Genomic DNA, 108,689 nt, shown 5'->3' with positions numbered 1-108,689 from the left:
ATCGCCGATCCCTTCCGGCGCGCCACCGCCGGGGAGCGGGCTCTCCCGCGCACGCCGCGCTACGACACCTTCTCGTTCCGTTCCTTCCCGTCGGGCAGCTCGCTCGTCTACAGCCAGTTCGGCGGCTTCCAGGGCTGGCACAACAGCGCGATCACGGGACTCGGCTTCCGCTCCAGCGACTGCTGAGCGCTCGTTCCACGCCAGCGGGGAGGGGAACGCCGCACTCGCGTGACCGCTGCTCCTACGCTGCCGGGGTGTCCGGTCGGTTTCCGGCCGCACGCCTGGTCTCACGGAACGGATCCCGCATGTCGCAGCACCGCCCCGACCCGCACGGCCCCACCCGGCGCAGCGTCGCCGCGAGCGCCGTGTGGGGCGTCCCCGTCGTCAGCGCGGCGGTGGCCGCCCCGCTCGCCGCCGCCTCGCCCGCCCCGTGCTTCAGCACGACGGTGTTCCCGCCGGCGAGCGTCGCGAGCGACCCCACCGTGCTCACCGCGATCTCGCCGGGAGGAGCGGCGTCGACGGTGCGGATCACGTCCGTCCTCGCGCCGGGCACCACGACCGAGTCGCGGGGCCGGAGCTTCAATCTGACCGGGGAGGGCTCCGTGTGGATCGGGGAGGAGACCGGTCCGCCGCTGAGCGAGACGGTCGCGCGCGCCGGGGAGCCCGGCGCGTTCGGTCCCGGGACGCTCCTGCTGAACCAACGTCGAGCCGGGGTACTCACGCAGACCCCGTCGCCCGGGCCCGACTCGCAGACGCTGACCTTCCGCTTCTTCGGAGCGGATGGGCGGCCGTTCGACCCGCTCGACGTCCGGCTCACCTTCCAGAACATCACGTCGCTCTCGGACTCCTCCCTCCCCTGGGTGGCGGGCTGGTGGACCACCGTCGGCTTCAGCCTCGCGCCCACCTCGATCTCCGCCCAGGGCTCCGACCCGGGAGTCGGCACGGGCACGGTCGCCGACCCGTTCCGGCGCAGCACCTCCTTCGAGCCCGTCCTCGTCAACGACCCCCGCTTCGACACCTTCGCGTTCGACGTCCTCCCCTCGGGGAGCACGCTGACGCTGAGCCAGCACGACGGTCAGCAGGGCTGGCACTCGACAGCGCTGACCGCGCTGCGCTTCCGCGCCCGGGACTGCTGAGCACCGCGGCGTCAGCGGAGGCGGACCACAGGATCGAGTGGTGCGGCCTCCATGCTGATCGAGTTGCCCGCGGAGCAGGCGTATCGAGATCCCGCGCCCGCTGGTGACTCCTCAGACGCCCCAGTTGACGAACGGCGCGCGCAGGCTCGAGACGGTGACCTCGTCCTCGGCGATCGCGCCCACCGTGTTGGTCAGCTCGTAGCCCTCGAGGGTGCCGACGGGCGTCGTGTCGAAGAGGAAGGATCCGAGGGCGCCGTCGGTGGTGCTGTCCGGGTGCTCGGCCGCGACCTCGGCGGTGGCGTCACCTACCGCGACTCCGCCCAGGGTGCTGATGGCGACATCGCCGACGGCGGCGGCCGTGGCCTCGAGGAGGAAGTCGGGCTCCGGGTACGTCGGCTCCGGCCCGCCCGCGTCGTAGACCTCGGTGTCCCGGAGGACGAAGCCCGGCCAGGTGTAGGCGCGGCTGCGGTAGCCCTCGTAGGGGATGTCGTCGGACTCGGTCGGCTCGCTGCCGAACGCCTCGGTGAGCGCCGCGACCGCGCCGGTGCCGTCGCGGTAGGCCCAGCTGCCCAGCTGTGCGCCGGTGGCGTCCACCAGGGAGAACGAGGTCGGCCCGATCAGCAGGCTCGCGGCGGCCGCGGGCGCCGCGGGCGTCGCGGGGGTCGCGGTGGGGGCCGGCGTCGCGGTGACGGTCGCGGTGGCGGTGGCGGTCACCGTCGCGGCCGGCTGCGCGACGGGCTCGTCGGAGGAGACGCAGCCGCTCAGAACCGTCCCGACGCCGAGGGCGAGGGCAGTGCCGGCGACGGCGGTGCGCAGGAGCGAGCGGGACGGGACGGACATGGCGGACCCCCGGAGAAGCGGACGACGGGGGTCGCGGATCGTCCCCCACCGCCCATCCTTCCGCGCGGGAGCCGACGACCGGGTAACGATCCGCTCTCCTGTGCTCGGGCTAGCAGGCGACAGTGTCCGAGAGCGGCTGCGCGTCCGCGTCGACACGCTCGAACTCGACGCGCTGGATGCGGTTCACCGCGACCACGCTGTACTGCTCGGGCCCGCGCGCGACCGGCAGGAACTGCCGCGTCTCCAGGTCGTGGGCGAGCTTGTGGCGATCACCGTGGAACGTGCAGGCGTGCGCCCTCTGCTCGGGATCGTCGACCAGGTAGAGCACCAGCTGGAGAACGGGCATCGCTTCCCTTCGGGATGACGTGGACGGAGCCTGCGCCCAGCGTGCCAGGACCGGTCACACCCCTGCGCCCGTTCTCAGCGATCTGCGGACCCCCCTTCTGCGGGAACCGTCGGGCTCACCCGTCCGATTGCGCTGGCCGCACCCTCGCCGTTCCGGGCGGAGGAGCCCCTTGCGCGGTGCCGCGAGATGCCACTTGTGCACGCGACACGCCGACGAAAGCGTGCACAAGTGGCATCTCGCGGGGGAGGAGGACGTCAGTCGAGGTCGAGGCTCCCGAAGTAGGCGGCGAGGAGGACGCCCATGGCGCCCGCGCCGACGATCGCGGCGCGCCTCGACCTGCGGCGCGGCAGGGCGGCCAGCCCGGCGACGAGATTCGCCGCGCTCCAGCCCGCGTTCACGAGCGGCGAGGACAGCCCGCGCCCCGGCGGCGTGGCGAACGGCGAGGGGAACCTCCGCCCCTGCAGCGCCGCGACGCCGTGCGGCACCGCGTTGACGAGCAGCACCCCGGCGAGGGCGCTCCTGGCGATCCGGCCTGCGCGATCGGTGCTGGTCACGACGACTCCTCCTTCAGACGGTCCCCGAAGCCTCCCGCGCTCCCCTCCGCGAGATGCCACTTGTGCACGCGACACGCCGAGGAAAGCGTGCACAAGTGGCATCTCGCGGCACGGCGTCAGGCCGGCGCGTGCACCAGCTCCGAGATGCGGCGCTTGCACGCGTTGAACTCGGGCGCCGTCACGTCGCGCTCGCCGGGCAGGTCGACCGTCACGATCTCGCTGATGTGCCCGGGCACGCCGTGCGAGGCGCCGCCGGTCATCACCACGACGCGGTCGGCGAGGTAGACCGCCTCCTCGATCGAGTGGGTCACGAACAGCACGGTGGTGCCCGTCTCGCGGTGGATCCGCTTGAGCTCGACCTGCAGATCGGAGCGGGTGAGCGCGTCGAGCGCGCCGAACGGCTCGTCCATCAGCAGCACCGACGGCTCGTTCGCGAGCACCCGCGCGATCGCGACCCGCTGCTGCATGCCGCCGGACAGCTCGCCCGGGAAGCGATCGGCGAAGCGGGTGAGCCCCACCGCCTCGATGAAGCGGTCGGTCACCTCGGCGGCCGCGGCCTTCGGCAGCTTCTTGCGCCGCGGACCGTACGCCACGTTCTCGCGCACGCTCAGCCAGGGGAACAGCCCGTAGTCCTGGAAGACGACGCCGCGGTCCGGGCCGGGCGCCGAGACGGCCCGGCCGCCGACCTCGACGACGCCCTCGGTCGCCTCCTCGAACCCGGCCAGGATGCGCAGCAGCGTCGACTTGCCGCATCCGCTCGCGCCGACCACCGCGACGAACTCGCCCGAGCGGACGTCGAGCGAGACGTCGGCCATGGCGAGCACGCCGCCGCCGGCGGTGTCGTAGCGCTTCGCCAGATCGAGCACGTGGACGTCCGCGGTGCGGGCCGGAGCGGTGCCCGGAGCGACGGGGCCGGAGGCGGGGGCGGAGAGCGTCATCTGGTCCTCACTTGACGAGCGGCCGGCGGCCGAAGAGCACGCGGAACAGGAGCAGGAGCAGCCGGTCGGAGGCGAACCCCGCGATCGCGATGCAGATCATCCCGACCACGATCAGGTCGGTGCGCACCACGTCGCGCGCGAGGAAGATCGTCGAGCCGAGGCCCGTGCTCACGCCCGTCGTCTCGCTGAGCACCAGCACGACCCAGGCGAGGCCGAGGCCGATACGCATGCCGTTCACGATCGCGGCGGCGGAGGCCGGCAGCACCACCCGGACGAGCACACCCGCCCGCGAGGTGCCCAGCATCCGCGCCGCCTCGATCAGCCGCGGCGGCACCTGGCGCGCGCCGCTGATCGTGCCGAGCACGATCGGGAAGAACGCCGACAGCGTGATCAGGAAGATCGACGCCTGGTCGCCGTAGCCGATCAGCAGCGCGACCAGCGGCACCCAGGCCGTCGCCGGCACCGGGCGGAACAGGTTGATGAACGGATCGAACAGCGAGTTCACGGTGTAGTACCGGCCCATCAGCACGCCGAGCGGCACCGCGAGCACCGTCGCGAGCGCGAACCCGCCGAAGACGCGGCCGGCGCTCGCCGCCAGGTCGGTCCAGAGCAGCCCGCTGAACGCGTCGTTCCGCAGCCCCGCAACGGCGTAGTCGATCAGCGAGACCAGCACGTCGCCCGGGTAGGGCAGGAACGCCATCCGGATGCCGAACGGCAGCTCCCACTCGCCCGCCCGCCCGAACTGCCAGAGCAGCAGGAACAGGATCGGGACGGGCAGGCCCAGCAGGAAGGTCGTCCAGCCGCTGCGCCCGGGGCGGCGCCGGCGCCGGACGGTCGACAGCCGCTCGGTGGCGGTCGCCGCCTCGGCAGGGCGGGTCGTGGTGGTCATCGGCCGACCGCTCAGGCCGCCGGCGCGAACGTCGTGTCGACGACGTCCTCGATCGCGGGCGCGGAGTCGATGAAGCCCAGCTCCTGCATCTGCGTCGCGAGCGCCCCGAGCTGGCCCTGGTACTCCTCGCTGAGGTCGGAGCGGAGCCAGAAGTTCTCCAGCGCCGACTCCAGCACCTCCTGGTCGCCGCCGAACTCGGCGATCATGTCCGGCAGCCACTCGTCGACGCTGTCGGCCATGTAGGCGGTCGTCGCGGCGTGGGTGTCCACGACCTTCTCCACGACCTCCGGCTGCTCCTCGATCATCGCGCCGGTGGTGACCAGGCCGATGTTCACCCGCCCGATCGGCGTCGCGTACGGGTCGGCGATCTCGGTGCCGCCGGCCGCCTCCGCGATCGAGACGCCGATCTCCACGCCGAAGAACGCGTCGATCGAGCCGCTGGTGAACGCGGACGCCATCTCCGGTACCGGGATCGTGATCAGCTCGAGGTCGTCGTCGGTGAGCCCGGCGTCGTCGAGGTAGTAGCGCAGCGCCACCTCCTGGGCGCTGCCCTGGATGTAGCCGACCTTCTTGCCGGCCAGGTCCTCGACCGAGGAGATGCCCTCGCCGCCGAGGAAGCCCGAGCCGCCGTCCGCCGCGGAGGCGACGATCTTCAGGTCGCGGTCCTGCGCGATCGAGGCGATGGTCGGGGTGACGCCGGAGATCGCGAAGTCGATCGTCCCGGCGACCAGCGCGTCGCTGAGCGCGGGCGTGGTGTCGAGGGTGATCACCTCGAACTCGACGCCCTCCTCCGCGAACTTCTCGTAGAGGAACGGCTGGTAGAAGTGCGGCTGGCCGCGGAGGGTGCCGACGGTGACGGTGACCGTGTCGCCGCCGCTGTCCGAGGCGGCGTCGCTCGCTCCGGAGCACGCGACGAGCGAGAGGGTGGCGGCGAGCGCCGCGCCGAGGGCGAGGACGCGGCGGGTGGACGGCCGGGACAGGGGCATGCGGGCTCCATCGGTGAGGGGTGTCCCCCCACTCAACCGCCCCCAGATGCTGTGCGATTTCTGAGAAGTTTCCGACGTGTTAAGTCCCTCGGTCCCCCTCCGCGAGATGCCACTTGAGTACGCGACACGCCGATAGAAGCGTGCACAAGTGGCATCTCGCGGGAGGCGCCCGCCCGCCTACGCCGCGAGGAAGCGGTCCGCCGTGCGGAGCGCGAGCGCGACCGTCAGCAGCGCCGGGTTGGCGATCACCGCGCTCGGGAAGACCGAGTTGTCGCAGACGAACAGGTTCGGCACGTCGAAGCTGCGCCCGTCGCCGTCGACGACCGCGTCGCCCGGGTCGGTGCCCATCCGGCAGGTGCCGAGCGTGTGCGCTGTGCGGGCGATCACCCGGGTGCTGCGCGCGCCCGCCGCCTCGACGATCGCGGTCATCGTCCGGATCGCGTGCGTGTCGATCGCCTCCTCGTTCGAGCCCGGCGAGAAGGTGATGCGCGCCTTCGGCACCCCGTGCTCGTCGAGCTCGTCGGTCAGCACGAGCCGGTTGTCGTCCGAGGGCAGGCACTCCGCGTTGATGCCGACGCCGGCCAGGAAGCGGTAGTCGTCGAGGGCCTGCATCAGCGACGACCCCCACAGCCCGGCGCCGCGGACGAACGAGGTCGCCTGCGTGAGCGGCATGGTGCCGAGGCTCTGGATCAGGTAGCCGCCGGCGAAGTCCGCGTCGGCCGGGCGCACGGTGTCCTCGGTGATGACGGAGGAGGGGTAGCCGCGGTAGCCGCGCATCTCCTCGTCGAAGGTGCCCCAGACCTGGGTGGCGCCGTGCGCGAGGAAGTTGCGGCCGACCAGTCCGCTGCTGTTCGCGACGCCGGTGTGCAGGAGCAGCCGCGGCGTCTCGACCCCGCCCGCGCAGAGGAACAGGGCGGAGCAGCGCTGCCGGTGCTCGACCCCGTCCGCGGTGTAGAGGACGGCGCTGACCTTCCCGGCCGCGTCGAGCTCGATCCCGTGCACGAAGGACTCCGCGCGGATCTCGGCGCCGTCGCGCACCGCGAGCGGCAGGTAGGAGGTGTCCATGCTCCCCTTGGCGCCGGTGCGGCAGCCCTGGTGGCACTGCCCGCAGTTGCGGCAGGAGGCGCGCTCGCCGTGCGCCTCCTGGTCGCGGCCCGTGCTGAGGACGGCGGCGGGGGCGTCGGTGGCGCGGATGCCGAGGGCCGCGCAGCCGCGCAGCATCATCTCGGCGGAGGCGTTGCGGTCCACCGGCGCCTGCAGGTAGCGGCGCGAGGGGTCCCACGGGTAGTCCGCCGGCCCGGAGACGCCGATCGTCGCCTCCGCCCGCTCCAGGTAGGGCACGAGCTCGGCGTGCGTCACGGGCCAGTCGCGGCCGAGGCCCGACTCGGTCCGCAGCAGCAGGTCGCGCGGGTCGGGGCGCGGGGTGAAGGCGCCCCAGTGCAGGGTCGAGCCGCCGACGCCGCGGCCGCTGTTGTTCGGGCCGAAGGCGGTGGGCGTGCTGCCGCCGCTGAGGCGCTCCTCCATCCAGTTGATCTCGGTCGCCTCGGTCTCGTCGGCGGTGAAGGTCAGCGGATCGAAGTGCGGTCCGGCCTCGAGCGCGACGACCCGGAGGCCTCGCGCGGCGAGGGTCGCGAGGATCGGCGCGCCACCGGCGCCGGTGCCGATCACGACGGCGTCGACGACCTCGTCGGGGGAGTAGCGGCGCATGCCGGTGATGTTCATCGGGGGGTCCTCGTGCTGGTCTGCGGGATGTCGGGTTCGCCGGTGCCGGGCTCCCGGGTGCCGGGCTCCCAGGTGTCGTGCGCGTCGGCGCCGAGGGCGGTGAAGCCCAGGAGCGGGAGGACGTCGCCGCCGGACGCGTAGCCGTCGAAGCCGATGCGCGCGAGGCTCGCGGGGTGCGCGAGCCACTGCCGGACCAGGTCGTTGCGGCAGTCCTCGAACCACGCCTTCGCCTGCTCCGCGCTGAACGCACTGAGCGGCTCGGTGCCGAGCGCCTCGAGCCGCGCGTCCTGCTCCTCGGCGGAGAGGCCGTCGAATCCCGCGAGCGCGTCGAGTCCGAGGCGGTAGGCCTCCGGGTCGCTCGGCAGGTCGGCGTTGCGCCAGCCGTCGCCGCGGCCGGCCGCGAGCTGGGCGTCGACGCGGGCGGCGAGGTCGATGCGGCCCGGGGCGGCGCTGTCGCCGCTGTCCTGCGGCACCACCCGGTCCGCGACGGCGCGCAGCGTCGTCAGCTGGGCGGGAGTGAGCGCCTTCGGCGCGTACGCCGGGTCGTCCGCGAGCAGGCGCTCGGCGAAGAGCGCGCGGATCCTGGAGGTGGTGCGGCTGGAGCGGATCGTCTCCGCGACGTCGACGGGCACGGCCGGTCCGGTGCCGGCCTCGTCGGTCCAGAAGGCGCGGATCGCCGCGGCGACCTCGACCGGCCGCTCGATCGGCAGCAGGTGTCCGGCGCCGGGCAGCTCGACCAGGCTCGCCCGCGGGTAGGTGTGCGCGTTGGTCGCGCGCTGGCCGTCGGCGCCGAGGTCGCCGTCCTCGCCGCCCGCGATCAGCAGGGCGGGCAGGACGGAGAGTAGATCGGCGACGTCCGTGCGGTCCTCGCGGCTGCCGGTCTCCAGCCAGTCGCGCCAGGCGGCGGGGGAGGAGCGGAGCAGATCGGCGAGCGCCTGCCGGTCCTCGGCGGCAGGGAGGTCACCGCCGATGTTCTGCTCGAGGAAGGTGCGCGCGTGCTCCGCGTCGAGGGGGCCGTCGGCGACCCAGCCGAGCATCTCGCTCCGCTTCTCCTCGGGCATCGGCTCGGGCGAGAGCGGCGAGCCGGCCAGCAGCACGACGCCCGCGAGCCCGAAGAGTCCGGAGCGGCCCGACAGCGTGCGCGCGGCGACCAGCGAGGCGACCTTGCCGCCCATGCTGTGCCCGACGAGCAGCCAGCGCGAGGCGCCGTGCTCGCGGATCGCGCGGATCACGGCGGTCGTCATCGCGTCGAGGGAGGTGTCGCCGGCGTCGCGCGCGTCGCCGTAGCCGGGCAGATCGATCGCCACGACGTCCGCCGCGTCGGCGAGCTCGCGGGCGAGCGGATCGAAGAGGCGGCCGCTGAGGCCGAGCCCGTGCAGGGCGAAGATCGTCGGCCGGCTCGCGGTCGTGGGCATGCAGGTCCTGTCGCATCGGGGAGGCGCCCGAGCGGCTGCGTCCGGCCTCCATGCGACCACAGCGCGGCAACCCGCGTTGCCACTTGCGGGCGACCCGCGTTCGTGCCACTGCTCGACGCGACCGGCTCTCTCGCGTATATACGGTCGTTGATATTATTCACTTCATGCGCACGAAGACCGGAGACCTGCTGATCGAAGCGCGATCGCGGGCCGGACTGCATCAGAGTGAGATGGCGGAGCGAGCCGGAGTCGCCCAGAGCATGATCAGCGCCTACGAGAGAGGCGCGCGAGAGCCGACCCTCCCGACGTTGCGCCGTCTCCTCTCGGCTGCAGGCTTCACCCTCGACCTCTCGCTCGAGCGGAGCGCCGCACCGGCCTCGGCGCTCTTGGGGCCTGTCGGGCGGCAGGTCCTGCGCCACCGTGCCGAGCTCCGCCGGGCGCTGCGTCGTCGCGGCGTCGCCGATGCGCGAATCTTCGGATCCACTGCCCGCGGAGACGACCGCCCGGACAGTGACCTCGATCTCCTCGTGACGATCCCAGCCGGTCTCGGCGTCCTCGGTCTGGCAGGCCTCGAGCGCGAGCTGGGCGACATCCTCGGCGCTCCCGTCGACCTCGTCCCCGAGCAGGGGCTCAAGGAGCACGTGCGCCGCGCCATCGAGCCGGACCTGACGCCGCTGTGAGCAGGCTCATGCTGATCGAGTAGCCCGCGCAGCGGGCGTATCGAGATCGACCAGCGTCAGAAGGCGAGTCTGCAGACCTGCTCTGCTGAGGGCGTGGGTCTCGATACGCCCCTCCGGGGCTACTCGACCAGCAGGGCTGCGTGCCTTCGCGTCCTCACGCTCGCGCTCACGCGCCCTTACCGAGCGGGAAGACCAGCAGCGTCGACGTGGCCGTCGCGACCAGGCGCCCCTGCGCATCGGTCACCCTCGCCTCGGCGAACGCCACGCGGCGGCCCGGCTTCACGACCGTGCCGACGGCGAGCAGCTCGCCGCTGTCCTGGTGCAGTCCGCGGAGGTAGCTGACGGTGAGGTCGAGCGAGGTGTAGCCGACGCCGATCGGCAGCGTCGACTGCACCGCGCAGCCCGCCGCCGAGTCGAGCACTGTGCAGACGAAGCCGCCGTGCACCCGCCCGATCGGGTTGTAGTGCGATTCGTCCGGCGAGCAGCGGAACTCCACCCGGCCCTCGTCGACCGCGCCGAGCTCCATGTTCATCAGCGTGATGATCGGCGGCGGCGGGATCGTCCCGTCCTTCATCGCCCGCAGGTAGTCCAGCCCGCTCATCCGCATCGCCGCGGCCGCCCCGGCCATCGGATCGTGCCAGGTCACCGTCTTGCTGCGCAGCTCGTCCATGCCCACTCCCTCGTGAAGACTCCGGCCGCGACCACCGGCCGCGCTCGCACCCTACGCGCGTCGGTCCTCGGCGCGTCGGCGCAGCGTCTCGAGGAGGGCGGCCGGGGTCTCCGGATCGCTCAGGCTGATCGCGAACTCGTCCCCGCGGGTGGTGGTCACCACGAGCCCGGGCCCGGCGTGGAGGAGGAGGGCCGAGCGGCCGGGCGACCACCGGTAGCCCCAGCCGCCCCACTCCGACGGCCGCAGCGCGGCGGTGCTCACCGACGCCATCGACGCCAGCGGGATGCGCCGCAGCGGGATCCCGAGCGCCTTCGACACCACGCGCAGCCCGCGGCGGTCGGCCGTGACGCGCAGCCGGGTGAAGCCGAGCATCACGACGGCGCTCGCCCCGAGCACGATCGCCATCGCGATCGCCGGTCCCGTGTCGCCCGTGGCGAGCAGCCCCGGGACGGCGGCCGCGGCGATGAGCAGCAGCACCGTTCCCGTGACGGCGAACACCCGGCCGGTGACGGTGTGCGACCAGGCGCCGGTCTCCTCGCTGCCGAGCGGCAGCCGGTCGACGGCGACCCGCGGCGCGTGCCGGGTGGGCGGCGCGATCAGCGCCGGCGCCACGGCGAACAGTCCGCCGCCGAGGAGTGCGAGAAGCCAGGCGCCGAGCACGGCCTCCTCCGCCGACCCCGCGGCGAGCGTCGTGCCGACCGAGGTCGCCCAGCCGCCGGCACCGAGACCGGCGACCAGGCCGAGTCCGCCGAGCAGGAGGCGCGGAGCGCGGCCGAATGCCGCGGCGACGAGTCCGGCGACGGCGGGGACGCCCGCCAGCAGCAGTGCCAGCCGGAGGAGGACCGCGACCGGCTGCGACTCGTCCGCGGCGCCGGTGCTCGACCAGTGCGAGGCGAGCACGGGCGGGAGCCGATCGCCGAGGACGGCCCGGGAGACGAGGATCGCCGCGGCGGGGAGCAGGAGCGACGCGGCGGCGACGAGCGTGCGCGGGCTGCGGTCGGTGGTGGTGCCGGTGGTGGTCACGGTGCGGTCCTCTCGAGAAGGCGGATGACGTCGGCGCGGCTGATGCCGCTGCGGCGGGCCTCGGCGGCGAGCTGCTCGATGAGGGCGGTGACGCGCACGAGGCCGGGGCCGGCCGACTCCGCGATCCAGGCACCGCGGCCCCGTCGCATCTGCAGGATCCCGTCGTCGCGGAGCGCGGCGTACGCGCGCAGCACGGTGTGCATGTTGATGCCGAGGGAGTCGGCCAGCTCGCGCGCCGGCGGCAGGCGGTCGCCCGCCGAGAGCTCGCCCGCCGCCACAGCGGCGCGGACCTGCGCCTCGAGCTGATCGGCCAGCGAGCGCGGCGAGGAGTGGTCGACACGCAGCAACATGTTCGCAATATTAGTAGAACAATGCGCGAGGAGTCGAGCGCGCTAGCGTGGAGGGTCCAGCACGGGAGAGGGGACCCCGATGACGACTCCGGTCACCGGTGCGCCGTCCGCGGCCCGGCGCGCGGCCACCCTGCGGCTCGCCGGCCTCTTCGTCGCGGCGGCCGGACTGCTGGACCTCGTGTTCCTCGTCGCCCCGACCGGCTCCGGCTCCCTGCTCGCGGCGCGCGCCGTCGTCCTCCTCGGGGCGGGGCTGCTCGCGGCCGCCGCCTCGGTCCTCGCGCGCGGCGCCGACTCGAAGGGCGGGCTGGTCGGCCCGACCGGAGCGACGGCGCTGATCGTCTTCGCGGTGCTGATCGTGCTGCGGCCGATCGTGAACTGGTCCTCGCCGAGCACGACCGGCTCGACCGCGACACCGGAGATGATCACCGCCGCGACGCTCGTGCTGGTCCTCGCCGTGCTTGCCTTCGCCGCGGGAGTGGTGGGGCTCGTCGCGCTCGCGCGCTCGCACACGGTCCCGCGGCGGGTGATCGTGACCGCCGCCGTCGCGGTGGCCGTCAACGCCGTCGGCGGGTACGCCGTGTCGGCCCCGCTCCTGGTCACGGCGACGCCGTCGCAGGAGCTGCTGCTCGGTCTCTCGCTCGCCGCCTCGATCGCCGGAGCGCTGTCGATCCTCGCGACGGGGATCGTCTGGCTGCTGGCGGCCCGCTTGATCGCCCGCGCGGGCTGACCGGCGCGCCGTCCCGCAACACGAAATCGCTCGGGACGACCTTTCTCAGGACGACAGCGCCAGCGACACCGCCAGCACCACCATCACGACCGCGACCGCGCCGTCGAGCACCCGCCAGGCCGTCCGGCTGCGGAACAGCGGGCGCAGCGCCCGCGCTCCGAAGCCCAGCGCCGTGAACCACAGCACGCTGCCCAGCGCCGCCCCCGCGCCGAACCACCAGCGCTCGTCGCCGTGCGTGTTCGCGACGGAGCCGAGCAGCACCACCGTGTCGAGGTACACGTGCGGGTTGAGCAGCGTCAGGGCGAGGCAGGTGCCGATCGCCGTCCGCAGCGAGGTGGAGGCGCCGGCCGGGTCGCCCTCGAGCGTCCCGGGGCGCAGCGCCCGCCGCGCGGCGAGCACGGCGTAGGCGAGGAGGAATGCGATCCCGCCCCAGCGGATGACGACCAGCAGCCACGGCGCCGACTCGAGCACCGCGCCGATCCCGGCGATGCCGAGGATGATCAGCGCGGCGTCCGCGAGCGCGCAGATCGCGACCACGGCGAGCACGTGCTCGCGGCGGAGGCCCTGCCGCAGGACGAACGCGTTCTGGGCGCCGATGGCGATGATGAGCGAGAGGCCGAAGCCGAGGCCGGACACGGCGGCGAGGAGGGGGGACACGACTCCGACGCTAGGGGCGACCGCGTCTGTAGACCAGCTCACGCTCCTTCAGTACCGTAAGCGCAACTGATGGGAGCTCGATGCTGACCGACGATCTCGACCTCGCCCGCCTCCGTGCCCTCGCCGCCGCGGTCCGCTTCGGCTCCTTCGACGCCGCCGCGCGCGAGCTGCACGTCACGCCCTCGGCGCTCAGCCAGCGGATCAAGGCGCTCGAGTCCGCCGCCGGGCGGGTGCTGCTGGTCCGCTCGCGTCCCGTCGTCGCCACCGAGGCGGGCGCGGGCCTGCTCCGCCTGGCCCGCCAGATCGAGCTGCTCACCGAGGACGCCGTGCGCGCGCTCGACGGCGGTGCGCGCGAGGGCCGCGGACCGGTGACGGTGCCCATGGCCGTCAACGCGGACTCTCTCGCGACCTGGGTCCTGCCCGCGCTCGCGACCGTCCCCGAGGTCGTCGTCGAGCTGCACCGCGAGGACCAGGAGCACACCACCGCGTTCCTGCGCGACGGCACCGTCCTCGCCGCGGTGACGGCCGAGGCGGAGGCGGTGCTCGGCTGCACCGTCGCCCCGCTCGGTGTGATGCGCTACCGGGCGATGGCCGCCCCCGCCTTCGCCGAGCGCTGGTTCCCGCAGGGGCCGGACGCGGCGGCGCTCGCCGTCGCCCCCGTCGTCGTCTTCGACGAGAAGGACCGCCTGCAGACCCGCTTCCTCGCCGCGGCCGGAGTCGAGGCACGCCCGCCGCAGCACCGCGTGCCCGGCTCGGCCGACTTCGAGCAGGCCGTGCGCCTGGGCCTCGGCTGGGGCATGCTCCCCGAGCTGCAGGCCCCTGTCGGCGCGCCGGGCCTCGTCCCCCTCGGCGGCGCCCCCGTCGACGTCCCCCTCTACTGGCAGCAGTGGTCCCTGCACACCCCGAGCCTCGACGCGGTCGCCGCCGCCATCACCACCGCCGCCCACGCGACCCTGCGCGTCTGATCCCCGCCGCGAGATGCCACTTGTGCACGCGACACGCCGAGGAAGGCGTGCACAAGTGGCATCTCGCGGAGGCCGTCAGACGGCGAAGACGTCGCGGAGGGTCACCGTCTGCAGGGAGCGGGCGCGGAGGAGGTCGACCAGCTGCGCGTAGACCGTCGTCACCGGGTCGAAGTTCGCGTGCCCGATCACGATGCGCTGCGGCCGGAACCACTCGTCCGCGAAGCCGAGCAGCTGCTCCGGCGTGATCCGCCCCGAGTCGGAGAGCGAGCCGTACCAGAGCGTCGTCGCCGTGTAGCCGACGGCCGCCGCGGCCGCCCGGCTGCGCGCGTCGGTGTAGCCGAACGGCGGGCGGTAGAAGGGAGCGGCCTCCACCCCGTAGGTCGCGCGGATGAAGTCGCCGTTGCGGCCGAGCTCCTCCTGGATCCCGTCGTCCGAGAGCGAGGTCAGATCGGCGTGCGACCAGGTGTGGTTCGCGAGCTGCACCTGCCCGCTCGCGACGAGCGGCGCGAGCGCCGGCGCGTTCACGGTCCACGAGTCGTACTTCCCGTTGAGGAAGAAGGTGAGCCGGGTCCCGGTGTCCTTCGCGAACTGCGCGTAGGCGGCGACCACGTCGGTGTCGGCGCCGTCGTCGACCGTCCACGCCATCAGGTTCCCGTCGCCGGGCAGCTCGGTGATCGTGCCCTCCGGCAGCGGGAAGCGCACGCGGACCGGCACGGGCGCGGCCGTCGCCGTCGGCACGGGGCGCGGCGGGGGAGTGGGGGTGGGAGTCGTGGTCGCGGCCACCGGCGTCGCGGTCGGCGTGAGCCGCGCGGTGCTCGTGCACCCGGCCAGGCCGACGGCGGCGGAGGCGATCCCCAGCAGCAGCGCACGGCGCCGCAGTGCATCCGGCCTCGAGCCGCCCATGATTCCCCCCGTGGCGACCCGGACCCCCCGGTGCACCGGAGCGACCGTAGCACCGGCGAGTCTTGCAGGGTGCGCGCGTGTCGCCTAAGCTACTCGGGTTGCGTGCATCTGCACGCTCTTGCGCGCTGCCCTCCGGGCGGGACCCCGGTCCTCCTCGACAGGCGGGCGGTGCGCCGACAAGTGACCTTGGGTGGGTCGGGCGAGGCCTCGTGCCGCGCGTGGCCCACGGTACCCACACATGGAGGAAACCATGGCAGCAGTCTGCCAGGTGACCGGAGCCGTTCCCGGCTTCGGACACGCCATCTCGCACTCGCACCGGCGCACCAAGCGCCGCTTCGACCCGAACGTGCAGAAGAAGACGTACTACGTCCCGTCCCTGCGCCGTAACGTCACGCTGACGCTGTCGGCCAAGGGCATCAAGGTCATCGACGCCCGTGGCATCGAGTCCGTCGTGAAGGATGTTCTCGCTCGTGGGGTGAAGATCTAATGGCCAAGCAGCAGGACGTCCGTCCGATCATCAAGCTCCGCTCGACGGCCGGAACCGGTTACACCTACGTGACCAAGAAGAACCGCCGCAACGACCCCGACCGTCTCGTGCTCAAGAAGTACGACCCCGTAGTGCGCAAGCACGTCGACTTCCGCGAGGAGCGCTAAGTATGGCCAAGAAGAGCAAGATCGCCCGCAATGAGCAGCGTAAGGTGGTCGTCGACCGCTACGCCGCCAAGCGCCTCGAGCTGAAGAAGGCCCTCGTCGACCCCGCCGGGACCGACGAGTCCCGCGAGGCCGCCCGCACGGGCCTCCAGAAGCTCCCCCGCAACGCCTCGCCCGTCCGCGTCCGCTCGCGCGACGCCGTCGACGGCCGCCCCCGCGGCAACCTCTCGAAGTTCGGCATCTCGCGTGTCCGCTTCCGTGACATGGCCCACCGCGGCGAGCTGCCCGGCATCACCAAGTCGAGCTGGTAATCGGCGCGCAGCGCCGCTCACCAGCGTGCTAGCTGCGCTCACGCCGAAGGCCCCCCGATCTCGCGATCGGGGGGCCTTCGGCGTTCCCGGGTCGGGGCGTCCCTGCCGCCCCTCCCGCAGTCGGCTACCTGAGGTGGTCGGTTCCCGTAGAGCGTCCTGCGTACGCTGCGCTCAATCGCTTGGCACGCGATTGCGCGATGCGCTCGCGGTTCCCGCTGGCGCTCCTCGTTCCGGACGGTGATCCGTCGCGAACGGCTCCTTCGTTCGCTCTCAGGCAGCCGTTCGTGACGGATGGCGACGGCTCGCACACGCCGGCGGGCCCCCTGCGTGCTGATCGAGTAGGCCGCGGAGCGGGCGTATCGAGATCCACCGTGACCGGGCATGGGGTCTGCAGACCCACCGTCTCGGCGACGGTGGGTCTCGATACGCCCCTGGCGGGGCTACTCGACCAGCATGGGGATGCCGCGCCGTGGCGGTGGTCCGCTGCATGGGGGCGTCGCGCTCGGACCGGCGGCCCTTGCATGCTGATCGAGCAGGCCGCGGAGCGGGCGTATCGAGATCCGGCCTCCGGGCGCCGCGTAAAATGGGCGCATGACAAGCAGCCTTCCGACCGTCGCCGAGATCGCGGCGCTCATCGACCACGCGATCCTCAAGCCCGAGCTGACCCGCACCGAGGTCGACGCGCAGCTCGACGAGGCCCGCGCGGCCGGCGTCTTCAGCGTCTGCGTGCGCCCCTCCGACATCGCGCACGCCGTCCGCCGGCTCGAGGGCTCGGGCGTCCTCGTCGGCACGGTCATCGGCTTCCCGCACGGCACGACCTCCACCGCGGCGAAGGTCGCGGAGTCGACGCAGGCCCTCGCCGACGGTGCGGTCGAGCTCGACATGGTCGTCAACATCGGGCGCCTGCGCAGCGGCCTGCTCGACGACGTCGAGGCCGACATCCGCGCGGTCGTCGAGGCCGCCGAGGGGCACGTCGTCAAGGTCATCCTCGAGACCAGCTACCTCGACGACGAGCAGATCGTCGCCGGCAGCGAGGCCGCCGAGCGTGCGGGCGCCGACTTCGTCAAGACCGCGACCGGCTTCGGCGGCGGCGGCGCGAACGAGCACGACCTGCGCCTGATGCGCGGCGCCGTCTCCGACGCCGTCCAGGTCAAGGCCTCGGGAGGCGTCCGCGACCTCGACACGCTCCTCGCCTTCCGCGAGCTCGGGGTCACCCGCTTCGGCACGAGCGGCTCGGCGACGATCCTCGGCGACCTCACCGCCCGTCAGTCCGGCGACGCCTCCGCCGCCCGCGTCGACACCGCCTCGTACTGAGCGCCGTGCGCGGGGGAGGGCCGTCCGGTCGGCGCGCGGCGGCGGAGGGCGGGTCCCTCGACGTCGTCGCCAAGGCGCTGAAGGAGCGGGTCTACGCCGCCTTCACCGGGCTCGCCGTCGTGATGATCTACGCCGTCGACGAGCAGGCCGACTCCGCGCACGCCCTGCGCAGCCTCGTCATCGCGATCGTCGGCATCTCCGCCGCCGGCTTCGTCGCCGACGTCATCGCGCACCAGGTCGCCCACGCGGCGACCCCCACCGCGGCCGAGGCGCGCGTCATGCTCCGGATCGCCGGCGGCGCCCTCGCGTCGGCCTCGCTCCCCGTCCTGGTGCTGATCGCCTCGGCGCTCGGCTGGATCGACGACGTGGTCGCGCTGCGGATCGGAGTCGGCGTCTACGTCGCGACCCTCGCCGGCATCGCCCTGATCGCGGTCGTCCGGGCCGGCCTCGGCCTCGCGCAGAGCATCATCGGCCTGCTCGGCCTCGTCGGACTGGGAGCCGCCGTCGTCGGCGTGCTCGCCCTGTCGCACTGAGGGGCCGGCGATCGTGACCGGCACCCGCACCCGCGTCGAGCTCGGCCGCCGGGAGGACCTCGGCGCCGACTGCGCCAACTGCTTCGGCCTCTGCTGCGTCGCCCTCGCCTTCACCCGCTCCGCCGACTTCCCCGTCGACAAGCCGGCGGGCGAGCCGTGCACGAACCTCGACACCGAGGACGCCTGCACGATCCACCGGCGACTGCGGCCGGAGGGCTTCGCCGGCTGCACCGTCTTCGACTGCTTCGGCGCCGGCCAGAAGGTCTCGATGCAGACGTTCGGCGGCGTCTCCTGGCGCAGCGACGCGGAGGTGCGCGCGCGGATGTTCGCGGTCTTCCCACTGATGCGTCGCCTGCACGAGCTGCTCTGGTACCTCGACGTCGCCCTCGGCCTGCGCGGGGTCGACACCGCCCTGCGGGACGCGGTGCACGTCCGCTTCGACGCGGTGCACGCCCTGACGCTCGCCGACGCCGACGCGATCCTCGCGGCCGACGTCGACGCGGAGTACGGCGCCGCCCGTCCGCTGCTGATCGCGGCGAGCGCGGCCGCGCGGAACGACGGGCCACGGCGGCGGCGGCACGGCCGACTGCGCCTGCAGCCCGGCGCCGACCTCGTGGCGGCCGCCCTCGCGGGCGCCGATCTGCGGGGCGCCGACCTGCGCGGCTCCCTGCTGATCGCCGCGGACCTCCGGGGCGCGGATCTCCGCCGCTGCGACGTCCTCGGCGCCGATCTGCGGGACGCGGAGGTGGCGGGGGCCGATCTCTCGACGGCGATCTACCTCACGCAGGCGCAGGTCAGCAGCACGCGCGGCGACGCGCGGACGGCGCTTCCGGCGGACTTCGAGCGCCCGTCGCACTGGGCGGCGAGCACCGGACGCTGAGGGTCAGCCCTCGACGGTGCCGGCGGCCGAGCCGTCGTCGTCGAGGCCGAGGCCGCCGAGGACCTCGCGGTGGAGCAGGTGCGACCCGTTCCAGTTCTCGATCACGCACTGCGGGAAGGCCTCGAGGTCGAGGGCGTCGAGCCAGCTGGCGGCGGCTTCGCGTGCCCAGGACTCGGTGGAGTAGACGCCGAGGATCTCGGTCTCGTCCGCGAACGGCCCGGTGGTCGAGAGCACGTAGTGACCGACGCTCATGGCTGCTCCTTCATCGTCGCGCAGTGGCGCGCGATGACAAGCCTGTCACAAACACGCTCTTGCGGAGAGCCGATGTCGGCGGCTAGGAGATGCTGTCGCGAAGTCGCGCGTTCAGGGCCGCGAGGGCGGCGGCGATCTCGACGTCGTCGGCGCCGGGCAGGACCGCGCCGCCCTGCGCGAGGCTGTGCCGGAGGGAGTCGAGCTCGGGGGTGCCGAGGCGGCCGGCGGAGGTGAGCACCTCGAGGGTGGTGAGGACTCCGATGAGCGCGACGGCGTCGTCGACGTCGAGGGGTCGGGCGCAGTTGTTCTCCATGCGCATCTCCAGGGGTTCGGTGCCGCGCGGGGGACGCGGTCGGGGGCGGGTGGGGCGGGGGAGGGGGCGCTGCCGGCTTCGGGGCCGGACGCACCGAGACGCCCCGCGGCCGGATCGACCGCGGGGCGTCAGGGGTGGTGCGGGGTGATCAGGCGACGCGCGGCTCGGCCTCGGGGGCGTCGTCCTCGGGGATGTGGACGTCCTGGACGGTGACGTTGATCTCGGCGACGTCCATGCCGACGATCTGGCGGATCGCGCGGCCGACGGCGGAGCGCACGCCCTCCGCCACGTCCTGCAGCGCGGCCGGGTACTCGGCGACGATCGTGACGTCGGCGGCGACCTGGCGCTCGCCGACCTCGACCTTGACGCCCTGGGCGCGGTCGTCGCTGCCGAGCGCGCCGCGGATGGCGCCGAGGGCGCGGGCGGCGCCGTTGCCGAGGGCGTGCACGCCGGGCACCTCGCGGGCCGCGATGCCGGCCACCTTCGCGATGACGCCGTCGTCGATGACCGTGCGTCCGGTCCCGTTCGTCATCGTGGTGTTCGCGGTGCTCTCGGCCATGATCTCCTCTTTCGTCTCGGTGCCCGGTCGGTCGATCGGGCGGTTCAGAGGTAGGACGGAGCGTGCACGGCGAACGTCACGGTGGAGTCCCGGCTGCCCAGGGGACTGCCAGGGTCGGGAGGGAGGCGGGCCTCATCGCGCCGTCTGCTGCGCCAGGAACGCGAGGGTCCGCTCCAGCGCCTCGCGCGCCTCCGGCAGCTCGAGGTGGAACTGGTACTCGTGGCCGAGCTCGCTCTCGTGCCCGTCGCCCCAGAGCAGCGCCGTGACCGGGACGCCGAGCGAGCGCAGCTGCGCCGCGAACGGGCGCGACTGCTGCGCGGTGAGCGGGTCGGCGTTGCCGCCGCTGAGGAACGTCGGCGGGAACCGCGGCGTCACGTGCTCGATCGTCGACATCCACCGGGCGGCGTCGGAGGTCCACCACGCGCGTCGGCCGGTGTACGCCCAGAGGGCGGCGCGCAGCCCGCGGCCGGCGAGACCGGTGGCGCGGGCGAGGGCGGCGAGGTCGAAGACCCCGCAGTGCAGGATCACCGCCCGCACGGCGTCGACGGGCAGGGTCGTCGTGAGCCCGGCCGCGCGGGCGTAGGAGGGGTTCGTGATCGCGGTGGCGAGCTGGCTCGCGAGCTGAGCCCCCGCGGAGTCGCCGGCCAGGACGAGGCGGTCCCGCGCGATCCCGAGGCGGCCGGCGCTGCGCCGCAGGTGCTCGAGTGCGGCGAGGAGCTGCCGCGGCGCGGTCGGGTGCACCGCCTCGGGTCCGCGGCTGTAGTCGAGCGAGACGACGGTGTAGCCGGCCTCGGCGAGCAGGCGCAGGTAGGGGTCCACGTCGCGCCGGTGGCCGGAGACCCAGCCGCCGCCGTGGATCCAGACCACGGTCGGGCGCGAGCCGGCGCCCGCGGAGCGGAGGACGTCGGCCGTCGTGGCCGGAGCGTCCGGACGCGCCGGGATCGGCTCGGCGACCCGCTGGATCCCCTCCGGAGCGAACGGCAGCATCGCCGCGGCCGTCCGCCGCGCCTCGCGCTCGAAGACCGCGCGGACCGCCAGGGCAGCGGGCCAGGACGCGGCCCGGATCGGCGTCGCACGCACGGTGCCCCCTCCTCGCGTCGATCGCCCGGCCCCCACCGGCGACGCATCACGAAGGGTACGCACCGCATGTTTCCGCCGTGCGACGGCGCAGGTGGCAGGCTGGACGGGTGACGGACGAGACGAGCGCGCAGGCCGCCCCGGAGACGGCGGCGAGCGCCCCGGCGACCCGCCCGAAGGACCTCCGCCCGAGGGCGATGCTCGTGCTGGCACTGATCGGCGCGATCGGCGGGGTGCTCTCGGGTGCGTTCGGCGTCGGCGGCGGCATCGTGATGGTGCCGATGCTGATCGCCTGGGCCGGGATGGACCAGCGCCGCGCCTCCGCGACCTCGCTGCTGGCGATCGCGCCGACCGCGGTGGCGGGCGCCTTCGGCTACGCCCTCGGCGGGCAGGTCGCCTGGCTTCCCGCCGCCGTGATCGCCGCGGCCGCGATGATCGGCGCGGTCCTCGGCTCCTGGCTGCTGGCGCGCCTGCCGCTCGGCGTGCTCCGCTGGCTGTTCGTCGCCCTGCTGGTGGCCGCGGCGGTGCGGATGGCGGTGTTCGGCTCGAACGAGACCGGCGACGTCGCCGAGGGCTGGGGCGTCTGGCCCGGCTTCGGCGGGCTGGGCCTGGCGATGGGAGTGGCCTCGGGGCTCTTCGGGATCGGCGGCGGCGCGATCGCCGTGCCCGTGCTCGTCGGCGCGTTCGGTCTCGCCGATCTGCTCGCCAAGGGCACCTCGCTCGCCGCGATGATCCCGACGGCGATCAGCGGCTCGATCGCGAACGCGCGCCGCGGACTGCTCGACGTCCGGGCCGGGCTCGTGGTCGGCCTCTGCGCGACGGGGTTCTCCTTCGCCGGCGTCGCGCTGTCGTTCCTGCTGCCGGCGCGGATCTCGGGCGTGCTGTTCGCCGCGCTGCTGCTCCTCGCGGCACTGCAGCTCGCGCTGAAGGGGCGGCGGAAGCGGTCCTGATCCGGGATCCGCACCGGCCGTCTCTTGACACCGTCCCGTTGTAAGTGTTCAATCAGTCACATGCCGATCACGACTCCCCGCTCCACCGCAGAAGCCCAGCGCGAGCGGATCACCGCGGCCGCCGTGCACGTCTTCGCGCGCACCGGCTACTCCGCGACCCCGATCACCGAGGTCGCGGCCGAGGCGGGAGTCTCGCCGGCCTACGTCTTCCGGCTCTTCCCGGGCAAGCTCGGCGTCTTCGTCGCCGCGGTCGACCGCTGCTACGAGCTGGTGGCGTCGACGCTCGCCGCGGCGGGGGAGGCCTCGGTCTCGTCGGACCCGGCCGACCGGCTCGAGGCGATGACCCTCGCCTACGTCGATCTGATCGCCGACCGCGACCTGATCATGCTGCAGTCGCAGGCGCAGAGCGCGAGCGGGGTGCCGGAGATCCGCGAGGCCGTCCGCCGCGGGATCTCGACGGTCGTCCGCACCGTGAGCGTCGTGTCCGGCGCCGACGGCCCGGCCGTGCAGCGCTTCATCGCCTACGGCCAGCTCTGCCACCTGATCGTGCAGACCGACCTCGGCGGCGTCGACTCCGAGTGGGCGCGCATCGTCTCCGCGGGCATCCGGCACCACGACTGAGCCGGCGCGCATGCCAGCCGACGCCCCGCTGGCCGACTCATGCTGGCCGTCTCACTGCTAGTCGACGCCTGCTGGTCGACCCATGCTGGTCGAGTAGCCCCGCAGGGGCGTATCGAGACCCACCGTCGTCAGAAGGGCGGGTCTGCAGAACCGTCCTCTGACGCCGGTGGACCTCGATACGCCCGCTCTGCGGGCTACTCGATCAGCATGAACTTCCTTTCTCGCATCTCAAGAAGTGACTGTCTAGTCACACACACCTACTGCTAGGAGCACACCATGACCACCGCCCTCCCGCGCACCACCACCCGCGTCGTCCTCCCGGGCCTCGTCGAGCCGTCCGGACTCCTCCTCGAGCAGGCCGCCGTCGAGCCGCCCGCGGCCGGCGAGCTGCTCGTCGCCGTCGAGGCCACCGGCATCTCCTTCGCCGAGCAGTCGATGCGCCGCGGCCGCTACTTCGCCCAGCCCGCCTTCCCCTTCACGCCCGGCTACGACCTCGTCGGCCGGGTGCTCGCCGTCGGTCCCGGCGGCGACGCCTCGCTCGAGGGCCGCCGCGTCGCCGCGCTCACCAAGACCGGCGGCTGGACCGGCCACGCCCGGGTCGCCGCGCGCGACTGCGTCCTCGTCCCCGAGGGCGTCGCGCCCGAGGACGCCGAGGCCGTGGTGGTGAACGGAGTGACGGCGTGGCAGATGCTGCACCGCTCGGCCCGGCTCTCCCGCGGCGACACGATCCTCCTGTTCGGGGCGAACGGCGGCGTCGGCGGCCTCGTGCACCGGCTCGCGTCGCTAGAGGGCATCCGGGTGATCGGCGCCGCCTCGCCGCGGCACCACGACGCCCTCCGCGCGGCGGGCGTCGAGCCGGTCGACTACGCCGACCCGGAGCTCGCCGCCCGCGTCCGCGAGCTCGCGCCCGGCGGCGTGCAGGCCGTCTTCGACAACATCGGCGGGGAGACCACCCGCCTGGCCTGGACGCTGCTCGCGCCCGGCGGCACCCTCGTCGCCTACGCGATCGTCAGCGCGAGCACCGGCAGCATCTGGCCGCCGTTCCTGAAGCAGCTCGCCCGGGTGCAGGCGTACCAGCTGGCGCCGAACGGGAAGCGCGCCGTCTTCTACGACCTCTGGTCCGGGCACTCGCTGCGACCCGCCCGGTTCCGCGCGCGGCTCGAGGAGGACCTGGGCCGCGTGCTCGCGCTGCTCGCGGACGGCTCGCTCACGGCCAACATCGCGGCGCGCTTCCCGCTCACGGAGATCGTGGCGGCGATGGAGCTCGCCGAGTCGCGCACGCTCGACGGCAAGGTGATCCTGCTGCCCTGATCGCCGCGGCCGGGGAGCGGGCCCTCGAGAGCATGGAAAAATGGGAGGTGATGTCCTCCCGAGCCGCATGAGCGCCGCCACCTACCTGACCGCCTCGATCCCGCTGCGCCTCGCGAGCGCGGGCATGGTCGTCGCCCTGCCCGTCCTCGCCGTCGAGCGCCTCGACGACGTCGCCCTCGGCGGGCTGCTGACCGGCGCCGCCCTGTTCCCGAGCGTGATCGCCGCTCCACTGGTCGGCACGGTACTCGACCGGGTGCGGGCACCGCGCCGGCTGCTGGTCGGCGCGGCGCTGGCCACCGCCGCCTCGTTCGCGCTCGCGTCCTTCCTCGGCGACGTGCCGACGGCGCTGATCGCGCTGCTGCTGGTGATCGCGGGCCTGGCGACCCCGGTCTACATGGGCGGCATGTCGAGCTTCGTGACCAGCGCGATCGCCGACCCGCGCCGCGCCTACGCCCAGGACTCGCTGTCCTACACCGTCGCCTCGATCGGCGGCCCCGCGATCGCCGGGCTGGTGATCGCCGTCGCGTCGGCCCGCTTCGCCATGCTCGCGATGGCCGCCCTCGCGCTCGTCGGTGTCCTCGGCTCGCTCGCCCTGCGGATGGAGGCGCGGCCCACCCCCACCGTCGGCGTCCGGCGCACCATCGCGGCCGGTGTCACCCACCTCGTGCGGCACCGGCCGATCGCGATCGTCACCCTCTCCGGGACGATCAGCCAGATCGGCGGCGGTGCGGCCGGCGTCGCCGCGATCGGCCTGTCGCTCGAGCGGGTGGGGAGCACCGACGCGGCGGCCGGGCTGCTCACCGCGTTCGCCGTCGGCGGGCTGCTCGGCGCGATCGCGGTCGCCGTGCGGCGCTGGACCCGCCGCCCGCCGGCCTGGGTGATGGGCGCGGGCTTCGCGGCGACCGGCGTCGCCCTGCTCGCCGCCGCGCCCGACCTCGGGATCGTCGTGGCCCTCGTCGCGTTCGCGGTCGCCGGAGTCTTCACCGCGCCCGCGAACGCCGCGATGCTGCTGCTGCGCGATCAGGAGAGCCCGGCCGCCGTCCGCTCCCAGGTCTTCACCATCGGCGCGGGCCTGCGCGCCGCCGCCGCCGCGGTCGGCGCCGCCCTCGCCGGAGCCGCCTCCGGCCTCGATGCCGGCTGGCTCGTCCTCGGCATCGCCGCCGTCTGGATCGCCTCGGGCCTCCTCCTCACCCTCTTCCCCCGCCCCCCGGCCACGCGCTGATCCCCGCCGCGAGATGCCACATATGAGCGCGACACGCCGTGAAAAGCGTGCACAAGTGGCATCTCGCGGGGAGGGTCAGGCGGCGGCGCCCGAGAGGGTGCCGGTGCTGGGGCCCGCGGGGTCGGTGATCAGGCAGTTGATGACGCGGTCGCCGCCGTCCCAGCTCTCCTGGGTCGGGTAGTAGTAGCTGAAGTCGTACTGCGACTCCTCGTAGCTGAGGCCGACGAAGCCCTCGAACGCGGCCTGGCACTCGGAGTCGGCCTGCTCGGTGGTCGCCGTCTCGCCGGGGTACTCGTCCGCCTCGGCCATCGTGATGTTCTGGAAGACCTCGTAGCTGTGCGCGTCGGAGCACGGCACGGTCGGCACGTCGGTGACCTCGGTCGCGGTCTCGCTCAGCTCGTCGTTCAGGCAGTCGCCGACGCGGAGCTGGAAGACGTCGGTCGTGCCGCCGTCGACGATCTCGCCCGAGGTGTCGTCGCGGGTCTCGCCGCCCATCATGCTGTTGATCCCCGAGCAGCCGGTGAGGCCGAGGGCGAGGGCCGCGGCGGCGGCGAGGACGAGGGCGGAACGGCGGCGGTTCATCGAGGGCTCCAGACAGCGGCGGTGGCGGGTCGGCTCCAGGGTAGGGGCGGCGAGGGCCGCTCGGGCACCCCCCCTGCGGTGCGGCCCGCTACTCCGATCGTCGCCGCCCGGCAAGGCCCCGCGAGGGGCAGGCGAAGTCCAGCCGGGTGGAGTCGAATGGGGGCATGGCTCAGAAGACCGTCGCAGACCAGCTCATCGCCCAGCTCATCGACGCCGGGGTCGCCCGGATCTACGGGATCGTCGGGGACTCGCTCAATCCGATCGTCGACGCGGTGCGCCGCAGCGGCGGCTCGGCGAAGGGCGGGATCGACTGGATCCACGTCCGCAACGAGGAGGCCGCCGCCTTCGCGGCCGGCGCGGAGGCGCAGATCACCGGGAAGCTGGCGGTCTGCGCCGGGAGCTGCGGCCCTGGCAACCTGCACCTGATCAACGGCCTGTACGACGCGCACCGCTCGGGTGCTCCCGTGCTCGCCATCGCGAGCCACATCCCGAGCGGCGAGATCGGCTCCGGCTACTTCCAGGAGACGCACCCCGACCGCCTCTTCGTCGAGTGCTCGCACTACCGCGAGCTGGTCTCGACGGCGGCGCAGGCCCCGCGGGTCGTCAACGCAGCGATGCGCAGTGCCGTCGCGCTCCGCGGCGTGGCCGTGGTGACCCTCCCGGGCGACGTCGCCGAGTTCGAGGCGGAGGGCGACTTCCCGTCCTTCGTGCTTCCGGAGCGGCCGGCCCTGGTGCCCGCCGCGGCCGACGTCCGCGCGCTCGCGCAGGCGATCGACGAGGCGAAGACGGTCGCGATCTTCGCCGGCGCGGGCGTGCGGGACGCGCACGACGAGGTCGTCGCGTTCGCCGAGCTGATCGGAGCGCCGATCGGGCACAGCCTGCGCGGCAAGGAGTGGATCCAGTACGACAACCCCTACGACGTCGGCATGACCGGGCTGCTCGGCTACGGCGCCGCCCACGCAGGCATGCACGACGCCGACCTGCTGATCCTGCTCGGGACCGACTTCCCCTACGAGCAGTTCCTGCCGGACGCGTCGAAGGTCGTCATCGCGCAGGTCGACAGCGACGCCTCCAAGCTCGGTCGCCGGGTGAGCGTCGCGCATCCCGTGCACGGCGACGTCGCCACGACCCTGGACGCGCTGACTCCGCTGGTGAAGCGGAAGGACCACCGCTTCCTCGACCGGATGCTGAAGAAGAACGAGAAGCTCGTCACCGGCGTGGTCGGCAAGTACACCGAGGTCGCCACGAAGCGGCCGATCCACCCCGAGCTGGTCGCCTCGACGCTCGACTCCCTGCTCGCCGACGATGCGATCGTCACCGCCGACACCGGCATGGGCAACGTCTGGCAGGCGCGCTACATCACGCCGAACGGGCGTCGGCGCCTGCTCGGCTCGTACTCGCACGGCTCGATGGCGAACGCGCTGCCGCACGCCGTGGGCGCCCAGATGGCGCAGCCCGGCCGCCAGGTCGTCTCGCTGAGCGGCGACGGCGGGCTCTCGATGCTGATGGGCGAGCTGGTGACGGTCGCGGCGTACAAGCTGCCGGTGACGATCGTCGTCTTCAACAACTCGACGCTCGGGCTGGTGAAGGTGGAGATGCTCGTCGACGGCTTCCCCGACTTCGCGGTCGACGTGCCGATGGTCGACTACGCGCAGGTCGCGACGGCGGTCGGCATCCGCGGGATCCGGGTCGAGGACCCGCGCGAGGTGGAGTCCGCGCTGCGCGAGGCGCTCGCCGACCCGGGACCCGTGCTCGTGGACGTCGTCACGGATCCGCTCGCGCTCTCGCTGCCGCCGACGGTCACCGGCGCGCAGGTGAAGGGCTTCGCGCTGGCGATGTCGAAGATGGTGATGAACGGCGGCGCGGGCGAGGCGATCGCGCTGGCCCGCTCCAACGTGAAGCACGCGCTGCCGTGATCGACGCTCCCGCGATCGATCGTGCCGCCCTGGCGACGGGGACCTGGTTCGTGCGCGGCTCGAGCCTGCCACTGTGGCGGGGGCGCGAGGGGGTGGCGATCACCTACGCGCCGCTGCCGAGCGGAGAGGTCGGCGACGTCGTCAGCTGGCGCGGCCGGCGCTCGACCCGCTACGTGGTCGGGATCGACGCCCCCGACCCCGCGGATCCCGACGGCTTCCGCTGGCGGGGCGTCGAGCCGCTGACGCTGCTGGCCCGCAGCCGCTGGTCCTTCGTCGCGGCCGACACCGAGGCGGGCTGGGCGCTGACCCGCTTCGCCCGCACGCCGTTCACCCCGGCGGGCGTCGACGTCTATGTCCGAGAGGCGCGGCCGGCGCCGGGCATGCTCGCCGCCGCCCTCGCGGCCTGCGCCGCGGATCCGCGCACCCATCCGCTCCGCCCCCGGATGTTCGAGGTCGCGCCCTGACGGCTCGAGCCCGGACGACGGTGGATCTCGATACGCCCGCTGCGCGGGCTACTCGATCAGCATGAACGGCCCTCACAGCGGCACCCGTGCTCAGGTACTGCTTCGTTCGGAGCATCCCCGCAAGCAGGGCGCAGGAGCATCCCGCGGAATCGCGTGCCAAGCGATTCCGCGCAGCGAACGCGAGACGCTCCGCGGGACCCGGTCGCGCCGGGGAGCCGACTGCGGGAGGGGCGGCAGGGACGCCCCTCCCGGTGAGCACCGTCAGAGGCTCTCGCCGACCGCGATCGACTGGGCCTCGACCGCGGCGCTCTCGGCGCCGTGCGCATCAGCGCGCACCAGCGTCCGCCGCCCGAGGAACACGATCAGCGAGGCGATCAGCACCGCGCCCGCCGCCGCGTACATCGGGAAGGCCGGCGAGATCGCCGCGGCCAGCGCCGAGGCGGCCGGCGGGGCGATCGCGCCGCCGAGGAAGCGCACGCCCGAGTAGGAGGACGAGGCGACGGAGCGCGGCAGGTCGGTCGCCTCCATCACGCACTCGGTCAGCACGGTGTTGACGACGCCCAGCAGCAGGCCGCCCACGATGATGCAGACGATCAGGCCGACCCGCGAGGAGATCAGCAGCCCGCCGGCGACGAGGTCGAGCGCCAGCAGCACCAGCACCGAGCGGAGCACGACGGTGCGCGGCAGCCGCGCGGTCAGCAGCGGAGCGACGAAGACCGAGGTGATCGCGACGCCGAGGCCCCAGCCGAAGAAGGTGAAGCCGAGGCCCATCTCGTCGAGCCCGAGCGGGTACGGCGTGTAGGCCAGCAGCACGAAGAAGCCGATGTTGTAGAACAGCGCCGCACCGGCGAGGGTGCGGATGGCGGGCACGGCGAGCGCCTTGAACGGCGCGGAGAGCGGCGTCGGGGTCGGCCGCGGGCCGTCCTCGCGCAGCAGGGTCGCGATGGCGATGAAGCCGACGGCCATCAGCACGGCCGTGCCGAAGAACGGTCCGCGCCAGGAGACCGAGCCGAGCAGGCCGCCGAGCAGCGGGCCGATCGCGATGCCGACGCCGAGCGCGGCCTCGTAGAGCACGATCGCCGCGGAGGAGCCTCCGCTGGCCGCGCCGACGATCGTCGAGAGCGCGGTCGAGATGAAGAGCGCGTTGCCGAAGCCCCAGCCGGCGCGGAAGCCGATGACGCCCTCGACGCTGCCGGCCGTGCCGGCGAGCGCGGCGAAGACGACGATCAGCACCAGGCCGATCATCAGCGTCTTCTTCGCGCCGATGCGGCTGGAGAGCCAGCTGGTGAAGAACATCACGACGCCGGTGATCACGAGGTAGCTGGTGAACAGCAGCGAGGTCTCGGTCGGCGTCGCCTCGAGGCTCTCGGCGATGGCCGGGAGGATCGGGTCGACGAGGCCGATGCCCATGAAGGCGATGACGGCGGCGAAGGCGACGGCCCAGACGGCGAGCGGCTGCCGGAGGATCGAGCCGCCCGCGGCGGGGGAGTGGGGAGTGGACACGGAGGGGCCTTTCGGGGGAGGGGTCGTGCGGGGAAGGGGAGTCAGGAGGCGGGGCTGCCGGCGACGCGCAGGACGCGCTCCTCGACGAGGGACGCGGCGCGCTCGAGGGCGCGGCGGTCGTCGTCGTCGAGGTCGTCGAACAGCGGGGCGAGGGCGGCGTCGAGGCGGAGGCGGTGCTCGGTGAGCGCCGCGGCTCCCGCCTCGGTGCCCTCGATCAGCCAGGCGCGGCCGTCGCTCTCGTCGTGCACGCGGCGGATCCAGCCGGCCTCGTCGAGGCGCGCGATGATGCCGGTCATCGTCGGCTGGGTGACCCGGACGCGCTCGGCGAGCTCGCCGAGGCGGATCGGGGAGGCGGTGCGCAGCTCGGCGAGCGTCGACCAGACGGCGCCGGACTGCGCGCCGAGCCCGGTGGCACCGCTGGAGCGGCCCGCGTACCGCGCGAGAGCGGTGGCGGCGGAGGCGAGGCGGACGGGAGCGGAGGGTTCGAGCACGTGCTTAAACATAGCACGCCTATGTATCGCGGGAAAGATCGATCCGTCAGGTCCTCCACTGCCCTTCTCCACCGTTGCTGTGCCAGAATTGTTCGCAATCCCTCGTCGAAAGCGGGGATCACCGACGGAAAGAGTTGTCATGCACAGCGTGGTGGAGTCCAGCGCGACCGCCCCCGAATCCGATCTCGACTGCGACGTGGTCGTGATCGGCGCCGGCGCCACCGGCCTGACCGCCGCCCTCCGGCTGCAGGAGCAGGGCCGCCGCGTCGTCGTCCTCGAGGCGCGCGAGCGCGTCGGCGGCCGCCTCGAGACCCGCGTGGTCGACGGCCAGATGCTCGAGATCGGCGGGCAGTGGGTCTCGCCCGACCAGACCGCCCTGCTCGAGACGCTCGACGAGCTCGGCCTCGACACCTACTCCCGCTACCGCGAGGGCGAGAGCGTCTACATCGGCGCCGACGGCGGCGCCCGGCGCTTCACCGGCGACATCTTCCCCGGCGGCGCGGACACCGAGGCCGAGATCGAGCGCCTGATCGGGATCCTCGACGGCCTCGTCGCCGAGACCGACCCGTCCGCTCCGTGGTCGCATCCGCGGGCGCACGACTACGACCGGATCAGCTTCAGCGCCTGGCTGGAGGCGCAGAGCGACGACGCCGAGGCCCGCGCGAACATCGCGCTCTTCATCGCCGACGCCATGCTCACCAAGCCCGCGCACTCCTTCTCGCTGCTGCAGGCCCTGCTGATGGCGGCGAGCGCGGGCAGCTTCGGCAACCTCGTCGACGCCGACTTCATCCTCGACAAGCGCGTCCTCGGCGGTCTGCAGCAGGTCCCGGAGCGGCTCGCCGAGCGCGTGGGCGCCGAGCGCGTCCTGCTCGGCCGGCCGGTCCGCTCCGTGGAGTACGGCGACGACGGCGTGATCGTCCGCGCCGACGGCGTCACCGTGCGGGCCCGCCGCGCGATCGTCGCCGTGCCGCCGAACCTCGTCAACCGGATCACGTTCGACCCGCCGCTGCCCCGGCTCCGCCAGCAGGCGCTCCAGCACCAGTCCCTCGGCTTGGTGATCAAGGTGCACGCGACCTACGCGACCCCGTTCTGGCGCGCCGACGGCCTCTCCGGCACCGCGTTCAGCCCGCACGCCCTCGTGCACGAGGCCTACGACAACTCCAACGCGGGGGAGGAGCGCGGAACCCTCGTCGGCTTCGTCTCGGACGAGAAGGCCGACCGCGTCCTCGCGTTGCCCGAGGCCGAGCGGAAGGCCGCGATCCTCGACTCGCTCGCCGCCTACTACGGCCCGGCCGCGCTCGACCCCGTCGTCTACTACGAGAGCGACTGGGCGTCGGAGGAGTGGACGCAGGGCGCGTACGCCGCGAGCTTCGACCTCGGCGGACTGACCCGCTACGGCGCGCTGCAGCTCGAGCCGGTGGGCCCGCTCCGCTTCGGCTCGAGCGACCTCGCGGCCGAGGGCTACCAGCACGTCGACGGCGCGATCCGCGTCGGCCGGCGCCTGGCGCAGGAGATCCTCGACGAGGACACCGCCGGAGACTCCGCCGACGACCCCGCCGCGACGAACGACGACACCACCGACACCACCGACGCGACCGCGCCGGCCCGCGACCGTGAAGGAGCACTCCCCGCATGAGCAGCAGCAGCTACGCCGTCATCGACCCGGCCTCGGGCGAGACGCTGAGCGAGTACCCCGGCATCACCGACGCCGAGCTCGCCGACGCCATCGCCTCGGCCCACGACGCGTACTCCACCTGGTCGCGCACCGTGCCCGTCGCCACCCGCGCCGCGCTGATCGCCCGCGTCGCGGACCTGCACGTCGAGCGCGCCGACGCCCTCGCCGAGATCATCGTCCGCGAGATGGGCAAGCCGCTCGACCAGGCGCAGGGCGAGGTCGGCTTCGCGGCCGACATCTACCGCTACTACGCCGAGAACGGCGAGGAGTTCCTGAAGGACGAGCCGATCGCGCTGGCCGACGGCACCGGCTCGGCGTTCGTCCGCCGCTCGGGCCTGGGCGTGCTGCTGGGGATCATGCCCTGGAACTTCCCCTACTACCAGGTCGCCCGCTTCGCCGGCCCGAACGTGGTGAACGGCAACACGATCCTGCTCAAGCACGCGCCGCAGTGCCCGGAGTCGGCCGCCGCGATCGCCGACATCTTCCGCACCGCCGCTGAGGAGCTCGGCGCCCCGGCCGGCGTCTACGTGAACCTCTACGCCAGCAACGACCAGGCCGCGACCGTCATCGCCGACCCGCGCGTGCAGGGCGTCTCCGTCACCGGCTCCGAGCGCGCAGGAGCGGCCGTCGCCGAGATCGCCGGCCGGAACCTCAAGAAGGTCGTCCTCGAGCTGGGCGGCTCCGACCCGTTCATGCTGCTCTCCACCGACGACCTCGACAAGGCCGTCGAGGACGCGGTCGCCGCCCGCCTGGACAACAACGGCCAGTCCTGCAACGCCGCCAAGCGCTTCATCGTGATCGACGCTCTATACGACGCCTTCGCGGAGAAGTTCACCGCGGCCTTCACCGCCGCACAGCCCGCGGATCCCCACGCTTCGGGGACCCTCCTCGGCCCGCTCTCCTCCGCCGCCGCGACCGCGCGCCTCGAGCAGCAGCTCGCCGTCGCCCGCGAGCAGGGCGCGACCGTCCGCGCGAGCGGCGAGGTGACCGGCAACTTCTTCCCGCCGGCCGTCCTCGAGGACGTCACCCCCGAGATGAACGCCTACCGCGAGGAGTTCTTCGGCCCCGTCGCCGCGCTCTATCGCGTGCACGACGAGGACGAGGCGATCGCGCTCGCCAACGACACCCCCTACGGCCTGGGCTCCTACCTCTACACGACCGACTCGGAGCAGGCCCTCCGCCTGGCCGACCGCATCGACGCCGGCATGGTCTGGATCAACCTCGTCCTGGGCGACGCGGCCGAGCTCCCCTTCGGCGGCGTCAAGCGCTCCGGCACCGGCCGCGAGATGGGCCGCAGCGCCCTGGAGGAGTTCGTCAACAAGAAGCTGATCCGCATCGCCTAGGTCGTCGCCCGGCGGGGCCGTGCCAGCGCGACGGCGACGTTGCGCTCCACGGTCTCGGTCAGTCGCCTCGCCTGATCGTCGTCGAGGGTCGTCCACGCGGTGTCGTTCCTCGCCGCGACGCCGCGCGCCACCTCCTCCACGAGACTGACGACCTCCTCCTCGTCGATCCCCGTGCTCCTCGCGAGCTTCCGCCAGTGGTTCTGCGTCACCGCCTGCGGGAACCGCGCGCCGGCGATGCGCATCGCCAGCTCCTGGTCGAACGCCGGGAACAGGCCGGTCGGAACCGTGTCGTAGATCGGAGCGAGGCCGACGGCGTCGGGCCGGAGGAGGACGGAGTAGTTCTTGGCATGCGCGTCAGCGTTGCCGATGAGGACGTTGAAGGCCAGCTGCCGGAGGAAGGCGCGCACCACCCCGCCGGTCGCGTCGACCGACCGGAGCTTCTCCACGATCTGCACGGCCGTCACGGAGTACTTCCGGGAGACGTCGACGCCCAGCGCCTGAGCGAGGTCCTCGGCGTGGAGTCGTGTCGCGAACACGGTGTCGTCGTCGACGACGCGGTCGAAGCGCTCCACGACGAACGCCGTCTGATCCGTCATCTGCAGGACGGCCGCCCGGGGAGTCGGGAGGCCGGCCTCCGCGGCCAGCGCGAGCGCGGACGCTTCCGCTTCCTCGAGGTGGAGATGCTCCGGGCGCGCGGGCTTGACGATGTGCGTCGAGGGCACGGCGGCGTTCGACCAGTACCAGTTCCGGTCCACTCGAGCCAGGGCGAACTTCCCCTGCGTTCCCGCCAGGGAGAAGCGCGCGGGAGTCTGTCGCGGCACCCAGGCGTCCGGATCGAGCTTGATGCTGTTGATGCGGTCGGCGACGTCCCGATCGAGAGCCGGATTCAGCCGCGCCAGTCCCGTCGGCGGTGCCTCGCCGTCGGGGAGGAGCACCAGGCCGCCGGCGACGTCACCGCCGACCGTCCGCAGGAGTTCGAACGTCCCCGTGCTCGCGACCCCGTACGCCTGTGCCATCCGGCGTCGCGTGTGCTCCTGGTCGGGCAGCAGGTTGTCGAGGAACCTCGCCGCCGCCGCGCGCGTCGTCGTGCCCTCGCGCGGCAGCGACAGGGAGATCGGCGTCGACGGTGCGTCGTCGGAGTAGCTGAAGCCGATCCTGCCGTCGGCGTCCCGGGTGAACTGCCCGGCATGTCTGCCCTCGAGCCACGCTTCGAGTCGTTCCGTCACCGGAGCACCAGATCGGGAAGTGCGGTCGGCTCGACGCCCAGGGCGTCCAGCACGCGCCGGGCGGTCGAGGGCCGCGACACCGGCAGACCGCGTTCGAGGCGTCGGACGTCGGAGACGTCCACCTCCGCGGCTCGCGCGAGGTCGTCGATCGAGAGTCCCATGATGCGTCGCTCCGAGCTCACGGCATCCGCCAGGTCTTCCAGGCGTCGCAGGTACTCGCGTCGCGGACGGTGCAGTGCCTCTCGCACGTAGTCCGGATCACCGTGGAGTGCGTGCTGCACGAGATTGGTGCCGAAGTCGACGAGCCCGGACTCCACCTCTCCACCCCACCAGTCCGCCAGCAACCCGGCGGGGTCCTGCGACGCGCGGAGCCGGCGGATGCGCGCGGCGGTCCTGGCGAGCTCCTGCCCCTCGAGGCCCGACAGGGTCCGCTCGTGCAGGGCGTGCGCCAGCGACTGCCGCGACCTGACCGAGAGAGGACGGCGCGAACGTGCGCCGGACACCTCCGTGACCTCCCAGCGGCGGCCGAGTTTCGTCGCCTCGATCCGGCCGGCGGCGATCAGCGCCACCACGCGGCGCGGAGTCACCCCGAGTCGCTCGGCGGCCTGCTTGACGTCCATGACACAACCGTACCGCTCGGCGGTCGAGCATCCTCGGCTCGGGTCGCTCCCCGTTCGGTGAGGAGCGCGTCCTGCGCCCGGCCCACCGTCTCCACGCAGGCGAGGTCTGGAGAGACGCCGTTCGCGGTGACGTGGCCTGGCGCACGATCACTGCCTCGCTGAGATCGCCCGTGATACTCGTCCGGTCACGTCGAGCAGGTGCTCGCGGCGACCGAGAAGGGGAAGGGGAGCGACGATGACCGACGCGGAGCGCCGCACCTATCGGGTCCAGTGGTCGCAGGAGGACGAGCAGTTCCTCGGCACCGTGGCGGAGTTCCCCTCGCTCTCCTGGGCGGCGGACTCGTCGTCGGAGGCGTTCACGGGGATCCGGAGCGTCGTCGTCGATGTCCTCGCCGACCTGGCCGGCGCCGGCGCAGGCGAGGGCTCGAGGCTCGTCGGGCCTGAAGGCGGGTAAACTCGCCCGTCATGCGCGTCTTCGGCTGTCCGCACTGCGAGGCGCGGGTGGAGTTCGAGGACGCGCGGTGCCTGCGCTGCGGCACGGCGCTCGCGTACGACGTCGACGCGGACGAGCTCGTCGAGGCCGAGGGCCGCGCGCTCTGCGTCTACCGCGGCACGATCGACTGCACCTGGCTCGCGGCGGAGGGCACGGGTGGCGCCTGCGCCTCCTGCGCGCTGACGAGCGCTCGGCCGCCGGTGTACGACGCGGCGACGCTGAGCCAGCTGACGGTCGCCGAGTTCGCCAAGCGGCGGCTGCTGCGCCAGCTGCGGCACCTCGACCTGCCGGTGCACCGCGGTCGGCGGCTGTCCTTCGAGCTGCTCTCCTCCGCGCAGGGCGCCGTGACGACCGGGCACGCCGACGGCGTGATCACCGTCGACCTCGCCGAGGGGAACGACGCGCACCGCGAGGCGCTGAAGGCGCGGCTCGGCGAGCCGTACCGGACGATGCTCGGCCACTTCCGGCACGAGATCGGCCACTACTACTGGCAGCTGCTCGTCGACGGCACGCCGCTCCTGCCCGCGTTCCGCGCGCTGTTCGGCGACGAGCGGGCGGACTACGGCGCCGCGCTCGACGCGCACTACGGCGGCGCGGCGACCGAGGACTGGGCGCGCGACCACATCTCGCAGTACGCGACCACGCACCCGTGGGAGGACTTCGCCGAGACCTTCGCGCACTACCTGCACATCGCCGACGCGCTGGAGACGACCGCCACGGTCGGCCTGACCGTCGCCGGACCCTGGGGCCGCCTCCCGGAGTCGCTGGTCGGCAGTGTGCAGGCGACGGGCGCGCAGCGCGTCGCCGATCTGGAGACGCCCGAGATCCTCGCCCGCTGGCACGGCTTCTCGCTCGCCCTCAACAGCGTGAACCGCTCGATGGGCAAGGACGACCTCTACCCCTTCGTCATCACGCCCGCGATCGCCGAGAAGCTCGCCTGGGTGCACGAAACGGTGCGCCGCGGAACCTAGGAGTCAGGCCTCGCCGTCGAGCAGCCGGCGCGGCGCCCTCGCGGCCCACGCCTCGCGCAGCAGCTCGCCGAGCTCGTCCGCGCCGATCTTCTCCAGCCGCACGAGCACGCTCGGATGCCCGTCGTAGTGGCTCGTCGTGAAGTACGTGTCCGGGTCGCTCTGCAGCAGCGCCTCGCGCTCGCCCAGATCGGCTCGCCAGACGAGCAGGACACCCGGCCGCTGGTGCAGCCGGGCGAACATCTTTGGCCCGGCGTAGAAGGCCGGGGTGCCGTAGGCGGTCCGCTCCTCGGCGCCGGGGAGCAGGAGCGCCAGTCGGCGCACGTCGTCGTCGTCGCTCATGCTCCCCAGTGTGCGCCCGCTACTTCTTCTTCAGCGAGGACTCCTTGTGCGCGGCCTTCGCGTCGGTCTTGTCGCTCTGCACGATCCAGTAGGGCTCGTCGTCCGAGGCGTTGAACTTCTGCCCCTCGAACTGGAACTCCTTCGTCTTCTTCTCGACCAGCTCGCCGTGGGTCTCGCCCTGCGAGGTGTTCCAGCTGATCTTGTCGCCCTTCTTCACGAGGCGCTTCCTCTCTCTCGTGCCGCACCGGGGGTCCGGGGCAGCGTGATGGTGGTGGTGACGTCGACGACGGCCGGCGTGGCCGGTGCCGACGAGAAGCCGAAGCGGACCGGCGGCGACAGCGGTCCGAGCGCGCCGAGGTCCGCGCCGTCGAGCGAGGCGGTGACCCCGAGGATCGAGCGGATCGCGCGGACGCCGTAGTACTCCCGCCTGCCGTGGCCGGCCGAGCCCGCGGTGCTCACGCCGCGCACCAGCACGGAGGCGACCGGGGAGATCGCGGTCAGCCAGGCCGGGTGCTCGGCGAGCGGCCGCGGCACGATGCGCAGCAGGCGGCCCAGCGGAGTGAGCCCGCCGAGCCGCAGCGCGAGCGAGAGCGGGCCGGCCGTGGCCTCGATCCCGCCCGCGACGCGGTGCCAGGCGACCGGCGCGAGCCGCACCTCCTCGAACGAGTACGTCGACCCGATGAAGTCCGCGACCTCGTCCGTCGGCGCGATCAGGAGCCGCTGCCCGTCCGCCCGCTCGACCATGGCGTCGGCGAACGCGCCGAACGGCGTGCTCTCCCACAGCCCGAGCACGATCCGGGTGCCGGAGGCCGTCCCGAACCCCGCGATGCGCCCGCTGAAGCGCAGGCGCCGCGAGGTCCGGCCCGGCCCGGTCATCAGGAGGCGGCGGAGCGCAGCAGCGTGAAGGACGCGTCGCGCACGATCAGCGTGGTGACCTCGCCCTCGACGACCTGCTCCGGGTCGCTCGAGGCGGCCAGCTGCCACTCGGCGCCGGGTGCGTCCGGCACCGTGAACTCGACGCCGTTCTCGGCCGAGTTCAGCAGCAGCGCGAAGCTGGCGCTGCCCTCGGAGCGGAAGACGAACGTGATCGAGCGGGCGTCCGGGTTGTCCCAGTCCTCGTCGGCGAATCCGGCGGCGTCCGAGCGCAGGATGTCGACGGTCTCGGGGCCGTCGCCGGGGGCGCGGCGGAACCACTTCGGCCGCAGGGCCGGCTCGGCCTTCCGCAGCGCGATCAGCTCGCGGGTGAAGGCGAGCAGGTTGAGGTCCGCGATCTCCCAGTCGAACCACGAGATCTCGTCGTCCTGGCAGTAGGCGTTGTTGTTGCCGCCCTGGGTGCGCGCGATCTCGTCGCCGCCGAGGATCATCGGCACGCCGGCCGAGAGCAGCAGCGTCGCGAGGAAGTTGCGGCGCATCCGGGCCCGGCGCTCGTTGACGGCGCCGTTGTCGGTCGCGCCCTCCGCGCCGTTGTTCGAGGAGCGGTTGTCGCTCTCGCCGTCGTTGTTGTCCTCGCCGTTGGCCGCGTTGTGCTTGCGCGAGTAGGCGGTGAGGTCGGCCAGGGTGAAGCCGTCGTGCGCGGTGACGAAGTTGACGCTCGAGACGGGGGAGCGCTTGTCGGCCTCGTAGACGTCCGGCGAGCCGAGGATCCGCTGCGCGGTGGTGCCGAGCACCGAGTCGGCGCCGTGCCAGAAGTCGCGGACGTCGTCGCGGAACTTCCCGTTCCACTCCGACCAGTCGGCGGGGAAGCCGCCCACCTGGTAGCCGGCGGTGTCCCACGGCTCGGCGATCATCTTGACGGGCGCGAGCACCGGGTCCTGCGCGATCAGGTCCAGGAAGGCGCTGTGCACCTCGGCCTCGCCGGTCTGGCGGGTGAGGGTGGTGGCGAGGTCGAAGCGGAAGCCGTCGACGTGCATCTCGGTCACCCAGTAGCGCAGCGAGTCCATGATCAGGCCCAGCGCCGCGGGGTGCGCGACGTTGAGGCTGTTGCCGGTGCCGGTGGTGTCGAAGTAGTTGGCGCGGTCGTCCTCGACGAGGCGGTAGTACGAGCCGTTGTCGATGCCCTTGAAGGAGAGCGTCGGTCCCTTGTCGTTGCCCTCGGCGGTGTGGTTGTAGACCACGTCGAGGATGACCTCGAGGCCCGCCTCGTGGAACGCCTTGACCATCGCCTTGAACTCGTCGACCTGCGAGCCGTCGTCGCCGGCGTGGGAGTACTCGTTGTGCGGCGCGAAGAAGCCGAGCGAGTTGTAGCCCCAGTAGTTGCGCAGGCCCTTCTCGACCAGGTGCGAGTCCTGCACGAACTGGTGCACCGGCAGCAGCTCGACCGAGGTCACGCCGAGGTCGGTGAAGTGCTTGATCGACGCGGGGTGCGCGAGGCCGCGGTAGGTGCCGCGGACGTTCTCGGGCACGTCCGGGTGCAGCTGGGTGAAGCCCTTCACGTGCACCTCGTAGACGACGGTCTCGTCCAGCGGGATCCGCGGCGCCTCGTCGCCGGTCCAGTCGAAGGAGTCGGGGTCGGTCACGACGCAGCGCGGCACGGCGGCCGCGTCGTCGGCGTCGTTGCGGGTGTCGGCGTCCTCGTAGAACTGGCCGAAGACGTCCTCGCTCCAGTCGTAGCCGCCCTCGATCGCGGTGGCGTGCGGGTCGAGCAGGAGCTTCGCGGCGTTGTGGCGGAGGCCGTTGGCGGGGTCCCAGGGGCCGTCGACGCGCAGGCCGTAGCGGGTGCCGACCGTCATCTCGGGGACGATGCCGTGGAAGACGTGACCGGTGCGCTCGGAGAGGGTGACACGGGTCTCGGCTCCGGAGGAGTCGAAGAGGCAGACCTCGACGCTGTCCGCGGTCTCGGAGTAGACGGCGACGTTCGCGCCGGCGTCGCCGCGCAGGGAGACGCCGAGGGGATAGGGGAAGGAACGGGGAGATGCGGGCATGCGACCATCCTGACGAACGCTCCCTGAGCGGTTCTCGCCCTTGTCCAGCGGGGCACGGGCCGGTACTGTTCCGGACCCCTCTCCATGCGCCACCCTGGCGCGAGCGGCCCGCCGAGGCATATAGTCAGCTGGCTTACTAATGGAGCTCCGGACCGGTTCCGGGGCGGAGGAGGACGGCATCATGGCTCTCGCAGCAGCTCGGCGCCGCTGGATCGGACTGATCGTGATCAGCCTCGGCGTGGCGACGATCATCGTCGACTCGACGATCGTGAACGTGGCGATCCCGTCGATCGTCGCCGACCTCGGCATCACCTCGACCCAGGTGCAGTGGGTGCAGGAGTCGTACACGCTCGTCTTCGCGGCGCTCCTGCTCGCCTTCGGCACCCTCGCCGACCGCTGGGGCCGGCGCCGGATGCTCATCGTCGGCATCGCGCTGTTCGCGCTCTCGTCCGTCGCCGCCTCGCTCGCCGCCACCGGCGACCTGCTGATCCTGTCCCGGGTCGTGCAGGGCGTGGGCGGCGCGATGGTGCTGCCGTCGACGCTCTCGCTGATCAACGCGACCTTCCGCGGCAAGGAGCGCGCCATCGCGTTCGCCGTCTGGGGCTCGACCATCGGCGGGATGACCGCCGTCGGTCCGCTGCTCGGCGGCTGGCTCACCACCGACTTCTCCTGGCGCTGGGCCTTCGGGATCAACATCCCGCTCGGGATCGTCATCGTCGTCGGCGCGCTGCTCTTCGTCGACGAGTCGAAGCAGCCGGACGCGGGCCGCGTGGACCTGGTCGGCGCGCTGCTCTCGGTCGTCGCCTCCGCCGGCCTGGTCTTCGGGCTGATCGAGGGCCGGAGCCTGGGCTGGTGGCTGCCCTCGCCGGTGCCGGTCGCCTTCGTCGTCGCGGTCCTCGCCACGATCGCGTTCGTGCTCTGGGGCCGGGCCCGCGAGCGCGCCGGCCGCTCGGCGATGCTCTCGCTCCGGCTGTTCCGGCTGGCCTCGTTCCGCAACGGCAGCATCGCCGCGATGATCGTCTCGCTCGGCGAGTTCGGCATCATCCTCGCCCTGCCGATCTGGCTGCAGAACGTGCTCGGCTACACCGCGGTCCAGACCGGGCTGGTGCTGATCGCCCTCGCGCTCGGCTCGTTCGTCGCCTCCGGCTTCGCGGGCGCGTTCGGCAACCGCGTCTCCGCCGTGCTGGTCGTCCGGGTCGGGCTCGCGGCCGAGATCGTGGGCGTGGTCGGCATCGGCGCCGTCGTCTCCGACACGACACCGTGGTGGGCGCTCGTGCCCTTCCTCGCCGTCTACGGCTTCGGCGTCGGCCTCGCCACCGCGCAGCTGACCGGAGTGGTCCTCCGCGACGTGCCCGTCGAGCTCAGCGGCCAGGGCTCCGGCACCCAGTCGACCGCCCGGCAGATCGGCTCGGCCCTGGGCATCGCGGTGCTCGGCACGATCCTCTACACCTCGACCGCGGGCGTGCTCACCTCGTCGCTGGAGGAGCAGGGCCTGCCCGCCGCGCAGGTCAGCAGCACCGTGGACGCCGTCGTCGACTCCTCGGGAGCGGCCATCGCCGGACTCGCGGCCGACCCGGGCACGGCGGACGTCGCCCGCGCGGCCGGGGAGGCGCTGTCGGACGGCACGCGCTTCGCCGCCTTCGCCGCGGCGGGCTTCCTCGCCGTCGGCTTCGCGGCGACCCTCTCCCTCGGCGCGGCGCCGCGCGAGGAGAAGCGCGAGTCCGCCGAGCCGGTCGGCTCGGGTCCGATCAGCTCAGCGGAGCCGCGTCGTCGGCGGTGAAGACGATCTTGCCAATCGTCCGGTCGGTGCCCTGCGCCCGCCGCGAGAGCACGGCGATGACGTCCTCGAGCGGATGCACAGCGCCGGCTGTGGGGACGAGCTCGCCCGAGACGGCCAGCGAGACGGCCCGGCCGATGCGCTCGGCGCTCGCCGTGACGATCAGGTTGCTCACCTTCGGGCGGCCGCGCCGGACGAGGCTCGCCGCCTGGGCGCCGAGGTCCGGGCCGCTCGGCACGAGGGTGGCGTAGCGGCCGCCGTCGGCGAGGAGGAGCGCGGCGTCCCGCGCCGGCAGGTGCCCGGAGACGTCGAGCACCGCGTCGAAGCGCCCGCCGAGCACGCCGAGATCGAGCAGGCGGTAGTCGTGCGGCTCGGCGCCGAGCGCACGCAGGGTGTCGGCGGACGCGGCCGAGCCGGTCGCCGCGACGGTGCAGCCCGCGCGGAGCAGCAGCTGCACGACGAGGTTCCCGATCGCGCCGGAGCCGCCGCCCACCAGGATCTGCTCGCCGGCCCGCACCCGCAGGGCGTCGACCGTGCCGATCGCGGTGCCGCCGGACATCGCGAGTGTGATGCCCTGCACGTCGTCGAGGGTGTCGGGCAGCGGCACCAGCGAGCGGCCGCGGACGATCGCGGCGTCGGCGAAGGCGTCGCCGTCGCGGGTCATGCCGACGACGCGGTCGCCGATCGAGACGGAGTGGTCGCCGGGGCCGAGCGCCTCGACCGTGCCGGCGATGTCGAGTCCGAAGCCGTAGGGGCGCTTCCGGCCGACCGCCATGATCCGGGCGGCACCGGAGAGGATCTTCTCGTCGGTCGCGTTGATGCTCGCGGCGCGCGTGCGCACCAGCACCTCGCCGCGTCCGGGCATCGGCACCGGGGCCTCCCGCCAGGACAGCACGTCCGGCCCGCCGAACCGCTCGTAGCCGAGTCGTCGCAATTCCCGCTCCCGTCGTCGCGCCGCCGAGGCGGTCGTCCTCCGAGCCTAGGCGCTGGCCGCCCGGTGCTACCGTGGCGGCCATGAGCGCAGACGACAGCCCCGAGTTCGCCGGATTCACCAGCGGAGGCTCGGCGAACGTCGAGCACCCGGACGACGTGCAGCCGGCCGACGCCGACAACGAGGAGAGCACCACTCCCGAGGAGAGCGCCGACCCCGACCACCCCTACGACTCGATGGCCGAGAGCGGCACCGAGAACGCCCCGGAGGACGAGGTCGGCTCGCGCGAGGACGAGGAGGGGCTGCTCGCCCCCGGCAGCACGGCCGAGGGCGCGGGCACCTCGCTCGGGGCCGTCCCGGCCGAGGCGCGGCGCGAGGCCGAGCCGCTCGGCGCGCACGACGGCGAGGTCGGCTCGGGCCAGCTCGCCGACGAGCGCTGGCGGCAGAACGGCGTCGATCCGCTCGGCTGACGCCGTCCCGTGCGGGGCTTCGCGTCCAGGAACTACTCCGGTTGCTCGGAGGAGCCCCCCTGGCGGGCCCCGTACGGTTCCGGAGGACGCGGCAGGCCCGCCGCGTGGACGGAGAGTCTCATGTCGTTGCTGTTCAACCGCACCCGGGAGCTCCGCTGGACCCCGGACGAGCGGAAGGCCCTCGCGGAGGCCGTGGCCGAGGACCGCGCCCAGCTGTGGCGCAGCGTCGGCGACCTGGACCGCACGGTCGTCGTCTCGACCGAGGATCCGGGCGTCCGCGGAGGCGCCCGCTGGCCCACCGATCACCGCGCCTTCCTCCGCGTCGAGCGCGGCCCCTCCGTGGTGCTGGCCACCGACGGCCTCAGCGATCCCTTCGACCGCCTCGCCCGCCCCGGCACCGGCCTCGGACTCGAGCTGTGCCTCGAGACCTCCGCGCTGCGCGGCATCCCCGCGGCCGACCTCTGGAACCACTGGCAGTTCCGCGTCCTCTACGAGGCGGCTCGGCTCGCGGCGCTGCAGGGCGTCTGCTGCCGCACGGGCGTCGACACGGCCACCCTGCCGGGCGCGGCCGCACCGGCCGCCTGGGCGGACGAGCGCGGCTCGGTCGGCGCGCTGCTGGGCCTGCGCGGCGGCGGACTCCCCGAGCGCCTCGAGCTGGCGACGGGCGACGTCGAGCTGGTGAGCGTCACCCCGCTCTGGCCCGAGGAGTACGCCTGGGCCTCGGTCGACACCACCGCCCGCGAGGAGATCGCGTCCCGCCTGCGCGCCCTGCCCCACGACGAGCTCGTGCACACCGCCCGCCCCCGCGTGGTCTGAGCCGCGTGCGTCAGCGCGCCGTAGTCATGCTGGTCGAGTAGCCCCGGAGGGGCGTATCGAGACCCGCCGTCGTCAGCCGGGTGGGTCTGCAAGCTCGTCGTCCGGCGGTGGTGGATCTCGATACGCCCGCTGCGCGGGCTGCTCGATCAGCATGATGCGCGCGCAGGCGGCATCCCTGCCGAGGAGCAGTCACGCAGTGTCCCCCTGCATGCTGGTCGAGTAGCCCCGGAGGGGCGTATCGAGACCCGGCGTCCTCAGCAGGCTCGTCGTCCGGCGGGGGTGGATCTCGATACGCCCGCTGCGCGGGCTACTCGATCAGCATGAGCCCGCGTATCAGTGCATCGAGATCCGGAGTCAGGCGTACTCCGGGGGCTCCTCGGTGAGCACGAGCTCGCCGGTGGCGTTCGCGTGGGCGATCAGCTCGTCGATCCACGCGCGGTTGAGCGCCGGGCGCCGGCCGCCGTGGAAGCGGAAGTGCAGCGGCGTGGTCGGGTGGATCCAGACGGAGCTGCGGCCGTAGCCGCTCGACTCCGGCTCGGTCCAGGAGAGGCTGAACGACTCGTTCCGCCGCATCTTCGCGAACATCGCCACCTTGAGGTGGGCGAGCAGTCGATCGTCGAAGTCGATCTCGAGTGACTGCGGCCCGTAGATCAGTCGTCCCATGCTCGTGAATATACCGCCGCGGCGCGCTCCGGACGGGTCGGACCGGGAACGGCGAACGCCCCGCCCAGCGGATCCGAGGATCGCGGTGGACGGGGCGTTCAGAGGTCGTTGCGACCCGGAGGCCGTGTGACGCTGAGGTCGGTGATTACTCGCCGACGCCGCGGATGTTCGCGGCCTGCGGGCCCTTGCGGCCCTGCTCGACGTCGTACTCGACGTGCTGGTTCTCGACGAGCTCGCGGTAGCCCTCCTTGGCGATGGCGGAGAAGTGCGCGAACACGTCGGCGCCTCCGTCGTCGGGAGCGATGAAGCCGAAGCCCTTTTCGGAGTTGAACCACTTAACGGTGCCAGTAGGCATTTCTTTTCCTTACGTGATGGTGACGCCCGCGTGAGCGGCCGTCGTTAGATTTCGCACAGCTGTGCGGTACCCGGTCCGCTCGTCCGCCGCGGGTGAAACACGCGTCGGCCGGTCGATCCGGGTCGTCTGGGGGCGGAGAGCGCGGCTCCTCGTGGGGAGTGCGACTGCGCGGGGGAGAACGTCCCGCTCACCGACGGAGTCGGAGAAGCGGGGGTCGAACGAGGAACGGCGCGGCTTCCGCGGCGTCCTGTGAAGGGCGGTACCCGCGGATGAGGCGGGCGTTCGAACCGACGGATCGAGGGCGATGCACTCGATCGTTGCGGTCTCTATCAGGGGCTGAGTCTCTTCGTCGTCGTGCGACTTCTCAGCCGTGGAATTCGGGCGATCGCCCAGGAGATGTCCCCACTCTACGGGAGAGGAGCGCCCGAGCGCGACCGTCGGGTCCAGACCCGCTGCTCGCGCGGCCCGCGCCTGTGCCACGATGCAACTCCGGGTGCGGCTCGCGCACCCCTCACGACGAGGTGTCGATGCTGCTCACGAGTGCCGGGACCGCGGGTGCCGAGGTCTCCGCCGCGGACGCGCTCGAGCTCCGGCGCGAGCAGAGCGAGGTCGGCATCGCCTGTGCGCGGCGGGCCGGGGGAGTCTTCGCAGGCACGTCCGCCCTGCACCTGGTGATGCTCGTGCCGACCGAGCTGCCCGCCGTGCTGCCGAGCGCCCTCCTACTCGTGATCAGCGCCGCGATCCAGCTCTCCTCGCGCCGCGCCGGTCCGAGCGGCGCGAGGGCCGTGATCGCCGGCCTCGTGCTCGGCGTCGTCGCGCTCGCGGCGTTCCTCGGCCCGGGCGTCCCGGACGGCGACCGCACCGTGCTCAGCTGCGTGACCATGATCGCCTCGATGGCCCTGCCGGCTCCGCTGCTCGCGATCGGCTCGTCGGCGCGGCTCCTCGGGGCGGCGGTGCTCGGCGGCGTTCCCGCGCTGGCGCTCGGAATGTCGGCCACGTGGGGGTCGGGGAGGGCGCTCTTCGTCGGGCTCTCGGTCGTGGTCTGCTGGGTCATCGCGGTCCTCGGCGCCCGCTGGCTCGCCTCGAGCGTCGAGCGCGCCCACGCCGGCACCGCGCGCCTGCGCACGGCCCACGCCGCCGAGCGCCGCTCGAGCGAGAGCGAGGCGCAGCGCCGTCGCGAGGCACGCCTGATGCACGACACCATCCTCGCCACGCTCACCCTCGTCGCCCACCGCGGCGAGGGCGTCCCCGCCGCAACGCTGCGCTCCCAGGCGGCGGCGGACCTCGCGCTGCTGCGCCGGCTCGACCGGGTCGACCTCGACCCGGCGCCGCGCGACTGCGCCGAGGCGAGCCGGGCGTCCGGTGCCGACGCGAGCACCGCTGCCTCGGTGCTGGCCGAGGTCGGCCGCCGGGCGGAGGCGCTGGGGGTGGAGGTGCGCTGGCACGCCGGCACGGCCGCCCCCGGCGCGACGCCCCTCGGCGGCGCGTCGCTCGAGGCGCTCGCGGGCGCTGCGGGGGAGTGCCTCGAGAACGTGCGGCGCCACTCCGGAGCAACGACGGCCCACGTCACGCTCGACGAGGGGCTGGACTCGGTCCGCGTGACCGTCTCGGACGCGGGGCGCGGCTTCGACCCCGCGGCCGTCCCCGGCGCGCGGCTCGGGCTCGCGCAGTCGGTCGTCGGGCGGATCGAGGCCGTCGGCGGCACGGTCCGGATCTTCTCCGCGGTCGGCGCGGGCACCACCGTCCTGCTGAGCGTGCCGCGATGACCGCCCCGGCCGAGGCCGGCGACCGCTCCGCCGGATCCGACCGCGCCGACCGCGCCGGAGAGGGCACGCTCGTCGAGCTGGTCCGCGCGGCCGGCGAGGGTCCTCGGACGCTCGACTCCGTCCGCCAGCGGATCACCCGCACCCACCGCCTGACCGCGAGCTACTTCAGTGTCGGCTTCCTCGCGATCACCGTGGCGCTGGTCGTCCGCGGGCTCGCCTCCTTCCTCTGGGCGCTGAACGACCGGTCGGCCACCTGGCTCTCCGGCGTCTCCTGGGTGCTGGTGCTCGGGGCGCTCGCCGTGGGGATCGCCGTCGTGGCGACGCGGCGCGGCGAGCTGCCCCGCTCCGTGTTCGCGGGGGTGCTCGCCGTCGATGCCGTTGCGCTCGTGCTGGAGTTCGCCGACTACGCGCTCCCGGCGCCGGCGCCGCTCTACTACCCGACGGTCTGCATCGGGGTCGGCGCGACGGTGATCGCGCTGCTCGGCGTGCAGCCGCCGTCGCGGAGCACCGGGGCGATCGTCCTGCTCGTCGCGCTCAGCCTGCTGGGACTGCTGGGGCACGCGGTGCTCACCGGCGAGGGGTCGAGCATCGCGGTCGGGAACGTGCTGCTGGCGACGGCCCCCGTGGGCGTCTCCGCGTCCCTGCTCACCGCGCTCGACCGTCACGTGCACCGCGGGCTCGACCGCACCCTGGCCGACAGCGTGGTCGACGGTCCGGGGACCGGGCCGGGCAGTCTCGCCGCCGCGGAGCTCGCCCGGGTCGACGCGGAGATCGCGGAGCTGCTCGAGGAGGTCGTCGCCCGGGGCGCCGTCCCCGACGCCGATCTCGGCGAGCGGGCCCGCGTGCTCGGCGACCGGCTGCGCGAGGTGCTGGCGCGCAGCCACGACCGCACCTGGCTCCTGATCGCGGTGGAGGAGTCCGCGCTGCTGTCCGGGGCGGTCGTCGTTCGCGACCCGCGCGGCGTGGCCGCCGGCCTCGCTCCGCCCGACCGCTCGCGCCTGCTCTCGGTCCTCTGGCTGCTGACGACGCAGGCGGGTGCCGGCCGCCCGCCGATCGAGCTGCTGCTCGCGCAGCGCGAGGACGCGGCGGCTCCGGTGCGGATCGTCCTCCGCGCGCCCGGCCTGCGCCCGCGCGACGTCGACCCCGCCGTCTGGGGAATCCTGGGCGAGATCGGGGCGCACCGCGCCGCTCCTGCGGGCGCGGGCACGACGATCGAGCTGGACCACCGCCCGCCGGGGAGGCCGGCGTGAGCGCGGACGCCGGGACGGCGACCGGCGAGCAGCCCGGGATCGCCCTCGCGATCCTCGACGACCATCCGATCCTGCTCAGCGCGCTCACCGAGTGGATCAACCGCTCCGGCGCCGAGATCCGCGTCGTCGCGACGGCCTCGAGCTGGACCGGTCTGCTGGCGCATCCGCGCTTCCCCACCGACGTCGTGCTGCTGGACATCGACCTCGGCGACGACCTCGACCTGGCGATGAAGATCCGCACGATCACCGCCGCCGGCGCGGCCCCGGTCATCATCAGCACCCACTCCCAGGCGGAGACCGTCGCGGGGGCGCTGGAGGCCGGAGCGCGCGGCTACCTGGTCAAGAGCGAGCGGACGGAGGTGATCCTCGAGGCGATCCGCACCGCGGCGCGCGGGGAGTGCTTCCTCACCCCGCAGACCCGGGCGCTGCTCGGCGGCGGTGGAACGGGCCCGCTGACGGCCCGAGAGCGCCGGATCGTCGGGCTCTTCGTCGAGGGGCTCTCGCTCAAGCAGGTCGCGACCGAGCTCGGGATCACCCAGGACGCGGCGCGCAGCTCGCTGCGGAACGCCCGGGCGAAGTACCGCGCCGAGGGCGTGGGCGTGAGCACCAAGATCGCCCTCCGTCGCCAGGCGCTGCGCGACGGGATCATCGGGCGCACGCCCTAGCGGCGCGGCCGGCGATCGCGTCGGCGTCAACGCCGCGGTCGGCGACCGGCTCGGGTCAGACGGACTCGTCGCGCTTCTGCCGGGCCGGCTCGGCGGGGCGGTCGGGGCCGTTCCAGACCGAGACGATGCCCCAGGCGACTGCGGCGATCGGCACGGCGAGCACAGCGCCGACGATGCCGGCGAGCACGGTGCCGATGGTCAGGGCGATCAGCACGATCAGCGGGTGCAGCTTCAGCGAGCGGGCCATCACGACCGGCTGGAGGAAGTTTCCCTCGAGCTGGTTGACGGCGATGACGACGATGATCACGATCAGCGCGGCCAGCGGGCCGTTCGCGACGAGGGCGACGAGTGCAGCGAGGATGCCGGCGGCGGTCGCTCCGACGATCGGGATGAAGGCGGTGAGGAAGACGATCACGGCGAGCGGGAGGGCGAGCGGCACCTGCAGGATCGCGAGGGCGACGCCGATGCCGATCGCGTCGACCGCGGCGACGGTCGCCGTTCCGCGGATGTAGCCGCCGAGGACGTCGACGGTCTTGCCGCCGACGCGCTTGGCGCGGTCGTAGCTCGAGCCGGTGAAGGGGCGGAGCAGGAACTCCCAGATCTTCGGGCCGTCCTTCATGAAGAAGAAGAGGACGACGATCATCAGCACCAGGCCGGTGACGAAGTTCGCCGCGGCGGCCGCGCCGGCGAGGGCGCCGGAGCCGAAGGAGCTCGAGGTGAGGAAGTCGACGACGCTCTGGCGGGCGTCCTCGATCTGCTGCTCGTCGATCTGGAACGGCAGGTGCTGCACGTAGTCCTGCAGCGAGGCGATGCCGTCGGACGCGCTGCTGACCAGCTCGTCCCACTGGTTGCGGACCGCGACGGTGATCAGCCAGCCGATGGCGCCGAGGATCGCGAGCAGTCCGATCAGGGCGATCCAGGTGGCGAGGATCGACGGCACGCCCTTGCGGCGCATCCAGGCCAGGACGGGGTGGATCGCGGACGCGAGGATGATCGCGATCAGCACGGGGATCAGCACCAGCGTCAGCTGGGTCATCGCGAGGACGAGGACCGCCGCGAGCGCCAGGACGACGAGCACCTGGAGGCAGCGCAGCGCGAAGCGCCCGAGTCCGTCGGTCCACACCGTCGGCCGCCGCTCGGCGGGGGGAGTGGCCGGCGAGGCGGCCGGGGAGGCGGCCGGGAGGACGGTGCGGTCGAAGAAGCCCATGGGGGGAACCGTAGTGGAGGGACGGGGCGCGGTTCTCCCGCTTGACGACCGCGCGGTCGCCCCGGTGACGGAGGTTGCCGGGCGGCGGCCGGATCGAGCGTGGAGTGCGGAATCGGTTGCGTCCGGCCGCCTCCACTGAGCAGAATCGCCTGTTCTGCGGCGAAAAAGCGCGCAGAGGTGCGGAATCCATTGCTTCGACGACGGAATGCGCACTAGGGTCGCCGTGTCCATGCAAGCGCATGGGGTGCGGGACCCGAACCCGCGCCGCAGTCGCTCGCCGGTGCCCGCCGCCTGCCGATCAGGCGGCGGGTCCGCGCTCGTCCGGAACGGCCGCGCTAGGCGGCGGGGACCCGGACGGTCAGTCCGCCCGGCTCGATCCAGGTGCGGAACGCCGACGTCGTGCCGAACGGGTCGCCGTCCAGCTCGATCTCCTGCGGCTTCTCCAGGCGCACCACGAGCTCGTGGCCCTTCACGTAGCGCAGCGCCGAGACCTCCTTCGTGAGGCCCATCAGCTTCTTCCCGACCACGCCGCTGCGGCGCAGCACGCCGTTCTCCCAGACCACCTTGAAGATGATCTGGACCCAGCCGAAGAAGCCCTCCGGGCGCAGCAGCACGATGTCGAACTCGCCGTCGTCGACCGCGGCGTCCGGCAGCAGCAGGATGTTCGCCGGCAGGGCGCCGCAGTTGCCCACGATGATCGTGTGCGCGCGCACTTTGCGCGTCTTCGCGCCGTTCAGGGAGTAGCGGAACTCGAGCTGGTTCTTGTCCAGCAGGGCCTTCCGCAGCGCGTCGACGTAGGCGAGCCAGCCGGCCCGCTTCTTCAGGTCGTCGTCGGTGTTCGCGAGCATCTTCGCGTCGATCCCGAGACCGGCCATCACGACGTAGGAGCGCCGGTCGCGGCCCTTCGACGTCTCGATGTCGATCACGCCGATGTCGATGGCGCGGTCCTCACCCGAGAAGGCGACGGTCAGCGCGTTGTCGACGTCGTCGAGCGTGAGGTTCAGATTGCGGGCGAGCAGGTTGCCGGTGCCGGAGGGCAGCAGCGCGAGCGACGCGTCCGAGTCCTGCAGCGCCTCGGCCACCACGCGCACGGTGCCGTCGCCGCCGGCCGCGATCACCATGTCGACGCCCTGCTCGAGCGCCTCCCTGGTCTGGCCGGCTCCCGGGTCCTCGACGGAGGTCTCGAACCAGAGGGTCTCGTCCCAGCCGGCGGCCTCCTGGGCGCGCGCGACGGCGGCCTTCACGGCCTCGAGGTCGACCTTGACGGGGTTGTAGACGATCGCGGCGCGGCGGAGCTCAGACATCGGCGCCGTCCTCGTCCTCGTCGAGCTCGTTCCCGTCGGCGTCGACCCGGCCCGGGCGGACGGCGGCGTCGTCGCGGATGTCGATGCGGGTGTCGCCCGCGGGGGTGGTCGTCACGTCGATGCGCGGGGCCGCGTCGGCCTCCGTCGCCTTCGGTGCGCTGGTCAGCTGGTCTCGGCGATCATCCGCCTTCTGGTCGCTCATGCCTGGACGGTAGCAGCGCGATCGCGAGCGCCGCTCGGGGTTGCATCGGCCTCGGCGGCCGCTCTCAGCGCGGGGTCGAGCGGGCCGCCTGCAGCCCCCAGAGCACCAGCGGGATCTGCAGCGGCAGGCGCAGCAGCGTGATCGCCCGGGTCCGCGGGCGGCGGGCGTCGAGGGCCATCTGCACGTTGGCGGGGAAGACCCCGGCCATCAGGGCGGCGGAGGCGAGACCGCCGACGGCGCGGGTCGGCGGCCAGAGCGTCGTCGCGGCGCAGGCGAGCTCAGCGACGCCCGAGACGAGAACCCAGCCTCGGGCGGAGCCGGGCATCGCCCGCGGGACGGCGCTCTCGAAGACGGCGGGGCGCGCGAGGTGGATCGCGCCGGAGACCGCCATCGCGCCGACGAGCGCGAGCGGACCGGCGCCGAGGCGGGCCGCCCCGGCGCGGGCGGAGGCGCGTCGTCCGAGCGCGCGGCGGCTCATCGTCCCTGCGCCCCGCGCTCGAGCGGAGCGACGTGGTCGAGGATCCGGCGCCACTCGCGCACCAGCGCCAGCCGCCCGGTGCCGTCGACGGTCGCGGAGCGCGCGTCGGCGAGCCGGGAGCGGAACCAGCGCGCGTCCTCCGAGCCGGCGACCGGGTCCGCGTCGCCGTTCACGATCAGGACCTCGGCCGTGACCCGATCGAGCTCCTCCGCCCAGGAGCCGTCGCGGAGCGCGACGAGGTCGGTCGCGGCGCCGCCGGGGCCCTGGCGCCAGCCCTCGCCGAGCATCCGCTCGAGCCGGTTGCGCAGCCCGCCGTGGCTCTCGAGGACCGGATCGCCGGGGTCGACGCCGAGCGAGTCGAGGCCGGGCACGTCGGCGGGGAGCGTCGCGGCGATCCCCGCGGCGTCCTCGCCGGGCAGAGTCTGCCGCCGCTCCCACGCCGTCGTCGGGTGCACGAGCGCGCCGGCCTGCGGGGGAGCGGGGGTGCCGACGATCGCGATGCGGTCGACGAGGTCCGGGTGCCGCGCGGCGAGCGAGAGCGCGAAGGCGCCTCCGGAGCCCCAGCCGACCACGCCGACGCTGCCGAAGCGGGCGCCGTCGACATCGCGGGCGGTGCGCTCGGAGCGGCGGAGGTACTCCGCGAGGTCGTCGGCGCGGTCCTGGACGCGGCCGTGCTGCGCGTCGACGGGGTCGGAGGCGCCGTAGCCGGGGCGGTCGAGGATCAGCAGGTGCAGGCCCCACGGTCCGGTGACCAGCGGGTCGGGGTCGAAGCCGCCCGCGCCGGGAGTGGGGTGGCAGAACACGACCAGCCGGTCCGCGATCGGGTCGCCGGCGGCCGAGACGCCCATTCCGCGTCCGGACCGCAGCTCGAATCGGTGGTTCGCCATGTCTCCTCCAGAGTGCCGCCGTCGGTCGGCGGAGCGACCCCAGTCAACCGGAGGCGCGGGGTGCGCCGCTGGGGATTGTGCGGGAGCGTGGGCATCGTGGCCTCCCCGGGCCGCCCGCCGCCACCCCCTGGCGCGGTCCGTGCGGCGCGGAGGAGAGTGGGCGTTCCGGCAGAGCGCCGGGTGAAGGGAGAGCGGCGATGAGCAGCGACAGCAGCAACGGCACGGAGGACGAGAAGACCGAGAAGACCGAGGACCTCCCCGACGGCACCGGCACCGACACCTCCGGCGGCGGCGGCGACACGGACACCGTCTCGGGCGGCGAGCCGGACGACGAGTAGTCGCCGCGGCGTCGCTCGGCGACGAGAAGAGGGGCGCCACCGGTGATGCCGGTGACGCCCCTCTCGTCGTTCTCCGAGGTCAGACGACGGGGCCGTTGCCCTCGCTGGTGCGGCGGGTGACCTGCTCGCCGCTGGCGGGGTCGACCGCCGAGCGGGTGGTCGAGACAGCCTGGCGGCGGCGGGTCATCAGGACGAGGCCGAGGATGAGGCCCACGGCTCCGGCGGCCATCAGGATGTAGCCGACCAGCTTGAGGTCGACTCCGGCCACCTGGACGTCCACGGCGAACGCGAGGACCGCGCCGACGACGAGGAGGAAGATCCCTGCTCCGATGCTCATACGTGCTCCTTCTGCGTGCGCCGGCGTGCGCGGGAGGCGCGATGGGCACCGGCGGACGACGCCCCACCGTAGTGCCGCGGCGCCCCGCGGCCGAAGCCCTATCCCCCACCGCCGGCCGGGGTGTAGGCGGGACATCCATGTTGATCGAGTAGCCCGCGGAGCGGGCGTATCGAGATCCACCACCGTCAGCACCAGAGTCTGCAGACCCGCCCTGCTGAGGACGTAGGTCTCGATACGCCCCTTCGGGGCTACTCGACCAGCATGAATACGCCCCTGCGGGGCTGCTCGATCCGCACGGATGCGTCCCTGCGGGGCTGCTCGACCAGCATGGAGGGGCCGCTCCCGCGTCCCCACGGCATTTCGCCAACAGCTTGTTGGCGAAATGCCGGCGATCACTTCGATCCTGCGTCGGCACCACCCGGAAGGGGTGCGACGGCCTGCCGGAGGACGGCTGCGAGGTCCTCGTTGCTGCCGGTGTCCTGGCTGTGGAACCTCGCCTCCACGAAGGCGTCGCGCAGTGGCGCTCCGGGCGCGAAGAGTGCTGCATCGATCTGGTAGCCCGCCTGTTCGGCGAGCTGTGAGAAGAACACGAACTGTGTGCGGGTGTTGCCCTCCCTCGCGAAGTGGATCACGTTCAGCTCGCCCCAGCTCTCGGCGAGCTCATCGATGAACTCCTCCAGTCCGAGACCACGGAGATGATCCTTGCGAGCGAGCTTCGCGTACTCGGCATCCGCCGCTTCGGAGAGGGCCGGGCCGGCAGGGTAGTAGGCGTGCCCGTCCTTCGTCATGCGCGCGCCGACCGGAGCGACCCGCTCCTGGCCCGCCCACGCGTACACGTCGTGGAAGATCGCACGATGGATCGCCTTCATGTGCGCGTAGTCGAACCGACCCTTGACGGGGTTCTCGTGCAGTTCTCGAATGCGGACAGCAGTGATCGCCTCCTCCATCGCACGCAGCTTCACCGGATCCGTCTCGCCGTAGGGCTTGCCCGGTCCTGTGAACTTGTTGCGCAGAACAGTCGTACCCGGAATGAAGTAGTCATCCCAGGTACGGAAGGTGGAACCGAGGGACATCAGCCCTGAATGTGTCGCCGAATCGCAGCGACGGCCTCGTCCCCTGTCAGCTCATGGCGCGCGGCACGCTCGATGATCGCGAGTAGTGCGGGATCCGTGACCTCGTGTCCTGCCAGCGAAAGAGCAGCTTCGGCGAACATCAGGTGCTGATCGACCTCAGCGTGATCGGGCGTGATCGCCCCGAGTGCGTGCGCCATGCCAACCTCCCTCGTGAACTCCTCTACTTTACCGGCGCCACCCGTTCCGGCGCTCAGCGGTCCGCGATGCGGAGCATCACGCGGGTGCGGTCGCCGCGGGAGACGATCCGCTCGATCACCATGAAGACGCGGTACTCGAGGCGGTACTTGCGGAGGAAGACGCGGCCGAGGCGCTCGACGGTGTCGGCGTCGGAGACGATGTGCGCCTCCGCCTCGAGGACGGTGGCGCCGTCGGCGACGTGGCCGCGGCGGTCGCACGGGACGAGGGTCACCCGCGGGTCGTTGCGCAGGCGCTTGACCTTGCCGCTCTTGCGGGGCGTGGTGACGATCAGGTCCGCGCCGTCCCGGGCGATCCACACCGGCGTCGACACTCCGACCCCCGTCTTCCGGAAGGTCGTGAGCGAGACGAACGAGGCGTCGGAGAGGGCCGCGAGAGCGGGCGAGAGGGTCATCCTCGAAGAGTAGGGGTGCGCGGGAGCGACTCCGCAAGCCTCCCTAGCAGCTCGGATCGCCGCCGTAGGGTGGAGGCATGACCGACCCGTCCCCCCTGATCGGTCCGATCCCGGCGCCCGAGCTCCACGTCATGACGTACAACATCCGCCGCCGCATGCCCCGCCTGACCGCCCGCGCGGTCGACCAGTGGGAGCGCCGGAAGCCCCTCGTGCGCCGGCTGCTGCAGGAGGAGAGCCCGTCGATCCTCGCGGTGCAGGAGGCGCTGCCCGATCAGGCGCAGTGGGTGCACGAGTCGCTCGGCGCCTCCTTCGAGGGCATGGGCTTCGGCCGCGACGCCGACCGCGGCGGCGAGCGGGTGATGCTCTTCGTCGACCGGAGCCGCTTCGCCGTGCGCGACTGGTCGCAGATCGCGCTGTCCGCGACTCCGGACGTCGCCGGCTCGCGCAGCTGGGGCAACCGGATCCCGCGCACCGCGGTGATCGCCGAGCTGACCGACCACGCGACGAACCGCGAGTTCACCGTCGTCGCGACGCACTTCGACCACCTCTCGCGGCGCTCGCGACTGCGCTCGGCCGAGCTGGTCGCCGAGCGGATCACCGACCTCGGCCGGCCCGCGATCGTGATGGGCGACACCAACACCGACGTCGGCACGGAGCCGTACCGGGCGCTGCTGGACGAGGGCGGGCTCGCGGACTCCTGGGTCGTCGCCGGCACGCACCTCACCCCGCACTGGGGCACCTACTCCAACTACCGCCCGCCGAAGGCCGGCCGCCGCATCGACTGGCTCACGGTCAGCGCCGGGGCCTTCGAGGTCGTCTCGGCGGCGATCAACGCGACCCGCTACGACACGGCGCCGGGCTCGGACCACGAGGCGGTCCAGGCCGTCCTCCGCTTCACGAAGCCGTGACCCGACCCGCCGTGAGAGCCCGCCCCGAGAACGAGCCCGTCCTGATCTCGACCTTCATGGAGCCCCCGCGCACCCGGGGCGAGTGGTTCGCCGACGCGGTCCGCGCCCTCGGTGCTATGAGCATCGTCGCCGCGATGATCGGCTGGGATCTCGTCGACGTCGCCGTGCTCGCCCTCGCCGCGATCGGGCTGGTGCTGCCGCGGTTCCTCGGGATCCGGCCGGCGCTGGACGCCGCCTTCGGACTCGCTCTGCTGGTCGCGTCCTGGAGCAGCGTGCTCGGGCTCTATCAGGCCTGGGCGTCGTGGGACCTCGTCGTGCACTTCGTGCTGAACGGGCTGGTCGCGGCCGTCGCGTACATCGTCGCCGCGCGCGCCGGCGTGGTGCCGACGGTGGCCGGCGACCGCGGACCGCTCGCCCCGGCGATCGTGCTCTGCGCCTGCTTCGGCCTGTCGATGGGCGTGGTCTGGGAGTGGGGCGAGTGGGCCGGGCACCGCTTCGTCGACCCGTCGATCTTCGTCGGCTACGAGGACACGCTGGGCGACCTCGCGGCCGGCGCGGCCGGCTCGATCGCGGCCGGCGCGCTGATGCGCTTCTGGTCGGCGAAGAGCCGTGTCGTCGGCGACCGGCGATGACCCGCCGGCACAGCCTCCTCGCCCTCCTCGTCGTGCTGCTCTGGGGGCTGAACTTCGTCGTGATCGACGTGGGGCTCGCTGACGTGCCGCCGCTGCTGTTCCTGGCGATGCGGTTCACGGTGGTCGCGGTGCCGGCCGTGTTCCTCGTGCCGCGGCCGCAGGCGCCGCTGCGGACGGTCGCGACCATCGGCGCGTTCATGAGCCTGGGGCAGTTCGCGCTGCTCTACCTGGCGCTGGCGCTGGGGATGCCCGCGGGGCTCGCGTCGCTGGTGGTGCAGGCGCAGATCGTGCTGACGGTGCTGATCGCCGCAGTGCTGCTGAAGGAGCGGCCGACGCGGCGGCAGAGCATCGGCCTGGTGGTCGGCGTCGCGGGACTCGTGGTCGTCGCCCTCTCGCACGGTGCCGTCGCGCCCTGGCTGCCGTTCGTGGTCTGCCTCGGCGGCGCGCTCTCCTGGGCGATCGGCAACGTGCTGACCCGGCGGGCGAAGGGCGCCTCGGGGCTCTCGCTGGTGGTCTGGTCGGCGCTGGTCGTGCCGATCCCGGCGCTGCTGCTCTCGCTGCTGGTCGACGGCGGGCCCGCGATCGCGACGGCACTCCAGGGGCTCTCGCTCCTGGCGATCCTCAGCACGCTCTACACGGCGGTGTTCGCGTCGCTGATCGGCTACGGCATCTGGAACTCGCTGCTCGCCCGCTACCCGGCCGCCTCGGTCGTGCCGTTCACGCTGCTGGTGCCGGTGGTCGGCGTGCTGTCGGCGTGGGTGCTCCTGGGCGAGGTCCCGTCGGCCGGCGTGCTGATCGGCGGCGCGGTGATGGTCGCGGGCCTCGCGGTCGCGACGATCCGGCGCGGCCGGCGCGATCCCGTCCTCGCCGCTGTCGGCGGTCCGGCGTAGTGTCGCCCGCATGTGCGGACGCTTCGCGATGGATTCCGAGACCGACGCCCTGATCGCGGAGTTCGTCGCGGCGGGCGGCCGGGCGGCCGACTGGGCGCCCGACTTCAGCGTCGCGCCGACCGATGCGGCGCCGATCGTGCGCGAGCACCGGCACGAGGAGTCGCTGGAGCGCGAGATCGAGCTCGCTTCCTGGGGGTTCCGGCCGTCCTGGGCGAAGGGGAAGGGGCCGTCGCCGATCAACGCGCGGCTCGAGACGGTCGCCTCGAACGGGCTGTTCCGCGGGGCGTTCGCCAAGCAGCGCGCCATCGTGCCGATGCGCGGCTACTACGAGTGGGAGGCGCGCGCCGACGGCAAGCAGCCGTGGTTCCTGCACGGCGAGGAGCCGATCCTCGCCGCGGCGGGCCTTTACGCGGCGCGCAAGGAGGGCGACGAGTGGCGGGTCTCCTTCACGATCATCACCCGCGAGGCGCGGGACGCCTCCGGCGAGGTGCACGACCGGATGCCCGTCTTCCTCACGCCCGACGTCCGGGACGCCTGGCTGAGCCCGGACCCGCTCGCCTCCAGCGAGGAGATGCTCGCGACCCTCGATCGCGCGTCGGTCGCGGTCGCGTCGACCATCACGGCGTACCCGGTCGACCGCCGCGTGAACAACGCGCGGACGGTCGACCGCCACGACCCGGGCCTGCTCGACCCGGTCGCGTAGGACCTCCCGCTCGACGAGCCCGGGACGATTCTCGGATCGCGCGCCACCCAGGGCTCCTCTCCGACGCTCAGCGCCTGGGGCGAGTAGCCTTGGTGAATGGTCTTCGCACGCGTCTCCCCGGGTGTCCCGACGTCCGATGCGCCTGTCGTGCCCGGCCGAGTCGACCTGCCCGCGTCGATCGACGAGATCATGGCGGAGATCACCAAGGGCCAGCAGCTCGCCGGCCATTTCCCTTCGGAGGAGACGCTCGAGCGCGGTCGCCAGGTTCTGACCGGCAAGCGCTCGATCGAGGATGCTCGACGGGAGTTGCGCGCGAAGTACGCCGTGTGAACGGCGACGACCACTACACCTATCCGGGCTCCGGGGGCGTCCTGATCAATCTGCTCGGTCTCCGCAGCAGTGCGGATCTCGACGAGGCTCTCAACGACTTCGCCACGATCGAGTGGGCGGCACTTCGGCGGGAGCCGCTTCCGGACCGGTTCGACTTCGCGCAATTGCAAGACGTCCACCGACGTCTGTTCGCAGCGGTGTACCCCTTCGCCGGTGAGCTTCGCGACGTGGACGTCCAGGCAGGCGGAACCGGGATCGCGTACTGCCGGCCGGAGTTCCTCGTCGAGCAGATCGAGAAGGAGTTCCAGCGCCTCGAGGACGACGACTGGCTCTATGGGAGGGACCTGCGTGACTTCGCCGAGGGGCTGGCGGATCACTGGGGCGAGATCACCGCTCTGCATCCCTTCCGGGACGGCAACACTCGAAGCCAGAGCGCCTTCGTCACCATGCTCGCAAATCGTGCCGGCTTCACACTCCGGTGGAGCGAGATGGACGTCGACACGCTCCGGTCCCTCCGACTCGAAGCGGTTGCGCACTCGTCGAGGCGACTGACGGAGTATCTCGAGTCACACCTCCGGCCGAGCGCAGCGCCAGAAGAGTCGGAGACACGCCCGTTCCGGTTCGGGCGGCCCGAGAGGAGCTGAGCGCCTCCGGGACGATGCGCGTTCAGCGAGCCGGGAGAGATCGCCGAGCACGTCGGGGCAGCATGCTGATCGAGTCGCCCGCGGAGCGGGCGCATCGAGATCCACTCGCGTCGGTAGGCGAGCCTGCAGACCGCCCTTTCGGGGACGGCGGGTCTCGATACGCCCCTGCGGGGCTACTCGACCAGCATGAGCGGACGCCGCGCGTCCTCTCCCTCACTGCTGAGACGTGAAGCGGATCCGTCGCTCGACACGACGTGCGGAGCGACTATTTCGTTCCGGCGTGCCCCGCCCGCCGGCGGAGCCGGCTGATGGGCAGGGTTCCCGGGGTGGGCCGGATCATTTCGTTCCGTTGTGCCCCGCCCGCCGGCGGAGCCGGCTGATGGGCGGGGTTCCCGGGGCGGGCCGGATCATTTCGTTCCGGCGTGGCCCGCCCGCCGGCGGAGCCGGCTGATGGGCAGGGTTCCCGGGGTGGGCCGGATCATTTCGTTCCGGCGTGCCCCGGGAACGGCTTGCCGTTCAGGCTGACCTCGTCGGGGTCGACCTCGACGGTGCCGACGTCGTCGGCGCCGCCGGTGCCGGGCACGGAGACGACCTCGGCCGAGCCGGAGACCTCCGTCCGGCTGGTGGTCGGGTCCTGGTCCTGGCGGACCTCGGTCTCGCGCTCGCTGCCGGGGGACTCGGCGCGGTCCTTCTCGACCTGCTCGCTGCTGGTCCGCGTGGCCGGAGCCGCTCCGTCCGTCGCACCGATCGTCGATCCCTGCTCGTGCTCGTCCATGTGCCTCTGCCTTTCGTCGGGACCAGCCACGCTACGCGCGGGCCCACCGGCGGGCACCCGCTTGACAGCTCGCGGGCCCCGAGTCGAGCCCTGCGGCTCGGAAGACGGACGTACTACCCTGGGGAGACGGTCGCACCGGGGGGCGCGGCGTTGCCGCAGCATCCGCCCGAGGAGGAACCGTGTCATCCCACCGAACGGGCGAGAACCGCGTCGTCGGCACGACGATCGGCGGTCGCTACACGATCGAGGAGCTGATCGGCCGGGGCGGGATGGCCACCGTGTACCGGGCGCGCGACGAGATCCTCGGCCGCTCGGTGGCGCTGAAGATGTTCGCGCCGGGCATCGACGACGCGCAGGACCTGCAGCGCAAGTCGTCCGAGATCCGGCTGCTCGCGGCCCTCAACCACCCCGCGCTGGTGACCCTCTACGACGCCGACGACGGCGGCGACGACACCGGCGGCCAGGCCTACATGGTGATGGAGCTCGCCGAGGGGCCGAGTCTCGCGGAGCGGCTGGCCAGCGGGCCCGTCCTGCCGAACGACGTCGCGTCGATGGCCGCCGACCTCGGCGAGGCCCTGCACACGGTGCACGCGGCCGGAGTGGTGCACCGCGACGTGAAGCCCTCGAACGTGCTGCTCGTGCCGAGCCCGCTGACGAGCCGTGAGTTCCGCCCCAAGCTCGCCGACTTCGGCATCGCCTATCTGATCGACGCCACCCGGATCACCTCGCCCGGCACCCTGATCGGCACCGCCGCGTACCTCAGCCCCGAGCAGGCGCACGGCGACGTGCTGACCTCGGCGAGCGACGTCTACTCCCTCGGCCTGGTGCTGCTCGAGTCGCTGACCGGGCGCCGCCCCTTCACCGGATCGGCGATCGAGGTGACCCTCGCGCGCCTGCTGCGCGACCCGGAGGTGTCGGACTCGCTCGGCGGCGGCTGGTCGGCGCTGCTGAACGCGATGACGCGGCGCGAGCCGGCCGAGCGGCCGTCGGCGATCGAGGTCGCGGAGTCGGCGCGGGCGCTGATCGATCCGCGCCGCGACGGACCGCCGACGGCGATCGTCGTCCCCGATGTGCCGGTCCGGGAGCCCGCCGGGCCGCCGCCGACCGAGCGGATGCCCGCGACCGAGCGCTTCGCTCCGACGTCCGCGGCGACCGAGCTGCTCGACGCCACGTCGGTGCTGCCCGCGGGCGCGACCGAGCTCCTGCCCGGCGCCGCGACCGCGACGACCACGCGGGTCGCGCCGAGCGCAGGGGTCACGCCGCCCGCCGCCGTCGCCCGGCGCCGCACCGGGCCGAGCCCGTGGCTGATCGTCGTGGTGCTCGCGCTGGTCGCCGTCGCGGTCGGCCTCGTGATCGTCCTGTTCGACGGTCCGCAGTCGCCGTTGCCCGCCGTCGACGGGGAGCTCGGCGAGCACCTCCGTCAGCTGCGCGAGAGCATCCGCTCGTGAGGGGCGGGAATCGGACAGGTCTGCGCCTGCGGGCCGGGGGTGCGGTGCTCGCCGCCGTCCTCGTGCTGTCGGGCTGCTCCGCCGCGGATCCGTCGATCGACGACGGCACCGCGCAGGCGCTCGACGACGCGGTCGTGGCGGTCGCCGAGAAGGCGTCGGCCGACGACTGGGCCGGAGCGCTCACCGAGCTCGACGCGCTCGAGGCGACGCTCGACGCGGCGGTCGCCGGCGGGAACGTCCGGGAGGACCGGGCCACGTCGATCCAGGCTCAGGCCGACCTCGTGCGCGCCGACCTCGCGGCGCTGATCGCCGCCGTGCCGGAGCCCGAGGAGTCGACCGAGCCCGAGCCGGAGGAGACCACTCCCGTCGAGGAGGAGCCGCCGGCCGAGGAGACCCCGGAGGAGGAGACGCCCGCGCCGGTGGAGACTCCCGAGGAGGAGCCGTCGCCGAGCCCCGAGGAGACCGAGCCGGTGGAGCCGACCGAGCCTCCGGAGGAGGAGTCGCCGGCGCCTGCCGCGACGACGCCGGCCGCCGGTGCGCCCGCTGTGCAGGCGCCCGCGACGCAGGCTCCGGTCGAGGAGCCGGTCGAGGGACCGGGGAACGGCGGCGGGAACGGCAACGGCCGCAGCCCGGAGAGCGGGCAGAACCCCGGCAACGGGAACGGCCCGGGGAAGGGCTGAGCCCCTCCGCTCCCGCGTCCTACTCCTCCGTGCGGACGACCGCGTAGGACGCGTCGAGGTCGACGTCCACGTCCGTGCCGTCGGCGCGGGTGACCTCGACGTCGAAGGCGTGGTCGGGGTCGTCGCTGCGCTCGGCCTCGGTGACCGTGCCGCCGCCGACCGCGGCGATCGCGGCCTCGCTCGCGCGGGTCAGCTCCTCGCCGACGAGGTCGTCGGGGTCGACCGCCGCGGTGGCGCCGGTGGTGCTGTCGTCGGTGCTGTCTCCGGTGGTGCCGGTCGTGCCGTCGTCCGTGCCGTCGTTCGTGCTGCCGCCGGTGCCACGCACCGCGTCGTCGTCCGGGTCGACGACCAGCACGCCGAAGGAGTCGTCGAGCCGGACGTCGTACTCGAGGCCGTCGTCGCCGCGCAGCTCGAGCTCGTAGCCCGGCGTGCCGTCGTCGTCGCGCTCGGCCGAGGTGACGGTCCCGCCGCCGATCTCGGCGATCGCGACCTCGCTGGCGCGGTCGAGGTCGGCGCCGGTCAGCGCGTCCGAGCGCTCGAAGCCGTCGGTCGCGGCGAAGGCGATGCCCGTGCCGGCTCCGACGAGCACGATCGCGCCCGCGACTCCGACGATGATCCCGGTCTTCTTCTTCATGATCCGCTCCGTCTCCGGCGCCGGTCCTCGACGCCGCAGCCACTGTCCCGCGGCGCCGCTGAAGCCAGCCTGAAGCGGATCGGGCCCGGCGCCGGTCAGCGCAGCGGCACCCGCAGCGTCACTCGCGCGCCGCCCCACGGCGACTCCTCGATCGCGACGCTCCCGCCGTGCGCCGCCGCGATCTCGGCGACGATCGCGAGCCCGAGACCCGAGCCGCCGGCGTCGCGGGCGCGCCCCTCGTCCAGCCGCACGAAGCGCTCCAGCACCCGCTCGCGGTCGGCCGCCGGGATCCCCGGCCCGTCGTCGTCGACGACCAGCACCGCGGAGTCGCCGTCCCCGCGGGTCGCGATCGCTAGCCGCGCGGCCCGGTGCCGCACCGCGTTGTCGACGAGGTTCCGCAGCGCCCGCCCGAGCAGCGCCTCGTCCGCCACCGCCTGCACCGGCGAGACGCCCGAGGCGTCCACGGCGATCCCGGAGTCGCGCAGCCGCCGCACCTCGCGCAGCGCCAGGTCGTCGAGGTCGACCGGGGCCGCGAGCACCGCCAGCCGCGCCTCGTCGGCGCGCGCGAGCAGCAGCAGGCCCTCGATCAGCCCGCCCATCCGCACCGACTCCTCGGCGACGGTCGTCGCCAGCCGGGCCGCGTCGAGCCGGTCGGGGTGCGCGAGCGCGACCTCGGCGCTCTGCCGCAGTGCCGCGACCGGCGAGCGCAGCTCGTGCGAGGCGTCCGAGACGAACCGGCGCTGCCGCTCCTGGCCGTCCTCGAGGCGGCCGAGCATCCGGTTGAGGGTCTGCGCGAGCCGGTCGATCTCGTCTCCCGAGCCGGGCTCCGCGACGCGGCGGTCGAGGGCCGCGGCGGTCACCGCGTCCGCCTCCGCGCGCATCCGGTCCACCGGCCGCAGCGCCCGGCCGACGACGATCCAGCAGACCGCGGCGACGAAGGCGACCAGCAGCGGGACGGCGACGGCCAGCAGGCCCGCGGTCGTCGCGAGCGCCTCTCCGCGGCCCTCGTCGGGCACGCCGACGACCAGGAGCGCGCCGTCGTCGAGCTCCTGGGTCGCGACGACCAGCGGATCCTCGTCCGCGGGCGTCGTCGTGAACGGCTCGTCGCGCTCCTCGGTCGCGAGCGCCGGCAGGTCGTCGGCGTCCTCGCCCGCGGCGGCCACGCGCCCTTCGACGACCAGCTGGACCACGCCCTCCGAGGCCCGGACCGCGTCGGCACCGCCGCGCTCGACCAGCGTCGCGACCCGCTCCGCCTCGGCCTCGGCGGCCGTCGCGGCGCTGCCGGCGAGCACGGAGGAGAGCACCAGCAGGAAGCCGGCCGCGCCGAGCACCGCCGCGAGGGCGACCACGGCGGTCGCCGCGAGCGTGATCCGGGAGCGCAGGGAGCGCCGCCGCGTCGTCCCGCCGGTGCGGCTCGTCACGGCAGCACCGAGTAGCCCGCGCCGCGCTGGGTGCGGATCGTCTCGCGGCCGAACGGCCGGTCGATCTTGTTGCGGAGGGTCCGGATGTAGACCTCGACGATGTTGGGATCGCCGTCGAAGTCGAAGTCCCAGACCGCGCCGAGCACGTCGCGCTTGGACACGACGTCGCCCGCCCGCGAGACGAGGTACTCCAGCACGCTGAACTCGCGGGCCGTGAGCGGGATCGCGACCCCGCCCCGCTCCACCCGGCGCGCGGCCGGATCGAGCACGAGGTCGCCGACGGTCAGCACGGTCGGCCGCTCGGCGGCGCCGCGGCGGATCAGCGCTCGCAGCCGCGCCACCAGCACGGGGAAGGAGAACGGCTTGGTCAGGTAGTCGTCCGCGCCGGTGTCGAGCGCCTCGACCTGATCGAGGTCGCCGTCCTTCGCGGTGAGCATCAGGATCGGCGTCCAGTCCTCGGCCGCGCGCAGCCGCTCGCAGACGCGGAAGCCGCTGATGTCGGGGAGCATCAGGTCGAGCACGATCGCCGCGTACTCCGCCTCCTGCGCGAGCCAGAGCGCGTCGGTGCCGTTCGTCGCGGTGTCGACCGCGAAGCCCTCGCCCTGCAGCCCCGCCTCGAGCGCGCCCAGCAGATTGATCTCGTCGTCGACGATGAGGATGCGGATGGGAGCCTCCCGGTCTCGGCGCGGACGCCCAGGTTAACCCGCGCGTTCCCCGCGTGCGCTATGACGGTCCGGTGACAGCCGACGCCTCCCTCGCCCGCCGCCTGGGCTTCCGCGACGCCGTCGTCATCGGGCTCGGCTCGATGATCGGCGCCGGGCTCTTCTCGGCCTTCGCCCCCGCGGCTGCGGCGGCCGGGCCGTGGCTGCTGGTCGGCCTCGCGCTCGCCGCGCTCGTCGCCTGGGCCAACGCCTCGTCCACGGCGCAGCTCGCCGCGCAGTACCCGCGCTCGGGCGGCGCCTACCTCTCCGGCCGGGAGCGCCTCGGCGAGTGGCCCGGGTTCCTGGCCGGCTGGAGCTTCGTCGTCGGCAAAACCGCGAGCTGCGCCGCGATGGCGCTGACCGTCGCCGCGTACGCCGCCCCCGCGGGCTGGGAGCGACCGGTCGCGGCGGCCGCGGTCGTGGCGCTCGTCACGGTGAACGTGCTCGGGGTGACCCGCACGGCGCTCGCGACGCGGATCCTGCTCTCGATCGTGCTCGTGGTGCTCGTCGTCGCGATGGCGGCGGCCGCGGCGTCCGGACCGGCGTCCGTCACCGGCGCCGATCGCCCCTTCGACGCCTACGGCGTGCTGCAGTCGGCCGGACTGCTGTTCTTCGCCTTCGCCGGCTACGCCCGCCTCGCGACGATGGGGGAGGAGGTGCGCGACCCCGCCCGCACGATCCCGCGCGCGATCCTCGGCGCCCTCGTGCTCGCGGTCCTGCTCTACACCGTCGTCGGCGCCGGACTGCTCGCGGCGCTCGGACCGGAGCGGCTCGCCGCCTCGACGCAGCCCCTCGTCGACGCGGCCGCCGCCTGGCCGTGGACCGCGGTGCCGATCCGCGTGGGCGCCGCGGCGGCGAGCCTCGGCGCGCTGCTCGCGCTGATCGCGGGCATCGGCCGCACGAGCCTGGCGATGGCGCGGAACGGCGATCTGCCGCGGGCGCTCGCCGTGATCGACCCGGTCCGCAGCGTCCCGCGCCGCGCCGAGATCGCCGTCGGCCTGATCGTCGTCGTCCTGGTGCTCGTCGCCGACCTGCGCTCGGCGATCGGCTTCTCCTCGTTCGGCGTGCTGCTCTACTACCTGGTCGCGAACGTCGCGGCGCTGACCCAGGAGGCCCCGCACCGCCGCTACCCGCGCCCGCTGGCGGTGGTCGGCGTCGCCGGCTGCCTCCTGCTCGTGGCGACCCTCCCGCCCGCCTCGATCGCGGGCGGCCTCGCGGTGCTCGCCGTCGGCGCCGCCTACCACCTCCTCGCTCAGTCGCGGGTGCGGCGGAGCAGCCAGACGAAGTAGGGCGCGCCGACCAGCGCGATCATCAGCCCCGCGGGCAGCTGCGACGGCGCGATCAGCGTGCGGCCGAGGGTGTCGGCGACGAGGACGAGCAGGCCGCCGAGCAGCATCGCGACCGGGACGATGCGCCCGTGACGCGCGCCGACCAGCGTCCGGGCCAGGTGCGGCGCGACCAGTCCGACGAAGCCGACCGTGCCGACGGCGACGACGGCCAGCGAGGCGAGCACGGCGGCGAGGGCGAGCACGCCCAGGCGGGTGCGCTCGGGCCGGACGCCGAGGATCCGCGGGGTGTCCTCGTCGATCGCCAGCAGGTCGAGCCGGCGGCGCAGCCCGAGGAGCACAGGCAGCAGCACCAGGATCCCGAGGGCGACCGGCAGCACGTCCGGGAGCGAGCGGCCGTAGGTCGTGCCGGAGAGCCAGGTGAGGATCCGCGGGGTGCGCCACGGGTCGGAGCTCAGCAGCAGGAAGGCGGTCACGGCGCTCAGCGCGTAGCCGGCACCGATGCCGACGAGCACGAAGCGGTCCGGCTGCAGCCCGCCGCGCCAGGAGAGCAGCGCGATCGCGCCGAAGGTCGCGAGCCCCGCGGCGATCGCCATCGCGATCAGCACCGGTCGGCCGCCGCCGCCCAGCCCGGTAGTGACGACGATCACGGCACCGAGCCCGGCGCCGGCCGTGATGCCGAGCAGCCCCGGCTCCGCCAGCGGATTGCGCACGGTGCCCTGCACGGCGGTGCCGGCGAGGGCGAGCGCCCCGCCCGCGAGCACGGCCGCGGCGATGCGCGGCGCCCGCTCGTCGAGGGCGCGGGCGACGAGATCCGGTGCCGCGCTCTGCAGCCAGAGGACGACGTCGCCGAGCCGCAGCTGCAGGCTCCCCGCGAGCAGGGCGAGCACGATCGTCACGGCGAGCAGGACGGCGACGACCCCGAGCACGACCCGGAACCGCCGCGCCGTCCGCAACGTCGAGCGGACCGTCCGCGCCGATCGCGCCGCACCGGCGTCGCGCATCCGCAGGGCGAGCACCACGATGACGAGCCCGCCGAGCACCGCGGTGGGGATGCCCGTCGGGATGGCCGTGGCTCCCTCCGGGCTGAGGATCGCGCGCAGCAGCGCGTCGGCGAGCACGATCAGCGCGGCGCCGATCAGCGCCGACGCGGGCACCAGGAAGACGTGGCGGCGCAGCGCCGGCACCCGCGCGGCCAGGAGCCGGGTGAGGACGGGGGCGCCGAGGCCGACGAAGGCGATCGGACCGGCCAGCGTCACCGAGGTGCTGGTGAGCAGGACCGCGCAGAGCACGGCGAGCGCCCGCGTCGAGCGGACCGGGACGCCCAGCGAGGCGGCGCCGTCCTCGCCGAGGCCGAGCACGTCGAGGCGGCGCGAGAGCAGCAGCGCGAGCGCGAGCACGACGACGATCAGCGGAGCGGCGCGCGCCGACGCGTCGATGTTGAGCTGCCCGAGCGAGCCGCTGCCCCAGGCGAAGAGCCCGGTGGTGTTCTCCCGGAAGAGGATCAGCAGCATCGCGGTGCCGGAGTCGAGCGCCATCGCGATCGCCGAGCCGGCCAGGATCAGCCGGGTGCTGGAGGTGCCCGCGGCCCGCCCGGTGAGCGCCAGCACGAGCGCCGCCGCGGCGAGGCCGCCGAGGAAGGCGACTCCGCTGGACGCCCAGAGCGGCACGGTCAGCGAGAAGGCGGCCACCGCGGTCAGGGCGAAGTAGGCGCCCGCGGTCACCGCGAGCGTGTCGGGGGAGGCGAGCGCGTTGCGCGAGATCGACTGCAGCAGCGCGCCGGCCGCGCCGAGGGCGAGGCCCACGGCGATGCCGGCGGACAGGCGCGGCAGCCGCGAGCCGGCGAAGACGTCGCCCGCCGAGACTCCGCCGACCGACACGTCCTCGCCGAGCAGCGCGCGCAGGAGCCCGTCCGCGCCGATGCCCGAGGTGCCCTGGGTCAGGTGCCAGAGCCCGATGAGCACGACCGCGACGGCGAGGGCCGCGAGCACGCCGACGCCGCCGAGCGCCGCGCGCCGCCCGGAGGGGGCGATCGCGCGGCGCTCGGCGGCGGTCGGCGTCGTCGTCACTCGCCGACGATGACGTCCACGAAGGCGTCGATGGCCTGCTCGCCGGACTTCGGTCCGCCCGCGCCCCAGACGCCGGGCGGGAACTCGAAGGCGCGGCCCTGCTGCACCGCGGGCAGCGCGGACCAGACCGGGCTCTTGGCGAGCTCGGTGACGTAGCTGTCGGGCGTGCCGTCGTTGGAGTAGACGAGGTTCGCCTCGCCGACCGCGGTCAGCCCCTCGATGTCGGTCTGCGCGAGTCCGTAGGAGGGGTCGACGCCGCCGCTGCCGTAGGAGTCGTTGATCTCGTCGGTCCAGGCGCCCTCGAGGCCGAGCTCCTCGCCGAGCTCGGTGAACAGCGCGCCCTTCCCGTAGGGGCGGATGACGACGTTGCCGCTCTCGATCCAGCCGTCGAAGAACACGAACTCCGGCGTCGCGAGCGCCGCCTCGGCGACCTCGCTCTTGGCGTCGGCGAGGTGCTGGTCGAACTCGGCGAGCACCGCGTCGGCGCGCTCGCTCCGGCCGGTGGCCTCGCCCAGGAGCGAGAACACCTCCTTCATGTTGTCGATCTGGCCGCTCGCGTCCGCGCCGATGGTGGCGAGCACGGGCACGTCGCGCTCCTCGAGCTGGGCGAGGAGCTCGTCGTCGGCGCTGTACGCCTCCATCACGATCAGGTCGGGGTCGAGGCCGTAGAGGGTGTCGAGGTCCGGCTCGCCGCGCTCGCCCACGTCCGCGGTGCTCGCGGGCAGCGTCTCGGCGCTGACGTAGGTGGCGTAGTCCTCGGTCGAGGCGGCGCCGACCGGGGCGACGCAGAGCGTCAGCAGGTCCTCGGTCTGCTGCCACTCCAGCACGACGATCCGCTCGGCGGGCGCGTCGAGCTCGACGGTGCGGCCGAGGCTGTCGGTGAGCGAGACGGCGCCGGTGGCGGTCGCGGTATCGTCGGCGGCGCACTCGGCGGAGTCGACGGTGCCGGCCGCGTCGGCGCTCTCGACGGCGGTGGTTCCGCAGCCGGTGAGCAGGAGCACTCCGACGGCGGCCGCGGCCAGGGCGGCGGGGAGGAGGGGGGCTCGGGTCATTCTTCGGTTTCCTCTCGGGAACGGGCGGGGGTCTGGTCGTGCAGGCGGACGCTGTGCCGGCTGACGGGGTCGATGCGCAGGTGTCCGGTCCGCTCGTCCACGGCGACCTCGACCCGCAGTCCGTAGGCCGCCTCGATGTGCTCGGCGGTGAGCACGGCGAGCGGGTCGCCCTCGGCGAGGACGCGCCCGTCGCTGAGCAGCAGCAGGCGGTCGGCCACGCGCGCGGCGTGGTCGAGGTCGTGCAGCACGACGCCGACGGCGGCCCCGTGCCCCTCGGCGAGATCGCGGATCAGATCGAGCGTCTCCACCTGGTAGCGCAGGTCGAGGTGGTTGGTCGGCTCGTCGAGCAGCACCACACCGGTCTCCTGCGCGAGGCAGGCCGCGAGCCAGACCCGCTGCAGCTCGCCGCCGCTGAGCTCGCCCGCCGCGCGCTCCGCCATCGACAGCACCCCGGTGGTGGCCATCGCCTGCTCCACCGCCTCGCGGTCGCGGGCGGACGGCCCGGCGAAGGCCCGGCGGTGCGGGTGGCGGCCGAAGGCCACGACCTCCCGGACGCTGAGGCCCTGCGGGGCGGTGCGGCTCTGCGCGAAGAGGGTCACCTCGCGGGCGAAGTCGCGGCTGCTCAGCGCGGTCGCGGGCCGGTCGCCGGCGAGGGTGACGGCGCCGCCGCTCGGGGCGTGCAGTCGCGCCAGGGCGCGCAGCAGCGTCGACTTGCCCGAGCCGTTCGGCCCGACGAGCGCGGTCACCCGCCCCGGCTCGAGCCGCACCGAGACACCGTCGACGACGGTGCGCCGGCCGAAGCCGAGCACGAGGTCGGTGCCGGCGAGGCGCGAGGGCGCGCGCGCGGGCTCGGGGGAGGGAGGCATGGGAGGAGCGGATTCCTGCGTCGGAGGGGGAAGCGGGAGGGGATCCGCTGGGTAAGGGTTGGCTTACCTTCCTCAGGCTAGGCGGCCGCCCCACCGTCCGCAATCGACTGCCGACGACACCGGATAGAGCGTTCCGGCCAGGTGCGGCCGCAACCGGTCAGGAAGCGGCCGTGCGCTGATCCTGCGCGAAGGCGCCGGGAGTGGTCCCCATCACCCGCTTGAACGCCGCGATGAACGTGCTCGGATGCGTGTGGCCCATCAGCTCCGAGACGTCCTGCACGCTGCGCCCCTCCGCCAGCAGCGCGAGCGCCCGGTGCGCCCGCAGCGCCTGGCGCCACTGCAGGAACGACAGCCCGGTCTGCGCACGGAGGACCCGCGAGAGGGTCCGCTCGCCGACGCCGAGGTGCTCCGCCCAGTCGGCGAGCGTCCGCCGGTCGGTCGGGTCGTCGAGGAGGGCCGCGACCAGGGGCGCGAGCCGCTCGCCCTGCGGCACGGTGACGGAGTACTGCTCCGCCGACGGCGCGATGACGTCGAAGACCACCGCCTCCGCCCGCAGTCGCGCCGCCGCCTCGAGGTCGGTCCGCGCGAGCCGGGTGAGCAGCGCGGCGAGCACTGGGGTGATCTCGACGAGGACCGGCGACGTGATCGGCACGGGCGAGCGCTCCGGATCGAACAGCGCGTCGCAGAGCGCGGTGCGGGCGGTCGTCCGCCCGGCGTGCTCCGTGCCGGCCGGGATCCAGACGCCGAAGCCGTCCGGCACGGTCAGGATCCGGTGCTCGAGCCGGACGGTCATGGTGCCGCCGCGGACCCAGACCAGCTCGTGCAGCGCGTGCCGGTGCGGCGCGAACTCGTGCGGCGCCTCGAGCCGGACGCTGCCGGCCGCGATCGCGAACGGCTCGGCGATGCGCGTCGGCGCACCGGTGTCCGCGACGACGACGGTGCTCGGCTCGCGCCGCCAGGTGCCCCGCGCGCTGTCCTCGTCCATGCCCACGATCTTAGGAAGCGTCCGCGCCGGGCAGACTGTCCCGGTGACCGCAGCGCAGATCTTCCGCGACCGCCTCGTCGAGCACATCGACGCCGTCGGCTTCGGTGCGCACGGCCTGCACGTGCTGATCGGCGACGACACGGCCGAGCACCGCTGGACGCCGGACGTCCGCGAGGACGTGCACTCCGTCGCCAAGGGCGTCTGCGTGCTGGCCACGGGCCTGGCCGTCGACGAGGGCCTGATCTCCCTCGACGAGCCGCTGGGATCCCTGACCGCTGATGTCACTGCGGACCTGGGCGAGGGAGTCGCCGAGCTCACGCTGCGCCGGCTGCTCAGCATGACCAGCGGCATCGACCTGCCCTGGTCGCCGACCCTGATGACGGACTGGCCCGACCTCGCCGTCGAGTTCCTCCGCCGGCCCTCCGCCGGGCCCGTCTTCCAGTACTCCAACGCCAGCAGCTACACCGCGATGCGGCTCCTGGAGACGCGGGTCGGCGACGTGGGCGAGTACGTCGACCGCCGCCTGCTGCGACCGCTCGGGATCGAGGGCGCGGAGTGGGAGCGCTGCCCGAACGGCCGCATCGTCGCCGGCAGCGGACTGGCGCTCCGCACGGAGGAGACCGCCCGGATCGGCCGGCTGATCCGCGATCGCGGCGTCTGGCGGGGCGAGCGCATCCTCGCTCCCGAGTGGAGCGACCTGATGCACTCCGAGTGGGTCGCCGCGGGCACCGGCCCGGGCTACCGGCACTACGCCCTCGCCGGCTGGGACGGCCCCGGCGCGAGCTGGCGCCTGCACGGCGCCTACGGCCAGCTGCTCGTCTTCGCGGGCGACGCGGTGGTGACGATCAGCGCCGACGATCATCCGGGCGCCGACGCGATCGCCGCGTTCATCGCGGCGGAGCGGGCGGCCGCCCAGCACTGACGGCCGACCCGCACCCTCGGACTACTCGTCGCGGTCGGTGTACTCGCCCTCGCCGGTGGAGTCGGGGCCGGAGCCCTCGGTGTCGACGTAGCTGCCCTTCTCGGTGCTCGACTCCTCGTGCGAGGAAGTATCGACGTAGCTGCCCTCCCGCTCGCCGTCGGTGTGCGAGACGCCGTCGGTCTCGGTGTACTCGCCCTCGGCCGAGGTGTCGGTGCTGTGTCCGTCGGTGCTGTGTTCGTGGGTGCCGTGTCCGTCGGTGCCGTGGCCGCCCGCGCCGTGGCCGTCCGCGTCGCCGTCCGCGAGGTGGCGGCCGCGTCGGGTCGTCTCCTCGGTCGTGCCGCCGCTCTCGGTGGTCGTGGTGGTCTCGAACTCGTCGTCGTGTGCCATGGCGGGGCTCCTCGCCTCATCGCGTCGGGTGGATGCAGTCGACGATCCTGCACCCGGTCCGCCGGTGCAAGCCGTCGCGGCTGCACATCCGCGCACCTTGACATCCGGCGCACGTCCGCGACACGGGCACTTCGCCGTTCCCCGCCCCGAGCGCAACTCCTGTCGGGACCCGTCCGCCGCCGCCTAGCCTCCGAGCATGACTGCACGGACTGCACGCACCCGCTGGAGCGTCATCGGCCAGCTCGGCCCCCTCTTCGACGACGGCGGCCCGATGCTGCTCGTCGAGGCCCGCTCGGCCTTCGGGCGGCGGCCGATGCACCGCGCGAAGGCGCAGCTGCTGCTCTCGGCGCTGCGCCATCGCGGCCGCGAGCTCGGCGACCGCGTCGAGTACGTCCGCGCCGAGACCTTCGCCGAGGGGCTCGCGGGCCGCGACGACCTCGAGGTGATCGACCCGCCGACCCGGGGCGGCCGCCGCCTCGCCCGCCGGCTGGGCATGAGCGTCCTGCCCAGCCGCGGCTTCGTCACGGAGGAGGAGGACTTCCGCGAGTGGGCGCTCGCGAAGTCCGGCAAGCGCCTCCTCCTCGAGGACTTCTACCGCTGGAGCCGCGAGCGCACCGGGGTGCTGATGCGCGGCGATCAGCCGGAGGGCGGCCGCTGGAACTACGACCACGACAACCGCAACCCGCCGCCCAAGGGCGCGTCGCGGCTCGGGCTGCCCGACCCGTGGTGGCCGGAGGAGGACGACATCGACGAGGAGGTGCGCGCCGACCTCGCCCGCTGGGAGCGCGAGGGCGCCATCCGCCTCGTCGGCGAGGACGGCCCGCGCCGGTTCGCGGCGACCCCCGCGGAGGCGGAGGCGGCGCTCGCCGACTTTTTCTCGTCGCGGCTCGGCGACTTCGGCACCTATGAGGACGCGATGCTCTCCGGCGACTGGACGATGGCGCACTCGCTGCTGAGCGCCCCGCTCAACCTCGGCCTGCTCGATCCGCGCGCCGTGATCGACGCCGCCGCGGCCGAGCACGCCTCCGGCGGCGCACCGCTGGCGAGCGTCGAGGGCTTCGTCCGGCAGATCCTCGGCTGGCGCGACTACGTCTGGCACCTCTACTGGCACCTCGGCCCCGACTACCGCGAGCGCAGCAACGCGCTCGGCGCGAAGGCCCCGCTGCCGCAGCAGCTGCTCGATCTCGATCCGGCCGGCATCGAGGCGAACTGCCTGCACGAGACCCTCGACGACGTGCGCCGCCACGGCTGGGCGCACCACATCCAGCGGCTGATGGTGCTCGGCAACTGGGGTCTGCAGCGCGGCTGGGACCCGGCCGAGCTGAACGACTGGTTCGTCGACGTCTTCGTCGACGGCACGGAGTGGGTGATGCCCGCGAACGTGATCGGCATGTCCCAGCACGCGGACGGCGGGATCGTCGCGACCAAGCCGTACTCCTCCGGCGGCGCCTACATCAACAAGATGTCGGACTACTGCGGCGGCTGTCGCTTCAACCCGAAGGTGCGCCTGGGCGAGAACGCCTGCCCGGTCACCGCCGGCTACTGGGCCTTCCTCGACCGCACCGAGCCCGTCCTCCGCGGCAATCACCGGATGGCCCAGCCCCTCGCGGGTCTGCGCGCCCTCTCCGACCGCGCCGCCGTCGTCGACCAGGAGCGCCACCGCGAGAGCTACTGACCCGCGGCCGGTCGAGCGGAGCGCTCCGCGCCCCTGCTGATCGAGTAGCCCGCGCAGTGGGCGTATCGAGATCCACGCGCGTCAGAGCCTCGGCGGCACGCCTGGTCACGATGAGTCTCGATACGCGCTGCGCGCTGCTCGACCAGCATGCGACGCGGGCCAGGTGATGTCGCCGACGTCCTCTCCCCTGCTGATCGAGCAGCCCGCGAAGCGGGCGTATCGAGATCCACCACCCGTCAGAACGGCGCGGGCACGTTGTCGAACCGGGGCCCCGGCGGCCGGTCCGGTGGCCGCCCGGGCAGCGGTGGTGGCCGGTTGCTGATCCGCCGGCCGGTGGGGCTCGTCCACTCGAGCGTCCCGTCGTCGTCGATCCGGTCGTAGCTCCACTGCTCTCCGTGCCGGACATGGTGGTGGGACGTGCAGAGGCTGACGAGGTTCTCGAGGGACGTCTCGCCGCCGTTGCGCCACTCGAGGGTGTGGTCGGCCTCGCTGGTCGCGGCAGTCCGGGTGCAGCCGGGGAAGCGGCAGGTCTGATCGCGGAGTTGGAGGTGCAGGCGCATCTGCGCGGGCGGGACGCGCCAGGTGCGGCCGACAGACACGACGGCGCCGGTGTCCTGATCGGTGAGGACGCGGGTGAAGGAGGCCGCCGTGCGGATCAGCTCGCGGGCGATCTCGGCGGGGACCGGCCCGAAGCCGTCGAGATCCGCAGGGGCGTCATCGAGACCCGCGGCGGTGGACACTGCGAGGGTCAGCCGCACCTCCGCGCGGACACCGGGGACGAAGGTCGGGTCGGGGCGATGCTCGGCGTTCGGCGTGGTGCCGGCGATGTCGCCGTCGCAGAGCAGGTCGACGGCGGCATCGGCGCTGAGCTGCTGAAGGGTGCGGGGGTCGCCGTCGTCGCGGAGGGTGCGGGCGATGCGGCGGAGTCGGTCGTAGGCGCCCATCACCGCCGGCGCGGGGGCGTGAAGGCAGAGCGTCGCCATCCCGTCGACGTCGGGCGTGACCCAGACGGCGCGGTCTTCCCGGGCGCGCGCGTGCCGTTCGGCGAGGGGCTGCTCGTGCAGCTCCTCGCGCCAGCGGCTGAGGGCGCGGCGCAGCTGGGTCGTCGTCATCGTGAGGGCGGCGTCGGCGGCGCGCTCGTCGAGTGCCGCGCGGGAGTTCTCCGGGAGGCTGCTCGCGGTCCTGCAGATCGCCTCGCCGGCCTCCCAGAGGATCCGCGCGTCACGGAGCAGCGCGCGGGTGAGCGGGAGGTGCTCCATCAGCATCTGGGCGGTCTCGAGGCGGCGGGAGACCTCCCGCTCGGAGACGCCGACCGTCGCCGAGAGCTCGGCGCGGATGGAGCGCTCGACGAGATCTCGCGTCTCGCTCCGGGACGCGCCGCGGGCGAACGCCTCCGGGACGGTGAGGGCGACGCGGTAGCCGCGGTGCATCCGTTCTGCGGCCCTGAGGCGCGTCGGGGACGCGGCGCGCTCGGCGGCCGCGGAGTCGTCGAAGCAGTTGCGCACCTCCGCGAGTGCTGCTGCGTTCTCATCTTCTGACATACGCGTATTGAATCAGGGGCCACCGACAACCGGGTCGGAACCATGGGCTGATCGGGGACAACGTCGTCGGATCGCGAGTGTGGAGGAGACCCGCTCCCGAACCTGTCAGTGATGGTGGGTCTCGAGACGCCGCCGAAGGCGGTTACTCGACCAGCATGGGAGGGCCGCCGGAGGCGGCTGCTCGACCAGCATGAACGGCCGCCCTGCGGGGTGCTCGACCGGCTTGTGTCGCCTCTCTTGCTGGTCGAGTAGCGCGTGCAGCGCGCGTATCGAGACCCACTCGCGTCAGAAGGACGAGCCTGCAGACCGGCCTTGCTGATGACGGTGGGTCTCGATGCGCCCCTGTGGGGCTACTCGACCAGCATGTCCGCGAGCGTCTCTTCCCTGGAGAGGCACCGTCGTGAGAGGGGGAGATCCGTGAGGCGACCAGCGCCCCCGCGCCGCTCCGCCTAGCCCGCGCGGTACACCGACACCGTCACCGCGACGGTCACCGTCGTCGTCGCCGAGCGGCCCGCCAGCAGCGCATCCACCGCCGCCGCGTCGACGTGGTGCGCGCTCGGCCCCATCAGCACCTCGGCCCGCAGCTCGCCGGGCGTCATCGCGACCGCGTAGTCCAGCTCCTCGCGCGCGACCCGCTCGAAGCCCTGCAGCTGCTCGTCGAGCCGCTCCGCCTTCCCCGCGTCGATGCCGAGCATCCCGAACACCGGGCGGATCTCGCCGAGGTGCCGCTCGCGCGGTGTCACGACGATCGCGACGCCGCCCGCCCGCAGCACCCGCCGCATCTCCGGCGCGTTCCGCGGCGCGAAGACGGTCAGCAGCGCGTCCGCGCAGCCGTCGGCGAGCGGCAGCGGCTGCCACAGGTCCGCCGTGGCCACCGCGGCCCGCGGATGCGCCCGGGCGGCCCGGCGCGCCGCCGCCGCCGACAGGTCCAACCCCAGCCCGCTCGCCTCCGGCCGAGCCTCGAGCGCCGCCGCGAGGTACGCGCCGGTCCCGCAGCCGAGGTCCACGACCAGCCGCGCGTCCGCCGGCACCGCGGCGGCGACCGCGTCCTGGATCGCCCGGTAGTGCCCGGAGCCCAGCAGCTCCTCGCGCGCCTGCACCATCGCCGCGGTGTCGCCCGAGGTGGCGTGCCGGCCGCGCAGCAGCGAGACGTAGCCCTGGCGCGCCAGATCCGCGCTGTGGCCGACCGGGCAGCGCAGCAAAGTCGGCCGCGGCAGCGCGTCCGGCGCCAGCGGCGCCCCGCAGACCGGGCAGGCGAGCGCGGGCAGGACCGCCGACCCGGGGACGCCCGCCGGGTCGAAGGGGTGCCGGCTCACGCGGAGCGCCCCGGATCGCGGGGCACGGAGTCGAGCTGCTCCGGATCGTGCCGCATCGCCGTGATCGCCGAGTTCAGCGTCGCGATCACCGGCACCGCGAACAGCGCGCCGGCCAGTCCCGCCACCTCGAGCCCGGTCGCGACGCCCAGCACGACCGCGAGCGGGTGCACCTTCACGGCCGAGCCGAGGATCAGCGGCTGCAGCACGTGCCCCTCGAGCAGGTGCACGACGACGACGACGCCGATCATGATCAGGGCCGCCACCGGTCCGCTGAACAGCAGCGCGACGACCGCCGCGAGCGCCCCCGTCACGATCGCACCGAGGAACGGCACGAAGGAGCCGAGGAACACCACGATCGCGATCGGCACGACCAGCGGCAGCTGCAGCGCGAGCGCGCCGATCCCGATGCCGATCGCGTTGATCGCCGCTACCCCGAGCTGGGCCCGGACGAACTGGCTCAGCGTCCGCCAGCCGGCCGCGGCCCCCGTCTCCAGCGGCAGGCGCGCGGCGCGCGGCATCAGGCGGAGGAACCAGGTCCAGATCCGCCGGCCGTCCAGCAGCAGGAAGATCAGCGAGAACAGGGTGAGCAGCGCGCCGGCGAACACCTCGGCCACCTGCGAGCCGACAGCGAGGGCCCCTGAGGCGATCGTCGACGCCTGGGTGTCGGCCCAGTCGATCGCCTTCTGCGCCCAGTCGCCGAGCTGCACGTCGGAGAAGCCGAGCGGCGGGCCCTGCAGCCAGGCCTCCACGTCGTCGACCGCGTCGAGCGCCCGCTGCCCGACGCCGCCGAAGCCCGCGCGGGACTGGACGACGACGAGCCCGATGAGGCCGACCAGCGCGAGCAGGAGCGCGAGGATCGAGACGAGCACGGCCAGCGGGCGCGGCAGCCGCCAGCGCTCGAGCCGGTCGCGCAGCGGAGTGAGCAGCGCCGTGACCAGGATCGCGATCAGCACCGGCACCACGACGACCGGCACCAGCGCGACGAGCTTCACGACGAGCCAGAGCAGCGCCGCGACGGCCAGCACCCGCCAGCCCCAGGCGGCGGCGATCCGCATGCCGGGGGAGACGTCGTGCGGCGCGTCGCCGACGGCGTCCGGGGGAGTCGCGCCGGGCGGAGTCGCGCCAGGCGGAGTCGCGCCCGGAGGGGTCGCCGTCGCGTCGCGTCTCCCGTCGCGCGGCCGGCGTCCTCGCATGTCCCCTCCGATTTCCCTCGCAGTGTACGACCGCGGCGGACGACCAGGCCGGGAGTCCAGCGCCGGAACGACGGATCCGGTTGCGAAACGACGAAGAAACTGACGTAATGGAGGCACTATGGCCCTCACGAGCACGGTTTTCGAACGATCCGCCCCCGATCCCACCGTCGTCGACGCCGCCCTGGCCGGCACGCGGCGCGGGGTGTTCTGGCTCGAGGACCCCGATGCCCCGCGCCCGGCCCTCGCCGGCGCCGTCAGCGCCGACCTGGTGGTCGTCGGCGGCGGCTACACCGGCCTGTGGAGCGCCCTGCGCGCGAAGGAGCGCGACCCGAGCCGCCGCGTGGTGGTGCTCGAGGCCCGCTCGCTCGGCTGGGCCGCCTCCGGTCGCAACGGCGGCTTCGTCGAGTCGAGCCTCACCCACGGCCGTGAGAACGGCCTCGCGCGCTGGCCCGCCGAGGCCGCCCGCCTCGAGGAGCTCGGGGTGCGGAACCTCGACGACATCGAGGCGACCGTCGCCCGCTACGGCATGGACTGCGACTTCGAGCGCACCGGCTCGCTCGCGGTAGCGGTGGAGGAGTACCAGGTCGGCCCGCTCGCGGACGGCGACGGTGTCGCGGGCGGCCGCTTCCTCGACACCGCCGAGGTGCGCGCCCTGGTCGACTCGCCGACCTTCCTGGCCGGCCTCGCCGCGCCCGCCGAGCAGTGCGCCCTGGTGCACCCCGGCAAGCTCGTCCGCGAGCTGGCGCGGGTCGCGGAGGAGCTCGGCGTCGAGATCCACGAGGACAGCCGCGTGCTCGGCCTCGAGCGCGACGGCGCCGGCGTGGTCGTCCGCACCGCGGGCGGCTCCGTGGCGGCGGATCAGGCGATCCTCGGCACCAGCGCCTTCCCGTCGCTGCTCGCGCGCACCCGGCTGATGACCGTCCCGGTCTACGACCACGTCCTGATGACCGAGCCGCTCGACGCCGCCCAGCTGGCCTCGATCGGCTGGACCGGCCGCGAGGGCCTCAGCGACGTCGCCAACCAGTTCCACTACTACCGCCGCACCGCCGACGACCGCATCCTCTGGGGCGGCTACGACGCCGTCTACCACCCGGGCGGCCGGATCCGCTCGGCCTACGAGGACCGCCCGGAGACCGACCGCGCCCTCGCCGCGCACTTCCTGACCACCTTCCCGCAACTCGAGGGCCTGCGCTTCAGCCACCGCTGGGCCGGGGTGATCGACACCAGCACCCGCTTCGCCGCCTTCTACGGCACCGCGCTCGCCGGTCGCGTCGCCTACGCCGCGGGCTACACCGGCCTCGGCGTCGGGACGACCGCCTTCGCGGCCGACGTGCTCCTCGACCTCCTGGCCGGCGAGCCGACCGAGCGGACCGAGCTGGAGATGGTCCGCAAGCGCCCGCTGCCGTTCCCGCCCGAGCCGTTCGCGACCGCGGGCATCCAGGCCACCCGCTGGTCGCTCGACCGCGCCGACCACGACGGCGGCCGGCGGAACCCGCTGCTGCGGACCCTCGACGCGCTCGGGCTGGGCTTCGACTCCTGATCGGCCCCGACTCCTGACGGCGCCCTCCGCCCGGTAGCGTGCTCTGCGGGGGCACCGTCGGGTGCGGGGAGGGACACGGATGCTCGCGTCAGCGCTCGAGGTCCTGCTCGCGGTCGCCGGCGCCGCCGCCGGTGCGGTCCTCGTCGTCAGCGGCGTGCTGAAGCTCGGGCGGACGGAGCGGTTCCGCGCGAGCCTCGCCGCGCTCGGTCTGCCCGCCCGGCTCTCCGCGGGCCCGCTCTTCGCCCGCGCCTTCCCCGTCGTCGAGATCGCGCTCGGCCTCGCGATCCTGCTCGCCCCGTCACCGCTGCACCGCGGCGCGCTGCTCGGCGCGGTCGCGGTCGACGTCGTCTTCCTCGTCGTCGCGATCCGGGCGGTCCGCGCCCCGGAGCCGGTGGAGTGCGAGTGCTTCGGCGGCCTCGGCGACACCAGGATGACCGGCCGCACGGTCGCGCGGAACGCCGTCCTGCTCGCGCTGGCGCTCGCCGGGCTCGTCGGGGCCGGCGCACCGGCGGAGCTGCTCGTCCCCGGAGTCCCGGCGCTGATCGCCGTGCTGCTCGCTCTCGCACTCGTCCCGGTGCGCGACCGGCTCGCCGCCCGAGCACCCGCCGCCTCGACGCCCGCGCCGGCACCCGTGTCCCCGAGCGACCTCGGCGACCTCGCCTTCCTCACCGCCGCGGGCGAGCCGATCGCCCTCGCCGAGTGGGCGGACCCGCCGACGCACCTCGTCTTCTTCTCGCCGTCCTGCATCTCCTGCCACGAGCTGGTCGAGCGCTTCCGCTGGTGGCCGAACGGCCTGCGCGAGGGCGAGGAGCTGATGCCCGTCTTCCTCGGCGCCCCCGCCGACTTCGCCGCCCACGAGGTGTTCGCCCCGCTCGTCGAGCACGCGCTCTACGACCCCGACCGGTCGATCGCCGCCGCCCTCGGCCGTGGCGCCACTCCGGGCCACGTGCTGCTGGATCCCGAGCACCCCCTCGGCGACGGCTGGAGCAGCGGCGCGTTCGAGATCGAGAAGCGGGTGCTCCGCCCCGACTTCTTCGAGGACGTCCGCCGCGGCGCGGTCGGACCCGCTTCCGACTCCGCTTCCGACTCCGCCTCCGACTCCGCCGGGCACGCGTGACCCCGCTCCTGGTGGTGCTGGTCCTCGCGCTGGTCGTGATCGCCGGCGCCGCCGTCGTCGGCCCGCGCCTGGGCGTCGCCTCGCCGCTCGTGCTGGTCGGGATCGGGGTGGCCGCGAGCTTCCTGCCCGTCGTCGGTCCGATCGAGATCGAGCCGGAGTGGATCCTGGCCGGGGTGCTCCCGCCGCTGCTCTACTCGTCCGCGGTGTCGATGCCGGCGATGAACTTCCGTCGCGAGTTCGGTGCGATCAGCGGACTCTCGGTGCTGCTGGTCGTCGGCACCTCGCTCGTGCTCGGCCTGTTCTTCCAGCTGGTCCTGCCGGATCTCGGCTTCGCCTGGGGCGTCGCTCTCGGCGCGATCGTCAGCCCCACGGACGCGGTGGCGACGTCGATCGTCAAGGGCACCTCCGTCTCGCGCCGGGTCGTCGCGATGCTCGACGGTGAGAGCCTGCTCAACGACGCGACGGCCCTGGTGCTGCTGCGCACCGCGATCGCGGCCGCCGCGGCGAGCTTCTCCTTCTGGGGCGCGCTCGGCTCGTTCGGCTACTCCGTGCTGATCGCAGGAATCGTCGGCGGTCTGGTCGGCTGGCTGAACCTGGCCGTGCGCCGCCGGGTCCAGGACCCGACGGTCAACACGATCCTGTCCTTCACCGTGCCCTTCCTCGCCTCCGTCCCGGCCGAGCTCCTCGGCGCCTCGGGACTGGTCGCGGCGGTCGTCGCCGGCGTCGTCACCGGCATCCGGGCGCCGCGCGAGCTCTCGCCGCAGAATCGCCTGTCCGACTCGCAGAACTGGCGGACGGTCGAGCTGGTGCTCGAGGGCGCGGTCTTCCTCACGATGGGCCTGCAGGTCCGGGCGATCGTGACGAGCGTCGAGGAGGACCACGCCGGCGTCGGCCCGGCCGTGCTGATCGCGGCGGGCGCGCTCCTGCTCACGGTGCTGGTGCGCGCCGCCTACGTCGCCCCGCTGCTCGGCGTGCTGAAGAGCCGCGGCCGGCTGCGCGAGCGGATGCGCCCGCGTGTCGAGGGCCTGCAGGAGCAGATGGGCACCGAGGAGGGCCGCGAGGAGAGCCTGAAGCGGATCAGCCGCGGGCGCCGGACGCCGACCGCCCGTGATCTCGAGCGCTTCGGCACCCGGCTGACCCGCATGCTCGCCGACATGGAGTACTTCGTCCGCGCGCCGCTCGGCTGGCGCGAGGGCACGGCCGTGGTGTGGGCCGGGATGCGCGGCGCCGTCACGGTCGCCGCCGCGCAGACCCTGCCCGAGGACACCCCGCAGCGCTCGGTCCTCGTGCTGATCGCGTTCGCGGTGGCCGCGCTGTCGCTGCTGCTGCAGGGCGGCACGGTCGGGCCGCTGCTGCGGGCCATCGCGCCGGACGTCGACGAGGCGGCCGAGGAGAAGGCCCGGGAGGAGGAGCGCACCCGCGTCTTCGCCCTGCTGCGCACCAGCGCCGAGGCCGTCCAGGAGCCGCCGCCCGCGCCGGACGCGCCGCGGACCGAGGCGTTCCTCCAGGCGCAGCGGCACCGGCTGGCCGTGATCGCGGCTCAGCGCTCCGACCTCCTCGACGCCCGCGACAACGGCACCTTCGACGCCGACGTCCTCGCCTCGGTGCTCGCCGCCCTCGACGCCTCCCAGATCGACCTCGAGATCCGCGCGCGCACCGCCCGCTGACGTCGCGTGCGTCAGGGGATCTCCCGTCGCTCCGTCTCCCGTCGTCCCCTCTCGGAGCGGAGCTCCTCCGTCCCGAAGCGCTCGACGGCGATCCAGCGGCCGTCCTCGTGCTTGCCCATGCGCCGTTCGACGAGCTCGGGCGTCCCGCTCGGCCGGGCGATCCGGTAGACGTCGAGCTGTGTCACCGCCGCGGAGCTCTCCGCGATCACTCGCGCCGAGCTCGTGCAGATCGAGGCGTCGTCGCCGTCGCGGTAGAGCGCATCGGTCACCTGCGCGGGCACCCACCGACCGCCGAGCACGAGGAGGTCCGGATCGCCCGGGTCGGCGATCCCGTCGACGGCGCACCGGTAGCCCCGCGCCCAGCGGTCCGCGACTCGAGCCTCCGTGACAGCGCGCGGGCCGTCGACGAGGACGACGCGGACGCGGTAGCCCTGCCCCTCGAGACGCTCGACGAGGTTCCTTCCGGCGTCCGCGTTCGCGAGCGTCCCGTCGACGACGACGTTCTCGCCCCGTCGCACGGACTGGTCGCGGGCGCGCTTGATCACCATCGACGACTCCTCGTGCACGAGCGCTGCACGCTCGCGCGGCCAGACCTTCTCGCCGTCGGCCTCGACCGCGGCGACATCGGGAGGGGTGAGGTGGGACTCGTAGCTGCCGTCCTCCAGGGCGCGTCTGAGGAGGAGGTCCTTGACGTCGTCGGCGTTGAGGATGCGCCAGTCGGCCGCGGTCGTCCGGGTGCTCGCCAGCAGTTCGTCCAGAGCCGTCGTCTTGCCCGCGCCGGGCGGGCCGGCCAGGAGGATCGCCTCGCGATCGCGACGCACGTCCGGAGCCCCCGCGCGGAGAGCCCGGATCATCTCCCTCTGCGCAGTGTCCCGGCCGGGGAGCGGCTGGCGGGTCTCCTGGTCGAACCACTCCGCATTCCGCTGGGAGGCGTGAGGGCTCTCCGCGCCGATCGCTCCGCCCGCAGTGGTCAGGGCCTGGAGGACCGCTCGGTGCTCGTCGACCCGATCGGTGACGCTGCTGCTACTCACCGTCGGTCTGGCGGAAGGCCGCGGTCTGCGCCCTCAGGGCGTCGAGCGCAGCGGCGTAGACGTCCTCGTCGATCAGGTCGTCGAGTGACGCCGCCTGGACCTCGTCGAACGAGCCGGCGACGACATTGAGGAGATCCTCGTGGAGGCCGCCCGTCCTCGTCTCGGCCGTCACGTACTGCCAGGTCGTGAGCGCCTCGACGACCTGCTCGCGGGAGATCTCGCCGCGGGAGTAGCGCTCGGCGACGTGGTACGGCGAGCGGCCGAGCATCCGGCCCTCCGCGACGAGACCGAGGATCCTGCGACCCTTCGCCGCCCATCGGGAGACCTGCGGCTGAGACGCCCTGAGCTGACCCGCGATCTCGGTCTGCGAGACGCCGGAATCGGCCACCCGAGCGACCGCCGCGAGGAACTCGTCACTGCCGTGGTCGCGGCGTGTCCTCGCTCGAGCGAGCTCGCTACGCCATTCCTTCGGGGGGATCACGTGCAGATCAGACATGCGCCACCACCTCCTATTCACGATTGTATGGTCGCGGGCCCGCCGGATCGAGGGCTGTCGCGCCACAGCCGGTTCCCTGCCGAGACCTCCGTGATCCCGGTCCTCCGCGCCGCTCGCGGGCGACCCGGTAGCCGCCCGAAACATGAGGGTCGTACGGTGAGCGCATGCGCGCAGAACTGACCCTCGGTGCGGAGGAGGAGCTCCACCTCATCGATCTCGAGTCGAGGCAGCTCTCCCCGCACGCCCCCCAGGTGCTCGCCCGGCTGCCGAAGGAGAGCTTCTCGGCCGAGCTGCAGCGGACCACGGTCGAGACGAACACCGCGGTGGTCGACTCGCTCGACGGGCTCCGGGAGCAGCTGATCTCGCTCCGGCGCGCGGTGATCGACGCCGCGGCGCCCGACGGGATCGGCATCGCCGCGGTCGGCACCGCGCCGCGCTCCGAGCACGGCGACTTCGAGCTCACCAGCACCGGCCGCTACGGCCGCATGCAGGAGCAGTACCGGATGCTCGTGGACGAGCAGCTGATCTGCGGCACCCAGATCCACGTCGGCGTCTCCGACCGCGAGCTCGCCGTGCAGATCGCCCAGCGGATCGCCCGCGACCTGCCGGTGCTGCTCTCCGCCAGCGCGAGCAGCCCCTACTGGAACGGCCAGGACACCGGCTACGCCAGCATCCGCACGATCATCTGGCAGCGCTGGCCGAGCGCCGGCGCGACCGGGCCGCTGGAGTCCGCGGCCGAGTACGACCGCCTGCTCGACGACCTGATCGCCACCGGCGTCATCGCCGACTCGAAGATGGCCTACTTCGACGTCCGCCCCTCCTCGCACGCGCCGACCCTGGAGCTGCGGGTCTGCGACGCGATGCCGATCGTCGACGACGCGGTGCTGATCGCCGGGCTCTTCCGCGGCCTCGTCCGCACCGCCGAGCTCGACATCGAGGCGGGCCGCCCGTTCCGGCACACGCCGCCGCCGATCCAGCGCGCCGCCACCTGGCAGGCCGCCCGCGGCGGTCTCTCCGGTCCGCTGCTCGACCACACCGAGCACCCCCGCCCCGTCCCCGCCGCCGAGGCGCTCCGCAGCCTGATCGCCCGGCTCCAGCCGGCGCTGGACGAGCTCGGCGACCTGGAGCAGGTGCGCGCGCTCGCCGAGGCGCTGATCGCGCGCGGCAACTCCGCCGACCGCCAGCGCGCCGTCCTCGCCGAGCGCGGCACCCTCGACGCCGTGGTCGACGCCGTCGTCGCCGAGACTCACGGCCCGGCGAGCGGCCCGATCCTGCCCGCCCCGAGCCTGCGCACCTACCGCGTCCGCGCCGGTGACGAGGCCGTCGCGACCGGCGGCCGCGCGAAGAGCGCCTACCAGCCGATCCTCGAGCACTTCCGCGGCCTCGGCCCCGAACGGCTCGAGACCCTGCACGAGTCGCGCGACCGGCTCGTCGAGCAGGCCGGGCTCACCTTCCGAGTCGGCGAGGAGGACCGGCCGTTCCCGGTCGACCTCGTCCCGCGCGTGCTCCAGGCCCACGAGTGGAGCGAGCTCGCCGCGGGGCTCGAGCAGCGCGCCCGCGCCCTCGAGTGCTTCCTGCAGGACGTCTACGGCGAGGGCCGGGCGGTGCGGGCCGGCGTGGTCCGCGATCTGCGCGGCGCGCCGGGCTGGAGCGAGGACGCCGCGCGGCTGCCCGCCGGCACCGTGCGCGGCGCCGTGATGGGCTTCGACCTGGTCCGCAACGAGTTCGGCGGCTGGCGGGTGCTGGAGGACAACCTCCGGAACCCCAGCGGACTCGCCTACGCAATGGGCATCCGCGCGCTGCTCGACGACGTGCTGCCCGATCTGCCGCGACCCGCGGGCCTGCTCGACGCGTCGACGGCGCTCGCCGGACTGCGCGCGACCCTGGCCCACGGGACGAAGCGCGCCGACCCGGTGCTGGGGCTGCTCTCCAGCGGAGCGTCGAGCTCGGCCTGGTTCGAGCACCGCCGCCTCGCCGAGGGCGCCGGGCTCCTGCTGCTCGAGGCCGGCGACCTCACGGTCGAGGGCGGCCGCGTCCTGGCCGGCGGCACGGTCGTCGACGCGCTCTACCTGCGGCTCGACGTCGAGCTGGCCGACCTCGTCGCCGGCGACCGCGCGATCGGCCGCGAGATCCTCGAGGTCGCGGCGGCCGGCGACGTCTACCTGGCGAACGCGCCCGGCAACGGCGTCGCGGACGACAAGGCTCTCTACTGCGCGGTCCCCGAGCTGATCGGCTACTACCTCGACGAGCGCCCGCTGCTCGAATCCGTGCCGACCTACCGTCCCGAGGACGAGGCCGAGCGCCGGATCGTGCTCGAGCGGGTCGGCGAGCTGGTCACCAAGCCGGTCGACGGCTACGGCGGCCGCGGCGTGATGATCGGCCCGTCGGCCCCCGCGGCGCGGGTCGCCGAGCGGCGCGCCGAGATCGCGGCGGACCCGGGCGCCTGGGTCGCTCAGGAGGTGGTCCGGCTCTCCTCGCTGCCCGCCTTCTCGGGCACCGACCTGCAGCCGCGGCACATCGACCTCCGCGCCTTCGTCTTCGTCACCGGCACCGGCCCCGGCGACGTCCGCCTCGCCGACCTCGCGCTCACCCGCGTCGCGGCCGAGGGCAGCATGATCGTCAACTCCTCGCGCGGCGGCGGCGCGAAGGACACCTGGATCGTCGGAGGCTGAGATGTGCGGCATCGCGGGCGAGATCCGATTCGACGGCGCGCGCGCCGACATCGGCGCCGTCGACCGGATGACCGGCTGCCTCGTGCACCGCGGCCCGGACGGCGACGGCCTCTGGGCGGCCGGGCCGGTCGCGCTCGGGCACCGGCGGCTGGCGATCATCGACCTCTCCGCGGCCGGCGCGCAGCCGATGGTCGACGCCGCGCTCGGCCTGACGATCGTCTTCAACGGCTGCATCTACAACCACCGCCAGCTGCGCGCCGAGCTGGAGGGGAAGGGGCACCGCTTCTTCTCGCACTCCGACACCGAGGTGATCGGCAAGGCCTACGCCCAGTGGGGCGAGGACTGCGTCGACCACCTGCTCGGCATGTTCGCCTTCGCGATCGTCGAGCGCGAGTCCGGCCGCGTGGTGCTGGCGCGCGACCGCCTCGGCATCAAGCCGCTCTACCTCGACGAGACCCGCGAGCGGATCCGCTTCGCCTCGACCGTGCAGTCCCTGCTCGCGGCCGGCGGCGTGGACACCTCGATCGACCGCACAGCGCTGATGCTCTACCTGAGCTTCCACTCGGTCGTGCCCGCGCCGCGCACGATCCTCGCCGGAGTCACCAAGCTGCCGCCGGCGACCGTCCGCGTGATCGAGCCCGACGGCACGAGCCGCGAGCGCGTCTACTGGGAGCCGGTCTTCGCCCGCGATCCCGACCGCGCCGCCTGGACCGAGCGCGACTGGCAGGAGGCGCTGCTCGCGTCGTTCCGCACCGCCGTCTCGCGCCGCATGGTCGCGGACGTGCCGGTCGGCGTGCTGCTCTCCGGCGGCATCGACTCCAGCCTGATCGTGGCGCTGCTCGCCGAGGCCGGCCAGACCGGGCTGCAGACCTTCTCCATCGGCTTCGACGCGGCGGGCGGCGAGTCCGGCGACGAGTTCGAGTACTCCAGCCTGGTGGCGGAGCGCTTCGGCACCGACCACCACCGCCTGCCGATCGACTCCGCGCGCCTGCTGCCCGGGATCGACGCCGCGGTCGGCGCGATGAGCGAGCCGATGGTCTCCCACGACGCCGTCGCCTTCCACCTGCTCAGCGAGGACGTCTCCCAGCACGTGAAGGTCGTGCAGTCCGGTCAGGGCGCCGACGAGGTGCTCGGCGGCTACGACTGGTACCCGCCCCTGGCGCGGGTGCCGCGCGAGCGCGCCGTCGAGGCCTACGCGGACGTCTTCGTCGACCGCCCCTTCTCCGCGCTGCAGGCGCTGCTGGCGCCCGCCTGGCGCGGGGACCCCGATGCCGCGACCGCCTTCCTCGCCGAGCGCTTCGCCCGCCCCGGCGCCGACACGGCCGTGGACGCGGCGCTGCGCATCGACACCGCGGTCATGCTCGTCGACGACCCGGTGAAGCGCGTCGACAACATGACCATGGCCTGGGGCCTGGAGGCGCGCGTGCCGTTCCTCGACCACGAGTTCGTCGAGCTCGTCGGCACGATCCCGCCGGAGCTCAAGCTCGCCGACGGCGGCAAGGGGATCCTCAAGCGGGCCGTCCGCGGCATCGTCCCGGACGAGGTGATCGACCGCACCAAGGGCTCGTTCCCGGTGCCGGCGATCCGCCAGCTGGAGGGGCCCTACCTGGAACGGGTGCGGGCGGCGCTGACCGACCCCGCCGCGCGGCGCCGCGGCGTCTTCGATCCCGCGACAGTCGACGCGCTGCTGGCCGACCCGAACGCGACCCGCACCCGCCTGGGCTCGAACGAGCTCTGGCAGCTCGCCCTGCTCGAGATGTGGCTCCAGGAGCACGGCGTCGGCTGAGCGGTGCCGGAGGATGGAGGCATGACGCCTCCTCTCATCGATTCGCCGCAGGCCGACCGCGTGGCCGCGGCCGAGGGGCTCGCGCTCGGGCTCGTGCACGCCTGGGGCAGCTGGGGTCCGACGATGACCCCGGACGCCGCCCGCGTCGCCTTCCTCAGCGACCGCGGCGGGTCGCCGGAGGTCTGGGTGCAGGACGTCGTCGTCGGAGCCGAGCCGAGCGAGGCGCGCCGCATCGCCCTCACCGAGGATCCGGTGCTCGAGGTCTCCTGGTCCGCCGACTCCGCCTGGCTGGCCTGCCTCGTCGCGACCGACGGCGGGGTGCGCAGCCAGGTCTGGGTGGTCCGCCCCGACGGCTCGGACGCCCGCCGCATCGCCGGCTCCCGCGACGCCCACGCCGAGCTCGGCCCGTGGACGCGCAGCGGCCACCACGTCGTCGTCACGATCCCGTCGGCCGAGCCGGAGCAGCCGACCCGCTCCTTCCTGGTCGATCCGGTGACGGGCGAGCGGAAGCCGCTCGTCGACGGCGACCTCATCTCGGTGCTCGACCTCTCGGTGGAGGAGCGCCTCGTCGTGGTCCGCGACGGCCAGCGCGGCCAGCAGTACTGCGTGGTCGTCGACCGGCTGACGAACGAGAACCACGCGCTCCTGCCCGACTCGGGCACCGGATCCACGGACGTCGCGCTGCTGCGCCCCTCGCCGCTGCACGACACCGAGAGCCCGATGGTCGCCTACCTCGCGACCGACGTCGACCTGCCGCGGCGCCAGCTCGTCGCGATGCCGCTCGGCCCGGACGGCTGGCGCGGCCGGATCCGCCGCCTCGCCGCCCGCGACGACGCCGAGCTCGAGGGCCTGGACGCCGACGACGCCGGCCGGATGCTGATGCTGGTCTGGAACGTCGCGGGCTCGAGCGAGATCGAGCTGCTGGACACCACCACCGGCGCCCGGGTCCCGGTCGCCGGGCTCCCGGGACTGGTGGCGACGACGCCGGTGCTGTCCCGCGACGGCGGCGCGGTGATCCTGGGCGTGGAGGGCCCGGAGCGCCCGCGCGAGCTGTGGCGGCTGGACACGGCGACCCACGAGTGGTCCCGGATCACCGGGGTGCCGACGCTCGATGCGCCGCCGCTGATCGTGCCGACCCTCGAGCGCTTCACGGGCCGCGACGGTCTCGCGCTCTCCGGCTGGCTCTACCGCGCGCCCGGGTCGACCGGGCCCGGAGCGGCCATGCTCAGCCTGCACGGCGGTCCGGAGTCGCAGGAGCGGCCCACCTTCTCCGCCCAGCACCAGGCCGTCGCCGCCGCGGGGATCACCGTCTTCGCGCCGAACGTGCGCGGCTCCTCGGGCTTCGGCCGCGATTTCGTGCACGCCGACGACGTGGAGAAGCGCCGCGGCGCCTTCGACGACGTCCTCGCGGCCGCCGCGCACCTCGTCGACGCCGGGATCGCCGATCCGGCGCGGATCGCCGTCACCGGCCGCTCCTACGGCGGCTACCTGACGCTCGCGTCGCTCGCCTTCTCGCCCGGCGTCTTCGCCGCCGGCGTCGACATCTGCGGGATGTCGCACCTGCAGACCTTCTACCGCGACACCGAGCCGTGGATCGCCTCCGCCGCCATGACCAAGTACGGCCACCCCGAGCACGACGCGGAGCTGCTGGAGGAGCTGTCCCCGCTGAACGCCGCCGACGCGATCGACGTGCCGCTGCTCGTCGTGCACGGCGAGCTCGACACCAACGTCCCGCTCGGCGAGGCCCGGCAGATCGTCGCGGCGCTCGAGGAGCTCGGCCGCCCGGTCCGCTACCTCCAGCTGGACGGCGAGGGCCACGAGTACCGCCGCGCCGACTCGAAGGAGGCGCTGCTGCGCGAGCTCCTGCACTTCCTCACCGAGTCCCTCGCCGCCCCGCCCTCCATGCTGGTCGAGTAGCCCCGCAGGGGCGTATCGAGACCCGCCGTCATCAGCAGGACGGGTCTGCAGACTCGTCCTTCGGGCGCCGGTGGATCTCGATACGCCCGCTCCGCGGGCTACTCGATCAGCAGGGAGTGCCGATCAGCGCGACTCGAACTCCTGGCGGAGCGTCCCGTGGATCGGGTGCGCCGGGTCGTCGCCGACCGCGCGCGCCGGGTCGTCGATCTCGACGGCGCGTCCCGGTGCGAGGTCCGCGTCACCGCCGATCATCTCCGAGACGCCGTCGAGCAGATCCTCGGCGATCCGGCTCGAGAGCCCGCTGCGCTCGCCCGGCCCGGGATCGGTGAGCTCGTCGACCGGAGCGGCCAGCGCCGCCTCCAGTCCCGTCCGCTCGACGCCGGCCTCCGGCTGGTGCCCGATCCGCCGCGTCTGCTCGTGCTGTGACTCCGACCCCTGGGGCATCGTCGCTCCTCGTCCGTCTCCTCGCGGCAGCGTCGTCCCGGATGGGGGCCGAGCGCTCCCGCCGCTGCCCCGAGCGTAGATCACGGCGTGTCCGATCGCGGCGTCAGTCGAGCAGCAGCCAGGAGTGCGCCTCGACCCGCTCGCCGCCGACGCTCGCCGCCTCGTCGCCGAGATTGAGCGCGAGCCGGGCGCTCTCGCCGGCCGGCCCCTCGGCCACCAGCAGCACGGCGGTGTTCGACAGATCGACGCTCCTGGTCCGCGCGGCGACCAGCCACGGGTGCCGGCGGCGGAAGGCGATGACCTCCTGGTGCACGCGGTAGGCGTCGTTCCGCGGCCACTCGGCCGGGTCCGCCGGGAACTCCGGCCGGATCGCGTCGTCGCCGCCCGCGCGCTCCTCCTTCACGCCCTCGAGCCCGCGCTCGTCGCCGGAGTAGATGCTCGGCACGCCGCCGACGAAGCCCAGGATCGCGACCGCGTGCCCGTGGTGGCGCGGATCGCTGATCGCGCTGGCCAGCCGGGTCACGTCGTGGTTGCCGACGAAGGTCAGCGGCACGAACGTCTCGAGGAACTCCGCGTGCCGCTGCAGCGTCCAGTCGAGCTCGAAGAGGTTGCCCTCCTCGATCGAGCTGCGCACCGACTTCCAGAGCTCGTACTGCGTGACGGAGTCCAGGCCCGACTCCCGCACGTAGCCGGCGTAGTCGCCGTGGATGACCTCGCCGACGAACCACGCCTCCGGGAAGCGCTCGCGCACCGGGTCGATCGCGGCGCGCCAGGAGGAGGGGTCCACCGCGTAGGCGGCGTCGAGCCGCCAGCCGTCGATCCCGCGCTCGAGCCAGTGGCTCAGCACGGCGGAGACGTGCGCGGCGACCTCGGGGTTCGCGGTGTCGAGCTCGACGAGCGCCTCGTGCCCCTCGAAGACGTCGACCGGCAGGCCGTCGACCTCGCGCGCCGCGTCGGTCCGCCGGAAGCGTGCGGCGGCGGGGGAGCCCTCGCCCGCCGCCACGGCCTCGCGCCACCACGGGTGCTCCCGGCCGACGTGGTTGAAGACGCCGTCGAAGACGAGGCGGATCCCGCGCTCGCGGCAGGCCGCGATCAGCTCGTCCAGGTCGCGCTCGTCGCCCAGGCGCGGGTCGACCCGGAAGTGGTCGACGGTGTCGTAGCCGTGCGTCATCGAGGCGAACACCGGCCCGAGCAGCAGGCCGTTGCAGCCCAGCGCGAGCAGGTCGTCGAGCCAGGGCAGGATCCGGCGCAGGCGATGCTGCGGCTCCTCTCCGGGCTGCGGCCCCTCGCCCGACGTCGCCTCGGCCCCGAGGAACGCCAGCGGGTGGATCTGCCACCAGATCGCCGTCGAGATCCAGCCGTCCGTCGTCGTCTCCGCCACTGCGGCCGCCTCTCCCGGCGGGCTCGGGTGCGCGCCGTCGGCGAGTGTAGCGACGGCCCCTGACATCGCCTCCCAGCCGCTCCCGACGGCTCCGCGGGCTGCCGATCGGCGTGTTTCCGGGGATTCCGTCGCGCGAATCGCCGCCGATCCGGGATCGGGCTGGTAGGTTACGGACGGTCCGACCGGTCGACGGGGTCCGTCCCCGGCCGTTGGACGACACACAACCACCAGCTGTTCTCAACAGCGCGAACGTCCTGGGAGGACACTCCAATGGCTGACAAGTCGCTCAACCGCACCGAGCTCGTCGCGAAGATCGCCGCCGACTCCGGCCAGAGCCAGGCCGCCGTCAACGGCGTCCTCGACTCGCTCTTCTCGACCCTCGCCGACTCCGTCTCCAACGACGTGAAGGTCACCATCCCCGGCTGGATCGCCGTCGAGCGCACGTCCCGCGCCGCGCGCACCGGCCGCAACCCGCAGACCGGCGAGACCATCCAGATCGCCGCCGGCCACTCGGTCAAGGTCTCGGCCGGCACCAAGCTCAAGGCCGCCGCCAAGTAGTCGCGGCCCGCGCCCTCACGGCGCAGCAGTTCCACACGAAGACCCCGGCCCTCCGCCGGGGTCTTCGTCGTCCTGCCGTCCCCCAGCCGCGAGAACGTAGGCTTGCCGGGTGAATCGAACCGTCCGGATCGCGGGCCCGGCGCTCCTGCTCGTGGTCGCCGCCCTCGTCGCGCTCCTGGCGGCGCTCGCGTTCGGCGGCGGTTCGGCGGCACCGCTCCTGAACGACCCGGGGCCCGTCGTCCGCTTCGGCCTCCCGGTCGCCAAGCTCGCGGTCAACCTGGGCGCCGCCGGCATGATCGGCTCGCTCGTCCTGACGCTCTTCGCGCTGAGCCCCCGCGCGATCGCGAAGCGCACCGGCGCCCCCGCCGAGGCGGAGCCGCGCACCGAGTACACGATCGCGCTCGACGTCGCCGCCGCGAGCGCCGCGTTCTTCGCCGCCGCCTCCGCGCTGACCGGCTTCTTCACCTTCCTCAACGTCACCCAGACGCCGCTGAGCCTCGACCGCGACTTCGGCACCAAGCTCAGCTACTTCATCGGCAGCATCCCGGTCGGCCAGGCCTGGCTGATCACCACCCTCCTCGCCGCCGTCGTCACCGTGCTCTGCTTCGCGGTGCGCAACCAGACCGCCCTCGTCTTCGTGACGGCGATCGCGCTCCTGACGCTGCTGCCGATGGCGCAGCAGGGCCACGCGGCCGGAGCGAGCGGCCACGACGCCGCGGTCACCGCCCTCGGTCTGCACCTGGTCTTCGCCGCGATCTGGCTGGGCGGGCTGGTCACGATCATCGTGCTGCGCCCGCTGCTCGGCGGCGCGCGCCTGCTGCCCGTGATCGGGCGCTACTCGAGCCTCGCGCTGGTCAGCTTCATCGTGGTCGCCGCCTCCGGCTACATCAGCGCCGAGCTGCGGCTCGCGACGCTCGGCAACCTGCTCACCGGCTACGGAGTGCTGGTGCTCGTCAAGGTCGCCGCGCTGACCGCGCTCGGCGTCTTCGGCCTCGTCCAGCGCCGCTTCCTGATCGCCCGCATGCGCAGCGCCGGCGGAGCGGGCGGGCGCAGCTTCTGGTGGCTCGTCGCCGCGGAGATCGCCTTCATGGGCATCGCCTCCGGAGTCGCGGCGGCCCTCGCCCGCACGGCGACGCCGGTCGACCAGGTCGCCGCCACCGAGCTGACGAATCCGACCCCCGCGGAGCTGCTGACCGGCGAGCCGCTGCCGCCCGCGCCGTCCGCCCTGAACTTCCTCACCCTCTGGAACGTCGATCTGGTCTGGCTCCTGGTCTGCGGCTTCGGCATCGCGTTCTACGTCGCCGGCGTCGTGCGCCTGCACCGCCGCGGCGACCGCTGGCCCGTGCATCGCACCGTGCTCTGGATCGCGGGCATGCTGCTGCTGGCGTACATCACCAACGGCGGCGTCAACGCCTACGAGAAGTACCTGTTCAGCGCGCACATGCTCGCGCACATGGTCCTGACCATGGCCGTCCCGGTGCTGCTGGTCCCGGCCGCGCCGGTGACGCTGATCGCGCGAGCCGCGGCGCGGCGCACCGACGGCTCCCGCGGCGGCCGGGAGTGGGTCCTGCTCGCCGTGCACTCGCGCTTCGCCACCGCGATCTCGCACCCGATCGTCGCGGCGCTGCTGTTCGTCGGCTCGCTCTGGGGCTTCTACTACTCGCCGCTCTTCCGCTGGGCGACGACCGATCACATCGGTCACGAGTGGATGATCGTCCACTTCCTGATCACCGGCTACCTCTTCGTGAGCGTCCTGATCGGCGTCGACCCGAGCGTGCACCGCGTGCCCTACCCGATGCGCCTGCTGCTGCTGCTGGGCACGATGGCGTTCCACGCCTTCTTCGGCCTGGCGCTGATGACGGGGGAGGGCCTCCTGCTCGCCGACTGGTACGGCGCGATGGGCTGGGGCACGAACGCCCTCGACGACCAGCAGGCGGCCGGCGGCATCGCCTGGAGCATCGGCGAGATCCCCACGCTCGCCCTCGCGATCATCGTCGCGGTGATGTGGAGCCGCTCGGACGCGCGCGACTCCAAGCGGCTCGACCGCCAGGCCGACCGCACCGGCGAGGCCGAGCTCACCGCGTACAACGACCGCCTGGCCGCCCTGCAGAAGCGCGGCTGAGCCGGGCCGTCTCCGATCCGGGTCGAGTCGTCCCGGGTCGAGTCGTTCCCGGTCGACGGACGTCCCGCGACAGCCCCGAGCGGGCCCCGCGGGCGCTTCCTATGCTGGCCGCTGCTGTCCGACCTCGCCCGCGTCCCGCGGGCTCGAGGCGCAGCGCTGCGAGAAGGGGAGCGCATGATCGAGGCACGAGGCCTGACCAAGAGGTACGGAGCGAAGACCGCGGTCGACGGGATCGACTTCACCGTGGCGCCGGGGAGGGTGACCGGGTTCCTCGGCCCCAACGGCGCCGGCAAGTCGACGACGATGCGGATGATCGTCGGTCTCGACCGGCCGTCCGCCGGCTCCGTGCTGGTCAACGGTCGGCCCTACCGGGAGCACGCCGCGCCGCTCGCCGAGGTCGGCGCCCTGCTCGACGCGAAGGCGACGCACCGCGGCCGTACCCTCCGCGACCACCTGCGCGTGATCGCCGCGACCCACCGCATCCCGCGCTCCCGGGTGGAGGAGGTCATCGAGGTCGTCGGCCTCGGCAGCGTCGCGCGCAAGCGCGTCGGCGGCTTCTCGCTCGGCATGGGCCAGCGGGTGGGCATCGCGACCGCGCTGCTCGGCGACCCGCGGACCCTCCTGCTCGACGAGCCGGTGAACGGCCTCGACCCGAAGGGCGTCCGCTGGGTCCGCGACTTCGTCCGCGCCAAGGCGGCGGAGGGCTGCTGCGTGCTGCTCTCCTCGCACCTGATGAGCGAGATGGCGCAGACCGCCGACCACATCATCGTCCTCGGCCGGGGCCGGATCCTCGCCGACGCCCCGCTGGACGACTTCCTCGCCGAGGCGCGGCCGCGCGTGCGCGTCGAGAGCCCGGACTCGGTGCGGCTGGCCGAGCTCCTCGCCGCCCGCGGCGCTGCGGTCGCCGTCACCGGCGGCGGGCTCGAGATCGAGGGGCTCGAGGCGCCGGTGATCGGCGCGCTCGCCCACGAGGCCGGAGCGGTGCTGCACGCGCTCACCGCGCTGACCCGCTCGCTCGAGGAGGCCTACGTCGCGATGACGGCCGACGCCGTCGAGTACACCGCCGCCCAGCCGCACGGATCCCAGCCCCTCGAAGGAGCCTCCCGATGACCGCGACCGCCCCGAGCCCCGCCCGCGACGCCCCGAGCGGGGTGAGGCTCCGCCTCGACGGAGTCGTCCTCTCCGAGCTGCTCAAGCTCGTCACCGTCCGCTCGACCTGGTGGTCGATCGTCGTCTCGGTGCTCCTGGCGCTCGCTCTGGCCCTGGCCCTCGGTGCCGTCGTCACGCCGCCGAAGGAGGGCTCCGTCTCCGCGTTCGTCGCGGGCGGCGCGACCCTGCACCTGCAGTTCGTCGGCCTGGTGATCGCCGTGCTCGGGGCGCTGTCGCTCGGGGGCGAGTACTCCACCGGGATGATCCGCTCGACCTACACCGCCGTGCCGCGCCGGGTCCCGTCCCTCCTCGCCCGCGGGGTCGTCGTGGCCGTCGCGTCCTTCGTGGTGGGCGTGCTCACCTGCGTCGGCTCGTTCGCCGTCATCGCCGGGATGCTCGCGGCGAAGGGCACGCCCACGTCGCTGCTCGACGACGGCGTGCTGGGCAGTCTGCTCGGCGGCGGCCTCTTCCTGGCGGTCATCGGGGCGTTCTCGGTCGCCGTGGCGGCGCTGCTGCGCAGCACGGCGGCCGCCATCGGCCTCTCGGTCGGCGTGCTCTTCGTGCTGCCGCTGCTCGCGAGCATCGCGGGCGGGCTGCTGCAGGCCCAGTGGATCATCGACGTCAGCCCCTACCTGCTCTCGAACCTCGGGCTGGCGCTGTCCAGCGTCCCGAGCGAGGGCTCCGGCGTGGAGCAGATCAGCACGACGTCCGCGCTGCTCGCCAGCGCCGGGTGGCTCCTCGCCGTCTGGGTCCCGGCGCTGACGGCGACGCGCGTCCGCGACGTCTGACCGCGGCGCCGGGGTGCGGGGGTCGGCTGGGTACAGTGGAGCGGTGACCCAGCCGACCCTCTCCGACGAGCAGCAGCGGGTGTTCGACCTCATCGAGAACACCCGCGAGCACCTGTTCGTCACGGGCCGCGCCGGCACCGGCAAGTCGACCCTGCTCAACCACCTGAGCTGGAACACCGACAAGCAGATCGTCATCTGCGCGCCGACCGGGGTCGCCGCCCTCAACGTCGGCGGGCAGACGATCCACTCGCTCTTCCGGCTCCCCATCGGCGTCATCGCCGATTCGGACCTCGATCAGCCGCCCGAGCTGCGGAAGCTCCTGAACACCATCGACACCCTCGTCATCGACGAGATCTCGATGGTCAACGCCGATCTCCTCGACGGCATCGACCGCAGCCTCCGCCAGGCGCGGCAGCGCCGGTCCGAGCCGTTCGGCGGCGTCCAGGTCGTCCTCTTCGGCGACCCGTTCCAGCTCGCGCCCGTCCCGGGCGACCCGGAGGAGCGCGCCTACTTCGCCGACCGCTACCGCTCGCTCTGGTTCTTCGACGCGCTGGTCTGGCAGGAGGCGCCGCTGCGGATCATCGAGCTCGGGAGGATCCACCGCCAGAGCGACGAGCGCTTCAAGTGGATGCTCAACGCGGTGCGCTTCGGCATGGTCACCAAGGAGATCGCGGACGTCCTCAACGCCGCCGGTGCGCGCACGCCGCCCGAGAACGACGCGATCACCCTCGCGACCCGCAACGACACCGTCAACCGGATCAACCAGACCGCCCTCGCGCGGCTCAAGGGCCCGGTCAAGACCGCCTCGGCCGAGATCAGCGGCGACTTCGGCGGCCGCGCGTACCCGGCCGATCAGAACCTCGAGCTGAAGATCGGCGCGCACGTGATGTTCCTGCGCAACGACGCCGAGCAGCGCTGGGTGAACGGCACGATCGGCCGCGTGACCAAGGTGGCCGGCACGGTCTGGGTCGAGGTGGACGGCGAGGTGCACGAGGTCGAGCCCGCGACCTGGGAGCGCTACCGCTACTCCTACTCCGCCGCGACCAAGAAGCTGACCCGCGAGATCGTCGCCGAGTTCGCCCAGTTCCCGCTGCGCCTGGCCTGGGCCGTCACGATCCACAAGTCGCAGGGCAAGACTTACGACTCCGCCGTGGTCGACCTCGGCTCGCGAGCGTTCGCCCCCGGTCAGACCTACGTCGCGCTCAGCCGCATCACGAGCCTCGAGGGGCTCTACCTCACCCGGCCGCTCCGGCCGAGCGACATCATCGTCGACAAGGACGTGCTGCGCTTCATGTCCGAGCGCCGGGCCGAGCCCGCGGCCGTCGCCGAGCCGGAGTCCGCGTCCTCCTGAGCGCCTGAGCGCCTGAGCCCCTGAGCGGCCGAGCGGCCCGTCAGGCCGCGGCGCGCGAGCCGGCCAAGTCGCGGAACACCGCGGTGGTCAGCCGGTACGCCTCCGCCACCTCGGCGATGACGCGCTCGCGCTCGTCCTCGTCCCAGCCGGCGGCGTCGAGCTGCTCGCGGTAGACCGCGCGGAAGGCGGACGGCGTCGCGATCTCGCCGTAGAGGTAGAAGCCCACGCCGTTGGTCTCGAAGCCGAAGCGCCGCTGCAGCAGGCTCCGCACGATCGAGCACCCGGAGAGGTCGCCGAGGTAGCGGGTGTAGTGGTGGGCGACGAAGCCGCCGCTCCAGCCGCTCGCGACGGTGCGGATCCGCTCGACGTAGGCCGCCGTGGAGGGGAGCGGGCTGATCCGCGAGCGCCAGTCCTCGCCGACCAGGAAGCGCAGGTCCTCGCCGATGGCGGGCAGCCGGGTGAGCTTCGGCGAGATGAACGGCGCGGCGACCGGGTCGCCCGCCATCGCCTCCGCCACGGCTTCGAGCGCCTCGTAGACGAAGTAGTGCTGCGCGATCATCGCGACGTAGTCGTCGCGGCTGCCGGACCCGGTCATCAGCGCGGTCATGAAGGCCGAGACCTCGTCGTCCGCGGCGGACCGACCGAGGCGCGTGCGAAGGGCCTGCGAGAACGAGGTGACGTTCGAGACGTTCGGCACGGCGGCCTCCTTCGGCGTCTTAGGTTGCCCTTACCTTAGCTCGAAGGCACCGCGGTCGCCAGGGCAGGGCTCAGTGCGAGTGCCCGCTGTCGGTGACCGTCGTCATCATCCCGCCCATGTCGTGCGAGCCCTCGGAGGAGGCGGACAGCGCGGGCGTCGCGAGGGTGGAGACGAGGAGCGCGCCCGCGAAGAGACCGAGGACCGCGCGCGGGGCCGAGACGGGCCGCTCCGCGGTGCGCTGCGAGCGGAGGGTCGCCGCGACGACGGCCGCGGCGACGAGCTGCAGGGCGCCCGCCGCGAGGGCCGGCAGAGGATCGCGGAGCAGACCTGCGGCGATCGCGAGGACGAAGCCGGCGACGGTGACCCCGGTGACGGCGAGCGCGGTCCGCGGGAGGACGATCCGGCCGCGGGCGAGGACGACGACACCCCAGACCAGCTCGACGACACCGAGGGCGGCGAGCGGGAGGGTCCCCGCGTCGAGCTGCCCGGCGGCGAGGGAGAGGTGCACGAGGCCGGCGCCGATCCCGGCGAAGGCGGCGTTGCCGCGGGCGACGGTGCTCATCGCGGTCTCCGATCGTGGTGGAGGTGCAAGAGGAAGAGGCCCCGGATCGACACACCGCATCGTGTCGTCCGGGGCCGTTCGGTCCGTCCGCCGCGGAAAACGGCGGGCCCGCGGCGGACGGAGTCTGGGGGGAGCGGACGGATCCGCTCCGGGTCAGGCGACGGCGGTGCGCGCCCGGGCGCCCTTGTCGGCGGTGAGCCCGACTCCGAGGAGGACGAGCGCGCTGGCGAGGTGCAGGAAGTGGTCGGCGGTGTTCAGCGCGAGCACGTTGAGTGCGGTGTTGACCAGGAAGAAGCCGACGACGCCGAGCAGCAGGTAGACCGCGCCGACCGTCGTGTTGACCGTCTTGGCCGCCGAGGTGGTGGAGAGACCGGCGATCAGCAGCGCGCCGCCGATGAGCAGGTGCGCGATGTTGTGCAGCGGATTGACCTCGAAGATGCCGAGGAGCAGTCCGCCCTCCGTCGCGAGGAACTGGACGCCGCCGGTGACGACGAAGCCGAGCAGTCCGACGACCACGTAGACCGCGCCGAAGAGCGTGGCGAGCAGCCGGTTCGGTGATGTGCGCATGATTCCTCTTCTCCTTCCGGGCAACGCCTCCGCGTCGCTTGTCCCTTCTTCGTAGCAGCCGCTCAGACGGTTTGGAAAAGGGGTGGCCGGATCCGGATCCGCGTGGTTCCGGGTCACGGTCGGGACACGAAAGCCCCCGCGCACGGCCCCCGCCCCGTGCTGCGCGAGACCGCGCCCGTACAGTGGAGGGGTTCCAGCACGCGTCTTCGGGGGGAGTCGAACGGCATGATCGGTGGCCGCAGGCCGACCCGGGTCGGGGCTCTCGTCGTGACCGCTCTGGTCCTCGCCCTCACCGGCTGCACCGGCGGTGCCGACTCGGTCGTCCCGGACGCGCCGCCCGGGCCCGTGCCCGACGAGCTGGGGACCGCGCTCTCCGGCTTCCTCGTGGAGGCGCAGGGCGCCGCGGGGGCCACCGGCGCGATCGCGGGCGTCTGGTCGCCCTGGGCCGGCGGCTGGGAGACCGCGGTCGGCTCGATCGGTGACTCCGAGGCCACCCCGGTGACCACCGAGACGCACGTGCGCCTCGGTACCGGCGGGACCGCGGCGATGACCTGCGACGTCGTCGTCGCGCTCGCGGAGAAGGGGACGCTCGATCTCGACGCCGACGTGGGCGAGTCCCTCACGTCGCTCCCCGGCATCGAGGGGATGACCCTCCGCCAGCTCTGCTCGCACACCTCCGGCCTCGCCGACTTCCGCTCCATCCTCTGGCCGACCGTGGTGCAGAACCCCGCCCGCGAGTGGCCCACGCTCGAGCTGATCTCGGCCGCGCAGGTCAGCGCGCCGATCGCCGAGCCGGGCGCCGCCTGGGCCGACTCCTCGACCGGACCGCTGCTCGCCGGCGTGGTGGCGACGCAGGCCACGGGGCGCAGCATGCAGTCGCTGTACGACGAGTACGTCGTGCCCCGCTACGGCCTGAGCGGCACCCGCCTCCCCGGCGACTCCGAGCTCGAGGTGCCCGGTCCGGCGATGATCGGCTTCTCCGCCGCTCTCGATCCGCGCTCCGGTGCCGTCCAGTGCGGGGTCCCCCGCGACCTGTCCCAGGCCTCGCCCTCCTCGCTCGGAGCGGCCGGCGGCGCCGTCACCGATCTCGACGATCTGCGCCGCCTCGCGCAGGGACTGGCGGCCGAGCCCGCGGGGGAGGCGATGTGGGCCGATCCCGTCCCGCAGGGTCAGGGGCGGGCGGAGTGGCTGCTCGCCGGTCTCGGCGGCCACCAGGCCGGCCCGCTCCGAGGCTTCTCCGGCATCGCGCCGGGCTTCCTCACCGCCGCCTACTCCGACCCGGAGTCGGGGCTGACGGTCGCGGTCGCCTTCAACAGCTCGACCGCGGGCGACGGCTTCGCCGCCTCCGCCGCGCGCGCCCTCGCGGCGATCGCGGTCGAGCAGGGCGCGGCGGCCGGCGACACCGGGCTGCCCCAGCTGCCGTGGACGGCCGACGGCGAGCGCGGCGCCGTCCAGGGCGCGCGCCCCTGCTGAGCGGTCCTACCCTGGACCCATGCCGATCACTCCCGACACCAAGGACTGGACCTGGGTGCTCGAGCGCCCCTGCCTCGAGTGCGGCTTCGACGCCTCGCTCGTCGAGCCGGACGCCGTCCCCGCACTAATCCGCCAGAACGCCGCCGCCTGGCCGTACGTCCTCGAGCGCGAGGACGCCGCGGGCCGCCCCGACGACGAGACCTGGTCGCCGCTGGAGTACGCCGCGCATGTGCGCGACGTGCACCGCATCTACCGGCTGCGCCTCGGGCTGATGCTCGAGGGCGACGACCCGCTCTTCCCCAACTGGGATCAGGACGTGGCGGCGGTCGAGGAGCGCTACGACCAGCAGGACCCCGCGGCGGTCGGCCGCGAGCTCGTCGAGGAGGCGGACCGCATCGGCCACGTCTTCGAGGGCGTCGACGGCAGGCAGTGGCAGCGCCCTGGTCGCCGGAGCGACGGCGCGTCCTTCACGGTCGAGACGATCGCGAAGTACTACCTGCACGACGTCCAGCACCACCTGCACGACGTCCAGGGCTGAGCGCCCGGAGCCGGCTCGCCGTGCGGTGCGTCAGCAGTCGATCAGCTGCGGGTTGAGGAACGACAGCGTCCGCGCGTAGGCGAGCGCCGCGGCGGACGGGCTGACCGACTCGCGCAGGGTGGCGTTCGCGAAGTGCCGCCCGGTGTCCGGGTAGGTGTGCGCGGTGACGGGCGTGCCCGCCTCCTTCAGCCGACCGACGAACGACTCCGGGTCGTCGCCCTCCGGCCAGTCGTCGCTCTGCGCGTAGTGCAGCAGCGTCGGGCAGGGCACCAGCGCGTGCTCCTCCCGGCCGAGGGTCGCGTAGTAGGCGACCACGGCGTCCACGAGACCGGTGGCGGCGACGAGCAGCGCCAGCCGCCCGCCGAAGCCGAAGCCGATGAGGGCGGAGCGGGCCGCGCCGGCTGCCGCCCCGGTGCGCACCGCGTCGGCGACGGAGGCGAGGGCGCGGTCCTGCGCCGCCATCGCGGCGAGGTCCCGCGCGTCCTCGGCGGCGAGCGTGGCCCAGCCGTCGTAGAGGTCGGGGACGAGCACGTGGTAGCCGTGCTTCGAGACGGCCTCGGCGAACGGCTCCAGCCAGGGCAGCCGGCCGAACACGTCGTGCAGGATCACCACGACGGGGCGGCCGGGGTGCCCGTACTCGAGGGCGATGCCCGGAGACGGGATCTGGACGAGCTCGCTCACCCGTCCAGCCTGCACCGTCGAGGGGCCGGATCGGCGGATCGGCGCCGATCCGGTCGGCGTGTCGGGCTGAGCGCCCGGGGGCTCGTCGGACTGTCGACGAGCCCCCGGGCGCCGAGCGCCTAGGGGCTCGTCAGAAGGTTGACGAGCCCGTAGCCCTTGGTCGGCGTGGCACCGAACACTGTCCAGGTTCCTCCCGGGAGCCGGTAAGCCGGGCCGTTCGCGGTGAAGCCGGGGCGCAGCGCGACCGTGCTGTCGAACTCGCGCCACTGGTCCCCGCCCGCCGCCTCCGCGCTGGCAAGGTGGTAGGTGCGACCGGCCGCGAGCGTCACCGGTGCGGCGAGCGGCCGGTACTGGAAGCCCAGACCGTCGGTCTCGCTCACCGCGGTGTCGAGCGCGGCGGTCGCCACCGCCGTCCCGGTGGTGGAGTCGTAGAGGCTCAGCTGGTGCACGCCCGTCGTCGAGCCGGTGACGAGCTGGCGCCCGAGCGCGGTCACCGTGACCGGCGAGGCTCCCGTGGTGAACGACAGGCCGACCTCTCCGGTCAGGTCGTTGCGGACGGTGCCGGGGTCGGCCTGCGACACCAGGCTCCCCGCCGCGGGGGCCGCCGTCGTGGTCACCTCCGCCCGGTCCAGCGCGGAGACGCTCTGACTCGCCTGCGGGTTGAAGCGCCCCGTGTGGCGGAACTCCAGCGTGTGCGGTCCCGACGCGAGGTCGGGGCTCTGCCAGATCAGCTGGTCACCGTGCCGCTGCGCGGCGTAGAGGTCGAGGTCCGTCGGCGGTCCGCCGTCGATCGACACGCGGGCGATCCCGGCGGTCGGGCCGGTCACGCCGCGCAGCGCGACCTTCGTCCCCGTGAACGACAGCGTCGCGGTCGCGTCCTTCTGCCCGGTGTAGCTGGTCGTTCCCGCATGCAGGTTCTGCGGGTCCCCGCACGCCGCGGCGGCGCAGTGGCCCCAGCCGGCGCTGTAGGACCACTGGTTCGCGCCCGTTCCGATGGTGGCGTCGTCGACCTGGATGCGGGCGTTCGCGCCGGAGTAGCTCAATCCGTCGATCACGAACGTCGTGATCGAGTTCGCGGGCAGGGAGGACGTGAGTGTCGAGCCCGCGATCGTGCCCGCGCTGACCGGCGCGATGCTCTCCGTCGCCGAGGTGCGGAACGCGGTCGCCGAGGCCGTCCCGCCGAAGGCGCGGAGGTCGAGGGCGATGTCGCGGGCCGCACCCGAGCTGTTCGTCGCGACGGCGACCAGCTTCCCGGAGCCGAAGTCGTACGCGGTCATCGTCGAGGGGTCGGTGTCGGCGATCATCACCGAGCCGGGGCGGAGGAACTTCGAGTACTGCCCCATGGCGTAGTAGCGCTTCGGGAACGTCAGCTCGCCGGAGCCGCTCGCCGCGTAGTCCGCGTAGACCAGTCCCCACAGGTCGTTGAGCTTCCCGCCGTTGGTCGGGCCGTCGACGGCCTGCCAGATCACCCACGCCTCGGGATGCATCTCGTCCTGGTTCTTGATGATCCGCGAGGACAGCTCGAGCGCCGCGCCCATCGACGTCGGGCTCGTGTCGTCCCGATCGCCGTTGCTGCCCCACTCGGACATCCAGAGGCTCGTGTTCTCGCGCTCGGCGACGAGCCGCACCGCGTTCCCGTCGCCTCCGCCGTAGTCGTGGGTGTCGATCTGGGTCAGGCCGTCGCGCACCGCGGGGGAGTAGGAGTTGACGCCGGCCACCGTGCTGGCGACGCTGACCTCGTCGGACGCGGCGATCCCCGTCGACGGGGTCATCCCGCGGCTGCTCAGCGCCGCGATCAGCTCCTGGTACACGGCGTTCTGAGTCGCCTGCGACGCGTTCATCCCCTGGGTGCCGATCGGCGTCGTCACTCCCGGTGTCGGGTAGTCCTGGAGCAGCGCCGGCCAGGTGGTGTCCTTCGGCTCGTTGAAGGGCTCGATCGAGGAGATCGGCACGCCCGTCGTGGTCTGCAGGTGCTTCGTGACGGTGGCGAGGTGCGCTGCGTAGTCGTCGTAGAACGCGGGGTCGAGGTTGTCGGTGCCGGGTGCGGAGAAGTCGCCCATGGAGCACGCGGTCTTCGTCATCCAGACGGGTGCTGAGTAGTTCGTGGCCTGGAAGACGTTCGCCCCCCGCTTCTGAGCGGCGCGCAGCATCCAGGTCTGGCCGGAGGTGTCCGCCCAGTCGTAGGTCCCCTGGGTCGGCTGGAAGGAGTGGAAGTCCGACTCGGGCCACTGGGTGGCCGCGCAGGTGTTGGCGGGGCCGTCGGCCCCGTACACGTAGCGGGCGACCGTGAAGCCGAGCCCGTCCACGGGATCGAAGAGCGCGGTGGCGAGCGCCTCCCTGGCGGGCACGGAGGCCCATCTGCCCGATCCCTCGGCCCACCAGGCCAGGGAGGTGCCCCATCCCTGGATGGTCTGGTAGGACGTGCCGGGATGGATCCCGATCGTGACCGGGGCGGCCGCGACGGCGACCGGTCCGGTGGCGAGGCCCGCCGCCGCTGTCGCGACGGCGAGTGCCCCCGCGACGGCGAGGCGTGCTCGTCGAGGTGCTCGACGAGTCTGGTTCGTTCTCATGTCAACTCCTTTGTTGAGGGGTGGTCTTCGATGTCCGCGCCTTCGTGCTGCGGCTCCGGTGTCGCTGCCGTCGGTGTCCCTGCCGTCGGTGTCGCTGCCGTCGGCGGCCCGGTGCGCGCTGCCCGGCCTGCGGAGCGCCGGGCGGTCAGGCCCGCGTCGACATCGACGCGGCGGAATCCCGGAAGAGGCCGTTCACCGTCCGCTGGAAGACGACGTTGTCCCAGCCCGGGTGGTGCGGGGCGCTGTTGGAGCCGGGGAGGGTGCCCCAGTAGCCGAGCTCGGCGCAGCGCCGCACGGCGTGCTCGGCCAGCTGTTGGCCGAGCGGTCCGTCCTCGAAGTCGGCGTGCAGCGGGGTGTAGCCGATCCAGCCCTCGCCGATGACGGCGGGGATGCCCCGGACCCGGCCGAGCTCCGCGAACGCCTCCAGCCGCTCGTCGATCGCCGCCCGCATCGACTCCCGATGATCGACGTACTCGCGCTCCAGCCAGGCGTCCCACTTCCGCGGGTCCACCCAGTCGTAGGCGTAGAACATGCTGGGCGAGATCCCGGTGGCGGCGAGTCGCCAGGGAGGGATCGACGCGCTCCAGTCCTCGAACGCCGGAGCGTCGTCGCGGAGGAGCGACACCAGTTCGGGCGACGGGAAGTGCGGCGCGTCGGCCCGCACCCCGGCCCATTGCTCGAGGGCGCCGAGCACTCCGTAGACGTAGAAGTGGGCGTGCGCGACCTGCGCGTTCTCCGGGACGGCCTCGAGGTCGAGGTGGGGCGGTACGCCGTAGCACACGGTCGAGAGGATCTCGGGATGGTCCTCCTGGAGCACCGCCAAGGCCTCCGTGAGGAGCGGGCGCAGCGCCCGGAAGACGTCGTCGCCGGGGTCGGCGGCCTCGCGCAGGCGGGAGAGATCGACCTCGTTGTGCAGCTCCACGTACGCGACGGTGTCGACCAGGTCGAGAGCGGTCAGCTGATCGAGCATCCGCGAGAGGGAGCGCGCGAGCGCCAGGCACCGATCCTCCGGCGCGATCGCGCTCAGCATGTCGTGCCAACAGGAGTCGGCCAGGAAGGCGGGACTCTGCTGGTACTCCCACGACGAGACGATGACGACCACCCCGTGCTTCCTCGCCAGCCGGAAGAGCTCCAGAAGGCGCGCCCTCAGGTCGAGCGTGTCCCCGCCCTCGACGTTGTACCAGCGCGTGCCCTGGCCGACTCCGTCGGCGATCCGGGCGAAGCGGAGGGCGGACGTGTCCAGCTCGTGGTCTCCGAAGAGCAGCAGGGGCGCCGCGCAGATGCGGACGGTGTTGTAGCCGCGCTCGACGGTCTGCTGCAGGGCGGCGTCCAGATCGTGGAACGGCTCTCCGGGTCGCGTCTGCGTGAACCAGGTGAAGTCCCAGAGGCAGACGGCGAGTCTCGCCGGGAGCTCGGTGGTACGGGTGGTCATGGTCGTCTCTCCTCTGATCGGACTTCGTCGTCGATCGTGCTCGTCGGCGCCGTTCGCCGGCCCCTGCGCCGGATCCTGCATCAGCCCTTCACGCCGCCCTCGGCCAGCCCCGACTGCCAGTAGCGCTGCAGCAGCAGGAACACCGCGATCAGCGGGACGATCGTCAGCAGCGAGCCGGTGATCACCAGGTTGTAGACGGGGTCGCCGCCCGCAGTCGAGGCCTGGTTGTTCCAGGCGTTCAGGCCGAGAGTGAGGGGGTAGAGGTCCGGGTTCCGGAGCATGATCAGCGGCAGGAAGTAGTTGTTCCAGACGGCGACGACGCTGAACAGGAGCACCGTCACCGTTCCCGGTGCCAGCAGCGGAGCGGCGACCGTCCAGAAGACCCGGAACTCGCCCGCGCCGTCGATGCGCGCGGCGTCGAGGAGGTCGAGCGGGACGGCGTCGCGGGCGAAGTTCCACATCAGGTAGAGGCCGAACGGCGAGACGAGGGAGGGCACGATGACCGCCGACATCGTGTTCGTTAGGCCGAGCTGGCTGAACAGCAGGAAGGTGGGCACCGCGAGGGCGGCGCCGGGCACGGCGACCGAGACGAGCACGGCTCCGAGGACGAACTGCTTGCCCCGGAACTCGTAGGTGGCGAGGGCGTAGCCGCCGAGCGCGGCGAACAAAGTCGCTCCGCCGGCGCCGACGACGACGTAGACGAGGGTGTTGGCCAGCCAGCGCACGAAGACGCCGTCCTGGTAGGTCAGGGTCTCGACGATGTTCTGGACGAGGGTGAAGTCCCCCGCGAACCAGAGTCCGAAGGACGAGGCCAGCCCCTCCTCGGTCTTCGTCGCGTTGATCACCAGCCACAGGAACGGCAGGAGGGTGTAGAGGACGACCAGGCCGCAGACCAGGCTCAGCGGGATGCTCCGCCGCGGGCTGTCGAGGGTGTACAGGCGCCCGGTCATGCGTCCGTCCTCCGGAGGGTGCGGGCCTGCACCGCGAACGCGATCGCCGCCGTCACGAGCCCGAGCAGGATCGACACCGCGGAGGCGTAGCTGATCTGCTGGCCGGAGAACGAGAGGGTGAACGCGTAGAGGTTGGGAGTGAAGAACGACGAGATGGCATTCGGCGCGAGCCCCTGCAGGATGCTCGGCTCGCTGAAGAGCTGGAAGCTGCCGATGATCGAGAAGACGACGGTCACGAGCAGCGCGCCGCGGATGCCCGGCAGCTTGACCGAGCGGATGAGCCGCAGCTCTCCGGCACCGTCGATCGCCGCGGCCTCGTACAGCGATCGCGGGATGATCCGCAGCGCCGAGTAGAAGATCAGCATGTTGTAGCCGATGAACTCCCACGTGACGATGTTCCCGATGGACGCCAGGATGAGGTCCGCGCGCAGCGGATCCGGCAGATCGAGGCCGAGCGCGTCGTTGAGGGAGCCGATCAGTCCGTATCGCGAGCTGTACATGAAGCCCCAGATCAGGGTCGAGACGACGGCCGGGACCGCGTAGGGGAGGAAGACGGAGATGCGGAGGAACCGCATCCCGTGGAGTCGGCCGCTGTCGATCGCCAGCGCGAGCCCGAGGGCGACGCCGAGCATGATCGGGACCTGCACTCCGAGCAGGAGCAGCACCGTCGTCAGCCCCTGCCAGAGCTTCGGGTCCCCCACTGCGCGGACGTAGTTGTCGAGTCCGACGAAGACCGTGCCGGTGAGCAGCTGCGTGCGGAACAGGCTGGTGACGACCGCGTAGACGATCGGGGCCGCGAACACGAGCACGAAGGCGGCGAGGAACGGTGTCAGCAGGACCCAGGCGGGCCACTGCGGGCGGAGCGGGCGCCGACGGCGCATCGGAGTGGTCGAGGTCATGGCGATCCTTGTCTCGGGGCGGTCCCGGGCCCGGGGCCCGGGACCGCCGGCCTCATTTCTCGACGGTGAAGCCCTGCTGGGCTCCGTACTCGTCCAGCGACGCCTGCCACTCGAGCAGGCCCTCCTCCAGGCTGATGTCCTTGGTGTAGGCCTTCCCGACGGAGTCGTTGAAGACCCCGTTGGCGTACACCTGGTAGGGCAGGAACTCGAAGTCGCCGGGGACGCTCGCCGACGCGGTCGCGTACTGCTGATTGACCTTCTGGCCGCCGAAGTAGTCGTTCGGCTCATCGAGGAACGCCGTGGACTCCGTGGCGGGCCGGTAGGCCGGCCACAGCCCGTTCTCCTTGATGATGTCGACGCCGGCGCCCTTGGTCGTGTACTCCAGGAAGTCGTAGGCGAGCTCCTTCTGCGAGCTGCTCTCGAGCACCGAGAACCCGCCGCCGCCGTGCTCGGCCGCGACCTGCTCGCCCGCCTCCCACTGCGGGAGCTGAGCCACCCGCCACTGACCGGCCGCATCGGGCACGCTCCCCATCAGCGCCGATCCCATCCAGCTTCCGGCGGGGAGGGTCGCGATCCGGCCGGCGCCGAGCATCTTCACCCAGTCGTCGCTCCAGTCGGCGACGGGCGCGAGCAGGTCCGCGTCGATGAGCTTCTGCCAGTTCTCGGAGTACCTCGTGGTGCCGGCGTCGGCGAGATCGATCGCCACCTCGGCGTCGTCCACCTCGAACGGAGTGCC

At 73.4% G+C, this 108,689-nt stretch carries 115 protein-coding genes (2 of these 115 cut by a window edge); 52 read left to right on the top strand and 63 right to left on the bottom strand.

Annotated features, from left to right (window positions below; genetic code table 11):
- Positions 1-186: the end of a hypothetical protein gene (locus tag EDF35_RS03910; protein WP_133960790.1), read on the top strand. The gene continues 663 nt to the left of window position 1, outside the view; 186 of the gene's 849 nt are visible here — the last part of the coding sequence; its start codon lies beyond the left edge, outside the window; the stop codon is at positions 184-186.
- A 119-nt stretch (positions 187-305) separates the two neighbouring features.
- On the top strand, positions 306-1,136 hold the full coding sequence (locus EDF35_RS03905) for a hypothetical protein (protein ID WP_133960789.1): 831 nt from the start codon (positions 306-308) through the stop codon (positions 1,134-1,136).
- A 111-nt stretch (positions 1,137-1,247) separates the two neighbouring features.
- On the opposite strand, the gene EDF35_RS03900 is transcribed toward EDF35_RS03905, so the two are convergent.
- From EDF35_RS03900 to EDF35_RS03865, 8 genes are all read right to left on the bottom strand, one after another.
- Positions 1,248-1,976, bottom strand: coding sequence for a hypothetical protein (locus EDF35_RS03900; RefSeq protein ID WP_133960788.1), 729 nt, complete (start codon positions 1,974-1,976; stop codon positions 1,248-1,250).
- 109 nt (positions 1,977-2,085) lie between these two features.
- Positions 2,086-2,322, bottom strand: coding sequence for a hypothetical protein (locus EDF35_RS03895; RefSeq protein ID WP_123444746.1), 237 nt, complete (start codon positions 2,320-2,322; stop codon positions 2,086-2,088).
- 254 nt (positions 2,323-2,576) lie between these two features.
- Positions 2,577-2,876 (bottom strand): hypothetical protein, encoded by a 300-nt coding sequence (locus tag EDF35_RS03890; RefSeq protein WP_207901598.1) that lies wholly within the window; start codon positions 2,874-2,876, stop codon positions 2,577-2,579.
- A 116-nt stretch (positions 2,877-2,992) separates the two neighbouring features.
- Positions 2,993-3,814, bottom strand: coding sequence for an ABC transporter ATP-binding protein (locus EDF35_RS03885; RefSeq protein WP_133960787.1), 822 nt, complete (start codon positions 3,812-3,814; stop codon positions 2,993-2,995).
- A gap of 7 nt (positions 3,815-3,821) precedes the next feature.
- Entirely contained in the window at positions 3,822-4,703 is an 882-nt protein-coding gene (locus EDF35_RS03880) for an ABC transporter permease (protein WP_123701571.1), read from the bottom strand.
- 11 nt (positions 4,704-4,714) lie between these two features.
- On the bottom strand, positions 4,715-5,689 hold the full coding sequence (locus EDF35_RS03875) for an NrtA/SsuA/CpmA family ABC transporter substrate-binding protein (protein ID WP_133960786.1): 975 nt from the start codon (positions 5,687-5,689) through the stop codon (positions 4,715-4,717).
- Positions 5,690-5,866: 177 nt separating this feature from the next.
- Positions 5,867-7,411: a GMC family oxidoreductase gene (locus EDF35_RS03870; RefSeq protein ID WP_133960785.1), complete on the bottom strand. Its 1,545-nt coding sequence runs from the start codon at positions 7,409-7,411 to the stop codon at positions 5,867-5,869.
- Complete coding sequence (locus EDF35_RS03865) at positions 7,408-8,826, bottom strand: alpha/beta hydrolase (RefSeq protein ID WP_133960784.1); 1,419 nt, start codon at positions 8,824-8,826, stop codon at positions 7,408-7,410. Before EDF35_RS03865 ends, EDF35_RS03870 begins: the two co-directional genes overlap by 4 nt.
- Before the next feature lie 50 nt (positions 8,827-8,876).
- On the opposite strand from EDF35_RS03865, the gene EDF35_RS03860 reads away from it, so the two are divergent.
- Entirely contained in the window at positions 8,877-9,506 is a 630-nt protein-coding gene (locus EDF35_RS03860; protein WP_347876889.1) for a nucleotidyltransferase domain-containing protein, read from the top strand.
- A 166-nt stretch (positions 9,507-9,672) separates the two neighbouring features.
- Here the strand turns inward: EDF35_RS03860 and EDF35_RS03855 are convergent, their stop codons facing one another.
- The 3 genes from EDF35_RS03855 to EDF35_RS03845 are packed head-to-tail and all read right to left on the bottom strand — an operon-like array spanning position 9,673 to position 11,549.
- Positions 9,673-10,176 carry a PaaI family thioesterase gene (locus EDF35_RS03855; RefSeq protein ID WP_133960782.1) on the bottom strand — a complete coding sequence of 168 codons (504 nt, stop codon included), beginning with the start codon at positions 10,174-10,176 and terminating at the stop codon, positions 9,673-9,675.
- A gap of 51 nt (positions 10,177-10,227) precedes the next feature.
- On the bottom strand, positions 10,228-11,199 hold the full coding sequence (locus EDF35_RS03850; protein WP_133960781.1) for a hypothetical protein: 972 nt from the start codon (positions 11,197-11,199) through the stop codon (positions 10,228-10,230).
- A complete protein-coding gene (locus EDF35_RS03845) occupies positions 11,196-11,549 on the bottom strand; it encodes a GntR family transcriptional regulator (protein WP_133960780.1) in 354 nt (117 codons plus the stop codon). The genes EDF35_RS03850 and EDF35_RS03845 overlap by 4 nt, the downstream gene beginning before the upstream one ends.
- A gap of 79 nt (positions 11,550-11,628) precedes the next feature.
- Here EDF35_RS03845 and EDF35_RS03840 point away from each other — a divergent pair, with 79 nt between their 5' ends.
- Positions 11,629-12,276: a hypothetical protein gene (locus EDF35_RS03840; RefSeq protein ID WP_133960779.1), complete on the top strand. Its 648-nt coding sequence runs from the start codon at positions 11,629-11,631 to the stop codon at positions 12,274-12,276.
- Positions 12,277-12,321: 45 nt separating this feature from the next.
- Here EDF35_RS03840 and EDF35_RS03835 read toward each other — a convergent pair whose 3' ends face one another.
- Positions 12,322-12,933, bottom strand: a complete 612-nt coding sequence (locus EDF35_RS03835; protein ID WP_208323005.1) for a LysE/ArgO family amino acid transporter — start codon at positions 12,931-12,933, stop codon at positions 12,322-12,324.
- An 80-nt stretch (positions 12,934-13,013) separates the two neighbouring features.
- Between EDF35_RS03835 and EDF35_RS03830 the strand changes: the two genes are divergently transcribed.
- Complete coding sequence (locus EDF35_RS03830; protein WP_133960778.1) at positions 13,014-13,898, top strand: ArgP/LysG family DNA-binding transcriptional regulator; 885 nt, start codon at positions 13,014-13,016, stop codon at positions 13,896-13,898.
- A 75-nt stretch (positions 13,899-13,973) separates the two neighbouring features.
- Here EDF35_RS03830 and EDF35_RS03825 read toward each other — a convergent pair whose 3' ends face one another.
- A complete protein-coding gene (locus EDF35_RS03825) occupies positions 13,974-14,801 on the bottom strand; it encodes a polysaccharide deacetylase family protein (RefSeq protein ID WP_133960777.1) in 828 nt (275 codons plus the stop codon).
- A gap of 250 nt (positions 14,802-15,051) precedes the next feature.
- Here EDF35_RS03825 and rpmB point away from each other — a divergent pair, with 250 nt between their 5' ends.
- The 6 genes from rpmB to EDF35_RS03795 all read left to right on the top strand — a co-directional run bounded on the left by rpmB (position 15,052) and on the right by EDF35_RS03795 (position 18,490).
- Positions 15,052-15,288 carry a 50S ribosomal protein L28 gene (rpmB, locus tag EDF35_RS03820; protein WP_056038148.1) on the top strand — a complete coding sequence of 79 codons (237 nt, stop codon included), beginning with the start codon at positions 15,052-15,054 and terminating at the stop codon, positions 15,286-15,288.
- A complete protein-coding gene (rpmG, locus tag EDF35_RS03815) occupies positions 15,288-15,455 on the top strand; it encodes a 50S ribosomal protein L33 (protein ID WP_027692168.1) in 168 nt (55 codons plus the stop codon). Before rpmB ends, rpmG begins: the two co-directional genes overlap by 1 nt.
- Before the next feature lie 2 nt (positions 15,456-15,457).
- On the top strand, positions 15,458-15,763 hold the full coding sequence (rpsN, locus tag EDF35_RS03810; RefSeq protein ID WP_123444774.1) for a 30S ribosomal protein S14: 306 nt from the start codon (positions 15,458-15,460) through the stop codon (positions 15,761-15,763).
- Between the two features lie 591 nt (positions 15,764-16,354).
- Positions 16,355-17,077, top strand: a complete 723-nt coding sequence (gene deoC / locus EDF35_RS03805; protein WP_123734376.1) for a deoxyribose-phosphate aldolase — start codon at positions 16,355-16,357, stop codon at positions 17,075-17,077.
- A 5-nt stretch (positions 17,078-17,082) separates the two neighbouring features.
- Positions 17,083-17,610 (top strand): hypothetical protein, encoded by a 528-nt coding sequence (locus EDF35_RS03800; protein WP_123734377.1) that lies wholly within the window; start codon positions 17,083-17,085, stop codon positions 17,608-17,610.
- Positions 17,611-17,623: 13 nt separating this feature from the next.
- On the top strand, positions 17,624-18,490 hold the full coding sequence (locus EDF35_RS03795; RefSeq protein WP_133960776.1) for a pentapeptide repeat-containing protein: 867 nt from the start codon (positions 17,624-17,626) through the stop codon (positions 18,488-18,490).
- A 3-nt stretch (positions 18,491-18,493) separates the two neighbouring features.
- On the opposite strand, the gene EDF35_RS03790 is transcribed toward EDF35_RS03795, so the two are convergent.
- The 4 genes from EDF35_RS03790 to EDF35_RS03775 all read right to left on the bottom strand — a co-directional run bounded on the left by EDF35_RS03790 (position 18,494) and on the right by EDF35_RS03775 (position 20,694).
- On the bottom strand, positions 18,494-18,742 hold the full coding sequence (locus tag EDF35_RS03790) for a hypothetical protein (protein ID WP_123444778.1): 249 nt from the start codon (positions 18,740-18,742) through the stop codon (positions 18,494-18,496).
- An 82-nt stretch (positions 18,743-18,824) separates the two neighbouring features.
- Positions 18,825-19,055 (bottom strand): hypothetical protein, encoded by a 231-nt coding sequence (locus EDF35_RS03785; protein WP_123701598.1) that lies wholly within the window; start codon positions 19,053-19,055, stop codon positions 18,825-18,827.
- Positions 19,056-19,203: 148 nt separating this feature from the next.
- Complete coding sequence (locus EDF35_RS03780; protein ID WP_243839831.1) at positions 19,204-19,614, bottom strand: Asp23/Gls24 family envelope stress response protein; 411 nt, start codon at positions 19,612-19,614, stop codon at positions 19,204-19,206.
- A 132-nt stretch (positions 19,615-19,746) separates the two neighbouring features.
- Positions 19,747-20,694, bottom strand: coding sequence for an alpha/beta hydrolase (locus EDF35_RS03775; RefSeq protein ID WP_123701600.1), 948 nt, complete (start codon positions 20,692-20,694; stop codon positions 19,747-19,749).
- Between the two features lie 107 nt (positions 20,695-20,801).
- On the opposite strand from EDF35_RS03775, the gene EDF35_RS03770 reads away from it, so the two are divergent.
- The 4 genes from EDF35_RS03770 to EDF35_RS03755 all read left to right on the top strand — a co-directional run bounded on the left by EDF35_RS03770 (position 20,802) and on the right by EDF35_RS03755 (position 24,795).
- Complete coding sequence (locus tag EDF35_RS03770; protein WP_133960775.1) at positions 20,802-21,641, top strand: sulfite exporter TauE/SafE family protein; 840 nt, start codon at positions 20,802-20,804, stop codon at positions 21,639-21,641.
- Between the two features lie 60 nt (positions 21,642-21,701).
- Positions 21,702-22,262: a TetR/AcrR family transcriptional regulator gene (locus EDF35_RS03765; RefSeq protein ID WP_123734380.1), complete on the top strand. Its 561-nt coding sequence runs from the start codon at positions 21,702-21,704 to the stop codon at positions 22,260-22,262.
- A gap of 276 nt (positions 22,263-22,538) precedes the next feature.
- The gene (locus tag EDF35_RS03760; RefSeq protein WP_133960774.1) at positions 22,539-23,573 is read left to right on the top strand and encodes a medium chain dehydrogenase/reductase family protein; all 1,035 of its coding nucleotides are present in this window, start codon (positions 22,539-22,541) and stop codon (positions 23,571-23,573) included.
- Between the two features lie 67 nt (positions 23,574-23,640).
- The gene (locus EDF35_RS03755; RefSeq protein ID WP_166673993.1) at positions 23,641-24,795 is read left to right on the top strand and encodes an MFS transporter; all 1,155 of its coding nucleotides are present in this window, start codon (positions 23,641-23,643) and stop codon (positions 24,793-24,795) included.
- 75 nt (positions 24,796-24,870) lie between these two features.
- Here the strand turns inward: EDF35_RS03755 and EDF35_RS03750 are convergent, their stop codons facing one another.
- Positions 24,871-25,377 (bottom strand): septum formation family protein, encoded by a 507-nt coding sequence (locus EDF35_RS03750; RefSeq protein WP_133960772.1) that lies wholly within the window; start codon positions 25,375-25,377, stop codon positions 24,871-24,873.
- Positions 25,378-25,541: 164 nt separating this feature from the next.
- Between EDF35_RS03750 and EDF35_RS03745 the strand changes: the two genes are divergently transcribed.
- Together EDF35_RS03745 and EDF35_RS03740 are read left to right on the top strand one after the other, a co-directional pair.
- Positions 25,542-27,293, top strand: coding sequence for a pyruvate dehydrogenase (locus EDF35_RS03745; RefSeq protein WP_133960771.1), 1,752 nt, complete (start codon positions 25,542-25,544; stop codon positions 27,291-27,293).
- Positions 27,290-27,757, top strand: coding sequence for a hypothetical protein (locus tag EDF35_RS03740; RefSeq protein ID WP_133960770.1), 468 nt, complete (start codon positions 27,290-27,292; stop codon positions 27,755-27,757). Before EDF35_RS03745 ends, EDF35_RS03740 begins: the two co-directional genes overlap by 4 nt.
- Before the next feature lie 261 nt (positions 27,758-28,018).
- On the opposite strand, the gene EDF35_RS03735 is transcribed toward EDF35_RS03740, so the two are convergent.
- Together EDF35_RS03735 and EDF35_RS03730 are read right to left on the bottom strand one after the other, a co-directional pair.
- Positions 28,019-29,260, bottom strand: coding sequence for an MFS transporter (locus EDF35_RS03735; RefSeq protein ID WP_133960769.1), 1,242 nt, complete (start codon positions 29,258-29,260; stop codon positions 28,019-28,021).
- A gap of 41 nt (positions 29,261-29,301) precedes the next feature.
- Positions 29,302-29,751 carry a MarR family transcriptional regulator gene (locus EDF35_RS03730; RefSeq protein ID WP_166673992.1) on the bottom strand — a complete coding sequence of 150 codons (450 nt, stop codon included), beginning with the start codon at positions 29,749-29,751 and terminating at the stop codon, positions 29,302-29,304.
- A gap of 139 nt (positions 29,752-29,890) precedes the next feature.
- On the opposite strand from EDF35_RS03730, the gene EDF35_RS03725 reads away from it, so the two are divergent.
- Together EDF35_RS03725 and EDF35_RS03720 are read left to right on the top strand one after the other, a co-directional pair.
- Positions 29,891-31,387 carry an NAD(P)/FAD-dependent oxidoreductase gene (locus tag EDF35_RS03725; RefSeq protein WP_133960767.1) on the top strand — a complete coding sequence of 499 codons (1,497 nt, stop codon included), beginning with the start codon at positions 29,891-29,893 and terminating at the stop codon, positions 31,385-31,387.
- Complete coding sequence (locus tag EDF35_RS03720; RefSeq protein ID WP_123701616.1) at positions 31,384-32,769, top strand: NAD-dependent succinate-semialdehyde dehydrogenase; 1,386 nt, start codon at positions 31,384-31,386, stop codon at positions 32,767-32,769. Before EDF35_RS03725 ends, EDF35_RS03720 begins: the two co-directional genes overlap by 4 nt.
- Here EDF35_RS03720 and EDF35_RS03715 read toward each other — a convergent pair.
- Together EDF35_RS03715 and EDF35_RS03710 are read right to left on the bottom strand one after the other, a co-directional pair.
- A complete protein-coding gene (locus tag EDF35_RS03715; protein ID WP_133960766.1) occupies positions 32,766-33,995 on the bottom strand; it encodes a HipA domain-containing protein in 1,230 nt (409 codons plus the stop codon). The two genes, EDF35_RS03720 and EDF35_RS03715, sit on opposite strands and share 4 nt — an antisense overlap.
- Complete coding sequence (locus EDF35_RS03710; protein WP_123701619.1) at positions 33,992-34,615, bottom strand: helix-turn-helix domain-containing protein; 624 nt, start codon at positions 34,613-34,615, stop codon at positions 33,992-33,994. The genes EDF35_RS03715 and EDF35_RS03710 overlap by 4 nt, the downstream gene beginning before the upstream one ends.
- A 235-nt stretch (positions 34,616-34,850) precedes the next feature.
- Between EDF35_RS03710 and EDF35_RS03705 the strand changes: the two genes are divergently transcribed.
- Both EDF35_RS03705 and EDF35_RS03700 read left to right on the top strand, forming a co-directional pair.
- Positions 34,851-35,069 (top strand): hypothetical protein, encoded by a 219-nt coding sequence (locus EDF35_RS03705; protein ID WP_133960765.1) that lies wholly within the window; start codon positions 34,851-34,853, stop codon positions 35,067-35,069.
- 11 nt (positions 35,070-35,080) lie between these two features.
- Positions 35,081-36,079 (top strand): putative zinc-binding metallopeptidase, encoded by a 999-nt coding sequence (locus EDF35_RS03700; protein ID WP_133960764.1) that lies wholly within the window; start codon positions 35,081-35,083, stop codon positions 36,077-36,079.
- A 3-nt stretch (positions 36,080-36,082) separates the two neighbouring features.
- Here the strand turns inward: EDF35_RS03700 and EDF35_RS03695 are convergent, their stop codons facing one another.
- From EDF35_RS03695 to glgX, 4 genes are read right to left on the bottom strand one after another with little or no spacing between them, the layout of a single operon-like run.
- Positions 36,083-36,418, bottom strand: coding sequence for an MmcQ/YjbR family DNA-binding protein (locus EDF35_RS03695; protein ID WP_133960763.1), 336 nt, complete (start codon positions 36,416-36,418; stop codon positions 36,083-36,085).
- Positions 36,419-36,437: 19 nt separating this feature from the next.
- A complete protein-coding gene (locus EDF35_RS03690) occupies positions 36,438-36,635 on the bottom strand; it encodes a DUF2945 domain-containing protein (protein ID WP_123701627.1) in 198 nt (65 codons plus the stop codon).
- Complete coding sequence (locus EDF35_RS03685; RefSeq protein WP_133960762.1) at positions 36,632-37,294, bottom strand: hypothetical protein; 663 nt, start codon at positions 37,292-37,294, stop codon at positions 36,632-36,634. Before EDF35_RS03685 ends, EDF35_RS03690 begins: the two co-directional genes overlap by 4 nt.
- The gene (gene glgX / locus EDF35_RS03680; protein WP_133960761.1) at positions 37,294-39,339 is read right to left on the bottom strand and encodes a glycogen debranching protein GlgX; all 2,046 of its coding nucleotides are present in this window, start codon (positions 39,337-39,339) and stop codon (positions 37,294-37,296) included. The genes EDF35_RS03685 and glgX overlap by 1 nt, the downstream gene beginning before the upstream one ends.
- Before the next feature lie 181 nt (positions 39,340-39,520).
- Between glgX and EDF35_RS03675 the strand changes: the two genes are divergently transcribed.
- On the top strand, positions 39,521-41,119 hold the full coding sequence (locus tag EDF35_RS03675; protein ID WP_133960760.1) for a DHA2 family efflux MFS transporter permease subunit: 1,599 nt from the start codon (positions 39,521-39,523) through the stop codon (positions 41,117-41,119).
- Here the strand turns inward: EDF35_RS03675 and EDF35_RS03670 are convergent.
- Complete coding sequence (locus EDF35_RS03670; protein WP_133960759.1) at positions 41,088-42,050, bottom strand: NADP-dependent oxidoreductase; 963 nt, start codon at positions 42,048-42,050, stop codon at positions 41,088-41,090. The two genes, EDF35_RS03675 and EDF35_RS03670, sit on opposite strands and share 32 nt — an antisense overlap.
- Before the next feature lie 80 nt (positions 42,051-42,130).
- On the opposite strand from EDF35_RS03670, the gene EDF35_RS03665 reads away from it, so the two are divergent.
- Together EDF35_RS03665 and EDF35_RS03660 are read left to right on the top strand one after the other, a co-directional pair.
- Positions 42,131-42,517 (top strand): hypothetical protein, encoded by a 387-nt coding sequence (locus EDF35_RS03665; protein WP_123734395.1) that lies wholly within the window; start codon positions 42,131-42,133, stop codon positions 42,515-42,517.
- A gap of 120 nt (positions 42,518-42,637) precedes the next feature.
- Positions 42,638-43,333: a suppressor of fused domain protein gene (locus tag EDF35_RS03660; RefSeq protein WP_133960758.1), complete on the top strand. Its 696-nt coding sequence runs from the start codon at positions 42,638-42,640 to the stop codon at positions 43,331-43,333.
- A gap of 354 nt (positions 43,334-43,687) precedes the next feature.
- On the opposite strand, the gene EDF35_RS03655 is transcribed toward EDF35_RS03660, so the two are convergent.
- Both EDF35_RS03655 and EDF35_RS03650 read right to left on the bottom strand, forming a co-directional pair.
- On the bottom strand, positions 43,688-43,996 hold the full coding sequence (locus tag EDF35_RS03655) for a hypothetical protein (protein ID WP_133960757.1): 309 nt from the start codon (positions 43,994-43,996) through the stop codon (positions 43,688-43,690).
- Positions 43,997-44,141: 145 nt separating this feature from the next.
- Complete coding sequence (locus EDF35_RS03650) at positions 44,142-44,351, bottom strand: cold-shock protein (RefSeq protein ID WP_123444803.1); 210 nt, start codon at positions 44,349-44,351, stop codon at positions 44,142-44,144.
- A 527-nt stretch (positions 44,352-44,878) separates the two neighbouring features.
- Here EDF35_RS03650 and EDF35_RS03645 point away from each other — a divergent pair.
- From EDF35_RS03645 to EDF35_RS03635, 3 genes are read left to right on the top strand one after another with little or no spacing between them, the layout of a single operon-like run.
- Positions 44,879-46,117, top strand: coding sequence for an ATP-binding protein (locus EDF35_RS03645; protein WP_133960756.1), 1,239 nt, complete (start codon positions 44,879-44,881; stop codon positions 46,115-46,117).
- Complete coding sequence (locus EDF35_RS03640; protein ID WP_133960755.1) at positions 46,114-47,367, top strand: hypothetical protein; 1,254 nt, start codon at positions 46,114-46,116, stop codon at positions 47,365-47,367. Before EDF35_RS03645 ends, EDF35_RS03640 begins: the two co-directional genes overlap by 4 nt.
- A complete protein-coding gene (locus EDF35_RS03635) occupies positions 47,364-48,032 on the top strand; it encodes a response regulator transcription factor (RefSeq protein WP_133960754.1) in 669 nt (222 codons plus the stop codon). The genes EDF35_RS03640 and EDF35_RS03635 overlap by 4 nt, the downstream gene beginning before the upstream one ends.
- A 55-nt stretch (positions 48,033-48,087) precedes the next feature.
- Here EDF35_RS03635 and EDF35_RS03630 read toward each other — a convergent pair whose 3' ends face one another.
- From EDF35_RS03630 to EDF35_RS03610, 5 genes are all read right to left on the bottom strand, one after another.
- Positions 48,088-49,239 (bottom strand): AI-2E family transporter, encoded by a 1,152-nt coding sequence (locus EDF35_RS03630; protein ID WP_133960753.1) that lies wholly within the window; start codon positions 49,237-49,239, stop codon positions 48,088-48,090.
- 335 nt (positions 49,240-49,574) lie between these two features.
- Positions 49,575-50,543, bottom strand: a complete 969-nt coding sequence (locus EDF35_RS03625; RefSeq protein ID WP_133960752.1) for a diacylglycerol kinase family protein — start codon at positions 50,541-50,543, stop codon at positions 49,575-49,577.
- Positions 50,536-50,745 (bottom strand): multidrug transporter, encoded by a 210-nt coding sequence (locus tag EDF35_RS03620; protein WP_123444809.1) that lies wholly within the window; start codon positions 50,743-50,745, stop codon positions 50,536-50,538. The genes EDF35_RS03625 and EDF35_RS03620 overlap by 8 nt, the downstream gene beginning before the upstream one ends.
- A gap of 64 nt (positions 50,746-50,809) precedes the next feature.
- Positions 50,810-51,223, bottom strand: a complete 414-nt coding sequence (locus tag EDF35_RS03615; RefSeq protein ID WP_208323004.1) for a hypothetical protein — start codon at positions 51,221-51,223, stop codon at positions 50,810-50,812.
- Positions 51,220-52,110, bottom strand: coding sequence for an alpha/beta hydrolase (locus EDF35_RS03610; protein WP_123734400.1), 891 nt, complete (start codon positions 52,108-52,110; stop codon positions 51,220-51,222). The genes EDF35_RS03615 and EDF35_RS03610 overlap by 4 nt, the downstream gene beginning before the upstream one ends.
- 197 nt (positions 52,111-52,307) lie before the next feature.
- On the opposite strand from EDF35_RS03610, the gene EDF35_RS20620 reads away from it, so the two are divergent.
- On the top strand, positions 52,308-52,448 hold the full coding sequence (locus tag EDF35_RS20620; protein WP_166673991.1) for a hypothetical protein: 141 nt from the start codon (positions 52,308-52,310) through the stop codon (positions 52,446-52,448).
- Between the two features lie 79 nt (positions 52,449-52,527).
- On the opposite strand, the gene EDF35_RS03605 is transcribed toward EDF35_RS20620, so the two are convergent.
- The 4 genes from EDF35_RS03605 to EDF35_RS03590 all read right to left on the bottom strand — a co-directional run bounded on the left by EDF35_RS03605 (position 52,528) and on the right by EDF35_RS03590 (position 54,507).
- On the bottom strand, positions 52,528-52,785 hold the full coding sequence (locus EDF35_RS03605; RefSeq protein WP_133960751.1) for a DUF6458 family protein: 258 nt from the start codon (positions 52,783-52,785) through the stop codon (positions 52,528-52,530).
- A gap of 392 nt (positions 52,786-53,177) precedes the next feature.
- Positions 53,178-53,858 carry a Fic family protein gene (locus EDF35_RS03600; protein ID WP_123701656.1) on the bottom strand — a complete coding sequence of 227 codons (681 nt, stop codon included), beginning with the start codon at positions 53,856-53,858 and terminating at the stop codon, positions 53,178-53,180.
- On the bottom strand, positions 53,858-54,055 hold the full coding sequence (locus EDF35_RS03595; protein WP_123701658.1) for an antitoxin VbhA family protein: 198 nt from the start codon (positions 54,053-54,055) through the stop codon (positions 53,858-53,860). The genes EDF35_RS03600 and EDF35_RS03595 overlap by 1 nt, the downstream gene beginning before the upstream one ends.
- 53 nt (positions 54,056-54,108) lie before the next feature.
- Positions 54,109-54,507, bottom strand: a complete 399-nt coding sequence (locus EDF35_RS03590) for a PPOX class F420-dependent oxidoreductase (RefSeq protein WP_133960750.1) — start codon at positions 54,505-54,507, stop codon at positions 54,109-54,111.
- Between the two features lie 77 nt (positions 54,508-54,584).
- On the opposite strand from EDF35_RS03590, the gene EDF35_RS03585 reads away from it, so the two are divergent.
- From EDF35_RS03585 to EDF35_RS03560, 6 genes are all read left to right on the top strand, one after another.
- Entirely contained in the window at positions 54,585-55,415 is an 831-nt protein-coding gene (locus EDF35_RS03585; RefSeq protein ID WP_123701662.1) for an endonuclease/exonuclease/phosphatase family protein, read from the top strand.
- Positions 55,412-56,047 carry a hypothetical protein gene (locus EDF35_RS03580; protein ID WP_133960749.1) on the top strand — a complete coding sequence of 212 codons (636 nt, stop codon included), beginning with the start codon at positions 55,412-55,414 and terminating at the stop codon, positions 56,045-56,047. The genes EDF35_RS03585 and EDF35_RS03580 overlap by 4 nt, the downstream gene beginning before the upstream one ends.
- Complete coding sequence (locus EDF35_RS03575; RefSeq protein WP_133960748.1) at positions 56,044-56,937, top strand: EamA family transporter; 894 nt, start codon at positions 56,044-56,046, stop codon at positions 56,935-56,937. The genes EDF35_RS03580 and EDF35_RS03575 overlap by 4 nt, the downstream gene beginning before the upstream one ends.
- Positions 56,938-56,947: 10 nt before the next feature.
- A complete protein-coding gene (locus tag EDF35_RS03570) occupies positions 56,948-57,640 on the top strand; it encodes an SOS response-associated peptidase (protein WP_133960747.1) in 693 nt (230 codons plus the stop codon).
- 96 nt (positions 57,641-57,736) lie between these two features.
- Positions 57,737-57,970 (top strand): hypothetical protein, encoded by a 234-nt coding sequence (locus EDF35_RS03565; protein WP_133960746.1) that lies wholly within the window; start codon positions 57,737-57,739, stop codon positions 57,968-57,970.
- Positions 57,967-58,614 carry a Fic family protein gene (locus tag EDF35_RS03560; RefSeq protein WP_133960745.1) on the top strand — a complete coding sequence of 216 codons (648 nt, stop codon included), beginning with the start codon at positions 57,967-57,969 and terminating at the stop codon, positions 58,612-58,614. Before EDF35_RS03565 ends, EDF35_RS03560 begins: the two co-directional genes overlap by 4 nt.
- Positions 58,615-59,092: 478 nt before the next feature.
- Here EDF35_RS03560 and EDF35_RS03555 read toward each other — a convergent pair whose 3' ends face one another.
- Positions 59,093-59,389, bottom strand: a complete 297-nt coding sequence (locus EDF35_RS03555) for a hypothetical protein (protein ID WP_123734405.1) — start codon at positions 59,387-59,389, stop codon at positions 59,093-59,095.
- A 179-nt stretch (positions 59,390-59,568) separates the two neighbouring features.
- Between EDF35_RS03555 and EDF35_RS03550 the strand changes: the two genes are divergently transcribed.
- Both EDF35_RS03550 and EDF35_RS03545 read left to right on the top strand, forming a co-directional pair.
- Positions 59,569-60,837 carry a serine/threonine-protein kinase gene (locus EDF35_RS03550; protein ID WP_133960744.1) on the top strand — a complete coding sequence of 423 codons (1,269 nt, stop codon included), beginning with the start codon at positions 59,569-59,571 and terminating at the stop codon, positions 60,835-60,837.
- The gene (locus EDF35_RS03545; protein WP_133960743.1) at positions 60,834-61,517 is read left to right on the top strand and encodes a hypothetical protein; all 684 of its coding nucleotides are present in this window, start codon (positions 60,834-60,836) and stop codon (positions 61,515-61,517) included. The genes EDF35_RS03550 and EDF35_RS03545 overlap by 4 nt, the downstream gene beginning before the upstream one ends.
- Before the next feature lie 19 nt (positions 61,518-61,536).
- Here the strand turns inward: EDF35_RS03545 and EDF35_RS03540 are convergent, their stop codons facing one another.
- From EDF35_RS03540 to EDF35_RS03530, 3 genes are all read right to left on the bottom strand, one after another.
- The gene (locus EDF35_RS03540; RefSeq protein ID WP_133960742.1) at positions 61,537-62,151 is read right to left on the bottom strand and encodes a PepSY domain-containing protein; all 615 of its coding nucleotides are present in this window, start codon (positions 62,149-62,151) and stop codon (positions 61,537-61,539) included.
- A gap of 95 nt (positions 62,152-62,246) precedes the next feature.
- On the bottom strand, positions 62,247-63,572 hold the full coding sequence (locus tag EDF35_RS03535; protein ID WP_133960741.1) for an ATP-binding protein: 1,326 nt from the start codon (positions 63,570-63,572) through the stop codon (positions 62,247-62,249).
- Positions 63,569-64,237, bottom strand: a complete 669-nt coding sequence (locus EDF35_RS03530; RefSeq protein ID WP_123701685.1) for a response regulator transcription factor — start codon at positions 64,235-64,237, stop codon at positions 63,569-63,571. Before EDF35_RS03530 ends, EDF35_RS03535 begins: the two co-directional genes overlap by 4 nt.
- A gap of 71 nt (positions 64,238-64,308) precedes the next feature.
- Here EDF35_RS03530 and EDF35_RS03525 point away from each other — a divergent pair, with 71 nt between their 5' ends.
- Positions 64,309-65,562 carry an APC family permease gene (locus tag EDF35_RS03525; protein WP_133960740.1) on the top strand — a complete coding sequence of 418 codons (1,254 nt, stop codon included), beginning with the start codon at positions 64,309-64,311 and terminating at the stop codon, positions 65,560-65,562.
- Here EDF35_RS03525 and EDF35_RS03520 read toward each other — a convergent pair.
- The 4 genes from EDF35_RS03520 to EDF35_RS03505 all read right to left on the bottom strand — a co-directional run bounded on the left by EDF35_RS03520 (position 65,526) and on the right by EDF35_RS03505 (position 70,531).
- A complete protein-coding gene (locus tag EDF35_RS03520) occupies positions 65,526-67,628 on the bottom strand; it encodes an iron ABC transporter permease (RefSeq protein WP_133960739.1) in 2,103 nt (700 codons plus the stop codon). The two genes, EDF35_RS03525 and EDF35_RS03520, sit on opposite strands and share 37 nt — an antisense overlap.
- Positions 67,625-68,680, bottom strand: coding sequence for an ABC transporter substrate-binding protein (locus EDF35_RS03515; RefSeq protein ID WP_133960738.1), 1,056 nt, complete (start codon positions 68,678-68,680; stop codon positions 67,625-67,627). Before EDF35_RS03515 ends, EDF35_RS03520 begins: the two co-directional genes overlap by 4 nt.
- Entirely contained in the window at positions 68,677-69,546 is an 870-nt protein-coding gene (locus EDF35_RS03510) for an ABC transporter ATP-binding protein (RefSeq protein WP_133960737.1), read from the bottom strand. The genes EDF35_RS03515 and EDF35_RS03510 overlap by 4 nt, the downstream gene beginning before the upstream one ends.
- Before the next feature lie 157 nt (positions 69,547-69,703).
- The gene (locus tag EDF35_RS03505; protein WP_123701697.1) at positions 69,704-70,531 is read right to left on the bottom strand and encodes a helix-turn-helix transcriptional regulator; all 828 of its coding nucleotides are present in this window, start codon (positions 70,529-70,531) and stop codon (positions 69,704-69,706) included.
- Between the two features lie 43 nt (positions 70,532-70,574).
- On the opposite strand from EDF35_RS03505, the gene EDF35_RS03500 reads away from it, so the two are divergent.
- Positions 70,575-71,453, top strand: coding sequence for a serine hydrolase (locus tag EDF35_RS03500; protein WP_123734857.1), 879 nt, complete (start codon positions 70,575-70,577; stop codon positions 71,451-71,453).
- A 21-nt stretch (positions 71,454-71,474) separates the two neighbouring features.
- Here EDF35_RS03500 and EDF35_RS03495 read toward each other — a convergent pair whose 3' ends face one another.
- Positions 71,475-71,840 (bottom strand): hypothetical protein, encoded by a 366-nt coding sequence (locus EDF35_RS03495; protein WP_123734858.1) that lies wholly within the window; start codon positions 71,838-71,840, stop codon positions 71,475-71,477.
- Between the two features lie 196 nt (positions 71,841-72,036).
- Here EDF35_RS03495 and EDF35_RS03490 point away from each other — a divergent pair, with 196 nt between their 5' ends.
- Complete coding sequence (locus EDF35_RS03490; protein ID WP_133960736.1) at positions 72,037-73,515, top strand: cryptochrome/photolyase family protein; 1,479 nt, start codon at positions 72,037-72,039, stop codon at positions 73,513-73,515.
- 236 nt (positions 73,516-73,751) lie between these two features.
- Here the strand turns inward: EDF35_RS03490 and EDF35_RS03485 are convergent, their stop codons facing one another.
- The 3 genes from EDF35_RS03485 to EDF35_RS03475 form a co-directional block, all read right to left on the bottom strand.
- Positions 73,752-75,056: an HNH endonuclease signature motif containing protein gene (locus EDF35_RS03485; protein WP_133960735.1), complete on the bottom strand. Its 1,305-nt coding sequence runs from the start codon at positions 75,054-75,056 to the stop codon at positions 73,752-73,754.
- A gap of 449 nt (positions 75,057-75,505) precedes the next feature.
- The gene (locus EDF35_RS03480; protein ID WP_133960734.1) at positions 75,506-76,372 is read right to left on the bottom strand and encodes a methyltransferase domain-containing protein; all 867 of its coding nucleotides are present in this window, start codon (positions 76,370-76,372) and stop codon (positions 75,506-75,508) included.
- A complete protein-coding gene (locus tag EDF35_RS03475; protein WP_133960733.1) occupies positions 76,369-77,565 on the bottom strand; it encodes an AI-2E family transporter in 1,197 nt (398 codons plus the stop codon). The genes EDF35_RS03480 and EDF35_RS03475 overlap by 4 nt, the downstream gene beginning before the upstream one ends.
- Positions 77,566-77,683: 118 nt before the next feature.
- Here EDF35_RS03475 and EDF35_RS03470 point away from each other — a divergent pair, with 118 nt between their 5' ends.
- The 3 genes from EDF35_RS03470 to EDF35_RS03460 all read left to right on the top strand — a co-directional run bounded on the left by EDF35_RS03470 (position 77,684) and on the right by EDF35_RS03460 (position 81,889).
- Positions 77,684-79,105, top strand: a complete 1,422-nt coding sequence (locus EDF35_RS03470; RefSeq protein ID WP_133960732.1) for an FAD-binding oxidoreductase — start codon at positions 77,684-77,686, stop codon at positions 79,103-79,105.
- Between the two features lie 79 nt (positions 79,106-79,184).
- Positions 79,185-80,222 (top strand): MauE/DoxX family redox-associated membrane protein, encoded by a 1,038-nt coding sequence (locus tag EDF35_RS03465; RefSeq protein ID WP_133960731.1) that lies wholly within the window; start codon positions 79,185-79,187, stop codon positions 80,220-80,222.
- Complete coding sequence (locus EDF35_RS03460) at positions 80,219-81,889, top strand: sodium:proton antiporter (RefSeq protein WP_133960730.1); 1,671 nt, start codon at positions 80,219-80,221, stop codon at positions 81,887-81,889. The genes EDF35_RS03465 and EDF35_RS03460 overlap by 4 nt, the downstream gene beginning before the upstream one ends.
- Before the next feature lie 11 nt (positions 81,890-81,900).
- On the opposite strand, the gene EDF35_RS03455 is transcribed toward EDF35_RS03460, so the two are convergent.
- Both EDF35_RS03455 and EDF35_RS03450 read right to left on the bottom strand, forming a co-directional pair.
- A complete protein-coding gene (locus tag EDF35_RS03455; protein ID WP_123734423.1) occupies positions 81,901-82,920 on the bottom strand; it encodes a zeta toxin family protein in 1,020 nt (339 codons plus the stop codon).
- Positions 82,913-83,416: a hypothetical protein gene (locus EDF35_RS03450; protein ID WP_123734424.1), complete on the bottom strand. Its 504-nt coding sequence runs from the start codon at positions 83,414-83,416 to the stop codon at positions 82,913-82,915. The genes EDF35_RS03455 and EDF35_RS03450 overlap by 8 nt, the downstream gene beginning before the upstream one ends.
- A gap of 164 nt (positions 83,417-83,580) precedes the next feature.
- Between EDF35_RS03450 and EDF35_RS03445 the strand changes: the two genes are divergently transcribed.
- From EDF35_RS03445 to EDF35_RS03435, 3 genes are read left to right on the top strand one after another with little or no spacing between them, the layout of a single operon-like run.
- Positions 83,581-86,088 carry a glutamate--cysteine ligase gene (locus EDF35_RS03445; protein WP_133960729.1) on the top strand — a complete coding sequence of 836 codons (2,508 nt, stop codon included), beginning with the start codon at positions 83,581-83,583 and terminating at the stop codon, positions 86,086-86,088.
- 1 nt (position 86,089) lies between these two features.
- Positions 86,090-87,874, top strand: coding sequence for an N-acetylglutaminylglutamine amidotransferase (locus EDF35_RS03440; RefSeq protein ID WP_133960728.1), 1,785 nt, complete (start codon positions 86,090-86,092; stop codon positions 87,872-87,874).
- A 21-nt stretch (positions 87,875-87,895) separates the two neighbouring features.
- Positions 87,896-89,791, top strand: coding sequence for a S9 family peptidase (locus EDF35_RS03435; RefSeq protein ID WP_133960727.1), 1,896 nt, complete (start codon positions 87,896-87,898; stop codon positions 89,789-89,791).
- Between the two features lie 123 nt (positions 89,792-89,914).
- Here EDF35_RS03435 and EDF35_RS03430 read toward each other — a convergent pair whose 3' ends face one another.
- Positions 89,915-90,235 (bottom strand): hypothetical protein, encoded by a 321-nt coding sequence (locus EDF35_RS03430; protein ID WP_123701726.1) that lies wholly within the window; start codon positions 90,233-90,235, stop codon positions 89,915-89,917.
- 103 nt (positions 90,236-90,338) lie between these two features.
- Complete coding sequence (locus EDF35_RS03425) at positions 90,339-91,616, bottom strand: alpha-amylase family glycosyl hydrolase (protein WP_243839829.1); 1,278 nt, start codon at positions 91,614-91,616, stop codon at positions 90,339-90,341.
- Between the two features lie 270 nt (positions 91,617-91,886).
- Between EDF35_RS03425 and EDF35_RS03420 the strand changes: the two genes are divergently transcribed.
- The 5 genes from EDF35_RS03420 (at position 91,887) to EDF35_RS03400 (ending at position 97,584) form a co-directional block, all read left to right on the top strand.
- On the top strand, positions 91,887-92,174 hold the full coding sequence (locus EDF35_RS03420; RefSeq protein WP_055786347.1) for an HU family DNA-binding protein: 288 nt from the start codon (positions 91,887-91,889) through the stop codon (positions 92,172-92,174).
- A 109-nt stretch (positions 92,175-92,283) separates the two neighbouring features.
- Positions 92,284-94,296, top strand: a complete 2,013-nt coding sequence (locus EDF35_RS03415; RefSeq protein ID WP_208323003.1) for a cytochrome c oxidase assembly protein — start codon at positions 92,284-92,286, stop codon at positions 94,294-94,296.
- A gap of 174 nt (positions 94,297-94,470) precedes the next feature.
- The gene (locus tag EDF35_RS03410; RefSeq protein WP_133960725.1) at positions 94,471-95,406 is read left to right on the top strand and encodes an ATP-binding cassette domain-containing protein; all 936 of its coding nucleotides are present in this window, start codon (positions 94,471-94,473) and stop codon (positions 95,404-95,406) included.
- Positions 95,403-96,233 (top strand): ABC transporter permease, encoded by an 831-nt coding sequence (locus EDF35_RS03405; protein WP_133960724.1) that lies wholly within the window; start codon positions 95,403-95,405, stop codon positions 96,231-96,233. The genes EDF35_RS03410 and EDF35_RS03405 overlap by 4 nt, the downstream gene beginning before the upstream one ends.
- Positions 96,234-96,276: 43 nt before the next feature.
- Positions 96,277-97,584, top strand: coding sequence for a DEAD/DEAH box helicase (locus EDF35_RS03400; RefSeq protein ID WP_123444845.1), 1,308 nt, complete (start codon positions 96,277-96,279; stop codon positions 97,582-97,584).
- Positions 97,585-97,624: 40 nt separating this feature from the next.
- On the opposite strand, the gene EDF35_RS03395 is transcribed toward EDF35_RS03400, so the two are convergent.
- From EDF35_RS03395 to EDF35_RS03385, 3 genes are all read right to left on the bottom strand, one after another.
- The gene (locus tag EDF35_RS03395) at positions 97,625-98,281 is read right to left on the bottom strand and encodes a biliverdin-producing heme oxygenase (protein WP_123733363.1); all 657 of its coding nucleotides are present in this window, start codon (positions 98,279-98,281) and stop codon (positions 97,625-97,627) included.
- A 70-nt stretch (positions 98,282-98,351) separates the two neighbouring features.
- Positions 98,352-98,843 carry a hypothetical protein gene (locus tag EDF35_RS03390; RefSeq protein ID WP_133960723.1) on the bottom strand — a complete coding sequence of 164 codons (492 nt, stop codon included), beginning with the start codon at positions 98,841-98,843 and terminating at the stop codon, positions 98,352-98,354.
- A gap of 153 nt (positions 98,844-98,996) precedes the next feature.
- Positions 98,997-99,410 (bottom strand): DUF4383 domain-containing protein, encoded by a 414-nt coding sequence (locus tag EDF35_RS03385; protein ID WP_123701737.1) that lies wholly within the window; start codon positions 99,408-99,410, stop codon positions 98,997-98,999.
- A gap of 267 nt (positions 99,411-99,677) precedes the next feature.
- Between EDF35_RS03385 and EDF35_RS03380 the strand changes: the two genes are divergently transcribed.
- Complete coding sequence (locus EDF35_RS03380) at positions 99,678-100,883, top strand: serine hydrolase domain-containing protein (RefSeq protein ID WP_166673990.1); 1,206 nt, start codon at positions 99,678-99,680, stop codon at positions 100,881-100,883.
- 19 nt (positions 100,884-100,902) lie between these two features.
- The gene (locus EDF35_RS03375; RefSeq protein WP_123701740.1) at positions 100,903-101,421 is read left to right on the top strand and encodes a DinB family protein; all 519 of its coding nucleotides are present in this window, start codon (positions 100,903-100,905) and stop codon (positions 101,419-101,421) included.
- A 30-nt stretch (positions 101,422-101,451) separates the two neighbouring features.
- Here EDF35_RS03375 and EDF35_RS03370 read toward each other — a convergent pair whose 3' ends face one another.
- The 6 genes from EDF35_RS03370 to EDF35_RS03345 form a co-directional block, all read right to left on the bottom strand.
- Entirely contained in the window at positions 101,452-102,102 is a 651-nt protein-coding gene (locus EDF35_RS03370; protein WP_133960721.1) for a dienelactone hydrolase family protein, read from the bottom strand.
- 119 nt (positions 102,103-102,221) lie between these two features.
- Positions 102,222-104,672, bottom strand: a complete 2,451-nt coding sequence (locus EDF35_RS03365) for a glycoside hydrolase (RefSeq protein WP_133960720.1) — start codon at positions 104,670-104,672, stop codon at positions 102,222-102,224.
- A 145-nt stretch (positions 104,673-104,817) separates the two neighbouring features.
- On the bottom strand, positions 104,818-106,104 hold the full coding sequence (locus tag EDF35_RS03360; protein WP_123701747.1) for a cellulase-like family protein: 1,287 nt from the start codon (positions 106,102-106,104) through the stop codon (positions 104,818-104,820).
- 80 nt (positions 106,105-106,184) lie between these two features.
- Positions 106,185-107,054, bottom strand: coding sequence for a carbohydrate ABC transporter permease (locus tag EDF35_RS03355; protein ID WP_123701749.1), 870 nt, complete (start codon positions 107,052-107,054; stop codon positions 106,185-106,187).
- A complete protein-coding gene (locus EDF35_RS03350) occupies positions 107,051-107,953 on the bottom strand; it encodes a sugar ABC transporter permease (protein WP_133960719.1) in 903 nt (300 codons plus the stop codon). Before EDF35_RS03350 ends, EDF35_RS03355 begins: the two co-directional genes overlap by 4 nt.
- 52 nt (positions 107,954-108,005) lie before the next feature.
- On the bottom strand, positions 108,006-108,689 hold the 3' portion of the coding sequence (locus tag EDF35_RS03345; protein ID WP_123701754.1) for a sugar ABC transporter substrate-binding protein. The gene runs 615 nt beyond the window's last position; the window shows 684 of its 1,299 coding nt (coding positions 616-1,299); its start codon lies off the right edge, out of view — the gene reads right to left on this strand; it ends in the stop codon at positions 108,006-108,008.

The sequence above is a fragment of the Rathayibacter sp. PhB151 genome (assembly GCF_004366415.1).
Taxonomy (GTDB): Bacteria; Actinomycetota; Actinomycetes; order Actinomycetales; family Microbacteriaceae; genus Rathayibacter; species Rathayibacter festucae.
Note: the sequence above shows the minus strand (reverse complement) of the source record. Positions and strands in the feature narration are given on the sequence as shown.

Coding starts and splice junctions, on each gene's coding strand:
- EDF35_RS03905 (WP_133960789.1), top strand. CDS start 306: ATGTCGCAGCACCGCCCCGACCCGCACGGCCCCACCCGGCGCAGCGTC.
- EDF35_RS03900 (WP_133960788.1), bottom strand. CDS start 1,976: ATGTCCGTCCCGTCCCGCTCGCTCCTGCGCACCGCCGTCGCCGGCACT.
- EDF35_RS03895 (WP_123444746.1), bottom strand. CDS start 2,322: ATGCCCGTTCTCCAGCTGGTGCTCTACCTGGTCGACGATCCCGAGCAG.
- EDF35_RS03885 (WP_133960787.1), bottom strand. CDS start 3,814: ATGACGCTCTCCGCCCCCGCCTCCGGCCCCGTCGCTCCGGGCACCGCT.
- EDF35_RS03880 (WP_123701571.1), bottom strand. CDS start 4,703: ATGACCACCACGACCCGCCCTGCCGAGGCGGCGACCGCCACCGAGCGG.
- EDF35_RS03875 (WP_133960786.1), bottom strand. CDS start 5,689: ATGCCCCTGTCCCGGCCGTCCACCCGCCGCGTCCTCGCCCTCGGCGCG.
- EDF35_RS03870 (WP_133960785.1), bottom strand. CDS start 7,411: ATGAACATCACCGGCATGCGCCGCTACTCCCCCGACGAGGTCGTCGAC.
- EDF35_RS03865 (WP_133960784.1), bottom strand. CDS start 8,826: ATGCCCACGACCGCGAGCCGGCCGACGATCTTCGCCCTGCACGGGCTC.
- EDF35_RS03860 (WP_347876889.1), top strand. CDS start 8,877: ATGCGACCACAGCGCGGCAACCCGCGTTGCCACTTGCGGGCGACCCGC.
- EDF35_RS03855 (WP_133960782.1), bottom strand. CDS start 10,176: ATGGACGAGCTGCGCAGCAAGACGGTGACCTGGCACGATCCGATGGCC.
- EDF35_RS03845 (WP_133960780.1), bottom strand. CDS start 11,549: ATGTTGCTGCGTGTCGACCACTCCTCGCCGCGCTCGCTGGCCGATCAG.
- EDF35_RS03840 (WP_133960779.1), top strand. CDS start 11,629: ATGACGACTCCGGTCACCGGTGCGCCGTCCGCGGCCCGGCGCGCGGCC.
- EDF35_RS03830 (WP_133960778.1), top strand. CDS start 13,014: ATGCTGACCGACGATCTCGACCTCGCCCGCCTCCGTGCCCTCGCCGCC.
- EDF35_RS03825 (WP_133960777.1), bottom strand. CDS start 14,801: ATGGGCGGCTCGAGGCCGGATGCACTGCGGCGCCGTGCGCTGCTGCTG.
- rpmB (WP_056038148.1), top strand. CDS start 15,052: ATGGCAGCAGTCTGCCAGGTGACCGGAGCCGTTCCCGGCTTCGGACAC.
- rpmG (WP_027692168.1), top strand. CDS start 15,288: ATGGCCAAGCAGCAGGACGTCCGTCCGATCATCAAGCTCCGCTCGACG.
- rpsN (WP_123444774.1), top strand. CDS start 15,458: ATGGCCAAGAAGAGCAAGATCGCCCGCAATGAGCAGCGTAAGGTGGTC.
- deoC (WP_123734376.1), top strand. CDS start 16,355: ATGACAAGCAGCCTTCCGACCGTCGCCGAGATCGCGGCGCTCATCGAC.
- EDF35_RS03790 (WP_123444778.1), bottom strand. CDS start 18,742: ATGAGCGTCGGTCACTACGTGCTCTCGACCACCGGGCCGTTCGCGGAC.
- EDF35_RS03785 (WP_123701598.1), bottom strand. CDS start 19,055: ATGGAGAACAACTGCGCCCGACCCCTCGACGTCGACGACGCCGTCGCG.
- EDF35_RS03780 (WP_243839831.1), bottom strand. CDS start 19,614: ATGGCCGAGAGCACCGCGAACACCACGATGACGAACGGGACCGGACGC.
- EDF35_RS03765 (WP_123734380.1), top strand. CDS start 21,702: ATGCCGATCACGACTCCCCGCTCCACCGCAGAAGCCCAGCGCGAGCGG.
- EDF35_RS03760 (WP_133960774.1), top strand. CDS start 22,539: ATGACCACCGCCCTCCCGCGCACCACCACCCGCGTCGTCCTCCCGGGC.
- EDF35_RS03755 (WP_166673993.1), top strand. CDS start 23,641: ATGAGCGCCGCCACCTACCTGACCGCCTCGATCCCGCTGCGCCTCGCG.
- EDF35_RS03750 (WP_133960772.1), bottom strand. CDS start 25,377: ATGAACCGCCGCCGTTCCGCCCTCGTCCTCGCCGCCGCCGCGGCCCTC.
- EDF35_RS03745 (WP_133960771.1), top strand. CDS start 25,542: ATGGCTCAGAAGACCGTCGCAGACCAGCTCATCGCCCAGCTCATCGAC.
- EDF35_RS03725 (WP_133960767.1), top strand. CDS start 29,891: ATGCACAGCGTGGTGGAGTCCAGCGCGACCGCCCCCGAATCCGATCTC.
- EDF35_RS03720 (WP_123701616.1), top strand. CDS start 31,384: ATGAGCAGCAGCAGCTACGCCGTCATCGACCCGGCCTCGGGCGAGACG.
- EDF35_RS03710 (WP_123701619.1), bottom strand. CDS start 34,615: ATGGACGTCAAGCAGGCCGCCGAGCGACTCGGGGTGACTCCGCGCCGC.
- EDF35_RS03705 (WP_133960765.1), top strand. CDS start 34,851: ATGACCGACGCGGAGCGCCGCACCTATCGGGTCCAGTGGTCGCAGGAG.
- EDF35_RS03700 (WP_133960764.1), top strand. CDS start 35,081: ATGCGCGTCTTCGGCTGTCCGCACTGCGAGGCGCGGGTGGAGTTCGAG.
- EDF35_RS03695 (WP_133960763.1), bottom strand. CDS start 36,418: ATGAGCGACGACGACGACGTGCGCCGACTGGCGCTCCTGCTCCCCGGC.
- EDF35_RS03685 (WP_133960762.1), bottom strand. CDS start 37,294: ATGACCGGGCCGGGCCGGACCTCGCGGCGCCTGCGCTTCAGCGGGCGC.
- glgX (WP_133960761.1), bottom strand. CDS start 39,339: ATGCCCGCATCTCCCCGTTCCTTCCCCTATCCCCTCGGCGTCTCCCTG.
- EDF35_RS03675 (WP_133960760.1), top strand. CDS start 39,521: ATGGCTCTCGCAGCAGCTCGGCGCCGCTGGATCGGACTGATCGTGATC.
- EDF35_RS03665 (WP_123734395.1), top strand. CDS start 42,131: ATGAGCGCAGACGACAGCCCCGAGTTCGCCGGATTCACCAGCGGAGGC.
- EDF35_RS03660 (WP_133960758.1), top strand. CDS start 42,638: ATGTCGTTGCTGTTCAACCGCACCCGGGAGCTCCGCTGGACCCCGGAC.
- EDF35_RS03655 (WP_133960757.1), bottom strand. CDS start 43,996: ATGGGACGACTGATCTACGGGCCGCAGTCACTCGAGATCGACTTCGAC.
- EDF35_RS03650 (WP_123444803.1), bottom strand. CDS start 44,351: ATGCCTACTGGCACCGTTAAGTGGTTCAACTCCGAAAAGGGCTTCGGC.
- EDF35_RS03645 (WP_133960756.1), top strand. CDS start 44,879: ATGCTGCTCACGAGTGCCGGGACCGCGGGTGCCGAGGTCTCCGCCGCG.
- EDF35_RS03640 (WP_133960755.1), top strand. CDS start 46,114: ATGACCGCCCCGGCCGAGGCCGGCGACCGCTCCGCCGGATCCGACCGC.
- EDF35_RS03630 (WP_133960753.1), bottom strand. CDS start 49,239: ATGGGCTTCTTCGACCGCACCGTCCTCCCGGCCGCCTCCCCGGCCGCC.
- EDF35_RS03625 (WP_133960752.1), bottom strand. CDS start 50,543: ATGTCTGAGCTCCGCCGCGCCGCGATCGTCTACAACCCCGTCAAGGTC.
- EDF35_RS03620 (WP_123444809.1), bottom strand. CDS start 50,745: ATGAGCGACCAGAAGGCGGATGATCGCCGAGACCAGCTGACCAGCGCA.
- EDF35_RS03615 (WP_208323004.1), bottom strand. CDS start 51,223: ATGAGCCGCCGCGCGCTCGGACGACGCGCCTCCGCCCGCGCCGGGGCG.
- EDF35_RS03610 (WP_123734400.1), bottom strand. CDS start 52,110: ATGGCGAACCACCGATTCGAGCTGCGGTCCGGACGCGGAATGGGCGTC.
- EDF35_RS20620 (WP_166673991.1), top strand. CDS start 52,308: ATGAGCAGCGACAGCAGCAACGGCACGGAGGACGAGAAGACCGAGAAG.
- EDF35_RS03605 (WP_133960751.1), bottom strand. CDS start 52,785: ATGAGCATCGGAGCAGGGATCTTCCTCCTCGTCGTCGGCGCGGTCCTC.
- EDF35_RS03600 (WP_123701656.1), bottom strand. CDS start 53,858: ATGTCCCTCGGTTCCACCTTCCGTACCTGGGATGACTACTTCATTCCG.
- EDF35_RS03595 (WP_123701658.1), bottom strand. CDS start 54,055: ATGGCGCACGCACTCGGGGCGATCACGCCCGATCACGCTGAGGTCGAT.
- EDF35_RS03590 (WP_133960750.1), bottom strand. CDS start 54,507: ATGACCCTCTCGCCCGCTCTCGCGGCCCTCTCCGACGCCTCGTTCGTC.
- EDF35_RS03585 (WP_123701662.1), top strand. CDS start 54,585: ATGACCGACCCGTCCCCCCTGATCGGTCCGATCCCGGCGCCCGAGCTC.
- EDF35_RS03575 (WP_133960748.1), top strand. CDS start 56,044: ATGACCCGCCGGCACAGCCTCCTCGCCCTCCTCGTCGTGCTGCTCTGG.
- EDF35_RS03570 (WP_133960747.1), top strand. CDS start 56,948: ATGTGCGGACGCTTCGCGATGGATTCCGAGACCGACGCCCTGATCGCG.
- EDF35_RS03565 (WP_133960746.1), top strand. CDS start 57,737: ATGGTCTTCGCACGCGTCTCCCCGGGTGTCCCGACGTCCGATGCGCCT.
- EDF35_RS03555 (WP_123734405.1), bottom strand. CDS start 59,389: ATGGACGAGCACGAGCAGGGATCGACGATCGGTGCGACGGACGGAGCG.
- EDF35_RS03540 (WP_133960742.1), bottom strand. CDS start 62,151: ATGAAGAAGAAGACCGGGATCATCGTCGGAGTCGCGGGCGCGATCGTG.
- EDF35_RS03515 (WP_133960738.1), bottom strand. CDS start 68,680: ATGACCCGAGCCCCCCTCCTCCCCGCCGCCCTGGCCGCGGCCGCCGTC.
- EDF35_RS03510 (WP_133960737.1), bottom strand. CDS start 69,546: ATGCCTCCCTCCCCCGAGCCCGCGCGCGCGCCCTCGCGCCTCGCCGGC.
- EDF35_RS03505 (WP_123701697.1), bottom strand. CDS start 70,531: ATGGACGAGGACAGCGCGCGGGGCACCTGGCGGCGCGAGCCGAGCACC.
- EDF35_RS03495 (WP_123734858.1), bottom strand. CDS start 71,840: ATGGCACACGACGACGAGTTCGAGACCACCACGACCACCGAGAGCGGC.
- EDF35_RS03490 (WP_133960736.1), top strand. CDS start 72,037: ATGACTGCACGGACTGCACGCACCCGCTGGAGCGTCATCGGCCAGCTC.
- EDF35_RS03485 (WP_133960735.1), bottom strand. CDS start 75,056: ATGTCAGAAGATGAGAACGCAGCAGCACTCGCGGAGGTGCGCAACTGC.
- EDF35_RS03475 (WP_133960733.1), bottom strand. CDS start 77,565: ATGCGAGGACGCCGGCCGCGCGACGGGAGACGCGACGCGACGGCGACC.
- EDF35_RS03470 (WP_133960732.1), top strand. CDS start 77,684: ATGGCCCTCACGAGCACGGTTTTCGAACGATCCGCCCCCGATCCCACC.
- EDF35_RS03465 (WP_133960731.1), top strand. CDS start 79,185: ATGCTCGCGTCAGCGCTCGAGGTCCTGCTCGCGGTCGCCGGCGCCGCC.
- EDF35_RS03450 (WP_123734424.1), bottom strand. CDS start 83,416: ATGTCTGATCTGCACGTGATCCCCCCGAAGGAATGGCGTAGCGAGCTC.
- EDF35_RS03445 (WP_133960729.1), top strand. CDS start 83,581: ATGCGCGCAGAACTGACCCTCGGTGCGGAGGAGGAGCTCCACCTCATC.
- EDF35_RS03440 (WP_133960728.1), top strand. CDS start 86,090: ATGTGCGGCATCGCGGGCGAGATCCGATTCGACGGCGCGCGCGCCGAC.
- EDF35_RS03435 (WP_133960727.1), top strand. CDS start 87,896: ATGACGCCTCCTCTCATCGATTCGCCGCAGGCCGACCGCGTGGCCGCG.
- EDF35_RS03430 (WP_123701726.1), bottom strand. CDS start 90,235: ATGCCCCAGGGGTCGGAGTCACAGCACGAGCAGACGCGGCGGATCGGG.
- EDF35_RS03420 (WP_055786347.1), top strand. CDS start 91,887: ATGGCTGACAAGTCGCTCAACCGCACCGAGCTCGTCGCGAAGATCGCC.
- EDF35_RS03410 (WP_133960725.1), top strand. CDS start 94,471: ATGATCGAGGCACGAGGCCTGACCAAGAGGTACGGAGCGAAGACCGCG.
- EDF35_RS03405 (WP_133960724.1), top strand. CDS start 95,403: ATGACCGCGACCGCCCCGAGCCCCGCCCGCGACGCCCCGAGCGGGGTG.
- EDF35_RS03390 (WP_133960723.1), bottom strand. CDS start 98,843: ATGAGCACCGTCGCCCGCGGCAACGCCGCCTTCGCCGGGATCGGCGCC.
- EDF35_RS03385 (WP_123701737.1), bottom strand. CDS start 99,410: ATGCGCACATCACCGAACCGGCTGCTCGCCACGCTCTTCGGCGCGGTC.
- EDF35_RS03375 (WP_123701740.1), top strand. CDS start 100,903: ATGCCGATCACTCCCGACACCAAGGACTGGACCTGGGTGCTCGAGCGC.
- EDF35_RS03365 (WP_133960720.1), bottom strand. CDS start 104,672: ATGAGAACGAACCAGACTCGTCGAGCACCTCGACGAGCACGCCTCGCC.
- EDF35_RS03360 (WP_123701747.1), bottom strand. CDS start 106,104: ATGACCACCCGTACCACCGAGCTCCCGGCGAGACTCGCCGTCTGCCTC.
- EDF35_RS03355 (WP_123701749.1), bottom strand. CDS start 107,054: ATGACCGGGCGCCTGTACACCCTCGACAGCCCGCGGCGGAGCATCCCG.
- EDF35_RS03350 (WP_133960719.1), bottom strand. CDS start 107,953: ATGACCTCGACCACTCCGATGCGCCGTCGGCGCCCGCTCCGCCCGCAG.